At 45.3% G+C, this 100537-nt stretch carries 61 protein-coding genes; 38 read left to right on the top strand and 23 right to left on the bottom strand.

Features of this window, described 5'->3' with window-relative positions:
• Positions 1 to 179 precede the first annotated feature (179 nt).
• Positions 180 to 737: a UpxY family transcription antiterminator gene (locus tag BUC01_RS17105; protein WP_025836137.1), complete on the bottom strand. Its 558-nt coding sequence runs from the start codon at positions 735 to 737 to the stop codon at positions 180 to 182.
• A 982-nt stretch (positions 738 to 1719) separates the two neighbouring features.
• Positions 1720 to 3876 (bottom strand): glycoside hydrolase family 97 protein, encoded by a 2157-nt coding sequence (locus BUC01_RS17100; protein WP_073314322.1) that lies wholly within the window; start codon positions 3874 to 3876, stop codon positions 1720 to 1722.
• 222 nt (positions 3877 to 4098) lie between these two features.
• On the opposite strand from BUC01_RS17100, the gene crcB reads away from it, so the two are divergent.
• Positions 4099 to 4470, top strand: coding sequence for a fluoride efflux transporter CrcB (crcB, locus tag BUC01_RS17095; protein WP_025833838.1), 372 nt, complete (start codon positions 4099 to 4101; stop codon positions 4468 to 4470).
• Between the two features lie 92 nt (positions 4471 to 4562).
• Complete coding sequence (eno, locus tag BUC01_RS17090) at positions 4563 to 5843, top strand: phosphopyruvate hydratase (RefSeq protein WP_025833840.1); 1281 nt, start codon at positions 4563 to 4565, stop codon at positions 5841 to 5843.
• A gap of 98 nt (positions 5844 to 5941) precedes the next feature.
• Here the strand turns inward: eno and bglX are convergent, their stop codons facing one another.
• From bglX to BUC01_RS17060, 6 genes are all read right to left on the bottom strand, one after another.
• Entirely contained in the window at positions 5942 to 8197 is a 2256-nt protein-coding gene (bglX, locus tag BUC01_RS17085) for a beta-glucosidase BglX (protein ID WP_073314321.1), read from the bottom strand.
• A 10-nt stretch (positions 8198 to 8207) separates the two neighbouring features.
• Positions 8208 to 9323, bottom strand: coding sequence for a family 16 glycosylhydrolase (locus BUC01_RS17080; RefSeq protein ID WP_244895756.1), 1116 nt, complete (start codon positions 9321 to 9323; stop codon positions 8208 to 8210).
• A gap of 77 nt (positions 9324 to 9400) precedes the next feature.
• Complete coding sequence (locus BUC01_RS17075; protein WP_073314319.1) at positions 9401 to 10924, bottom strand: PKD domain-containing protein; 1524 nt, start codon at positions 10922 to 10924, stop codon at positions 9401 to 9403.
• 32 nt (positions 10925 to 10956) lie between these two features.
• Positions 10957 to 12501 (bottom strand): RagB/SusD family nutrient uptake outer membrane protein, encoded by a 1545-nt coding sequence (locus BUC01_RS17070; protein ID WP_025833843.1) that lies wholly within the window; start codon positions 12499 to 12501, stop codon positions 10957 to 10959.
• A 21-nt stretch (positions 12502 to 12522) separates the two neighbouring features.
• Positions 12523 to 15711 (bottom strand): SusC/RagA family TonB-linked outer membrane protein, encoded by a 3189-nt coding sequence (locus tag BUC01_RS17065; RefSeq protein ID WP_073314325.1) that lies wholly within the window; start codon positions 15709 to 15711, stop codon positions 12523 to 12525.
• Between the two features lie 315 nt (positions 15712 to 16026).
• A complete protein-coding gene (locus BUC01_RS17060) occupies positions 16027 to 18183 on the bottom strand; it encodes a DUF5686 family protein (RefSeq protein ID WP_394363922.1) in 2157 nt (718 codons plus the stop codon).
• A 391-nt stretch (positions 18184 to 18574) separates the two neighbouring features.
• On the opposite strand from BUC01_RS17060, the gene BUC01_RS17055 reads away from it, so the two are divergent.
• The 3 genes from BUC01_RS17055 to BUC01_RS17045 all read left to right on the top strand — a co-directional run bounded on the left by BUC01_RS17055 (position 18575) and on the right by BUC01_RS17045 (position 24076).
• Entirely contained in the window at positions 18575 to 20764 is a 2190-nt protein-coding gene (locus tag BUC01_RS17055; protein WP_073314318.1) for a glutamine synthetase III family protein, read from the top strand.
• 127 nt (positions 20765 to 20891) lie between these two features.
• Complete coding sequence (locus tag BUC01_RS17050) at positions 20892 to 21593, top strand: Crp/Fnr family transcriptional regulator (RefSeq protein WP_025833846.1); 702 nt, start codon at positions 20892 to 20894, stop codon at positions 21591 to 21593.
• 35 nt (positions 21594 to 21628) lie between these two features.
• The gene (locus BUC01_RS17045; RefSeq protein ID WP_025833847.1) at positions 21629 to 24076 is read left to right on the top strand and encodes a glycoside hydrolase family 20 protein; all 2448 of its coding nucleotides are present in this window, start codon (positions 21629 to 21631) and stop codon (positions 24074 to 24076) included.
• 75 nt (positions 24077 to 24151) lie between these two features.
• Here the strand turns inward: BUC01_RS17045 and trxB are convergent, their stop codons facing one another.
• From trxB to BUC01_RS17030, 3 genes are all read right to left on the bottom strand, one after another.
• Positions 24152 to 25099: a thioredoxin-disulfide reductase gene (trxB, locus tag BUC01_RS17040; RefSeq protein ID WP_034524596.1), complete on the bottom strand. Its 948-nt coding sequence runs from the start codon at positions 25097 to 25099 to the stop codon at positions 24152 to 24154.
• 85 nt (positions 25100 to 25184) lie between these two features.
• Positions 25185 to 25829 (bottom strand): outer membrane lipoprotein periplasmic chaperone LolA1, encoded by a 645-nt coding sequence (locus BUC01_RS17035; RefSeq protein ID WP_034524591.1) that lies wholly within the window; start codon positions 25827 to 25829, stop codon positions 25185 to 25187.
• Positions 25830 to 25843: 14 nt separating this feature from the next.
• The gene (locus BUC01_RS17030; RefSeq protein WP_025833851.1) at positions 25844 to 28348 is read right to left on the bottom strand and encodes an FtsK/SpoIIIE family DNA translocase; all 2505 of its coding nucleotides are present in this window, start codon (positions 28346 to 28348) and stop codon (positions 25844 to 25846) included.
• Positions 28349 to 28943: 595 nt separating this feature from the next.
• Between BUC01_RS17030 and BUC01_RS17025 the strand changes: the two genes are divergently transcribed.
• From BUC01_RS17025 to BUC01_RS16995, 7 genes are all read left to right on the top strand, one after another.
• A complete protein-coding gene (locus BUC01_RS17025; RefSeq protein WP_073314317.1) occupies positions 28944 to 29561 on the top strand; it encodes a porin family protein in 618 nt (205 codons plus the stop codon).
• Between the two features lie 38 nt (positions 29562 to 29599).
• Complete coding sequence (locus tag BUC01_RS17020; RefSeq protein WP_034524592.1) at positions 29600 to 32161, top strand: TonB-dependent receptor; 2562 nt, start codon at positions 29600 to 29602, stop codon at positions 32159 to 32161.
• A gap of 4 nt (positions 32162 to 32165) precedes the next feature.
• A complete protein-coding gene (locus BUC01_RS17015; protein WP_081795834.1) occupies positions 32166 to 33158 on the top strand; it encodes a DUF4249 domain-containing protein in 993 nt (330 codons plus the stop codon).
• A 46-nt stretch (positions 33159 to 33204) separates the two neighbouring features.
• Positions 33205 to 33429, top strand: a complete 225-nt coding sequence (locus BUC01_RS26240) for a DUF3874 domain-containing protein (RefSeq protein WP_081795835.1) — start codon at positions 33205 to 33207, stop codon at positions 33427 to 33429.
• 140 nt (positions 33430 to 33569) lie between these two features.
• Positions 33570 to 34211, top strand: coding sequence for a DUF5063 domain-containing protein (locus tag BUC01_RS17005; RefSeq protein WP_025833859.1), 642 nt, complete (start codon positions 33570 to 33572; stop codon positions 34209 to 34211).
• Between the two features lie 11 nt (positions 34212 to 34222).
• Positions 34223 to 34858 (top strand): 3'-5' exonuclease, encoded by a 636-nt coding sequence (locus tag BUC01_RS17000; protein ID WP_025833861.1) that lies wholly within the window; start codon positions 34223 to 34225, stop codon positions 34856 to 34858.
• A gap of 15 nt (positions 34859 to 34873) precedes the next feature.
• Positions 34874 to 36055 carry a class I SAM-dependent rRNA methyltransferase gene (locus BUC01_RS16995; protein WP_025833863.1) on the top strand — a complete coding sequence of 394 codons (1182 nt, stop codon included), beginning with the start codon at positions 34874 to 34876 and terminating at the stop codon, positions 36053 to 36055.
• Positions 36056 to 36062: 7 nt separating this feature from the next.
• Here the strand turns inward: BUC01_RS16995 and BUC01_RS16990 are convergent, their stop codons facing one another.
• Positions 36063 to 38882, bottom strand: a complete 2820-nt coding sequence (locus tag BUC01_RS16990; protein WP_025833864.1) for a glycoside hydrolase family 2 protein — start codon at positions 38880 to 38882, stop codon at positions 36063 to 36065.
• A gap of 398 nt (positions 38883 to 39280) precedes the next feature.
• Here BUC01_RS16990 and BUC01_RS16985 point away from each other — a divergent pair, with 398 nt between their 5' ends.
• The 6 genes from BUC01_RS16985 (at position 39281) to BUC01_RS16960 (ending at position 45511) form a co-directional block, all read left to right on the top strand.
• A complete protein-coding gene (locus BUC01_RS16985; RefSeq protein WP_073314315.1) occupies positions 39281 to 40537 on the top strand; it encodes a nucleoside permease in 1257 nt (418 codons plus the stop codon).
• A gap of 51 nt (positions 40538 to 40588) precedes the next feature.
• Positions 40589 to 41191: a bifunctional nuclease family protein gene (locus tag BUC01_RS16980; RefSeq protein ID WP_073314313.1), complete on the top strand. Its 603-nt coding sequence runs from the start codon at positions 40589 to 40591 to the stop codon at positions 41189 to 41191.
• Between the two features lie 6 nt (positions 41192 to 41197).
• Positions 41198 to 41896 (top strand): 16S rRNA (uracil(1498)-N(3))-methyltransferase, encoded by a 699-nt coding sequence (locus BUC01_RS16975; protein ID WP_025833866.1) that lies wholly within the window; start codon positions 41198 to 41200, stop codon positions 41894 to 41896.
• A 25-nt stretch (positions 41897 to 41921) separates the two neighbouring features.
• Positions 41922 to 43469, top strand: coding sequence for a DUF4836 family protein (locus BUC01_RS16970; RefSeq protein ID WP_025833868.1), 1548 nt, complete (start codon positions 41922 to 41924; stop codon positions 43467 to 43469).
• A 12-nt stretch (positions 43470 to 43481) separates the two neighbouring features.
• Positions 43482 to 44126, top strand: coding sequence for an ATP-binding cassette domain-containing protein (locus BUC01_RS16965; RefSeq protein WP_073314311.1), 645 nt, complete (start codon positions 43482 to 43484; stop codon positions 44124 to 44126).
• Positions 44127 to 44305: 179 nt separating this feature from the next.
• Positions 44306 to 45511 carry a hypothetical protein gene (locus tag BUC01_RS16960; RefSeq protein ID WP_073314308.1) on the top strand — a complete coding sequence of 402 codons (1206 nt, stop codon included), beginning with the start codon at positions 44306 to 44308 and terminating at the stop codon, positions 45509 to 45511.
• Positions 45512 to 45525: 14 nt separating this feature from the next.
• Here BUC01_RS16960 and BUC01_RS16955 read toward each other — a convergent pair whose 3' ends face one another.
• Positions 45526 to 49617, bottom strand: a complete 4092-nt coding sequence (locus tag BUC01_RS16955; protein ID WP_073314306.1) for a hybrid sensor histidine kinase/response regulator transcription factor — start codon at positions 49615 to 49617, stop codon at positions 45526 to 45528.
• A 1104-nt stretch (positions 49618 to 50721) separates the two neighbouring features.
• On the opposite strand from BUC01_RS16955, the gene BUC01_RS16950 reads away from it, so the two are divergent.
• The 19 genes from BUC01_RS16950 to BUC01_RS16850 all read left to right on the top strand — a co-directional run bounded on the left by BUC01_RS16950 (position 50722) and on the right by BUC01_RS16850 (position 83613).
• A complete protein-coding gene (locus tag BUC01_RS16950; RefSeq protein ID WP_073314324.1) occupies positions 50722 to 53874 on the top strand; it encodes a SusC/RagA family TonB-linked outer membrane protein in 3153 nt (1050 codons plus the stop codon).
• 22 nt (positions 53875 to 53896) lie between these two features.
• The gene (locus tag BUC01_RS16945; protein WP_025834844.1) at positions 53897 to 55585 is read left to right on the top strand and encodes a RagB/SusD family nutrient uptake outer membrane protein; all 1689 of its coding nucleotides are present in this window, start codon (positions 53897 to 53899) and stop codon (positions 55583 to 55585) included.
• 16 nt (positions 55586 to 55601) lie between these two features.
• Positions 55602 to 57005 carry a glycan-binding surface protein gene (locus BUC01_RS16940; protein ID WP_025834843.1) on the top strand — a complete coding sequence of 468 codons (1404 nt, stop codon included), beginning with the start codon at positions 55602 to 55604 and terminating at the stop codon, positions 57003 to 57005.
• A 32-nt stretch (positions 57006 to 57037) separates the two neighbouring features.
• Positions 57038 to 59362: an endo-1,4-beta-xylanase gene (locus BUC01_RS16935; protein ID WP_025834842.1), complete on the top strand. Its 2325-nt coding sequence runs from the start codon at positions 57038 to 57040 to the stop codon at positions 59360 to 59362.
• 138 nt (positions 59363 to 59500) lie between these two features.
• Positions 59501 to 61213, top strand: coding sequence for a GH35 family beta-galactosidase (locus BUC01_RS16930; protein WP_025834840.1), 1713 nt, complete (start codon positions 59501 to 59503; stop codon positions 61211 to 61213).
• A gap of 127 nt (positions 61214 to 61340) precedes the next feature.
• On the top strand, positions 61341 to 63035 hold the full coding sequence (locus BUC01_RS16925; RefSeq protein WP_025834837.1) for a sialate O-acetylesterase: 1695 nt from the start codon (positions 61341 to 61343) through the stop codon (positions 63033 to 63035).
• Positions 63036 to 63050: 15 nt separating this feature from the next.
• Positions 63051 to 64547 carry an MFS transporter gene (locus BUC01_RS16920; protein ID WP_025834835.1) on the top strand — a complete coding sequence of 499 codons (1497 nt, stop codon included), beginning with the start codon at positions 63051 to 63053 and terminating at the stop codon, positions 64545 to 64547.
• A 17-nt stretch (positions 64548 to 64564) separates the two neighbouring features.
• Positions 64565 to 67306 (top strand): endo-1,4-beta-xylanase, encoded by a 2742-nt coding sequence (locus BUC01_RS16915; protein WP_073314304.1) that lies wholly within the window; start codon positions 64565 to 64567, stop codon positions 67304 to 67306.
• A gap of 30 nt (positions 67307 to 67336) precedes the next feature.
• Positions 67337 to 68314 (top strand): glycoside hydrolase family 43 protein, encoded by a 978-nt coding sequence (locus tag BUC01_RS16910; protein ID WP_073314302.1) that lies wholly within the window; start codon positions 67337 to 67339, stop codon positions 68312 to 68314.
• Between the two features lie 24 nt (positions 68315 to 68338).
• Complete coding sequence (locus BUC01_RS16905) at positions 68339 to 70438, top strand: alpha-glucuronidase family glycosyl hydrolase (protein WP_025834833.1); 2100 nt, start codon at positions 68339 to 68341, stop codon at positions 70436 to 70438.
• A 125-nt stretch (positions 70439 to 70563) separates the two neighbouring features.
• Positions 70564 to 73383, top strand: a complete 2820-nt coding sequence (locus BUC01_RS16900) for a M16 family metallopeptidase (protein ID WP_073314300.1) — start codon at positions 70564 to 70566, stop codon at positions 73381 to 73383.
• Between the two features lie 496 nt (positions 73384 to 73879).
• Positions 73880 to 74800: a tRNA (adenosine(37)-N6)-dimethylallyltransferase MiaA gene (miaA, locus tag BUC01_RS16885; RefSeq protein WP_025834826.1), complete on the top strand. Its 921-nt coding sequence runs from the start codon at positions 73880 to 73882 to the stop codon at positions 74798 to 74800.
• Positions 74801 to 74876: 76 nt separating this feature from the next.
• Positions 74877 to 75803, top strand: coding sequence for a diacylglycerol/lipid kinase family protein (locus tag BUC01_RS16880; RefSeq protein ID WP_025834824.1), 927 nt, complete (start codon positions 74877 to 74879; stop codon positions 75801 to 75803).
• Positions 75804 to 75829: 26 nt separating this feature from the next.
• Positions 75830 to 76633 (top strand): 3-deoxy-8-phosphooctulonate synthase, encoded by an 804-nt coding sequence (gene kdsA, locus BUC01_RS16875; protein WP_025834822.1) that lies wholly within the window; start codon positions 75830 to 75832, stop codon positions 76631 to 76633.
• Positions 76634 to 77011: 378 nt separating this feature from the next.
• Positions 77012 to 79852 carry a M16 family metallopeptidase gene (locus BUC01_RS16870; protein WP_025834953.1) on the top strand — a complete coding sequence of 947 codons (2841 nt, stop codon included), beginning with the start codon at positions 77012 to 77014 and terminating at the stop codon, positions 79850 to 79852.
• A 100-nt stretch (positions 79853 to 79952) separates the two neighbouring features.
• Positions 79953 to 81446 carry a DUF5687 family protein gene (locus tag BUC01_RS16865; RefSeq protein ID WP_025834955.1) on the top strand — a complete coding sequence of 498 codons (1494 nt, stop codon included), beginning with the start codon at positions 79953 to 79955 and terminating at the stop codon, positions 81444 to 81446.
• 8 nt (positions 81447 to 81454) lie between these two features.
• A complete protein-coding gene (locus tag BUC01_RS16860; RefSeq protein ID WP_073314296.1) occupies positions 81455 to 82189 on the top strand; it encodes an ABC transporter ATP-binding protein in 735 nt (244 codons plus the stop codon).
• Positions 82186 to 82698 (top strand): C40 family peptidase, encoded by a 513-nt coding sequence (locus BUC01_RS16855; protein ID WP_025834957.1) that lies wholly within the window; start codon positions 82186 to 82188, stop codon positions 82696 to 82698. Before BUC01_RS16860 ends, BUC01_RS16855 begins: the two co-directional genes overlap by 4 nt.
• A gap of 30 nt (positions 82699 to 82728) precedes the next feature.
• Entirely contained in the window at positions 82729 to 83613 is an 885-nt protein-coding gene (locus tag BUC01_RS16850) for a TraB/GumN family protein (RefSeq protein WP_073314294.1), read from the top strand.
• A 288-nt stretch (positions 83614 to 83901) separates the two neighbouring features.
• On the opposite strand, the gene BUC01_RS16845 is transcribed toward BUC01_RS16850, so the two are convergent.
• The 9 genes from BUC01_RS16845 to BUC01_RS16805 form a co-directional block, all read right to left on the bottom strand.
• Positions 83902 to 86196 carry a GH92 family glycosyl hydrolase gene (locus BUC01_RS16845; RefSeq protein WP_025834959.1) on the bottom strand — a complete coding sequence of 765 codons (2295 nt, stop codon included), beginning with the start codon at positions 86194 to 86196 and terminating at the stop codon, positions 83902 to 83904.
• Between the two features lie 25 nt (positions 86197 to 86221).
• Entirely contained in the window at positions 86222 to 87193 is a 972-nt protein-coding gene (locus tag BUC01_RS16840; protein WP_025834961.1) for a glycoside hydrolase family 130 protein, read from the bottom strand.
• 26 nt (positions 87194 to 87219) lie between these two features.
• Positions 87220 to 88530, bottom strand: a complete 1311-nt coding sequence (locus BUC01_RS16835) for an MFS transporter (RefSeq protein ID WP_073314291.1) — start codon at positions 88528 to 88530, stop codon at positions 87220 to 87222.
• Between the two features lie 22 nt (positions 88531 to 88552).
• On the bottom strand, positions 88553 to 90829 hold the full coding sequence (locus tag BUC01_RS16830; protein WP_175560895.1) for a GH92 family glycosyl hydrolase: 2277 nt from the start codon (positions 90827 to 90829) through the stop codon (positions 88553 to 88555).
• A 223-nt stretch (positions 90830 to 91052) separates the two neighbouring features.
• Positions 91053 to 92228 carry a DUF1735 and LamG domain-containing protein gene (locus tag BUC01_RS16825; protein ID WP_025834963.1) on the bottom strand — a complete coding sequence of 392 codons (1176 nt, stop codon included), beginning with the start codon at positions 92226 to 92228 and terminating at the stop codon, positions 91053 to 91055.
• A 20-nt stretch (positions 92229 to 92248) separates the two neighbouring features.
• Positions 92249 to 93418, bottom strand: coding sequence for a glycoside hydrolase family 18 (locus BUC01_RS16820; protein WP_025834965.1), 1170 nt, complete (start codon positions 93416 to 93418; stop codon positions 92249 to 92251).
• 28 nt (positions 93419 to 93446) lie between these two features.
• Positions 93447 to 95078: a RagB/SusD family nutrient uptake outer membrane protein gene (locus tag BUC01_RS16815; RefSeq protein WP_073314289.1), complete on the bottom strand. Its 1632-nt coding sequence runs from the start codon at positions 95076 to 95078 to the stop codon at positions 93447 to 93449.
• Positions 95079 to 95083: 5 nt separating this feature from the next.
• A complete protein-coding gene (locus tag BUC01_RS16810; protein WP_073314287.1) occupies positions 95084 to 98362 on the bottom strand; it encodes a TonB-dependent receptor in 3279 nt (1092 codons plus the stop codon).
• A 255-nt stretch (positions 98363 to 98617) separates the two neighbouring features.
• Positions 98618 to 99538 (bottom strand): FecR family protein, encoded by a 921-nt coding sequence (locus BUC01_RS16805; RefSeq protein ID WP_025834966.1) that lies wholly within the window; start codon positions 99536 to 99538, stop codon positions 98618 to 98620.
• 182 nt (positions 99539 to 99720) lie between these two features.
• On the opposite strand from BUC01_RS16805, the gene BUC01_RS16800 reads away from it, so the two are divergent.
• On the top strand, positions 99721 to 100284 hold the full coding sequence (locus tag BUC01_RS16800) for an RNA polymerase sigma-70 factor (protein ID WP_025834968.1): 564 nt from the start codon (positions 99721 to 99723) through the stop codon (positions 100282 to 100284).
• A gap of 4 nt (positions 100285 to 100288) precedes the next feature.
• On the opposite strand, the gene BUC01_RS16795 is transcribed toward BUC01_RS16800, so the two are convergent.
• A partial coding sequence (locus tag BUC01_RS16795) for a PD-(D/E)XK nuclease domain-containing protein (RefSeq protein WP_175560894.1) occupies positions 100289 to 100537 on the bottom strand: 249 nt, incomplete at its 5' end.

Raw genomic sequence — 100537 nt, 5'->3', positions numbered from 1 at the left:
GAATTCATTGGATTGTTGTTGTTTAAATATAACCGCAAAGATAATTCACTTTCGCTTATTAACATAACATACCCACAGGGTTTTCGGACTGACCCGATAAAGAAGCTCATGCGTAAGTTGACGCAAAGCATCGATTTGAGACTTCATATAATTATGAATTATAAATTATAAACTATGAATTATTCTTCTGTTATCGGAACAATAAGGGAAGGATGAATAAAAGTGGTAGCTACCGCCATAACTCCCTGAATAGATACAACAACCCTACGATCACCTTTCACCCGGACAAATATACCCTCGACGCCTTCGAAAACACCACCGGTGATACGAACACGATCTCCTTTCTGCATGGAATATTCTGTAGGTGGCAAGTAAATGACCTGTTGGTCGTAAGAACCGGCAATAGCTATAAAATGACGCATTTGGATTTCCGGAACAATAATCGGCTGCTTCGTCTCACGATCCATTATATAACGAAGAGGCAAAAGAACTGCATTCTCCTCCTTAATTTCGTCAATCTTCTTACGAGTGGAATAAATGAAAACCAGGTTATGTATGGCAGGAACGAGTTTACGAATACGTTGCTCCTTCCGCATCACATATTCATAACGCATAGGAATAAAGTTTTCAATATTATTCCTGTCCAAAAACTCTTTCAGAACGAGTTCCCGGCTATAAGTGATACGCAATGCATACCAGTGAAATTCAGAATTCAGAATGGAAGATTGAGAGCTCATCAATAATTAACTGTTCTCGTCAGGATATTTCTTGGGGACACCGGGGAATGAAAATTCCTTCCGGTTAAAACGTAAATTCGTGATGGTGAATTAGCTACGTTCAATGGCCAAAATTCAAACTCCCTATCGCAGGAAGTACAAACAGGCACTTTTGAAGACTGGAAAAGCTGATTTTGCTGAAAAAGCACAGTTTTCTACTTCTTATATACTGTAATATACTGTAAACGAAAGACTTAATAGAATAAAGCGTAGATTAATCGTTCGTTTAATGAGCGCAAAGATAAGGGGGATTTTCGAAAGAACAAAATGTTTAATAAAAATAATTTCAATGAATCTTGATTTGACATATTAATGAGTTGATATACAGAATTATGACTTCTAAAAAAAAACATTATTATCTATACAATTTATATTCCTTATAATTTCTTCTATTTTTACAGCTGAATAAATACTATAAATAGTCATTTATGCCCCTCCCCCCAGCTACAAGTACTTATAAGAGGCCTCCAAAAGGGCTACACCTTTTATCCCGGATGGCTACACCTTTTTATATGCAAGGCTACACCCTTCGAGGCAAAAGGTGTAGCCCGATACAAGCAATGCTTATCATACAAAATAACAAGGGAAATTATTTTACATATTTTCATTCATCACACCAGCAATAAAGCCAGATTCAAACCACACTGAGAATTAGTCGTTTACAAGGAGTTAAGAGTTTGTCGACAAGGAATTAACTTCCTGTCAACAAACTCTTAACTCCTTGTAAGCAGACTCTTAATTCCTTGTACACAGAACAATATCAGTCATACAACAAGACCTCTAAAATCCATTCTAATTTGACAACAAACAATAACTCAGTACATTATTTACAATAAAAAAAATACCCCACAGAAAATATTCCTGCGGGGTACAACCTAATGCCTAATAAAAAACCTCTTTTTACCCTAATTTGAGAGTACTTCTTGATTTGAGAATTTTCTTTTTATCTCCATTTCTTCACAGCCTTCTTATCTGCCGGTGTAGCCTCAATCAGACTGAGAGCAAAACCACCACTACGTGCCAGTTTCACAGACATCTTGGTCTTGTTCGTCACAATACCCTTCTTTATCTGATAAGAAGTAGGATTCTCTTTGTAATCAGCATCTTTTCCATCAGCATAAAGAGTCGCTACATATTGTTTTCCCGGTTCCAAGAAATCCAGAGTAAAATTAGAAGTACGTGCATTCTCATCAGTGATACCACCTACAAACCAATTATTCGTACCTTTTGCCTTGCGAGCCGCTGTAATATAATCACCCGGTTCAGCTTCCAGATACTTACTGTCATCCCAGTCCACAGCTACATCCTTGATGAATTGGAAAGCATCCATATGCTTCTCATAATTCTCAACCAAGTCAGCAGCCATCTGCAACGGGCTATATAACGTTACGTAAAGAGCCAATTGTTTACAAAGAGTAGTCTGTACTTGTCCATGAGGTTTGTCACCCATGAATTCCAGCTTCGTATCAAAGATACCCGGAGTATAATCCATCGGACCACCGATAAGACGGTTGAACGGAAGCAAAGTGGTGTGGAACGGTTTACTGCCACCGAAAGCCTCATATTCCGTACCACGGGCAGACTCATTACCAATCAGATTAGGATAAGTACGGCAAAGCCCGGTAGGACGTACTGCCTCATGAGCATTTACACAAATCTTGTAATCAGCTGCTTTGGTTATTGCATAAAGATAATGATTGTTCATCCACTGGCCATAATGATGCTCGCCACGAGGAATCATATTACCTACATATCCACTTTTTACCGCATTATAACCATTGTCTACCATAAACTGGTAAGCTTTATCCATATGGCGCTCATAGTTGCGTACAGAAGCGGAAGTCTCATGGTGCATCATCAGTTTCACGCCTTTACTCTTGGCATAATCATTCAACATTTTCACATCAAAGTCAGGGTATGGAGTCACAAAGTCGAATACATAATCTTTGGAATGACCGAACCAATCTTCCCAACCTTCGTTCCAACCTTCCACCAACACTTGGTCGAGACCATGTTCGGCAGCAAAATCAATATAGCGTTTCACATTTTCATTGGTAGCGCCATGTTTACCGTTAGGTTTGGTCTTGGTATAATCCGTCTCACCCAATTTCACGGAAGGCAAATCATCCGTATAAGCCCACGTGCTCTTTCCGGCGATCATCTCCCACCATACACCAACGTATTTCACCGGTTTAATCCAGGAAACATCTTTATAAGCGCAAGGCTCGTTCAAATTCAGCGTCAATTTGGAAGCCAGAATATCACGGGCATCATCACTTACCATAACCGTACGCCACGGAGATTTGCAGGGCGCCTGCATGTAGCCTTTATCTCCTTTCGCATCGGGAGTCAACCAAGATTCAAATACGAAATTCTTATCATCCAGATTGAGGTGCATACAAGAATAATCTATCAAAGCAGCCTCATGCAAGTTGATATAAAGCCCATCGGCAGTCTTCATTTGCAGAGAAGTCTGTACACCTGTCGGAGAGAAAGTGGTTTGCGAGGAGTTTGGAGTGATTGCCCCATCCATCAAACCGCGGATTTCAGAAAGTTTAGACTCTGTATAATCATATTCCTGCGTATCATAATCGCCCGGTATCCAGAAAGCAGTATGGTCGCCGGTCATGGCAAACTGAGTATGTTCTTCCTTGATAACGAAATAATTCAGGTTCTTGGACAAAGGAAACTCGTAACGAAAACCTAAACCATCGTCAAATAGGCGGAAACGGATAATCATATTACGATCTTGCGCTTTCTGATTCAGCGTCACAGCCATTTCGTTATAATGATTACGGATTTGTTTTACTTCGCCCCACACCGGCTCCCAAGTTTCGTCGAAAGTGGAAGTCTTGGTATCTGCCAGTGTAAATCCATTCATCAGTCCCGGAGCATCTTTCAGTTCCAGACCAAGTTTAGAGGGTTTGATTACAGCTTTACCTTTGTAGGAAAGTTCATAGATCGGTTCACCTTGTGCGTTTACTGAAAAATTCAGTTGCAGTTGTCCATTAGGAGAGGTAATACTCTCAGCCATTGCCCAATTGCCCACAAACAAAAAGAGCAGGAGACAGAACAATTTGATAACTTTCATGTTTTTCATGATTTGAATTATTTTAGAATGATAATCGTGATGCAAATATAAGCAGGAAAAGACATGCAAAAGAAGGAATAAAATGAAAATATAGATGTTTTACCGGCAAACGTTTGCATAACTGGTTTAGTTTCTGTTTTTTAAGTACAAAGGAGAAAAACAGGAATATAAACCCGATATAAATGAAAAATTGTACCTTTGCGGACAATGTAAGCAGAATATATAATTAAAATGAAAGAATTGATATACGTTTTTCTTGGCGGCGGAACGGGGAGCGTACTCCGTTATTATGTGCAAGAACTCCTGCACGAACGAATTATCCCCTACTCTTTTCCCTGGGCAACGTTCACAGTCAACATTTTCGGGAGTTTCCTGATAGGGTTGTTTTACGCACTCTCCGCCCGTTTCAACCTTTCCCCCGAAGTACGTTTGTTATTGACTGCCGGATTCTGCGGCGGATTCACCACTTTCTCCACTTTCTCTAATGATGGGCTTACTTTACTAAAAAATGGATTTTACGGCACATTCATATTCTATACCTTAATAAGCATCACATTGGGAATACTGGCGGCACTGGCAGGAGGAATGGTTAACGGAAAATGATAATCTAATTGTAATTACAGGACTATTTTCCTGAACAAAAGCCGATTGTTTCTTGTTCCTTATTTAAAATAGTTACAAATAATATCATAATTATGAAAATAGCAAAGATTATCGGACGTGAAATCCTCGATTCAAGAGGAAACCCCACAGTGGAAGTAGATGTAATTCTGGAATCAGGCTTTATGGGCCGTGCCTCTGTCCCTTCCGGTGCTTCTACCGGTGAACACGAAGCTTTGGAACTCCGTGACGGCGACAAACAACGTTATGGTGGCAAAGGCGTGCTGAAAGCAGTGGAAAACATCAACGATGTTATCGCTCCGAAGTTGATCGGAATGTCTGTCCTCGATCAGATGGGTATCGACCATACCATGCTGGCACTGGACGGAACCAAAACCAAATCAAATTTAGGTGCCAATGCCATTCTCGGCGTATCTCTCGCCGTAGCAAAGGCAGCAGCCGCATATCTCGACATACCTCTGTACCGCTATATCGGTGGTACCAACACTTACGTGATGCCCGTACCGATGATGAACATCATCAATGGCGGTTCTCACAGTGACGCCCCGATCGCTTTTCAGGAATTCATGATACGTCCCGTAGGTGCGACTTCTTTCCGTGAAGGTCTGCGTATGGGTGCCGAAGTGTTCCACGCATTGAAAAAGGTTCTGAAGGACCGTGGTCTGAGCACTGCCGTAGGCGATGAAGGAGGTTTTGCTCCCAACCTGGAAGGTACGGAAGATGCCCTGAACAGTATTATCGCCGCTATCAAGGTTGCCGGATACAAACCAGGCAAAGATGTCATGATTGCCATGGACTGCGCCTCTTCCGAATTCTACAAAGACGGTATATATGATTATACGAAGTTTGAAGGTGAAAAAGGCAAGAAACGCACAGCCGACGAACAGATTGATTATCTGGAACAACTCATCAATCAGTTCCCTATCGACTCCATCGAAGACGGTATGAGTGAAAACGACTGGGAAGGCTGGAAAAAACTTACCGACCGTATCGGCGACCGCTGCCAATTGGTAGGTGACGACCTTTTTGTTACCAACGTCGACTTCCTGGCTATGGGCATCGAGAAAGGTTGCGCCAACTCCATCCTGATTAAGGTAAACCAGATCGGCTCCCTGACCGAAACTTTAAATGCCATAGAAATGGCTCACCGCCACGGATATACGACCGTAACTTCCCACCGTTCCGGAGAAACGGAAGATTCAACCATTGCCGACATTGCCGTTGCCACTAACAGCGGACAGATCAAAACCGGTTCGTTGAGCCGTTCCGACCGTATGGCAAAATACAATCAACTGCTCCGTATCGAAGAAGAGCTGGGTGCTAATGCCGTTTACGGTTACAGACGTATCAAATGACCCGACATAAACAGTTAGTAGAATAGCCATTGTATCAACTGCAAGAGGGGCGAACCATCACGGTCCGCCCCTCTCTTTTTTAACCTTAAAATCACCAATCAATCTATTACCTTGAAGAAAACATTTTCACCGGATTGGCTGTCGGAAGCCACCCAAAGAGCAAAATCTCCCGGTTCTACAACCTTAGCCATATCAATGTTCCAAAATGCAAGCTCGCTGATGGGAAGTTCGAACGAAACACTCTTCTTCTCACCCGGTTTCAACGTCACGCGGGCAAAGCGTTTCAGTTCTTTCACCGGACGTGTTACGGAACCGACTTTATCTTGTACATACAATTGAGCCACTTCCGTTCCTTCATATTTACCCGTATTTTCCAAATCAAATGTTACTGTCAGCACTTCATTCTTCTTCAATGCAGCCGAAGACAGCTTGACATTGCTATACTTGAATGTAGTGTATGACAAGCCATAGCCGAACGGGAACAAAGGATCAAAGCCCGCATCCATATAGAAAGAAGTACATCCCAATGAGGTTTGCCCCGCTTCAACAGCTATATCATTCAGCAACACTTCATTTCGCGTAGCCGGCCGACCTGTATTATTATGAGCATAGTACACCGGAATTTGTCCTACCATCTTCGGAAAAGTAACCGGCGTTTTTCCGCTCGGAACAGCCTTGCCCCAAAGCAGGTCTGCCAATGCAGGTCCACCCATTGTGCCCGGATGGAACGAGTAAAGGACAGCAGCCGATTCTTCCACTTCTTTACCGATAGTCAGCGGACGACCTGCCATCACGACAGTCACTACCGGTTTGCCGGTTTTCGCCAAAGCAGCAATCAGAGCTTTCTGGTCACCTTGCAAATCAAGGTCGGCCAGACAATGCGCTTCACCCGAAAGGATAGATTCTTCACCTACAAAAGCCAGGATAACGTCTGCACGTGAAGCAGCCGAGGCAGCCTTTGCCACGCCCGCCGGATTCTTTTCACGGCTATATGCCAAGCCTGGTTCATAGATTACCTGCAACTTATCCCCAACCATTTCTTTAATGGCATTCAACGGAGTTTGAGTACGGTTCTTTTCACCATCAAATACCCATGTGCCCAACTGCTCGTATGGAGCATTAGCCATAGGACCAACCACGGCAACTGTTTTCACTGATGATTGCAACGGCAATATCCCCTTGTCATTTTTCAACAGAATTGCCGATTCAACAGCTGCCTGTTTAGCCGCCTCCAGATGAGAAGGAGCATACATCACCGTAGATGAAAGTTTTTCATCCACATAAGGATTATCAAATAAGCCCAAACGATATTTGATGCGCAATATATTTCGGACAGCCTCATCAATTGTGCTTTCTTTCACCTTTCCTTCTTTCACCAGTTCAGGTAATTCTTTCACAAAAGTATAACTTACCATCTCCATGTCGACTCCTGCATTAACAGCTTTCATAGCCGCCTCCTTCGGATCTGCCGCAAAACCATGACTTATCATCTCACTGGCAGAAGCCCAGTCCGTCACTACCAATCCATCAAATCCCCATTCACCGCGAAGTACATCTTTCAGGATGAAGGTATTTCCAGTTGAGGGTACACCATCATTGTCATTGAAGGAAGTCATGAATGTAGCTGCACCTGCCTTGGTAGCCGCTTCGAACGGTGGCAAATAAACATTGCGCAAGCGGCGTTCAGGAATGAATGTAGAATTATAGTCACGCCCGCCTTCGGCTGCACCATAGCCCACAAAGTGTTTGGGGCAAGCAGCTATCGATGTCGGATTATTCAGAGAATCTCCCTGAAAACCTTCTACCATAGCGGCTCCCATCACGGAAGTAAGATAAGTATCTTCCCCGCATCCTTCGGCAATACGCCCCCAACGGGGATCACGGGCAATGTCAATCATCGGTGCAAACGTCCAGCGAATGCCCACGGAAGAAGCTTCGATAGCCGCTACCCGTGCACCGTCTTTCGCAACCTGAGGATTGAACGAGGCCGCCTGTCCCAACGGAATAGGGAAAATCGTTTTAAACCCGTGAATGACATCACGTGCCATCAGCAGAGGAATCCCCAAACGAGATTCCTCTATCGCTACGCGCTGCAACGCATTGATACGCACCGGGTCTATCTCATTCAAAATAGAACCGACTTCACCTTTCTTAATCAAACTGCTCATATCCTCGATATTGCCATAAGAGGAAATCTGGTTCATCTGACCAATCTTTTCCTCCAAGGTCATCTTGGATAACAGTGCTTCCACTCTTTTCTCTGTTGCCGCATCGCCCTTATTGGTTGCCACTTGGGTGCAAGAGACAAAGGGCAGCAGAAACAGGCAAGCGGAGAAAAATTTCATAGCTTTCATACTTCTTCAATTATATTTTCTGAAACACACGTACATAATCAATTTCATAAGTTGCCGGAAGGGCGGATTCATCTATGCCCTGGGCACCTCCCCAATCGCCACCCCACGCAAGATTCAACTTCAGATAGAAAGGAGCATTAAAAGGCCAAGTATCTTTATTTCCTTTCTTATCATTATTGAAAGTAAAGTAACATTTACCATCTACATATCCTTTAATAAAGTCTTCAGTCCATTCAACCGCATATATATGGAACTCAGTCTGTGCAGTGGGTACCTTCATCGTTCCTGATTTTTGAGTACCAATAGAATGATTGTAAGCTTTACAATGAATCGTAGACAATATTACATTAGGATCATACCCAACTTCTTCCATGATATCAATCTCACCGTCATCCGGCCAAGCTGTGTAGTTTTTCGGCATCATCCAGAAGGCAGGCCACGTTCCCTTACCTTTCGGGAGCTTAAGACGAGCTTCAAAGTAGCCATACTTCCAGCTTTGAATGCTATTCATACGAACGGACAGTACTTCATTTCCTCTTTTTTGAAGAATGATTTTCAACGTACCATCTGAGACAATTGAACAAGTATCTGTTCCTGAAAAGCCAGCAACATAATTTTGTATTTCATGATTACCCCAACCGCTATTGCCCGTCTCATACCACCAAGCGGAAGTTTTAGGTAATGCAGGTTTACCGTCAGTCAAACGCGTATCATTGAATTCATCTTGCCAGACCAGTGTATAGCCCTCCGGAACATAATTTTCAATCTCACCTTTAGCCTGTTTTAAGGTATATTCTTTCTTATAATCCGTACCCATAGCAAAAGATAATACTGCTGTACGTTCTTGGTCAGTAGCATTTTTTAGAGCTGTGATTTTTAGGGCAGTTTCACCCTTGTGGCCGCTACCTCCAGACAGTGAATACCAAGACTGTCCATCAGTTTTCACAGTCCATGCTGCATCAGCTTTCACGACAATCGTAAACGTCTCTCCCGCTGCACTCATCTGCATGTTGGCCGGAGTTACTTCCATCGAAAGTGTTTCTCCTCCCTGCGGCTCTTCTGACACCGAATTATTATTGCCACAACCCGCCAGAAGGATAAACGGCATTAACCACAAACAAGTCATAAATTTCATATTTTGAGAATAATAAAGAGGCAGTTGCCCGAAAAAAGCAACCGTCTCTTTAATTGTTAAACTACACTTTATTCCTTAAATGAAAAATCATCAAAGAAGAATATGCCGGGAGCCGCATGTCCTTCGGCACCGAATTGGATAACAATCCGGTCAAAATCCTGACGATCTTTCACATCACTGAAGTCAAACTCTATTTCAAGCCATTTATCAGTAGCAAGATCTTTCTTCGTAATTTCAGCTTGGGTTTCCCATGCGTTGTCTCCCATATCGCTATTTTGCAGTTTCACAACTATTTGCTTCTGCAACTGATTAATAGTAATCCATTCACCTGCAACATTAGCAACCGTGGTATAATCATTATAAGAAGGTACAAATACTTTCATGCGAATCTTGTTTTGAGTAGTCAGGTCAAAAGTATAGTCCTTCGTCGTAAATGATAAATTACTGTAATATGAATCTGATTTCTGATAACGATATACTTTATTCGATTCATTAACCGGTACCGGAGCCGGATTGTCGACAACACCACTCTTATCACCCATATCCTGAGCTATGAAGTTCAAAATCTCATCCTTTTCAAAGTTTTCTGTCAAAGGAATTACCTTGGGGGTTTTCACGATAGGCGGTTCGCCGACGTTCAAGTCCTCACGGCAGTAAATGAATACCCAATCCTGATTTTCAGTCGTATTCAATACACGTAAAGCCATCACCTCATCCGTTTGATAAATAATATCATAGGTCTGAGTACCACAATAATAGCCCAAGAAAGCGTCACCCGTCAGCGTTAATTGAGGAAATACTCCACTATCGTCCAAAGCAAAATTATAAGAACCACCAGCATAATCGAAAGACGTATCTTCTCCTTCCTGAACCGCTCCCGGCTTACCATTAGCTATAGCCCAACGTCCATATCCCTTGCCTTCGGTTTCAATCTTCAACTGCAATCCTGCCTGGATAAAGGTGAACTTCATATCATACATAGTCCATTTATTTTTTTCATCAGCACCGGCTCCCCACCAATTCTGTGCATAAGTGCCCACAGGACCTAAGCCAATATGGCCTTTGATATCATCTCCTACAATAGTAGGTTTCGGACTTTCATACTTGCCTACGGCTTCCGCCACTTCTTTAGTGAAGTTATTATACCGGTCGAACACCCAGGTTTTTCCGTTTGCAGCACTTGCCCCTCCGGTCAGATTATTATAAAGAGGAATATCAAGCAAACTGAAATCATCTTTATCAAAATGTAAAGGAATAACTTTGGAAACAGCGTCACCGTCAGCAGTATAGACTGTCAAAGTAGCAGTATAGTCACCTTTCTCCGGATACTGGCCAGTGACGGTTTTACTTTTACTAGTCACTCCATTCCCCAAATCCCAGACAAATGAATAAGGGACTTTGGTGTTAACCGTATTCGTGAAGACAATCTCATTACCACTCCTTTCGGTGGTTGCTTTAGTATAAGTTATTTCTTCAAGAGAGATCGTACCAAGCACTCCCAGTGAATAATCATCACTCTCCTGAGGCTCACAAGCAGTCATTACGACTAAGGCCAACATCGCCCAAAGCCCTGATTTGAATATATTTTTCATATTTATTTTTATTTTTAAGTGTTATCATCGATTTAGTAACCCGTATTCTGTTTCAGCTCAAACTCAGTACCCTTCGTCTTATCAATCTCTGTTTGAGGAATGGGCAGATACTTTTTATTTTCATTATAATTGCGAACTGAATTATATTCCGTATTATTCTCCGTCAGAACAGAAGCAGCATCTCCCCAACGTACCAAATCATAGAAACGCATACCTTCGCCTAAAAATTCTTTATGGCGTTCAGCCTTAATATTAGCAGCAGTAGCAGGAATAGAAGCATCCTTACCGAATGCACGCTTACGAATCTGATCCAGACAGGATTGCGCATCAACCCCTTGCTGCTCAGCAACACCATCCATTTTTACCAATTCGACATAATTCAACAGAGTCTCTGCATAGCGGAAAATGCGTAGATTATTACAATAATTCAAATCTGTATCACCGGGAGGAGGATTATATCCTTTGCGGGCAGCATACTTACGTTGGAATAAACCGGTATCTTGAAAACGTCTTGCATATTCAGCTGCACTCCAGTCGTTAATTGAAGCATCACGACGTAAATCCCCTTCTTCATACATGTTATAGGCCGACTGACGTACAGGAGCAAATCCCCAACCACCATTAAACACACCATCCGGATCAATCAAACCGTTAGGAGCAATAAATGCCGGTAAATTTGTTCCATATCCTTGCCAACCGGTCGACCAGGTTTTGCCTTCGGGCAACTGATTACTCTCAAAAATAGATTCCACACAGAATTCATTCTCATCCAGCCACATAGCATCAAAATCAGTCATCAAATCGAACTTACCACTTTTAATGATAGTAGCCATATCATTGGCAACTTCCGCATATCTACTTTGATCTTTCTGATACATGACAACACGCGCTTTCAACATCAGCGCTGCAGCACGACAAACACGCCCTCTATCTGTCACTGTACCATCATCTTTCGCATTTGTAGTCATAGACAGTACCCCATCTTCACAAGCTACATCCAAATCGGCCATAATTTCAGCATAAATCTCATCAGCAGTATATTGTCTAGCAACATAAGGATCTTCCAAAGGAGCTTCAAAATAAGGGATATTGCCATATAGCTTCCACAATAAATGTACATAATACGCACGCAAGAAATGAGCTTCCGCACTATATTGCTTAACCTTATCTTCTTTCACACCAGTTGAATTCTGACAGGCAATGATGGTATTGTTGCAACGTGCAAGCCCTGTATAGTAGATATTCCATAAACCAAGTTCCTCTCTCGAACTCATTGAGAATTGAGACAAAGAATAGAGCTGTGCCTGGTCACCTGCATCACCACCACCTTTATATATATCATCAGAACGAAGGTCGGACATAAGCAAAATGCCATTATAGTTATTATTGGCATAACTATCAAATAATAGAATCTGGTATGCAGAACCTAAATAAGAAAGAATCGCACCCTCTGTTGCAGGAGCTCCGGCCAGTGGTTTCTGCGTAGGACTTGCAGTAAGGAAATCATCGCCACAGGAAGTAGTCACTAATGCAGATGACAAAAGAGCTGCTATTGTAAATATTTTAAACCTTTTCATATCATATCATTTTTTATAAAGTTAGAAAGAAATGTTTGCACCCACAGAAATAGTTCTTGATTGCGGATAGATGCCTTTATCAACACCTAATGTGGTATAATTACCTGAAGCCAATTCCGGATCAAACCCGTCATAACCGGTAAATGTGAGCAAATTCTCGGCAGATACATATACTCTCAAACGTTGAACGGAAAATTTACGGGTCAATTTAACCGGCAATGTATATCCCAACTGAGCTGTTTTCAGACGTAAATAAGAGCCATCCTTCACATACAGATCAGAAGAACGCCAGTTTTTGTTCGGATTAGTGGAAGTCATGCGAGGAATGGAATTCGAGGTTCCTTCACCATGCCATCTGTCCATAATCCAAGTCGGACGGTTCATAGCAGGGATATCACCGCGTTGTGCAAAGTCAAAGATGTCATTCCCAACAGTTCCTTGGAAAAATAAATTCAAATCGAAGCCTTTCCATTCAGCCCCCAAAGTGAAACCAAAGCTCCAGTCAGGCATGCCTTTACCTATTTTCGTTCTATCATTATCATCGATAGAACCATCATTATTGAAGTCTACAAAACGAACATCACCCGGCTGAGCTTCAGGCTGCATCTTTTCACCTTTAGAATTTACATAAGCATCGATTTCGGCTTGATTCTGAAACAAACCATTTGTCTTCATACCATAGAAATAAGGCCATATTTCACCATTCTTACCATGAACATAGTCGCCAACACCGGAAGCACCGGCATTTTCATAGTTAGCTTCACCGGATGCATTACCCAACTTTATCAGTTTATTTTTCAAATATGAAGCATTGGCACTGACATGATAGGAGAAGTCTTTTATCTGCTGCTTCCACCCCAATTCGAACTCAAGCCCCCAGTTTTCCATTTCACCCAAATTAGACATCGGAGCACTTTGTCCCACATAAGAAGGAATAGGTTTATCCATCAACATACCATTTGTTCTCTTCTTGAAATAGTCAAAACCAAAACTCAAAGCATTATTAAAGAAACGGGCATCAAAACCAAGGTCAATCTGCTCGGATTCCTCCCATTTAATATCAGGATTACCAAGAGCTGCCGGTGAAGAACCGTATTGCATTACTCCGGTCTTACCCTCACTTGATACAACATAACCACCACCGAAATAGTAGTTCTGACCACCATCCATCAAAGAGCCATAGCGGAAGTTACCAATCTTTTCATTACCATTCCTACCCCAGCTGAAACGAAGTTTAAAGGTATCAAACCAAGTTGGCTTGGCATTTTCCAGATAAGGTTCATTCCATATATTCCATCCCACAGATACAGCCGGGAAAGTAGCCCACTTATGATTAGCGCCAAAATGTGAAGAACCATCACGGCGTAATGTAAACTGAACCATGTAACGCTCATTATAGTTATAGTCCAAACGACCGAAGTAAGAAGCCAAAGAAGCGAAATCAGCTCCGTCGTCCGTATAGCCTTCTACACGCTCTTTGTCACGGTCGCCAATAGCAGAATTGATATTAGCTTTAAGAGGATCGGTCTCCAACAGATTATAATCCCAACCTTTCAATGTACGTGCCGTATATTTGGATGCAGACTGACCTAATACAACGGAAAGATTATGTTTTTCCGCAAAAGTTTTAGAATAGGTCAATACGTTCTCCACCTGCCATCTGAACCCACGGTTCATTTCACTGTTTACCCAACTCTGCTCATTCTTTTTCATAGAGCCCATGTAGTATTCAAAGCCGTAGCCATCAACACCCCAAAATGCAAGGTCGGCACCATAGCTACTCTTAAACTTCAAACCTTCCAGAATATCAAGTTCCGCCCAAAATGATCCGACAAACTTATCTTCATTGTTTTTAGTAAGTTCAGGTGAGTTTAACATTGCCACAGGATTAGCCAACTCCTGATATCCCGAAGGAGGCAAGGAAAATACATTGCCATCTTTATCGGTTACTGCCGTCGGGTATTGCTTCAGGATTGCTTCACTCTCTTCTTTTGAAGCGTAAACTGAAACCAGTGGAGAAAACGCAATGGCACTACCCAAGATTGAACCATACTCAGAGTTTGTCTCAACTCCTGTAGAAGTTCCTCTTGAATAACCGATATTCACACCCGCCTTCAACTTGTTCAAAAATTTGCGACTATCATCTTCAAATACAGTATAAGTAGAATTTGAACGCAAACTCCAACGTTCATAGTTCGACTTACCATAGTTACCGCCAACAATACCCTCCTGATTGAAATAGCCTAAAGAAAGAAAATATTGCATTTTGTCATTACCGCCATTGATACTTACTTGATGTTGCTGGATGGGAGCATCATAATTGAAAGTTTCATCTTGCCAGTCGGTTCCATTGCCAGCCTTAGAAATCTGATCTTTCGTGTAACGGGGAAGATTACCATCATTCACATCCATCTCATTCATAATTGTCATATACTCAGTAGCATTCAGCACTGACTTCTTCTTCCACGGATTCTGCCAGCCATAACTGAAGTCATAATTAATGGTAGTCTTACCTGATTTACCACTTTTCGTAGTTACCAATACTACACCATTAGCAGCACGAGCACCATAAATAGCAGCAGAAGCCGCATCTTTCAGAATTTCAACAGAAGCAATATCTACCGGATTCAGATAGTTGATACCGCCATCTACCGCCATACCGTCAACAATATACAACGGATCTGAGTTGTTGACAGTTCCAATACCACGAATACGCACTTTGGAATCTGATCCCGGCTGACCAGAACTTTGAGTAATCTGAACCCCCGAAACCTTACCTTTCAAAGCATCTTCCACACGTGAAGGTTTCGATGCATTCAGTTCTTCAGCACTAACACGACTGATAGCTGCCGTTACCACGCTCTTCTTCTGCACACCGTAACCTACCACCACCACTTCATCCAGCGCTTCCGCATCTTCCTGCAGCACGATTTTAAAATCATGTTTGCCATTTACCGAAATGTCCTGTGATTTAAACCCTATATAAGAAATGGAAAGAACTGCGTCGGAAGGAACCGACAAAGTAAATTCACCGTCTATACCGGTGATTGTTCCTGTAGCGGCATTACCTTTCACCACCACATTTACTCCAGGCAAGGGTTCATTGTCCGTACCGCTTACCACCGTACCTTTTACCTGTATATCCTGCGCATACACAGAAGCTAATAAGGTAAAGCTTAGTAAAAATAAAACTGATAATAACTTTTTCATAAGTTTCACTAAATTAAGATTAACAATTCTCGGTTTTGTTCTCATTTGAACACTGCAAACATATGATAAATGAACGTAAAAGCAACTTGAAGTACCCATTCTTAAATACGTCAATTCAAAATTCAGAATACGTTATCAATACGTCAACACCAACTAAGCAGCTGAAAATCAACGAAAATAGAATACTTTCAACACATACGTCATTGCATGTTATAGAACACAAAACAGCTTTTTTCAAAACTACAATAACATATAAACAGGTAAAATCTAAAGGAAGTTAATAAGGGAAAAGTGCAAATTAGACTTATTCACATATCATCGGTTAAACAACTCGAACGTGAATTTACAACCTATTTCCTGGTATTTCCAATTGGCGAAGCTGCAGAAAACTCCAAAGTCGAAAATATTTGTACCGATGCCATAGCCAACCTCAACGTAAGGATTCAGATGCGGCATGACTAATGCATTCAGGTAAAGACGCTCATTCAGCACATGCTGCGTATATTTCACCAAATGGCGCAGCAACAAGAAAGGGGACTCATACGTCAAGTGACCACGAAGATACTTGCGGGAAGAGTTATACCAACGCCCATCAAGCAACTGGAAAACACCGCCAATCTCATCATTCCAACCGACCGGAAGGTTGGAACGGGTCAGGTTGGCAAAATCCACAAAGTATATATCTTTCTGATTGGTAAAAGCCCCCCACCCGAAACGAAGATAAAAATCGCGCATCAATCCCAAAGGAATGGAGTGCTGAATATCTACCTCGATACGTTCATACGTACCGGTACTTTTAAAGACCCCATCAATGCCCCTCTCCCAATCTACCGAAAAACTGGGATATTTGGAATGCAAGTTTACTTTTCGGTCACCATTCATATAGTAGTACTGACCGGGAGTCCACGTAAGACGTACACGCGGGGCAAAGCTATTATATGAATGACGCATCTTTTCTTCCCATGCAGGAGGAGTAGTGGTAGGCCCCTCTTCCTTCTCCGACTCCGACTGGACGGACTTTGTAGTGACAAACAACGAACGATTCGCCTCTGTACGCTTATGCATCGAGAAACCGAGATCCAACGACAAGCCGTTTACGATTTCCCAACTGTGGCGCACCTCCAGATACAAGTCATTGAAATAATCCAGATACACCCGATCGAAATCGAAAATACTGTCAGGCATATTTTTCAGCTCATCCAACATCCGGCTACTGTAAATACGGTGCCCATTGCCCACACTCACGTGAAATGCCGCACGTTTGCGTGGCCAGTAGTCGAAGTCCGACCTGACCGACCAATAAAGCTCTTTATATTTAAAGTTATAACCCAGCCTGGGGACAATACGCAACAAGCGGTCACCCGTAAAAAGACGATTGTACTTGAATTCCTGCCGGTATGAAAAACCGTTATTCCCGCTATAACTCAACAAGAACGGATTGATAAGCGGCGAGCAACGCACACTTCCCATTTTCGAAAGATCCACAGTGTAGCGGCTGATAAGCGCATCACCGATCTGTCCCCAAAATTCCAGATTCTTATTTTTAGGCTTCTTATATCGTTGCAAAGTATCACGGCGCAGAAAGAAATCCTGATATAACTCCTGCTCATGCGAAGAAAGCGGAATAGGACGTAAACTCGCAAAATAAGCACTGTCTGTCTTGTTAGCATTTGTATCGGTGCGCAGCGTATAGGACTCGGACAGATCGTATTTGCTCTTCAACCGCTTTCGCTCCAACTGGGAAGGATCTTTCTGAATGATGGATTTATAATCAAGGGCAGCAATATAATTGGCATCAATCACATTGCCCAGAAAACGGAAAGTAGCATCCACATCGTAATGCACAGGCAAGAATTCATCCGACTCGCCCACATCACCCATACGTATCATATTGTTGAAACGCAGCATTTCAGAACGTCCGATAAAGTGCATTTCGCGTACGCTCCAAACATTCTCACTCACAACCATGTGTCCGCTAACCAATTGGAAACTCTTACTTTTCGGTTTGAAACTGATCTTATACTGCAATTCGTGCATCTTCCCCATGACAGAATCTATATGATAAGAGTAGTACTTCATCGCATTCGGGGCCAAAGGCGAAAGAAGCTTATCATATAATAAGGTGGAAGCATAGATATTGACATGAAAATATTCCGGCAAACGCCCGTCCAACTCCCAAAACTCGGAAGAAGTGCCGACACTGGCTTTTATTTTCTGGTCATAAATATCGGGAGCGGTAAAATGCAGATCACTATATGTTTCCATCAGATATTCCCGTACCCCCTTTCTGATACGGAACATCGTGGGAATAAAGCGGAGGATATGGTTTTTCTTACGGATATTCACCTTTCCTTTAATATAGAGTTCCGCCCGGTAATCGTCGATGATAGTTTCGTAAAAAGGAGCAAAGAAGATGACTTTCTTCATGATAGAGTCCGCCGAGAGCGATTTTATATCATAAGGAGAAGGCATAGAAGATGCATGCACTTTCAGAGAAACAGAAAGCAAAAAGCATAGTAAGGTTCCTATATATATGATGTGTCTCAACCGTATTACCTCCAAATATATAGGGACAAATATAGAAAAAAAGGTTGTAAAACGATGAAATACCTCTTTTTTTAAGAAACAACATGAAAAAATACAGAAGAAATTACAGAAGTAATACGGTTCAGATACACCGCTAACACAGATAAAGGACATAAATCATTAAATGTAAAAAGCACTTTCTCACAGAACACCCCACAAAATTAGGGGTACATACAGAAAAAACATACAATTTTCAAAGAATACCCCTCAAAACATAGGGGTACTTTCAGAAAAAACATATAATTTTGCGCCCAACAACCAAAAAAGGAAGACTAATATGTCAAAAATGAGATTTTATGCCTTGCAAGAGCTTGCCAACCGACGCCCTCTTGAAGTGACTACTCCTTCGAACAAATTATCCGATTACTACGGAAGCCATGTGTTCGACCGTAAAAAGATGCAGGAATATCTCCCCCGGGAAGCTTACAAAGCTGTGACAGATGCCATTGAGAAAGGTACTCCCATCAATCGCGAAGTGGCAGACCTGATTGCAAACGGTATGAAAAGTTGGGCTAAATCCCTTAATGTGACCCATTACACCCACTGGTTTCAGCCTCTGACAGACGGTACAGCCGAAAAGCATGACGGCTTTATCGAGTTCGGAGAAAATTCAAACGTAATCGAACGTTTCTCCGGCAAACTGCTCATCCAGCAGGAACCGGATGCATCTTCTTTCCCCAACGGAGGCATCCGCAATACATTTGAAGCCCGCGGATATACTGCATGGGATGTTTCATCTCCCGCTTTTGTGGTAGATACCACATTGTGTATTCCCACCATCTTCATCTCTTACACCGGTGAAGCTTTGGACTACAAAACTCCATTGCTGAAAGCGCTTGCTGCCGTAGACAAGGCTGCCACAGAAATCTGCCAGCTATTCGATAAGAATGTGACCCGTGTCTTCACCAACCTGGGCTGGGAACAAGAATATTTCCTGGTTGACTCCGCACTGTATAACGCCCGCCCCGACTTATGTCTGACCGGACGTACACTCATGGGACATTCATCTGCCAAAGACCAACAACTGGAAGACCACTATTTCGGTTCCATCCCGCCACGGGTGACAGCTTTCATGAAGGAGCTGGAAATAGAGTGCCATAAACTGGGAATCCCGGCAAAAACACGGCACAACGAGGTGGCTCCCAATCAGTTTGAACTGGCTCCCATCTTCGAAAATGCCAACCTTGCCAACGACCACAACCAGTTGGTAATGGATTTGATGAAACGTATCGCCCGTAAACACAACTTCGCCGTCTTGCTGCATGAAAAGCCTTACAGCGGTGTCAACGGTTCGGGAAAACATAACAACTGGTCGCTTTGCACCGACACAGGCATCAACCTTTTCGCACCCGGCAAGAATCCGAAAGGAAATATGCTTTTCCTCACTTTCCTGGTGAACGTCCTGATGATGGTCTACAAAAATCAGAACTTACTGCGCGCTTCCATCATGAGTGCGGGCAACAGCCACCGTCTGGGCGCTAATGAAGCCCCCCCCGCCATCTTGTCCATCTTCCTGGGCAGACAATTATCCGCCATTCTGGATGATATCGTACGCCAGGTAGGCAACGACAAAATGACGGCAGAAGAAAAAACAACCCTTAAATTAGGAATCGGACGTATTCCCGAAATTCTTCTCGATACGACGGACCGCAACCGTACTTCTCCGTTCGCCTTCACCGGTAACCGCTTTGAATTCCGCGCCGCCGGTTCTTCTTCCAACTGTGCCGCCGCCATGATTGCCATCAATGCTGCCATGGCCAACCAGCTGAATGAATTCAAGGCATCCATTGATAAGCTGATGGAAGAAGGCATCGGCAAAGATGAAGCAATCTTCCGCGTTTTAAAGGAGACTATCATCGCTTCCGAAGCCATCCGCTTCGAAGGTGACGGTTACTCGGATCAGTGGAAAGAGGAAGCCGCCCGCCGCGGGCTGACCAACATCTGCCACGTGCCCGAGGCTCTGATGCATTACACGGATAATCAATCCCGCTCCGTACTGATAGGCGAACGCATCTTTAATGATACGGAACTTGCCTGCCGCCTGGAAGTGGAACTGGAGAAATACACCATGAAAGTGCAAATCGAAAGCCGTGTATTAGGCGATTTGGCCATCAATCACATCGTCCCCATCGCAGTCAGCTACCAAAACCGCCTGCTGGAGAATTTACGCGGGCTCAAGGAGATTTTCTCTCCCGAAGAATACGAAGTATTGAGCGCCGACCGCAAAGAGCTGATACGTGAAATATCCAAGCGTGTAACCGCCATTAAGGTTTTGGTACGCGAAATGACGGAAGCCCGTAAAGTAGCCAACCACATGGATTGCTACAAAGATAAGGCTTTTGCTTATGAGGAGAATGTCCGCCCGTATCTGGAAAAGATTCGTGACCACATCGATCATCTTGAAATGGAAGTCGATGATGAAATATGGCCGTTGCCGAAATATAGGGAACTGCTGTTTACCAAATGATAGTTTAGCGGCTTTGCCGCTAAACTATCATTTTCACACCCTCAAACTGCATCTTTTCCTTTCTTTTGTGCAATATTTAATTTTTTCTTTTTACATTTGTGCTGTATAACACAGTTTTGCAGCAGTTATGGTAAAAATGAATTTGTCAGACGTGAACGTTCCGGAGCTGATAGCCGATATGTGGGAGCCCCTGAATGAAGAGCAGCGGGAATTTCTCGCTAACCATTTTACGCTCCAGAATTATAAGAAAAATGAAGTCATTCATTGCGAAGGTGAGACCCCGAAATACCTCATGTGCCTCTTGAGTGGAAAAGTCAAGATTTACAAGGATGGTGTCGGAGGAAGAAGCCAGATTATCCGCATGATTAAACCCGTTGAATACTTCGGTTACCGCGCCTACTTCGCCAAAGAAGACTATGTTACTGCCGCTGCAGCTTTCGAACCCTCTCTGATTTGTCTGATACCAATGAGTGCAATCACTACACTGGTAGCACAAAACAATGACCTTGCCTTATTCTTTATCAAACAGTTATCCATCGACCTGGGCATTGCCGACGAGCGCACTGTCAACCTGACTCAAAAACATATCCGCGGAAGATTGGCCGAATCGCTCCTTTTCCTCAAAGAAAGTTACGGACTGGAAGAAGATGGTTCTACCCTCAGCATCTACCTGTCACGCGAGGACTTGGCAAATCTATCCAATATGACAACTTCCAATGCTATCCGCACCTTGTCACAATTTTCTACAGAACGATTAATTACCATTGACGGACGCAAGATAAAAATCATCGACGAAGAAAAGCTGAAGAAAATAAGCAAAATAGGATAAAGATCCAATTTATAAACTTAACACACATTAATGCCATGAAAAAAGGACTAAGTTCCTTGCTTTTAGCAAGTTTGCTGCTAACCTCCCCCGGTTGTCAGCAAAGCCAAAAAGAGGTAGTGAACGAGTATAACGTCGTTCCGATGCCTAATCAAATGACCCCTCAGGAAGGGCGTTTCCAACTGAGCAATAAAGTATCTGTCGTCACCGCCGATTGTACTCCTGAAGTGCAAGCCATTGCAGACAGCCTGATTGCCCGTATCCAGCTAATCTCCGGTATCTCCCTGCAAGCCAGTCCGCAAGAGAATGCGGAACAGCCTGACATCCGTTTTGTTACGATAGACGGAATGCCTGAGGAGGGATATAAACTATCCATCGCTCCGGATGAAATCACCCTCTCAGCATCCCATCCCAACGGCTTCTTTTATGGCGTACAGACCATGTATCAACTGTTGCCCCCTGCCATTTATGGAAAGGAAACCGTGAAACGTGCCGACTGGTCTCTGCCTGCCGTAGAAATTGAAGATGCTCCCCGTTTCCCCTATCGTGGTCTGATGCTGGATGTCTGCCGTCATTTCTCCACTACCGATTATATTTATAAATTCATCGATATGCTCGCCATGCATAAGATGAACACTTTCCACTGGCATCTGACAGACGACCAGGGCTGGAGGATAGAAATCAAGAAATATCCGAAACTACAAGAGGTAGGTTCGAAACGGAAAGAGACACTGATAGACTATTACTATGTCAACTGGCCGCAAATCTTCGATGGAAAAGAGCATGGAGGTTACTACACGCAAGAGCAAATAAAAGACATAGTGGCCTATGCAGCAAGCAAATATATCACCGTCATCCCCGAAATAGAGATGCCGGGACACGCCATCGCCGCCTTGGCTTCTTATCCCGAACTATCTTGCAGGCCGGACACCACTTATGAAGTAACCGGCACATGGGGAGTATTCGAAGAAGTGTTCTGTCCCAAAGAAGAAACGTTCCAGTTCCTGGAGGGAGTATTGGATGAGGTCATGGAATTGTTCCCCAGTTCATATATCCATATCGGTGGTGACGAATGTCCTAAAGACGCCTGGATAAATTGCGCCCACTGCCAGGCACTAATCAGGAAATTAGGTCTGAAAGACGACACTACCCCGAATGCCGTTGACGGCAAGAAGCATACAAAAGAAGAAAAGCTGCAAAGCTACTTCATAACCCGTATGGAGAAATACCTCAACAGCAAAGGACGGAACATCATCGGTTGGGACGAGATTCTGGAAGGTGGTCTGGCTCCCAATGCCACAGTCATGTCATGGCGCGGAGTGCAGGGCGGCTTAAACGCTGCGAAAGCCGGACACGATGCCATCATGACTCCAAGTCCCTACGCATATCTGGATCAATACCAGGAAGAACCGGAAACAGCACCCACCACCATCGGCGGATATCAGACGCTGAAGAAAACATATAGCTACAACCCTGTTCCTGATGATTCGGAAGAATTGGTAAAGAAACATATCATCGGTGTGCAAGGCAATATATGGAACGAATATATGCAGAATGACGAACGCCGTGACTATCAGGCATTCCCCCGTGCCGTAGCCATAGCTGAAACAGGCTGGACGCAGAATAACAGGAAAAATTGGGATTGCTTCCGGAGCCGTATGGTAGAAGACTTCGAACGTATGGACGCCATGAATGTGAAAGCCTGCCGCAATTTCTTTGATGTGAACATCAATACTCATGTTTACGACGGCACGTTGAAAGCTGTGCTGGAGACATTCTATCCCGACGCTGAAATCAGATATACAACCGATGGAAGTGCCCCGACCGCCAAGTCCGACCTCTACACCGAACCATTCATCTGGGAAGGCAGTATCGATTTGCAGGCTGCTGCTTTCAAGGATGGCAAGATGCTGGGAAAAGTGAACGGTAAAAAGCTATACGCAAACCTGATAGCCGGAAAACAATACACTACGGTTCCGCCTTGCGGCTGGATGAACGGCGACATCATCGGAGAGAATGACGTGTTAGGTGCAGACACCACTACGCTGGGGCTGACAAATGGCAAACGCGGCAACATCGCTTCTTTCACACCGTGGGTAGCTTTCAGCCTGAACGAGAAAAACAACAATGAACTCATATTCTCCGTTGACATGGAGAATCCGGTCACTATCAGTAAAGTAACTTTCGGAACGTTTTATAACCCCGCTTTCCGCGTACTTCCTGCAAGTGCTGCCCGCGTAGAGGTATCAAATGATGGCAAAGAGTTCAAAGAAATAGGGCAAGCCTCCTATACCACCCGCGAATATCCTGAACATGGCAGAAAGATGTTCACCGACACTGTGGAATGCACTCCGACTGAGGCACGCTATATTAAAGTGACCTTAAAGAGTGGCGGAACTCTGCGTAACGGCATAGACTGCCGCAAAGACACACCGGAAGATATTGTTCCTTCGGACTTATATGTAGACGAAATAGAGGTGTACTAATAAAAAAGAGAGATATTAAAAGAAAAAGAGGCTGTGCCAAAATGCTGCACAGCCTCTTTCTTTATCTGTCAGAAATCAGAGAAGACATTTGGAAGAAAGGTATCGTTCTGCCTCAAGCGCAGCTTTACAACCGCTACCCGCAGCCGTAATAGCCTGACGGTAATGAGGATCAGCAATATCACCGGCAGCGAACACACCCGGCACTTTCGTACGCGGACTGTCCCCCTCGGTAATGATATAACCCGTTTCATCCGTATCCAGGTAAGCCTTGAAAATGTCCGAATTCGGCTGATGACCGATAGCCAGGAAGAAACCGTCGATAGCCAGATCGTAACGTTCTTCATCCGCTTCACCCATACGTTTCACCAGATGAACACCTTCCACACCATTCTCCCCGAACAGCCCTACCGCATTATGTTCAAACAGCACTTCAATATTCTCATGCTTCATCACACGCTCCTGCATAATCTTAGAAGCACGCAGGAAAGGCTTACGCACAATCAGATAAACCTTCTTTGCCAGTCCGGCCAGGTAGACAGCCTCTTCACAAGCCGTATCACCGCCGCCAACCACAGCTACCACTTTCTTACGATAGAAGAAACCGTCACAAGTGGCACATGCGCTGACACCCATACCGGCATATTTCTTTTCGTCTTCCAGTCCCAGGTATTTAGCCGTAGCACCTGTGGCAATTATCAATGTATCTGTTTCAATCACTTTTTCTCCATCAATCGTCACTTTATAAGGAGCTGCGCTTAAATCAGAAGCCGTAGCAACACCATAACGCAGGTCGGCACCGAAACGCTCCGCCTGCTTGCGCAAATCATCCATCAATTGCTGGCCACTGATACCTTCCGGATAACCGGGAAAGTTCTCCACATCCGTAGTAGTCGTCAACTGACCGCCGGGCTGCAATCCTTCATAAAGCACCGGAGAAAGGTTAGCACGTCCCGCATAAATCGCAGCCGTATAGCCGGCAGGGCCAGAACCTACAATCAGACATTTTACTTTTTCTGTTTCCATAATCATTCTATTATTTAGTATTTCAACACTTATATCATAAATTATTCAGATCTCGAAGTATCCGTTATTCTGAGACAGATAGTCCTTACCTTAAATCAATCACTTCCGCAGTCGGATAAGCCTTCTTGTCAAAAGTAAAAGAACTGTCATTATAAACCTGTCCCGATTTATAAGACGTTATGCGGATAGCCACGCTACTTCCCCCTTTTTGTGTCATACTAATGCACAAAGGGCGGAAAGTGGCTTTGTCAACATAGAGAATGACGCATTGCAAATCCTGCTTTTTGTCAGTAGCCGTCAATATCACCTCATAGGCTGATTTACCACCATAAGTATTCGTCTTACCTAACTTTATATGGTATCCCTGTTTGTAAATAGACAATAAGGCATAAGGATTGATGCTCTGCAACTCTTCCGGAGTAGGTTCGGAAACGTTCACTTCATCACTGCCGGTAAGGTAACTCCATTGTGTACGACCGTCAAACCAGGTCTTCACTCCGTCAGCCTCCAGTTGAAATTTCTCTCCTTGCAGACGGATGACTCCGGTAGAAGTCCCTTCCAACACACCTTTTGCATAAGTCCGGACAGTAAACTCCGCCTGTATGCCTCCCGCCTGGCGAAAAGCATCAGTCGTACGGTCCAATATCTCTTTGGCATCCAATTGCTGCGCCGAAACCGGAAGCAACAGGCCGAACAAACATATATAAACTAAAAGAACATTCTTCATCATTTATTTAACAGGAATTACAGTAAATTGTTCAGCCGCATTTGCAGGTCGTTTTCATCGACACAGAGCACTTCACGCGCTTTACTGCCTTGCGCCGGTCCCACAATACCGGCTTTCTCCAGCTGGTCCATCAATCGTCCTGCACGGTTGTAGCCGATAGCGAACTTACGCTGGATAAGTGAAGTGGAACCTTGCTGATGAATGACAATCAAGCGGGCAGCGTCTTCAAACAGCGGATCGAGACGCCCCATATCCACATCTCCCAAATCACTGCCACCATCTTCGCCTACGTATTCGGGCAGATAGAATGCCGTAGGATAGCCCTGCTGCTTGGCAATGAATTTAGTGATTTCCGCCACTTCCGGGGTATCGATAAAGGCACATTGCACACGCACCGGGTCAGCCCCTTGCAGGAACAACATATCACCGCGACCAATCAGCTGGTTAGCACCCGGACGGTCGAGGATGGTGCGTGAGTCTATCATGGCAGACACACGGAACGCGACACGTGCGGGGAAGTTCGCCTTGATTGTACCCGTAATGATATTCGTGGTCGGACGTTGCGTAGCGATAATCATGTGAATACCTACCGCACGCGCCAACTGGGCGATACGGGCAATAGGCAATTCAACCTCCTTACCTGCCGTCATGATCAAGTCGCCGAACTCGTCAATCACCACCACGATATACGGCATGAATTTATGTCCCTTTTCGGGGTTCAGCGTGCGATTGATGAACTTCTCGTTATATTCTTTGATATTACGCACATGGGCAGCTTTCAGCAGGTCGTAGCGGGTATCCATTTCCACACAGATAGAATTCAGCGTCTGCACTACTTTGGTCACATCCGTAATGATGGCATCCTCCCCGTCGGGCAATTTGGCGAGGAAGTGATGTTCAATCACCGAATAGATGCTGAACTCCACCTTCTTCGGGTCTACGAGCACAAATTTCAATTCCGCCGGATGCTTCTTATAAAGCAGGGAAGTAATGATGGCATTCAGTCCGACCGACTTACCCTGACCGGTGGCACCTGCAACCAGCATATGCGGCATTTTGCACAGATCAACCATGAAGACCTCGTTGGTAATCGTCTTACCCAAGGCAACCGGCAAATCATAAGTGGACTCCTGGAACTTCTTGCTTCCGATGATGCTTTGTCCCGAAACAATCTTCGGGTTGGAGTTCGGCACTTCAATACCGATGGTTCCTTTTCCGGGGATAGGCGCGATGATACGGATGCCCAATGCCGAGAGGCTGAGGGCGATATCATCTTCCAGACCACGGATTTTGGAGATACGCACACCTTGTTCCGGAGTAATCTCGTACAGCGTCACCGTAGGACCTACAGTCGCTTTTATCGTACTGATTTCAATGCCGAAGCTGCGTAATGTGTTTATAATCTTATCTTTATTGGCATTCTGTTCCGCCATGTCGATGGTAGGCTCGGCATTATCGTAATGTTTCATCAGGTCGACGGACGGGAAACGATAATTCTCAAGGTCAAGACGAGGGTTATACGGCTCCTTTTCAGGACCTTTATATTCTTCATCTTCCACAGTCTCCACCTCAAAACTGGGCTCGGCAACCGCAGGTTTCTCCACGACAGGAGGCACAGGATCCGGAGCAGGAGTTTCTATTATCATGGATACTTCCCCATGAGACGGCTTGACAGGTTCTTTTTCAGTCACACCACCTAAATCCAGTGTTATTTCGTTCTCCGGTTCTTCCACAGGTTCAGGGACTTCAACGGGAGTTTCATCTTCCTTGATATCAGTTTCCGCCACTTCCGAAGCAGGAACAGGCTTTTTCTTCCCCTTTGCCGTCCAGGAGTCTGTAAATTCTTCCGGTGTTTCCCCCTCTTCTTTTTCTTCTTCCTCTTTCTGCTTGCGTTTCAGAAAACTGAGACTGAACAACTTACGCAACCAAATGACAGTACGCGCACTGAGGTAGATAAGGAAACAGATAGCAGTCACCAGCAAAATCATCCACACGCCCGGCGTACCGACTTGCGACACCAGCCAACGACTGATATTGTATCCGTGCATACCGCCCAGATACAGGAAAGAGTCCTGATACTGTTCCACAAACGCGAAACCGAAAAAGACAGAAAACCAAATCAGCAACAACGAGCAGCCGATAAACCATTTCCAGAGGCGAACCACACGCACACGCATCAGCTTCAATCCTGCCACCGCAAGGAACACAAGAATGAAGAAAGATGAAATGCCGAAGCAATCATTAATCAGATAGTTTGCCAACTGCGCACCGCGCGAACCGGCATAGTTTTTCACACCATTATTGACGGAAGCCAGTTCCTGTGAGTTAGCGGAGTCGATAATACTCTGGTCCGCCGCCCCCGTAAAGAAGAACGAAGAAAAGGCCAGCAATAGATAGACTGAAAATATGACCAGTACCAGTCCGACAATAAAGTGAATGGTTTCGTTTTTGAAGATTGCCCTTATTTTGCCAAACAAGGAAAGAGATTGCTCCGTATCTTTTGTAGAATTTTTCTTAGCCATGAAATAGAATTCCTTAGTAAATGAATGATAGATTGGTGCAAAAGTAATAAAAATATTGCTCTCTTCTCAACCTTGTCTTCTAAAGATTCTTTAGAAGATGCAAGAAAACAATCACATTCACAAACAAACTTGCCATCTATCTTCACTGTTTATATATGCTTTCACTTGCATACTTACACTATTTAGGATACATAACAGACGATCAGTAGTAAAAAACATAGTGGTGGCAAGCATTAGAACAGCTATATAACATAATTCTGAATCAGAAGCTATACTGAAATAAGTATCAAAATGACACCCAAACTACAATGTTAAAACAATACAAAAAGCAGCCCACCTTGATTAAAATTAGCATTTATTTGATATATTTGGGAAAAACGATATACAGTAAGGGTTTGCATGAACTATTGCTTTGTGTATTATCTAAAAACTATATATTACTAGAGAAAGCTAGCAAGATGAACAAAAGGGAGATTAAATGAGCTGCGAATAAAGAGCTGTATGAAATTCTACGTAAAATTATTGCACTTTTTTACTAAAGATAATATATTATATAACGCACCTTTTTAGCAAGGAGCACAACAATTGTTCATGTATGAAAAAACTTCTATCATCATTATTCACCCTGCTGCTTGCAGTAATACTACATGCTCAGGAAGTCACAGTGAGACATGAATTGTTTGTAAGTTACGGTTTAGCGCCGATAGCGTCTGTTCCCGAACCGAATCTACCAGTGAATGCCACTGTAAATGCCCCATACTCCACTAATAATAAGAAATTTTCCGGTACAATTAACATAGGATATCTGTTTCATGTTTCTGATCCATTGGCAATCGGCATTTCTTATTCTTATAATACGGTGAAACGGGATATTGTTTTGGGCTCATCCATACCGTTGGCAGAAATCAAAAACACATGCCACACAGTGATGTTTACCGGCAAATATACCTGGCTCCGGTTAAATCAATTTTCTTTTTATTCACGTGCAGGCATCGGATTGATGTCAGTAAAAAAAGGGAAAATGACCCTTTTTGAGCCCTCATCTGAGGGTTTGGATTCATCTTCCACCACTATGGAAAACGATAAGTGCATAGCTTGGCAAGTGATGCCGATAGGTGTGGAGTGGAACTTCGCAAAACATCTGGCTCTTTTTGCCGAAGGTGGCGCAGGCAGTACCGGCTGTGGCATGGCGGGTATGAAAATACTGTTTTGAGAAGAAAGAAGGGGTTAGGAAATCAACTATAAATGGCGATGAAAGCGTTTCTTTTAACTGTATGGCTGTTCTTCTTAAGCAATTTGCAGCTTGGTGCACAAACAGTTTCAGTCACCGGATATCTGAAAGATGCAGTATCCGGTGCAGCACTACAGGGAGCCAATGTCTATTCTAAATCCGAAAGATACGGCCAGACGACGGATAATGCCGGGTTCTTCAAATTCCACTTTCCACCGCACAAACCGATAGAGCTAATTTTCAGTTATGTGGGATATACCACACAGACGCACCTTCTATCACCCGGACAAGATACTCTGCTTGTGATTAAAATGGTTCAAGACAACCGTCTACCAGACGTACAAGTATATGCTCCCAAACGTGATTTTGGAGTAAATAATTCACAAATGAGTGCAGTAGAGCTTCCAGTAGCACAAGTCAAAGCGTTACCGGCTTTATTTGGCGAAGTAGATGTTATGAAAGCTTTGCAACGACTACCTGGCGTGCAGTCTGCCAGCGACGGCACTGCCGGTATCTTTGTGAGAGGTGGTAATTATGATCAAAATTTGATAATATTAGATGGCTCCACTCTATATAATTCCGAACATTTGAAAGGTTTTGTGTCTGCACTGAATACAGATATGATTGAGAACATCATCTTTTATAAAGGCGCTTTTCCGGCACGCTATGGCGCACGGCTTTCGAGTGTGGTAGATATCGGCATGAAAGAAGGTAACTTTGAAAACTATCAAGGACTTATAAGTCTGGGCATGCTATCATCAAGAGTGCACTTGGAAGGTCCCATTCGCAAAGGTACCACTTCGTTCAATGTGGCGGCACGTTTATCTTATTTTGACGCTATAGTACAACCTATGCTAGAAAAAGTATATGATAAGCCGAACGTTCTACAACCCTATTCACATATGAATTACTATGATATCAATGCTAAACTGGTACACAAGTTTTCTGTTAAAGACAAAATATCCGCTGTCTTCTATTTGGGAAAAGACGTGAATAATTCGGCGCCAACAGACAGCAGGCAACAGTATCGAATTAACGAGAACCATGCAGATGGCACCAGCATGCACAAATATGACAACCAGAAAGCTAATTCAACTGACAACATATGGGGAAACATTGTTTCAAGCCTCTTTTGGACGCATGTAACCAATAAACATTTCTCGATAAATACTAATCTGAGTTACAGCCGATACAATTACCGGCTAAAGATGACATCCGGAATTCATAACCGCAAAGACGATGTAACCAACGCTCTTTCAGAAAAGCTAATTCGCTTGTATGAAGAGAATTCTTATGTGCAATACAATTCAGGTATTGACGATGCAGCATTAGCGGTAGACTTCCATTACACGCCGCAGATACGGCACAATCTTCGCTGGGGGGCCAAAATCTCTCTGCAAAAATTCACCCCCATAGTGGATGTTTATAAACGGACATACACCAAAGCATGGTTGGATGACCACTATGAGGAAGAAGAGCAATCGGTAGACACTCTGTTAGGAGAGAAGCTAAATCTGAAAACCGTAGCTTTCTATGTAGAAGATGATTGGATGCCGGCAAAACGGTGGAAAATAAACGTGGGATTACGCTACACATTGTTTGCCGTGAAAGGCAAAACACTCCAGTCGATAGAACCCAGAGCTTCTCTACGCTACTTATTGACTGATAATATGGCACTGAAACTTTCTTATGCCCGTATGGCGCAAGGCATTCATCTTTTGAGCAGTAGCAATCTGGTAATGCCTTCCGACTTATGGATACCTATTACCCGAGACATTCCACTGATGAAAGCAGATCAATGGGCATTGGGCTACAATTATGCAGTGAGTAAAGACATAGCTTTTTCAATAGAAGGATATTACAAGCTGACAGACAATGTAATGGATTATCGTGAGGGTGCTTCTTATATGACTTCTTCGGGCAACTGGCAGAAAATGATCGCATTAGGTAAAGGATACGCTTATGGAGCTGAATTGCTTTTGCAAAAGAAGATAGGGAACACAACTGGTTGGATAGGCTACACATGGTCAAAATCATTAAGAAAATATGCTCGTACAGGGCAAGAGATAAGTAGCGGACAGAAATTCTATGCAGGAAATGACCGTCGTAACAATCTGAACATCGTGATATTACATCGTTTCAAGAAACATTGGGAGATTTCTGCGGCATGGACCTATCAAACCGGCAGACGAGGTATTTTGGCTACTACAGCTATGTATGGCGGAAAACTGGATGAATACGACCCATACGGACAAGCCTCTTCCGGTGACTCGCATTTAGGCGGTGACCGGTATGGTGATGGCCCCGACGGAGTGGCTTATTTCCGTAAATTTTCCCGTTATTACACCTACTCTGAGCGTAATGGCTATAAACTCCCTGATATTCACCGATTAGATGTCAGCGCAAATTACTCTATAAAGCACCAGAGAGGAGAAAGTATTCTTGGATTATCCATTTATAACCTCTATAATCGGCAAAATGTGTCGGATATCTATATCGGGTATGAGAAAAACAAGACAGTGCTAAAGGGGATTTGTATGTTCCCCTTCATGCCCTCATTAAATTACACCTTAAAATTTTGACGTTATGAATTTCAGAACATTAATGATAGCCTGCATGTCCGTTCTCATAATATGGGGATGTGAACACGTGATAGACTTTCAAGAAGGTGATAGTAAATTACAAGGCATTACAATTAATGCTCTGGCCGTTACAGATACAGTTTTCACTGCATCAATTTCTCGTGCATATCTGTTCACGGAGGTACCAGCTCTCAATTATATGGATTATTGGGAATACGAAACACGCCCTGATCCTTTTTATGAAAAAGAAGCTGTCATGTCCGAAGCTGAAGTAGAACTGACTGTCAATGGGCAAGAAAAATACACCATGCGCTACACCCCCTTACACTTTAATTATACAAGTGATTATATCCCCAAAAGTGGTGATCACATAGCACTACGTGTAAAAGCAGATGGTTTAGAACCCGCTTTTGCCGAAACAGTTGTTCCGGGTATCCAACAATTAGAAGTACTAAACTGTGAGAAATATTATGAAAAAGGACACACAAGTTCAGGTTCTTTGTCTGACATGTCACAAGATACAGTAGCTCGCATTACACTTCGTATCACTGATCCGGGTAATGAATCTAACTATTACCGCTTAAAAGTGAGAAGTATCGCATACGACAAAAGAGCGGATGATTCAGAAGAGATATTGCAATACAGCGATATTTATTCTTCATCTGATGTTATCTTCATGAATGAGCAACTAACTAAAAGCTATGGTGGATGGGCTGCTTACTTTTCCAATGTATTCGATGATCATTTGTTTAACGGCAAAAAATACACTTTTTCGATAGAAACCCGTTTGAGGCTTGGCGAGCACCCTCACGCCGTTATCGAGTTGCAGTCTATTACACGCGATTTATATTATTATCTCAAGTCTATTATGCTCTACCGGATAACCGATCAAGATGCTTATACGGAAGCAATACAAATACATTGCAACATAAACAACGGTTGGGGGATACTCGGTGGAATGGAAACGGAGAAACAAATTATCCGTTTAGGGCAATAAAGCCAATGAAATCGTTTGTCGCATTTTATAACTTGAACTCAGGTAGCTGGAACAGCTTTTCCTCTGCCACTTCCGCGCAGCGGCAGAAGGAGAAGAAGGTGTATGGATGACCCCTATGGAAATTATCTCTTTTCTACAAAAAAAAGACCAAGGACCGGCTGTCCATCAACAAAGTGGCCTACTTCGGACGTGCACTCACAAATTCGGAATCAGCAACCGGAGAAAAAAACGGGGAAACGAATATCATGTGATAATAAACAAAAGTATCTAAGGTATAAGCTACTTTCTTAGGAAGAAACAAACCTTTTTCATACCTTTGCTCTGCGAAAATAGGCCGCACCTCAGCAAAATGCAAATAAATTTGCTACTGCATTCGGTTTGCACTATCTTTGCGTTCCAAATCAAGCATATATGAAAAAAGAAAGCCAAGTGATATTCGACCGTAATGTAGTGGAATTCGTCACCGTAGCCGCTGAGTTCTGCAAGTTCCTGGAACAGGCGGAGACGATGAAACGTGATATATTTGTCGATACCTCATTAAAGATACTCCCACTACTCTACCTCAAGGCAGCTATGTTGCCCGAAACCGAAATGCTCGGTGACGAAGCACCCGAAAGTTATGTAACGGAAGAGACGTATGAAGTGCTCCGCATCAACCTTGCCGGCATCCTCGCCGATAAGGACGATTATCTGGACGTATTCATACAAGATATGGTCTACAGCGACCAGCCCATCAAAAAGAATATTTCCGAAGACCTGGCGGATATTTACCAGGCCATCAAAGACTTTATTTTTGTCTTCCAGCTGGGCCTGAATGAAACCATGAACGACTCCCTGGTCATCTGCCAGGAACAGTTCAGGGAATATTGGGGACAGACATTGGTGAACACCCTCCGCGCCCTGCACGACGTGAAGTACCACCAATCTGACGATGAAGAAACGGAAGACGAGGATTTTGACGACGACGAATGCGATTGCGACGGACACCACCATGACCATTGCGATTGCGACGATGATGATTGCCATTGTCATGGTCACCATCATCACGAATAAAAAGATAAATTATGGTTATCAAGAGAACAATCAATAAAGAAACGATCAAAAATATGCCGAAAGTACTCTTCCCGGGACGGATACACGTTGTCCAGACCCCCTGGGAAGCCGAAAAGGCTGTAACCTACCTCAAGCAATATCCTTTGCTGGGAATCGACAGCGAAACACGTCCGTCATTCACCAAAGGGCAATCGCACAAGGTAGCCCTGCTGCAAGTATCTTCGGAAGAAGATTGCTTTCTGTTCCGCCTGAACCTGACAGGACTGACGCTTCCCATCATTTCATTACTGGAAAGTCCGTCGGTTACCAAAATCGGCCTTTCCTTGCGGGACGACTTCATGATGTTGCACAAACGCGCCCCTTTCGAACAACGTGCCTGCATCGAACTGCAAGAGTATGTCCGCATATTTGGCATACAGGACAAAAGTTTGCAGAAGATTTACGGTATACTGTTCGGAGAAAAAATATCTAAGGCACAACGCCTTTCAAACTGGGAAGCCGAACACCTGACTGAGCCTCAGAAGCAATACGCAGCCACAGACGCATGGGCTTGCCTCAACATCTACAACAGATTGCAGGAATTAAAAATCAGCGGTGACTACGAACTGGCACCGGACGAAGAAAAAGAAGAAATAATCAATAGTTAATAATCATCTCCAACCATGTACAAAGTATATCTCAAATCAGGCAAAGAAGAGTCATTGAAACGTTTTCACCCCTGGGTGTTTTCCGGTGCCATCGCCCACTTTGACGGTGAACCCGAAGAAGGCGAGGTAGTTGAAATCTACACTTCCAAGAAGGAATTTATCGCCAAAGGACACTTCCAGATCGGTAGTATAGCCGTGCGCGTACTTTCTTTCCGGCAGGACGAAAACATCGATGCCGATTTCTGGAAACGTAAACTCAGCATTGCCTATGAGATGCGACGCAGCATCGGCATTGCCGGGAATCCTACCAACAATACTTACAGACTGGTACATGGCGAAGGAGACAATCTGCCCGGATTGGTAATAGACATCTATGCACGCACCGCCGTGATGCAAGCACACTCGGCCGGTATGCACCTCGACCGCATGGAGATAGCCGAAGCCCTCAGCGAAGTGATGGGTGACAAGATAGAGAACATCTATTATAAATCAGAAACGACCTTGCCCTTCAAAGCCGACCTCTATCCGGAGAATGGTTTCCTGAAAGGAGGCAGCACGGACAACGTAGCCATGGAGTATGGACTGAAGTTCCACATCGACTGGCTGAAAGGACAAAAGACAGGCTTCTTTGTAGACCAACGCGAAAACCGTTCTTTGCTGGAACGCTATGCAAACGGGCGCTCGGTACTGAATATGTTCTGCTACACGGGCGGTTTCTCCGTTTATGCCATGCGTGGCAATGCCAAACTGGTACATTCTGTAGACAGTTCCGCCAAAGCGATTGACCTTACCAATAAGAATATAGAGTTGAATTTCCCGGGTGATAGCCGTCACGCTGCCTTTGCCGAGGATGCCTTTAAATATCTGGACCGTATGGGCGACCAGTATGACTTGATTGTCCTCGACCCACCCGCCTTTGCCAAACACCGGGATGCCTTGCGCAATGCCCTGCAAGGCTATCGCAAACTGAATGTGAAAGCTTTCGAGAAAATCAAACCGGGAGGCATCCTGTTCACTTTCTCCTGTTCGCAGGCTGTCAGCAAGGAAAATTTCCGCACAGCTGTCTTTACGGCTGCCGCCATGTCCGGACGTAGCGTGCGCATCCTGCACCAATTGACGCAGCCTGCCGACCATCCGGTGAATATCTATCATCCCGAAGGGGAATATCTGAAGGGATTGGTGCTGTATGTGGAATAGGCGCTAATCAATCATTCCCTATCGTATAATCCGACTCATTCTTCACCCCGATAATCATTCTTTGATTGATATCGGCGTGAAAGAGTGCGTTCAGCTCTTCCCAGGTAAGTTGCTCCACAGGCCGGAAAGCATCAGACTTTACATATCGTAGCAAGGAAGTGCGAAACTGTTTTCCTTCAGGCATATCGGCAATGGCCCGAAGATTCGTCATGCAGACCAATATTTTCCCTTTGCCGACAGCAAACTCGAAAACCAATCCCAACTTATGGTTTCGCTCGATGTTATCCACCACCTGAACCAACGGACGGTATTCACTGCGAGTCGCATTCAGTATCATAGGGCGTGAATTACGGGCAATGCTCCACCATTGCCAATCACTATGATCCTCTGTTGGAAAGTATTTCAGCAACGGATGCATGGGATCGGTCAAGATGGACAGTGTTCCGGGAGACACTTCCTTTCCGGCATTCTCGGAGATAGTCTTGAACATGGAATAATTCCAATAGTCAGGAGTAAACATACCGCCCACACTCTGCACAAGAATACTGTCATGCTCAGGAATAAACAAAACGGATGCACCGTTCTCCAATCTCTTTTTTAAGTCGTCATCCAACCGGGAAGTTACATAAACAGCACCTTCCGGTTCGGCAGATTCGTCGGGATATACCCAAAGATGGTAATAATTGCGATACTCACCTGTGGACAGAGTCAATGTCAGACGCCGGGCTTCCTTTATCGCAGAGAGAGAAAGTTCAATACTCCCCACACGCCCCACCTCACCCTGAAAGACGGAAGCGGACAATTGCCCTTCGCGTTTCCAACCGCCATCATCCGAAACCAGGCTCCAGCGGACAGGTTCGCACCAATCACCCTCCACATAATTGGAAAGAGCGACATCGATATGCAGCCGCTGCGTATTCAGCCAGCAATAATCTTTCATCAGCGCCAAAGGAACAAGCGGCGCACAAAAGCCATAGAACGTTTCAGGCTCAACAATACCTTTACTGTCCATAAAAGCATCCAGAATGCCTACCAATGCAGAACCTTGTCCGGGATAATCCTGCAAATCGAGCAACTGGAACCCTCCGAAACCGGGAGTACGGAAAGCATATTCCATATCCGCTTTGTAACACTTTATCGAGAAATGTCCGGTGGCCTGATGAAAACTTTTCGCCTGAGAGGACAGATGATTCTCTTTCAACCTGTCACGGAAGATTTCAAGATTATAAGGATAAAGCACACCGGTGTATTTGGAAATCTGACCATAATCGGGATATATCTGGAACTGGCAGTTCTCATGCCCCACCACCGGACGCGGACAGCGGGCGATGGCACCGGAATAGTCCTTATCGGTAGCCGGACGGGTATTATTCAGAATACCGCCTTTCTCAGCATCCACATAAGCAAAGGAAGCACGCACATGGGTGGTGTATCCGTCTCCCCCACCCACACGGCAGGTCACAAAGAAATCTTCCCCCTCCTGCGGGCCCTTCCAACCCAGGTTATTATTAGAACCGTAGCAATACAAATGCCGGTTGTCACGACTGCGGAAATCATCCAGCCACTCACGCACCACATCTATCTCCGCATCCAGTTCATTGCCCAGACCGAGCATCATGAACGAAGGGTGGTTTCCAAAATGCTCCAGCAACATATCTCCTTCCCTCTTCAGAAAATCATTCAGCCCCGTATTCTCCCGCTTGATGTAACCCCACAAAGGAAGCTCTATCTGATAGTAAATGCCCTCTATGTCAGCCGCTTCAAGTGCAGCACGCGGCGGGGTGAAAGAGTGGCAGCGATAATGATTGATGCCATACTGTTTCGCTATGCGGAAGACACGCTGCCAGGATGCCACATCCATCGGTCCATATCCCGTCAGCGGAAAGACGCAAGCATCGTGCTTGCCCCGCATGAAAGTTTTGTAACCATTAATCACGAACTGCGTGCCCTGTACCTCAAACTTACGCATACCAAAATCCACCACACGGTTATCCCGGTTCTTTCCGGAACGAAGTGTCACATTCAGTTTATAAAGCGCAGGGTGAAACTCACTCCACAATAAAGGGGCATCCCCCATACTTATGGGTATCTCAACCTTGTTTCGTCCTTTCTTCAAATGCACAGCAAGTTGTTGTGGCAATAAAGTATGCTTTCCGGGAGTATTCCAGGCATATCCCTCAACGTCAAGCGTGCCTTTTCCATCTTTCTCCGCATCCACTTCCACAACCACCAATGCCTGTTTCTTATCCACTTGCGGATATACTTGCACCGACTGGATGAAAGCATCCGACACCGCTTCGATATAAAACTCTCCCAAAATACCATTCCAGTTTGTCTGTGTAGCATCTGTCCATGCGTGCGAACCTTGTATTTCTTTGGGAACGGAAGTCGGTGAATTATCAATCCGTATTCTCAGCTGATGCTTTCCGGCAGCCAAAACGGGTAATTCATAGCGATGAGGCGCATACAAATGTCCGTAACTGCCAATACTGTCGCCATCCACCCATAAAGTACTTGGTTTGGTACGCTCCATCACCAGAAACAGTTTCTTGCCCCGGAAAGTCTTGGGAATTTCTATCTCACGGGTATAGGTCACCTCGCCGCTATAAGGATAGAGACGCGTCAGCTGATAGGCAATCAAAGTATCCTTGTTTTTCTCCCCCAAGCGGTTTTCATCCGTCGTACCCGGTAAACGGCAAGGGCCTAAAGAACTCTGCCATTCTCCCGCTAACTGAATTTGCTCTCGTAAAGAAGTGAAATTCTGAGCTGTCAACTGTGCCATTATACTCAGACCGAATATGGCAACTGATAAGATTCTGCTTTTCATAAAGCAAAGATAGGCAAGTGAAGTAAAAGTAGCTAATACTATCTTAGCAAAAACTGCACTTTATCCCCTACAACAAGGCTAAAAAGCATCATATATAATAAAAGATGTTAATACAAAGCAGAAAATAAGCCAAACATTATGTTGTATAACATAAAACCCACTATATTTGCACTGTGTTTTTCATGGTATTAGATTTAAGGTTAATAAAGATTGGCTGTCTGGGATAGATAGCCTTCTTTTTTTATATACCCCTAAGTACTCCGCTTTTTACCATCTATTCTTCACCTTTCTTCACTTTTATGCGCTTTTTATTAATTTGATTGCTCACCCAATCAACGAAAATATTATATTTGCATCTAATATTAATGTAAAAAGAGAAACACAAATTTAGAAAAGTCATGAGTATAAAAGTTCGTTTGATTATCATGAACTTCCTGCAATTCTTTGTATGGGGGTCATGGTTAATTTCATTGGGAGGTTACATGGGTAGAGAACTCCACTTCGAAGGAGGCCAAATCGGCGCAATATTCGCAACCATGGGCATTGCCTCTCTAATTATGCCCGGTATCATTGGTATCATTGCCGATAAGTGGTTCAATGCAGAACGTTTATACGGACTTTGCCATATTATAGGAGCTGCCTGTCTTTTCTATGCTTCTACCGCTACGGGATATGACCAGATGTATTGGGCAATGTTACTCAATTTATTGGTATATATGCCGACTTTATCACTGGCCAATACAGTTTCGTACAATTCGCTTGAACAATATAAGTGTGATTTGATTAAAGATTTCCCTCCCATTCGCGTATGGGGAACCATTGGTTTTATCTGTGCGATGTGGGCAGTAGATCTTACCGGATTCAAGAACTCAAGCGCCCAACTTTATGTAGGTGGTGCATCTGCACTAATACTGGGACTATATTCTTTCACCCTACCGGCATGTAAACCTGCCAAAACAGGAAACAAATCATTGCTTTCTTCTTTAGGACTGGATGCATTTGTATTATTCAAAAAAAAGAAAATGGCCATTTTCTTCTTATTCTCCATGCTTCTGGGAGCAGCGTTGCAGATTACCAATACGTATGGCGACCTTTTCCTGGGTAGTTTTGCCAGTATCCCTGAGTATGCAGATTCCTTCGGAGTGAAACATTCGGTTATCCTGCTATCAATCTCGCAGATGTCCGAGACATTATTCATTCTCGCCATACCTTTCTTTCTGAGACATTTCGGAATCAAGCAGGTTATGCTGATCAGTATGTTTGCATGGGTATTCCGGTTTGGATTGTTCGGCTTCGGAGATCCGGGTTCCGGCCTGTGGATGTTAATCCTATCCATGATTGTTTATGGTATGGCGTTTGATTTCTTCAACATTTCGGGTTCGTTGTTTGTTGAACAAGAAACCAGTTCCAATATCCGCGCCAGTGCCCAGGGGTTATTCTTTATGATGACCAATGGTTTAGGCGCCATTATTGGAGGATATGCCAGCGGTGCCGTAGTAGATGCTTTCTCAGTATATGCCGATGGCAAACTGGTAAGTCGTGAGTGGCCCGAGATCTGGTTTATCTTTGCCGCCTACGCACTGGTTATCGGTATCTTGTTTGCCTTGGTATTCAAGTACAAGCATCAGCCGGAAAAAGGAATTAGCAGTAAGTAGATAGTAGTAAGTAGTAACTACTGACTACTAATTACTCAAAAAAGCCTCCTTATGGATAAGAAGAAGAAAGTAGAACTGGAAGTACTAAACATCTCCAACAGTCAGGAACAGGCAGGAGCTTATGCACTGGTGTTGGGAGAAGTGGACGGCGCACGCCAATTGCCGGTGATTATCGGTGCGGCGGAAGCTCAGGCGATGCTAATCGGTCTGAAAGGGATCGTTCCGCCACGTCCGTTGACACACAACCTTTTCGCTTCATGTCTGGAAGTATTAGGTGTAAAGATGATGCGCGCGCTTATTTACAGAGTGGATAACGGTGTATTCTATTCCTATATTTATCTGAAAGCAGACGACGCCATCATCCGTATGGACGCCCGTACATCCGATGCAGTGGCTATGGCTTTGCGGATGAAAGCCCCGATTTTCATCTACGAAGAGATATTGGAATCGGAACAACTTAAAACCGGAAAAGAAAATGAAGCGGGAAGTATAGCCCCAATGGGAGAGAATCCCGCCCCGCACGACGACGAGTTTTTTCATGGAGACACCATGGAGATGCTACAAAAGGCCTTACAAGAGGCCGTCGCCAATGAGAACTACGAACGCGCCGCCCATATCAGGGACGAAATAACCAAACGAAAAAATCAGCAATAAAAACTTATGCACGTATTCTATACACCCGATATACAGACTCATGCCGAACTTCCCGAAGAGGAAGCACAACACTGTGTCCGCGTGTTACGCCTTAACATCGGTGACCAAATAACTCTGACTGACGGTAAAGGTAACTTCTACCGCGCAGAAATCAGTGCCGCCACCAACAAGCGTTGTATCGTAAATATCCTGGAAACCACCTATCAGGAACCCTTATGGAGTGGGCATCTGCACATAGCGATGGCTCCCACCAAAAACATGGACCGCACGGAATGGTTTGCAGAGAAAGCCACCGAGATAGGCTTCGACGAACTGACTTTTCTGAACTGCCGCTTCTCCGAACGGAAAGTCATCAAAACGGAACGTATCAGCAAGATACTTGTGTCCGCCATCAAGCAATCTCTCAAAGCACGTCTGCCACAACTGAATGAAATGACCGACTTCGATAAATTCATCACCCGGCCTTTCAAGGGGCAGAAATTCATCGCACATTGTTATGAAGGCGAAAAACCTCTGTTGAAAGATATATTCCGGAAAGGAGAAGACGCACTGGTGTTGATAGGCCCGGAAGGAGATTTCAGCGAAGAGGAAGTGAAAAAGGCTATGGAGAACGGCTTTACACCTATCAGTCTGGGAAGGTCGAGGTTGCGCACGGAGACAGCAGCTTTGGTAGCCTGCCACATACTGAATTTACAAAATCAATGATAATCACACTAAAATCAAGAATGATATGAAAAAAAGTTTGTTTCCCCACTTGGCGTTGATGGCTGTATTGATGGTCTTTGTCAGCGCATGTTCCAAGAAATCGGAATACACGAATGTGATTCCTGCCAATGCCACCGTAGTAGCCAGTATCAACATGAAATCGCTGGCCGACAAAGCAGGACTCAACGACAAGGAGAACAAAGAAGCTAAACAAAAGCTGATAGATGCCTTGAAGGATGGTATGAATGCCGCCACATTCCAACAAGTAGAAATGATACTGAAAGACTCTCAGAAATCGGGAATCGACATATCGGCACCCATATATATTTTCAATTCCGAGTCATTTCCTTACTCCAGTGCGGTAGCCAAAGTTATCAACGAAGATGACCTTCACACTGCGCTTGAAACACTGGAAAAAGAAAAGATCTGCCAACCGATCAATAGTGGCGACGGATATCAGTTCACCCAAATGGGTAACCAGGTATTTATAGCCTATACTCCTTCTACTTTAATGTTGATCAGCTATAAAGGCGCCACTCAACTTGAGAAAATCAAGCAAGGCCTACCCGCTTTGCTGAAGCAGACAAACGAAAACAGCATTGTTTCGACCAGTGCCTTCAAAAAGATGCAGAAGGCAAATGGAGACATCGACATATTATTCACTCCGGGAAGTCTGATGGGAGCATATTCTAACCAGTTCAATTTCGGTATGCCCCAAACCTTCGACATGAAAAGCTGTCAGGTACTGGCAAATATCTCTTTCGAAAAAGGAAAAATCAGTATGAAGTATAACTTCGTCACGGAAAGTCCCGAACTGCAAGCCATGCTTGACAAACAAATGAAAGCAAGCCGGCCGATAGAGAACACCTACCTGAAAAATTTCCCGAAATCTACCCTGATGCTTATCAGCGGAGGAGTCAATGGAGAAGAAGTCTACAACCTATTATCGGAGAATGAAGAATTCCAAAAGAATTTCTCTATAGCCAAGGCTAATGAAGTAAAAGAATTGTTCGGCACATTCCAGAAGGATATTACACTGGGATTGATCAATGTTACCATGAATAATGCTCCTACCTTCCTGCTATATGCCAATGTTAAGAGTGCCACGCCTATACAAATGCTGTACGAGAAGAAAAACGAACTGGGTCTGAAACGTGGAGAAGACATCCTGAAACTGGGAGAAAATGAATACGTATATAAATCCAGAATGATGAATATTTTCTTTGGGGTACATGGAAACAATTTATATGCTACGAATGACGAAATGCAATACAAAAACATAGATAAGACAGTTGATCCGTCAGCTAAGGATACAGAATATGCAGCCGGCATAAAAGGTAAGAATTGTGCTCTCGTACTGAATATGGAAGCAGTGCTTGCATTACCGGTAGTGAAGATGATGGGCGAATACGGCGGAGCACAATATGCGACTGCCATTGCTTTGGCTGATAAGGTTTCATATATGGAAATTGTCTCAGAGAATAATGCAGAAATGGTCATTCAGCTGAAAGACAAAAACGTAAATGCATTGAAACAGATTGTAAACTTTATCAAAGAGTTTGCAGGTATCTAATCCCTATCAATAATGGAAATCATTCATCTGCGGCAAACACTTCCCCAAGTGTTTGCCGACCGGGATGCCATCACATCCGACGTATGGCACCAGGATCTTGTGCTGCGAAAGGGAGAGCGGTATCTGATTGAAGCCGCTTCCGGCACGGGTAAATCTTCTCTATGCAGCTATCTCTACGGGTATCGCCGCGACTACCAGGGTATCATCAATTTCGATGAACGGAATATCCGTTCGCTATCCATCCACGAATGGGTGGAGTTGCGGAAACATTCGTTGAGCATGCTGTTCCAGGAATTGCGCATCTTCCACGAATTGACAGCGCTGGAAAACGTACAATTAAAGAACCGCCTTACCAACCATAAGAAGAAAAAAGAAATCCTTTCCCTCTTCGAAACGCTCGGCATCGCAGACAAAGCAGATGAAAAAGCAGGAAAGTTATCTTTCGGCCAGCAGCAACGCGTAGCCTTCATCCGTGCGCTATGCCAACCGTTCGACTTCATCTTCCTGGATGAACCGATCAGTCACCTGGATGATAATAACAGTGCACTCATGGGACACATGCTGACCGAGGAGGCCGCAAAGCAAGGTGCGGGAGTGGTGGTGACCTCTATCGGGAAACATATAGAACTGGACTACAATAAAATATTAAAACTATAAATGATAATTTAGCGGGCGGATGCCCGCTAAAAATTGACAATTGACAATTGACAATTAACAATTAGGCTGCGCTATATTGTGCTTAAACAATCGTTCCGAATGGTAATTGTCAATTGTCAATTGTCAATTTTTAGCGGCAAAGCCGCTAAATTATCATTTAACAATAACCTCAAACTTCAATGAACAGACTTGTTTGGAAACTTCTTCGCCAACACATCAGCATCGGGCAACTGAGCGGCTTTTTTCTCGCCAACATCTTCGGAATGCTGATTGTACTGCTAAGCGTGCAATTTTATAAGGATGTCCTCCCCGTCTTCACGCAGGGAGACAGTTTCATGAAAAAGGATTATATCATCGCTACGAAAAAAATCAGCGCCCTCGGCAGCCTTACCGGACAAAGCAACACTTTCTCCAAAGAAGAAATCAAGGAACTGGAAGCCCAGCCCTTCACGCGTAGCGTAGGCGCCTTTACCCCCACCCTTTTCAAAGTATCGGCAGGACTGGGAATGCAACAGGCCGGCATCCGCATCTCCACCGATATGTTTTTCGAATCTGTTCCCGATGCCTTTGTCGACGTCAGTCTGGACAAGTGGCATTTCGACGAGGAGACACAGACCATACCTATCATCATCCCCCGCAACTACCTCAACCTTTACAACTTCGGGTTTGCACAAAGCCGCAACCTGCCAAAGCTGTCGGAAGGCGTAATGGGACTGATACAGATGGACATCATCATGCGCGGCAACGGACGTACGGAACAGTACAAAGGAAACATCGTCGGTTTCTCCAACCGCCTGAATACCATCCTCGTTCCGCAATCGTTCATGGAATGGGCAAACAAGACATTTGCTCCCGAAAGAGAAGCACAGTCTTCACGCCTTATTGTAGAAGTAAAGAACCCCACGGATACAGCCATCACCGACTATTTCCAGCAGAAGAACTATGAAACCGAAGGAGATAACCTGGACGCCGGAAAGACAACTTACTTCCTGCGCCTCATCACAGGTATCGTTTCGGGTGTGGGACTGTTCATCAGCATCCTGTCTTTCTACATCCTGATGTTGAGCGTATTCCTGCTGCTCCAGAAAAATACCGCCAAGTTGGAAAACCTGTTGCTGATAGGCTACAGTCCTTCCAAAGTGGCAATGCCCTATCATATATTGACCGTAGGATTAAACCTTCTCGTACTATTCCTTGCCATCTGTGGCGTGGCATGGCTGAGAAGTTACTATACAGGTGTGCTACAAACCCTTCTTCCACAACTGGAAACGGGTTCCCTGCTGCCCTGCATTCTTGCCGGAAGTATCTTGTTCATAGCCGTATCCGCCCTGAACATACTCCTGATACGCCGGAAAATACTCTCTATATGGAAGGGTAAAGAATAAAAGAATGATTTAAGCTATCCTTGGTGTGCCTGCATATACTCCTTAGGCGACATTCCATGAACCTCCTTGAAAGAACTGGAGAAATGTGACAAGTTCGTATACCCCGTCACGTACGCCACTTCGGACACTGTCAGTTTCTTCTCTTTCAACAAGGCGGCAGCCTGTTGCAGACGGATATTCTTGATAAAATCGCGTGCCGAAAGGTTTGTCAGTTCTTTCAGCTTCCGGTGCACATGAACACGGCTCAAGCCAACGTTCGCCGCCAGCATCTCCACATTCAGTTCCGGATTGGAGAGGTTCTCATTAATCACTTTCATTATTTTACTCATCAGTATCTCGTCCGCAGACTTCATCGACAATTTTTCTACCTTACCCTCCTGTTGCTGTGCACCACTGAATTTACTCTTCAGCAATTTCCGGTTAGCAATCAGATTGGCAATCGTACTCTTCAACAACTCCGTGTTGAAAGGTTTCACCATATAGGCATCCGCACCGGTCGCCATGCCCTCCATCGTATCTTCCGGTTTAGACTTGGCCGTCAGCAGAATAACCGGCACATGATTGACATTCGTATTTTGCTTTATCTTCCGGCACAGAGACAAACCGTCCATTTCCGGCATCATGATATCACTGATCACCAAGTCGGGAGCATCCGCAAGAATCGTGTCATAAGCCTCTTTACCATTCTTGCACATCATAATCCGATAGTCGCCCTCCAACTCTTCTTTCAGATAAGAGAGGATCTCCTCTTCATCTTCCGCTATCAATATACGCAGACGGCTTTTCGATTTACCCGCTTTCTTTTCCTCCGCGCCTTCTTCCCCAAATGTTTCCTCAAAATCCGGCTTCTCCGGCTTCACAAATACCGCATGAGGCGTAGCTGCCACTTCCACATCTTCCAGTTCGTCAGCCCGCAGATGTGCCGACCCCAACGGAATACGGATAACAAAACGGCTTCCCGCAGCATCCTCCCGGTTCTCCGCCAGGATAAGCCCATGATGTAACTCCACCAACGAACGAGACAGGTGCAAACCGATTCCCGTACCGAAGTTAGACTTCGTCACATCATTATCTATCTGATAGAAACGCTCGAATATGCGCTCTATCTTTTCACGGTCGAGCCCGATGCCGCTATCCGTCACCGTTATTTCAAAATATTCCTTCAAGGCATCCCGGCGAGTGGCATCACGCCCCGTAGAAAGATTCACTGTTATCTCCCCCTGTTCCGGCGTGTACTTGAAAGCGTTGGAGAAGATATTCATCAATATCTTGTCGAAGTTATTCATATCCACCCATACCTTCAGTTGAGGCATGGTATGTTCAAAGCTAAAATGTATCTTCTTCTTCTGTGCCAGATAGTCGAAAGTCAGCATGACATCTTCAATAAAGCCCACCATGTCCGTTTCCCTGAATTTCATGAACATCTGTCCCTTATCCAGCTTACGGATGTCCATCAACTGGTTTATCAGCCGGAGGATGCGCTGTGCATTCCGGTAAATCATCAGATACGTCTTCTGCACCTCCCCGCCTTTCTTTTCAGCCAGCAACTTCTCAAGCGGATTGATGATGAGCGTCATCGGAGTGCGTATCTCATGGGAGATGTTGATGAAGAACTGCAACTTCGCCTCATTCAGTTGCTCGGCATGCTCACGCTTCATGATTTCCCGGCGATGACGCATACGGGACACTATATAGTTGACAATGCCCAGCACCAACAGGCCGAACAGGAACACATAGATGCAATATGCCCACCACATCTCATACCAGGGCGGAGTAATCAGAATCTTGACAGTACGTATCTCCGAAAGATTGCCGTGGCTCAACGCCCGCACTTGGAAAGTATATTTGCCCGGCGGAAGATTATTGTACGTCACCCGGTTCACACCCGGCTCGGTACTGAGCCATTGGTTACTCAGTTCTTCAATCTTATATTGATAGGATATCTGTTCCGGATTGTTGTACTGCAACGTAGAGAAAACAATGCTGAACGTATTGTCATGATGAGCCAGTTGGAACAGGTTCGCATCGAGCACGGAAGTATAAATAACGGGATGCCGTCCCGAATGCGTATTTTTGCGGACAGGCTGGTTGAAGATAAAGAAATCCGTGATCCAGACCCGGGTATCCTTCAGGACGCTGCCAATGGAAGAAGGTGAGAAATAAGTGATACCGTTAATGCCGCCGAAATAGATTTTCCCAGCCCGGTCCTTATAGAAGGCTCCGTGCGTGAACTCATTTCCCTGCAAACCGTCTCCCGCATAATAATTGATGAAACGGTTGTTCGCCACATCATATCTGCAAATGCCCATATAGGTACTAATCCAGATATTATGCCTTGCATCTTCACAAAGTCCGCAAATCACATTGTTGGGCAGACCGTCCGCTATCGTAAAGCACTTCAGTTCTTCAGTCTTCTTATCGAAACGATATAATCCGTCTGTTGTACCTGCCCAAATGTTTCCGGCATGGTCTTCCTGCAACACATATCCCACCCGGTCTTCAATCAGAGAGTTCACCTTGCGGTAGTTGATGAAACTCTCGTTCTCCGGATTGAAACAACTGATGCCTTTATAGTGTCCCAGCCAAATCAACCCTTCACTGTCACAAAAGATATAGTTCACCCAGTCGTTGGCCAGTTCATTACGGGTCAGGTCGCCCGTCTCGTCTTTGGACGATTCGTAATGTTTCAACGTCTTCGTCACCAGGTTATATTGATAGAAACCGGAGCCGAAGGTTGCGATATAGAGATTCTTATGCCGGTCTTCCGTTATGGAGAATATCTTTTCGTTGTCGATGGGCAACGGATATTCACACTCTCCCGTCCGGCGGTTCAGCTTTGCCAGCCCCCGTGTGTAAGAGCCCAGCCAGAAGTCCCCGTTTGTATCTTCATACATACACATAATGGTGTTGGCAACAGAACGCGGACTGCTACCCGGCTGATAATGCCGCAGCCTTTTCCCTTCGGCACTGAGTTCGTATACGCCTTCATTGTCGGTCCCCACCCACAAGTGATGATTGCTATCCTGGTAAATAGACATCACGCACCCCTGCCCGATGGGATTATAATAGATGGACTTGTTGCCATAATATTCAAACGGGTTCTCCTGTTTCGGTATCAGGGCAATCCCCCTCTGGAATAATCCCAGCCACAGGTTTTTGTCCCGGTCTTCCAGTATGGCGTGTATCTTTCCTTCCGAAAAGTCCAGCGGGGCGGAGTTGATGCTGTAATCTTCTATTTTCCCGGTCATCCGGTTATACGCTTTCAGCCCCTGCCCGTCAGTACCTATCAGCAGACGGTCGTCCACCACGGTAAGGCAATAGACGGACAATGTTCCACCACCTTCATAAGGCACAGACACAAACCGGTTTTGCTCGCGGTCGTAACGTGAAAGTCCCTGCTTCTGAGTTCCCACAAACAGGTTTCCATACTTATCCTCCGTAATGGCGGACACGTAATTGTCATTAATCACCGGATATCTGTAGACGCGCACTTCCTTCGTTGCAGGCAGATAGCAAATCAGCCCGTGTCCTTCGGTGCCTATCCATATATTATAATGAGAGTCCTCGTAAAGATTGGACTGGAAGTTATAGTTCACCTGCTTCATGATTTCGTCAATGGAGAGAGCTTGCCGCCGCTGCTCATCAAGACGGAAAATACCTTGTCCGGTAGTTACTATCCAGATTTCACCGTTATGCAACTTCTGCATTTGCGTGACGTGCGGAAAAACCTGTTTACCGGCACGCATCATCGGTATCTCACGGAAGCTGTCCGTCTCCGGGTCATACTTCATCAGTCCGTCGATGCAGCCTACCAACAAGTTTTGCTCATTGTCTTCAAAAAGCGTGCGCACGTAGTTATTTTTAATGGAAGTAGAGTCACCCGAGATGTGTTTGTAGTTGGAAAAGCGAAGTCCGTCGAACTTGTTCAGCCCATACTCCGTTGCTATCCAGATGAACCCTCTCTCATCCTGGAATATCTGATTGATAAGACTGCTGGAGAGTTCGTTATTGGTAGAGTAGAATTTACCGGTCTGTGCCGACACCGGCAAGCCAAGCAAACACAGCAATAAGATGATAAGGGGGAGGTGGTTACGAACTGTTTTCATTGCATTCTATACTTAAAGGTAAGCAAAGATAAGAAAAACTTTCGAGATGTTCCTGACTATCGGATGAATTACAGGGTAACCGCACTAAAATTCTTATTCGTATCGGTGCAGAAAGGAATCAAATGATAATTAAGATTTTAGACACGGATTACACTGTTGTTTTTATATACTGCAACAGTGTAATCCGTGTAATCCGTGTCTGAAATATATTCATAACGGTGCAGAAATGAGGTAAATGATTTTAGCCTATGTATTCAATCTCTTAGACGCAGATGACACGGATGACACGGATTTAAAGGCTGCGCTGTCACATCAATAAATAAAAAATCTGCGTCATCCGTGTCATCCGCGTCTAAAAAATAAATCATCACTTCGTTCAAAACCGAAAAGTAATGAGGCAAATGATAAATGAGATTTAAGACACGGATTACACGGATTACACTGTTGTTTTTATATACTGCAACAGCGTAATCCGTGTAATCCGTGTCTAAAATATATTCAAAACCCTACAGAAATGAAGCAAACTTTTGATGCGGTTGCCCTGAATGAATTAAGATAGTACTACCCATTGCACATAGGGGGTGAGCACAGAACACATAGGGAGTGAGCACAGAACACTTCGGGACTGAATACCGAAAACACCCGGATGTTTTAGGGCAAAACACCCGGATGTTATGTGGTAAAACATCCCCATGTTTTGGGGTAAAACATCCGGGTGTTTTCGTTGATAAGACGGGGATGTTTTAGGTATTCAAGATAGGACTCATCTATGTTCGGTTCCCATGCAAGATGGAATAAGTATACAGGTGGGACCAGAAGGATATTCCTGCGGAATAAACGTTTTATGTATCATTTATCTGTCCGACGTAACCCCAGCGAATGATTTTGTAACGCAGGGAAAAGTCATGTTACATTTAAATGTAACACAGGCTACAATTTTTCACCCGTATATCCGATTAAACAAATACCTTTGTCTCAAACGAAAAGCGAAGTTTAACCCTTTAATCCAATAAATGTATAGTATGAAAACTTGAGAATGAAAAACATGTCTTCACATCTTTATTAAAGAGAATATTATTGTTATCCAATTTAATTAATTTCATTATGAAATGCACAAATTATTATTTTAAGCCATTGGGGCTTCTATTCTTATTATGCCTGATACCTATATGGGCATTTTCACAGAACGTTACTGTGAAGGGTGTTGTGACAGACACCACAGGCGAACCGGTTATCGGTGCAAGTGTAGTGCAGAAAGGCACCAGCAACGGTATCATTACAGATATCGACGGTAACTTTACTCTGAATGTTCCATCCAACAGTACCATCGTCATTTCATTTGTGGGCTACAAGACGCAAGAGATTCCTGTAGCCGGGAAGACACAAATCAACGTTACCATGAAGGAAGATACTGAAATGCTGGATGAAGTGGTAGTAGTGGGCTACGGACAAATGAAACGTTCGGACCTTACGGGTTCTGTGGTATCGGTGAACGATGCAGCCATCAAGAAATCGGTGCCGACTTCCATCGACCAGGTGTTGCAAGGCCGTGCCGCAGGTGTACAGATACAGGCCAACTCCGGTACTCCGGGTGCATCCACCTCCATCCGCATCCGTGGTATCAACTCACTGAATGCCACAAACCAGCCCATCTTCGTGATAGACGGCGTGGTAGTGGACTCTGCCACCGATGATGAAAACAGCAATCCATTGTCCAGCATCAACCCGTCGGACATCGTGTCTATGGACGTATTGAAAGATGCCTCGGCAACGGCTATTTATGGTTCGCGCGCGTCGAACGGTGTCATTATGATTACCACCAAACGCGGACAGGCAGGAGAAGCAACGGTGACTTACGACGGATATGCCGGTTGGCAGGAGATGCCCACACAGCTCGACATGCTGAACCTGCGCCAGTATGCACAGCATCACAACGACCGTTCGGCCCTGGGACTGGTAGAGCAAAGCAGCTCTTTCGTACGCCCCGACCTGCTTGGCGAAGGAACCAACTGGCAGGACGAACTGTTCAACAAAGCTTTCATGACGAGCCACAACATCTCTGTCAGTGGCGGTAACAACAAGACGACTTATGCCTTTAGCGGCGGTTTCCTCGACCAGGATGGTATTGCGCTGGGTTCCAGTTTCCGCCGTCTTTCCCTGCGTGCCAATGTCGATACTGAAATCAAGTCGTGGCTGCGTGGCGGCGTAAACTTCTCGTTTGCCGAATCCAAACAGAATGTAGGTACTGACAACAATACCATCATGAGTGCACTGATACAGCAACCCACAGTTGCCGTTACATCTCCCGACGGTTCATTTGACGGTCCGGACGATGTGTGGATGCCCGAAAATCCGGTGGGACTTGCCTCCATACGTACCAATAACAACCGCAAGACCAACTTCCGTTTCAATACCTACCTGGAAGCAACACTGCTGAAAGGACTGACCTTCAAGACAGAAGTGTCCGCCGACTGGAACTTCAACAACTATTATTATTATCAGCCCGATTACCAGTTCGGCATCAAGACGAGTGACACACGTACTTCCAAGTGGACCAAAACCAATACCAAATACTGGTCATGGCGCAACATCCTGACGTACAACAATACGTTTGCAGAGAAACATAACATCAACGTCATGGTAGGCCAGGAAATGTCACAATCCAACTGGGAGACACAAGTGGGCACCGCTACAGGTTTCCTCAGCAACACGACTCCCGACCTGAGTGCAGGCGACATCACCACTTCCACCACTACCGGCTCGCGCGTGGTGAATTCCATCGCTTCGTTCTTCGGACGTGCTTTCTACTCTTTCGACGAACGTTACCTGCTGACGGCGACCATCCGCCGGGACGGTTCTTCCAAATTCGCCAAAGGCAACAAATGGGGTTGGTTCCCCGCAGTAGCCCTTGCATGGCGCGCATCACAAGAGTCATTCTTGCGAAACAATGAAATCATCAACAACCTGAAACTCCGTGCAGGCTGGGGCGCCACCGGTAACCAGAATGTAAGCGACTATGCGTATATGGCACTCCTCTCCTACAAGACTACCCCTTGGGGCACCGGCGTACTGACAGGCAATACCGCCAATCCGGACCTGACTTGGGAGACTACGCACTCTTACAACGTAGGTATAGACCTCGGCCTGTTCCAGAACCGTATCGAGCTGATTGCCGATGTATATTATAAGAAGACCAAAAACCTTCTGCTCCAGCTCCCTCTACCTGCTTATCTCGGTTCGAGCGGACAAGGAGCGGCATCCAATCCCTGGGGTAATGTAGGTTCTCTTGAGAACAAAGGCTTTGAACTTACCGTGAATACAACCAATATCACGAACAAGGACTTCCAATGGACATCGAACCTCGTATTCTCACTGAACCGCAACAAAGTTCTGGAACTCGACACCGACAACTCGTCCATCGAAAAGAGTTACCAACCCAGTTCAGCCAGCTACATCGTCACCAAAACAACCGTAGGGCAGCCTATCGGACAGTTCTGGGGATATAAAGTAATCGGACGTTTCGACGAACCGACCGACTTCTACCGCAAAGACGCTGACGGCAACGTGAAGCAAGTAGCCATTCCGGAAGGTAACACGATTGCCAAAAACAGCACGTGGATAGGCGACTATATCTACGAAGACCGCAACGGCGACGGTGTCATCAACAACGAAGACTGCACCTACATCGGAAACCCGGAACCGAAGTTCACCTATGGTATCGGCAATACGTTCTCTTACAAAGGCTTCGACCTGACAGTATTCTTCTCGGGCTCTTACGGCAACAAGGCGCTCAACCTGACCCGCTACCGCATTGAAGACCCGCGTTCCAACGGAAACATCCTCAAGTCGTCGCTGAACTATGCCCTGGTAGGCCTGATAGACCCCAACGGTCCGGACGATGATTACCGTAACCTACATGTAATCAATGGTTCCAGCACCACATTGCCCGCTTTGCAAGAGTCGGATGCCAACAACAACTTTACCCGTATCAGCGACCTGCTTGTGGAAGATGCTTCCTACATCCGTCTTCAGAATATCTCTATCGGCTATACATTCCCGAAGAAATGGATAAACAAGATTTGTCTCAGCAATGCAAGAATCTACGCCAACATACAGAATGTGTATACCTGGAGCAAATATAAAGGTCTCGACCCGGAAGTAGGTTCCATCTACGGAGATGCATTGATGAACGGTGTGGACTACGGACGTTATCCTTCGCCCCGCATCTACACATTCGGATTAAACATATCCTTCTAATCTTTTAAAATGAATTATACATATGAAAAATAAGATATTCATCATAGCAACACTGGCCGGTTCGCTGGTATTGAGTTCCTGCGAGGACTTCCTGACACATGAAAATAGCACCAACGCCAATCAGGAAACCTTCTTCGACAGTGACAAAGCTCTGGAAGCAGCCACCGCACCGCTTTATAATTATGTGTGGAACAGTTTCAACGATAAGGCTTATTACAGTATGGGAGACGGACGCGCCAACAACATCACTGCCCGCTGGTCCGACTATATCTATCCTTATACCAACTTCACGGAAACAGCATTGAGTCCGGGGCTTGAAGATGCATGGGGCTCTTTCTATTCCGTAGTGGCACAGTCCAATTATGCCATCAATAATATCAGAGATTACTCCGGCCCCCAGGTCAGCGAAGCGGCCAAGATACAAGCTTATGCCGAAGCACGCTTCATGCGCGGACTTGCCTATTGGTACATCGGTTCTCTGTGGAACAAGGGTATCATCTATGAAAACACTGCGGAGCAAGTGAGCAATTCCGTTGTCCCCGCCAACCGGGGCGTTGATGTGATAGAATTTGCTATCCGCGACCTCGAATACGCGGCAGTCAACCTCAGCAAGACAGCTTCCAATGTGGGTCGTGTCACCCGCTACAGTGCCTACGCCCTTCTTTCGCGCATGTATCTCTCTATGGCCGGACTCACCACCGACGGTGAATACAACGGCAGCAATATCGCTACCGACTTCAACCGTGGTTCGCGCAACACCTACTATCTGAATATGGCGCGCAAGGCTGCCCTGAAAGTAATCGATGAAGGCCCATACTCATTGCTCGATAATTACAGCGAGCTGTTTGCGCCAGCCACATGCAACAATAACAGCGAGTCCATCTTCCAGTTGCAATGGCTGCAAGGCAGTACGGATGCCATCGGCTGGGGATGCAACAACTCCATGACCACCTATTTCGGCTGGTCGACCATGGTAGGCGAACAGAACTGGGGAAACGCCACATACGCTTCATACGACCTTGTGCGCACTTATGATCCTCAGGACCGCATACGCCGCCACTGCACCATCGCCACCGTAGGCGAATACTACCCGGAACTTAATACGAAGAACGGCGGCTACACATATAATGTGACCGAAACCGGCTATGACAACAAATGTAACTTCAAGAAGTACGTGATAGGCAAGATTGATGACAACGGACAGAGCTACTCGCAAAGCAGCGGCCTCAACACCTACATGATGCGCCTGGCGGAAGTATATCTGAACCTCGCCGAAGCAGTCCTCGGCAACAGTGCTTCGACCAGTGAAAAAGCAGCCCTCGATCCCTTCAACGAAGTGCGCAAACGTGCCGGCATGCCGGAACTGACAAGCATCACGTACGAGAACATCCACTACGAACGCCGCATCGAACTCGCCTTGGAAGGACAATATTGGTATGACCTCCTGCGCCGTTCCTATTACCAGCAACAGGAAGTGGTGAACTACCTGAACAGCCAGGAACGTAATGCAGGCTACGAATGGGACGAAACCGAAACTTGCCAATATGCAAAGACTTCTGACGGAACCGGAGTTTCCACCGCTACATCAGCCAACCTCACATTGCCGATTTCGGACGTAGACCGTGGACGTAACCCACTTCTAAATAACGAGCCCGTAGCCTATGAATTCGGTGCAAAAGAAGTTACAGAAAATGATTTGTTCAATGAATAACAAACTATAAGAAGATATGAAAAGCTTAAAATATATATGGATATTATGCTTGTCATGCCTGGCAGCAGGCCTCACCTCATGCAATGAGGAGGATGAATACTTTGACGGCAAATACCAAAGCGTAGAAATAGTAGTTGACAAGATCTATCTGGAAGACTACGAATCATCCGTACCCGACCGTCCCGTAACTTTTGCACGCCTCGGACAACTGATCCGGGTAGAAGGAAGCGGGCTCTATGGCATGAAGAAAGTCTACATCAACGGATATGAAACTTACTTCAACCGCGCTTATGTGACAGACCACTCCATGCTAATCCAAATCAACAGCAATACGCCCGTTGAAGAGGCCGAAGAAGAAGACCGCAATGTCATCCGCTTTGCGAAAGATAACGCCACGCTGGACTATCCTTTCATCATTCGCGCAGCTTCACCTACGATAACCGGCATCAACAATACGATGCCCAAAGCCGGAGAAATAGTTACCGTCTACGGAACAGGCCTGCAGGAAACCACCAAAGTAACCCTGCCCGGCGGAACGGAAATCACAACCGACATCGAGAGTGACAAAGACGGTGAATGGTATTCATTCATCATGCCTGAAAATGTTTCGGCAGGTGGTTCCATCTACTCCGAAGGTGCCAACGGACAAGCTGCCACCCCGGCTTACTTCAACTTTACAGACTGTGTGATACTCGACTTCGACGGCAAAGGCACCCAAGGCTTCTGGAGCTGGACAGAAACCGGCTCTATGATAAATGCCGACGACCTCGTGGAAGATCCATACGACAGCGGACGCGGCAAATGCGTTCAGATTGTTCCCCAACGTCTGATAGATGCAGGAGTCATATCCGGCAAACCCCGTGTGTCCGAATGTTGGACAGCCGGCAACGATGATGCGGCAGACGACTGGAGCCGTATGTATTCCTACATCCCGGCAACCACTCCACTGAGTGAAGTAGCGTTGCAGTTCGACGTCTACGTGCCCGACACATGGAGCGGTACCGGACACTTACAGATATGCTTGGTCAACAACTTCAACTTCGCCGGTATCGGTTCCGACGACGACGGTGCTTCCAACCAAGTGGCATTCTATGTACCCTGGATTCAGGATGGTGCCATTGTTCCATTCTCAACCACGGGCTGGCAGACTGTAACCATTCCATTTAGCAAATTCAACAAGTATGCCACTATGATAGAGGATAAAGAAAGTCCGGTATTCCAGAATGTGGTAGACGACCGTAATGCCGCTACTTACAGGAACTTCGGTATCGGTTTCGTAAATACGGACTTCACCTATCAGGATGTGAGTGTCACATCTACCGCTTTCGCAAGCCGCATCTACCTGGATAATTGGCGCGTAGTACCCTGCAAGAACATCGTGATTTCCGACTATCCCGAAGATGAAGAAACTACGGAATAAACTCAGTAGAAACAAATTAAACATTAAGAATTATGAAACTAAATAGAATTATTCTTCCGCTAATGGTTTGCGCACTGACATGGAGTAGTTGCGACGACCAGATCATGGAATGGAAAGAATCCGACGGAAGTGTCACAGCTTCCGACATTCCCCTCGCTTTAAAGGAAAAGATAGCGAACTATGACTATATCAAGACCTATGCGGCACAGTATACGCCCAATATGACAATAGGTCTTGGCCTGGGAGCCGACTTGTATATCAATGACGCGGCATACAAAGCCGTGGCCGATGCTAACTTTCAGATGTTCACTACGGGAAATGCGATGAAACATTCGTCTGTGGTAAAGAACAATGGTGATCTGGACTTCACGACCATTGATGCATTCCTGAACGCAGTGCCTGCCGATATCAAGATATACGGGCACAACTTCCTTTGGCACACTCAACAAAGACAAACGTATCTGAAATCGTTGATTGCCCCGGAAGTAATCATCGAAGTAGATGATGACGACGTATGCGAGAACATTGTCGGCAACTACGGCTTTGAAGGCGGAAACGCAGAAGGCTGGACAGGTCTGTGGGGTAAATATACTTATGCCGTAGAACAACCGGGGCATGACAGTGACTATGCCCTGCATTTCACGATGACCAATGAAACAAACGTCAATTATGATTGTCAGTTGTTCTGGCCTACCGGAGTGCTTGAGATAGGAGTAACATATGCTTACTCATTCTGGGTAAAATCGGATGCCGGGCTTGAAGTTCAGTTTATAGGCCAGAATGCATCTTATGGAGGTATTTATAAAGAGAAATTCACCGCACCAAGCGAGTGGATTCGATGCACAGGTGAATTTACCTATACAGAAAGTGATACTAAAGACATTGAACGCATAGGTATCCAGTTCGGTGGAACGCCGGGAAGCAATCTGTGGGTGGATGACTTCAAGTTCGGCAAGAAGATTGAAGACCCTGATGCGCACAGAACCAATTTACTGGTGAACGGAAGCTTCACGGAAGATATCCAGAATTGGAGTAAATGGAACGGTGACGACGGATGCAACACCTGGAACGACTCGGAAGGCAACAAAGCAAAAGGCTGTCTGCAAGTAGTCAATGCTGCGGATAATGCAGGTGGAGAGTGGAAAGTACAGATTCACAGCGATCTGCTCCAACCCGTCACCAAAGGCACCAAACTCTACATATCCTATTATATAAAGATGGCTTCGGGGTCAGGTTCGGCACGTATGTCAACCTCGATAGAGTCCGGAAGCGGTGATACCAATTACCAGCCCAATCAAGTAGTCGCCTCCGAATGGCAACGCATAGAGTGGGAAATTGAAGCGGGCGCAAACATTACGGGCATTAATTTCGATTTAGGCTTGAAAGCCGGTACGTATCTGATTGATGATGTAATAATATCTACCGAACCGTTCGAGGAAGTTGCCGTAGCGACCATGGCAGCGAGAAGCAACGGTGGCATCACTTATAAGTTCAAGACTGCCGAAGAAAAGAAAACCGCCCTGTTGGGTGCCATGGAAGCATGGATTAAAGGCATGCTGGAACATCCGGGAATGGACCGCGTAACGGAATGGGATGTCATCAACGAGCCTATCGCCGACAACAACCAATGGCGTGGCATAGACGGCAACTTCATGAGCAACGGAGACGATGCTCCCGACACAGCGCCTGTAGAAGATCCGGCAAGTGGTCTGAGCCTGAACTGGGCAAGCGATCACTTCTATTGGGGGTACTACATCGGAAAGGAATATGCAGTGAAGGCCTTCGAGTATGCACGCAAATATGCGCCTGCCGATACCAAACTTTATGTCAATGACTATAACCTGGAAACAAACCCAAGCAAGCTGGCTGCCTTGATAGACTTCGTGAAATATATTGAGGATAACGGACAGGTTGTTGACGGTATCGGTACCCAGATGCACGTACAAGCCGCCAGCATCACAAGAGCACAAATCGATGCCATGTTCCAGACCATGGCCGCTACCGGCAAGCTGGTTCGCGTCACCGAACTGGATGTGGCGTTAGGAACTTCCAGTCCTTCTGCCGAACAGTTGGAGACTCAGGCAAACGTCTACCAGATGATTTTCGAATCATACAAAGAGAATGTTCCCGAGGCCCAACAATCAGGTATCACTATCTGGACGCTGAGCGACAATGCCGCAGAGCATGAATACTGGTTATCCGGTGATACTCCTAACTTATTCGACGCAAACTACGGACGCAAACATGCCTATAAAGGCGTATGCGACGGAATTGCCGGAAAAGATATAAGCGAAGACTTCAGCGGTGACGACTGGAAGAATGCATATGAAACAGAGGAGGAGACTCCTGCTGAATAATGAGTGAAGACAGGAAATTTGGTAAGGCTCCGGCCTTACCAAATTCTCCATTAAATCTTGTAACAAAACGCCCTTTCCTCCCCCTGAAACAGGAAGATGTACGATAAACGAAACAGTTCAAATCAATACCAGCAAACAATGAAGAATTGGATTTTATTTTTGGCAATCAGTCTTATTACATTCGGACAAGCAAATGCCCAGAGAAGTACATTGCAGAAACAAGGTACTGCCACGCAACTGGTAGTGGACGGCAAGCCTTTTCTTATCTTAGGCGGTGAATTAGGAAACTCATCTGCTGCCTGCACAGAAGACATCGAACGTATTTTCCCGAAACTGCAACGCATGGGACTGAACACAGTACTCGTTCCGGCATACTGGGATTTGACCGAACCGCAAGAAGGCCAATTCGACTTCACACTCACAGACAAAGTCATCCGTCAGGCCCGGCAAAACGGTCTGAAAGTAGTCTTCCTCTGGTTCGGAGCCTGGAAGAACTCCATGAGTTGCTATGCTCCCCTTTGGTTCAAGGAAAACTATAAGAAATATCCGCGCGCTTATACCCAAAGCGGAAAACCACTCGAAATAGCCAGCGCATTCTCCGAAAATGTTTATCAGGCAGACAGCCGCGCTTTTTCCGGGTGGATGAAACACATTGCAGACATTGATAAAGAGGAAGGCACCGTCATCATGATACAAATAGAAAATGAGATAGGTATGCTGGAAAATGCAAGGGACTACTCCAAAGAAGCCAATGCGCTGTTCAATGCGCCGGTTCCTGCTGAACTGATGAAGTACCTGCAAAAGAACAAGAAGACGCTCCATCCTGAAATGCTCAGAAAATGGGAAAGCCAGGGCTGCAAGAAGCAAGGCACCTGGCAGGAAGTATTCGGGGCCGACATCTATACCGACGAGCTTTTTATGGCCTGGCACTATGCCCGCTATGTGGAAAGAATGGCGCAGGAAGCCCGGTCTATCTATAATGTTCCGCTTTATGTGAACGCAGCCATGAACAGCCGCAACCGCAAACCCGGTGAATATCCTTCCGCCGGTCCGTTGGCACATCTTATCGACGTATGGCACTGCGGAGCACCCAGCATTGATTTACTTGCACCCGACCTGTACGACAATGGTTTCACGGACTGGGTAGCTAAATACAAACTGCACAACAACCCGCTGTTCATCCCCGAAATAAAACTGACGGATAATAATGGTGTAAGGGCTTTCTATATCTTCGGCGAACACGACGCCATCGGCATCAGCCCGTTCTCCATTGAAGACGGTTCCGACTCCCCCAACGCCCCGTTGGTAAAAAGCTATAAAACATTGAAAGAGTCGATGCCTCTCCTGACCCGGTATCAAGGCAAAGGTGTAATGAAAGGATTACTCTTCGACCAGGAAAATAAAGAACGCATCCTCTATCAGGATGATTTAAAGATAATCTGCCGCCACTTCTTCACCCTACCCTGGGACCCGCGCGCCCGGGACGGCAGCACATGGCCCGAAGGAGGCGGCATCCTGCTGCGACTCGCTCCGAATGAATATATCGTAGCAGGCAGCGGCATCGTCATCGAATTTGAAAAGACCACTGAAAACCAGACCAAGGCACAGGCTTTGGGCGAAGACGGTTTCGCCCAGACAGGAGGCAAGGGGGAGAAAGTGACAAGTGATAAGGTGACGTGGAAGGGTGCCCGTTGTGGCATTGGTTCAGTGGACGAGGTAAAGGTGAATGAAGACGGTACGTTCTCGTATATTCGTCGGCTGAATGGCGATCAGGACCATCAGGGACGCCATGTACGCATATCGGTGGGGGATTTCCGCATCCTGCACGTGAAGCTGTATGAGTATAAATAACATATTTTAAGACTTAGACTAACGATTAGTCTAGGGTAGACTAAGGTTCAGACTAAGGTAATCGTGTAGTCAGACTAAGGTAGACTGACAGTTTATCAAAAGAAGAACTAAAAAGATAAAACGAGATATGAATAAGGTTAGTTTTAATAAAGTTAGGTTGAGTCTGGCAGTACTGCTTTGCTTTTGCGCCACTTCCAGGGTGGATGCAAAGGTAAAGTTGCCTGCCTTGATTTCTGACGGAATGGTACTGCAACGCGAACAACCCGTCAAAGTATGGGGAACGGCTGATGCAGGTGAGGACATACAGGTAAGATTTCTGAAAAATGCCACCCCTAACGGAGTGAAAAGCGGAAAACTAAAAGCTGTTTACACCGCTACGGCAGACGCAGACGGCAAGTGGAGCATCACCCTGCCCGCCATGAAACCCGGTGGTCCCTACGTCCTGCAAGTAAACGACATTGAACTGAAAGATATTCTGGTGGGAGACGTCTGGTTATGTTCCGGACAATCTAACATGGAGCTGCCTGTCAGCCGGGTAACGGATATGTTCCGTGATGAAATTGCTGCTTATGAAAACACAGAGATACGACTGCTGAAAGTACCTAATCTTTTCAATTTCCATGCACCGCAGGAGGACCTTCCGGATTATGCAGACTGGAAACCCCTCACACAAAAGAATGTGATGGACTTCTCGGCACTGGCTTACTTCTTTGCCAAAGCCATGTACGAAAAGAGTGGTATTCCCGTCGGACTGATTAATTCCAGTTGGGGAGGGACGCCCGTAGAGGCCTGGATAAGCGAAGAAGGACTGAAAGAATTTCCAAAGTATATTAATGATAAACGGCAGTATGAAGACGATGCTTTCCTGAAAAGTATCAAGCAAACGGAAGGTCAGAGTTTCCATCGCTGGAACGTCTCCCTCTATCGCGGGGATGCGGGACTGCATGAAGCCACTCCCTGGTATGCCGCCAACTATGATGACAAAGACTGGAAGACGGTTGATTTATATTCCACCGACTGGGGAAGCAATGGTTTGAACCCTATCAATGGTTCGCACTGGTTCCGCAAGGAAGTGGAAGTTCCGCAGAGCTGGAACGGCCAGGAAGCAACCCTGCGTTTAGGCTGTATGGTAGACGCTGACTCTGTGTATGTGAACGGCACATTTGTCGGAACGATTTCCTATCAATACCCGCCGCGCATTTATACCGTTCCGGCAGGTGTGCTGAAAGCCGGAAAGAATACCGTCACCGTACGCCTCATCAGCAACAACGGCTATCCGCATTTCGTCAAGGAGAAACCTTATAAGATTATATGCGGAAACGAAGAAGTGAGCCTGCTGGGAGAATGGAAATACAGGTTGGGCGCCGCCATGCCCCCTGCTCCGGGAATGATGTTCTTCTGCTACAAACCGATATGCCTCTACAATGCCATGATTGCCCCGCTGCAAAACTACGGCATACGCGGCGTACTCTGGTATCAGGGGGAGTCGAACGTAGACCGCCGCAACGAATATGCCGGCCTGCTGACAGCCATGATTGCCGACTGGCGACGCACATTCAACAATCCGGAACTGCCCTTCTATATCGTTGAACTGGCAGACTTCCTGTCGAAAGAAGATACAGGTGGGTGCCGGGCCTGGGCTGAAATGCGCAAGGAACAGGCACGGGTGGCGGAAAGCAACCGGAACACCCGTCTTATCCGCAACAGCGACCTGGGCGAATGGAACGACATTCATCCACTGGACAAGAAAACACTGGGTAACCGTGCAGCCGAAAGTGTATGGCAGGATTGCCGGGAACAGGAACAGAAAACTAAAAAATAACAATAATACAGCACTATGAACGCACTAAGTCAAAAAGTGTCTATGGCCGAGAAGATCGGTTATAGTTTAGGAGATTGCTCTGCGAACCTTGTGTTCCAGATGATGATGATTTATCAAACCAAGTTTTATACCGATGTATTCGGTCTGGAAGGTGCCATTGCCGGGTCGGTCATGCTGATTGCCCGCATTGTGGACGCTTTCGTCGACCCGACCGTAGGTATACTGTCCGACCGGACACAGAGCAAGTGGGGCAAATACCGCCCGTGGGTACTCTGGACAGCATTGCCGTTCATGGTGTTCTACGTACTGGCATTCTATAATCCCGGCATCGAGGACAAAGGACTGGTGGCAGTATACGCAACCATCTCCTATACCTTATTAATGACGCTCTACTCCTTCAATAACACCCCGTATGCATCACTGGGTGGTGTGATGTCGAGCGACATCAAGGAACGCACCAGCATTACCTCCATCCGCTTCGTGGCTGCCACTATCGCGCAGTTCGTCGTACAAGGTCTGACGCTGCCGTTGGTAAGCAAATTTGCGGGTGAGAGCGGTGACAAGGGGCACGGCTGGTTGTGCACCATCTCCCTGTTTGCAGTGATTGGTCTCGTGTTCCTGGTCATCACTTTCTTCTCCAGCCGCGAACGCATCACGCCGCCGGCAAGCCAGAAGACAGATACTAAGAAAGATATAAAGGATGTATTCAAGAACGTCCCCTGGCGGGCTATGTTTATCCTGACACTCTTCCTCTTCACAACATTGGCCATGTGGGGAAGTGCCATGAACTACTATTTTGAAAACTATGTAGATGCAGGCGCGCTGTATGCATTCCTTGATAAACTGGGATTGGTGGCTACACAAGCCAGCGACAGTGTGGGATATACGATATTGAACGCCTTCGGACTCATCGTCAGCAGTCCCGAAAAGGCATACGAAGTCGGCTTCGGCGTGTTCAATATGCTGGGAGCCATCGTGCAGTTCTTCGGTGTTATCTTCTTGTCCGGCTTCCTGGCAAACCGCTTCGGAAAGAAATCGGTATTTATCGTTTGTCTGGCGCTGACGGCCTTGTTCACGGCATTCTTCTACTTCCCTAACGAGACGGATGTGGAGACGATGTTTGTGCTGAACTTCCTGAAGAGCCTGGCATATGCCCCCACCGTTCCGTTGCTTTGGGCAATGATTGCCGATGTGGCGGACCATTCGGAATACGTGAACCATCGCCGTGCAACAGGGTTCGTATTTGCCGGTGTAGTGTTCGCCCTGAAAGCCGGTCTGGGTGTGGGCGGTGCTATCCTGGGTTTCCTGCTTTCCGGCTTCGGATATGTATCGGGAGCGGGCATAGCTCAAAGCGAATCGGCCATTCATGGCATCGTGCTCTCGTCCAGCATCATCCCGGCGGTGACGTTCTTCATCGGCGTAATTGCCTTGTACTTCTATCCCATCACGAAGAAGTATAACGAACAGATACAAGCGGAATTGACCGAACGGAGAAATAAAACTGATTATTAATCATACTAAACCATAGCATGAAATTAAAGAATATAGCCTTATCCGTCTGCACTGCTGCGCTGATAGCTTGCAATAGTGACAAACCCACAGTTGCAGACCCGACTCTGAAAGATATTATCGGTGATAAATTCCTTGTTGGTGTCGCCCTCAACTCCGAACAAGCGGCAGGGCGCGACACCAGCGCAGTCCGCATCGTGCAACGCCACTTCAACTCCATCGTGGCAGAAAACTGCATGAAGAGCGAAGTAATTCATCCCGAAGAAGACCGCTACGACTTTACCCTGGCAGACGAATTCGTAAAGTTTGGTGAAGAGAACGGAATGACCATCATCGGGCATTGCCTGATATGGCATTCGCAATTATCCCCGTGGTTCTGCGTAGACAACGAAGGACGGAATGTCTCACCCGAAGTCCTGAAACAACGGATGAAGGATCACATCCACACCATCGTGGGGCGGTATAAAGGCCGCATCAAAGGCTGGGATGTGGTGAACGAAGCCATTGAAGGAGACGGAAGCTACCGCCAGAGCAAATTCTACGAGATACTGGGAGAAGAATACATCCCGCTCGCTTTCCAGTTTGCCCATGAGGCCGACCCGGATGCGGAACTATACTACAATGACTATGGCATGCACGACCCCGGACGTCGGGACGGTGTGGTGCGCATGGTACGCTCACTGAAAGAGAAAGGTCTGCGTGTGGATGCCATCGGCATGCAAGGACACATGGGACTGGACTACCCAAGCATCGGTGATTATGAAACCAGCATCCTCGCCTTTGCTGCCACAGGTGCCAAAATCATGATTACGGAATGGGACATGAGCGCCCTCCCCACCCTGAACCGTGGAGCGAACATTGCTGATAAAGTAGCTTTCGAGAAAGCTCTGAATCCTTATCCCGAATCTCTTCCGGACAGCATATCACGGTTATGGAACGCCCGCATGAAGTCGTTCATGGAACTCTTCATCAAGCACTCCGACGTCATCACCCGCGTGACGGCCTGGGGAGTATCGGACGGCGACTCTTGGAAGAACGACTGGCCTGTGGCCGGACGCCGCGATTATCCGCTACTCTTCGACCGTTCCTATCAACCCAAACCTTTCCTAAAGGAGATTCTGGAACCAAGAGTAGCTAAATTCTACGAATTCAGCTACTCAGTTGACAATTCACAATTGACAATTGACAATTCTATGCAGCGTGACGGCGCAGCCAATTGTCAATTGTCAACTGTCAATTGTCAATTGCAAAACCCCGTTTTGCCCGGCTGTTACCCCGACCCCAGCATCTGCCGCGTAGGAAACGATTATTATATAGTCAATTCCTCTTTCGCCTTTTTCCCCGGCGTGCCCATCTGGCACAGTACGGACCTGACGAATTGGGAACAGTTGGGCTACGTCCTCAACCGCCCCTCACAGCTACCCATGTACGACGGGCTGCGCATCAGCGGCGGCATCTACGCCCCGGACATCAAATACAATCCGCACAACGGACTGTTCTACATGATAACCACCGCCGTAGATGGCGGAGGCAACTTCTTCGTCACCACCGACGACCCGAAGAAATGCAATTGGAGCGATCCTATATTCCTGCCCGAAGTGGGTGGCATCGATCCCGGTTTCCTTTTTGACGAAGACGGGAAAGCATACATCGTAAACAACGACGCCCCCGCCGGAAAGCCGGAATACAGTGGTCACCGGGCCATCTGGATACGTGAATTCGACTGGAAGAATGGCTGTACCGTAGGAAAACAAAAGATGATTATCGATGGTGGTGTGGACAAATCGCAGCACCCCGTCTGGATAGAAGGACCGCACCTCTACCGCATCAACGGAACTTATTATCTGATGGCTGCCGAAGGCGGAACAGGACCTGATCATTCGGAAGTAATCTTCACTGCCGACACCCCTTTCGGCCCCTTCAAGCCCTGTGCCATCAATCCGATACTGACGCAACGCGGACTGCCGGACGGCCGTCCCAACCCCGTCACCTGCGTCGGCCATGCCGACCTCGTACAGACACCCGGCGGCGACTGGTATGCCGTCTTCCTCGGTGTTCGTCCCTACAAAGGCGGGCACGACGTAATGGGACGCGAAACCTTCCTGCTCCCCGTCACCTGGAAAGAAGACCAGCCGGTAATTCTGCCCGAAGGCGAAACTATCACGTACACGGCCAATCGTCCTTACGGCCCTGCCCCGCTCTGGACGGCCGACGGACTGACAAAGGAAGCCTTCTTCATCCGCACCCCACTGGTGCCCTGCTATGAGATAGGAAGCAAAGGCCAGTTGACACTGACCGCCAGCAGCAGCGACCTCAACGACAAACGGCAACCCGCCGCCATCGGTCGCTGGATAAACAACTGGACCTTCACCGCCCAGACTGCCCTCGACTTTACCCCCCGGGAGCAAGGAGATTTTGCAGGCATCACCTGTTTCCACGATGATTATTGCTATATTCGCTTCGGAAAAACATTGGATAAGGAAGGTAAACCCGCTCTCTCACTGGAAGCATACAGCCGTGGAAAGCTCTGCAATCAGGCAAGCACTCCCCTGCCCAAAGCCGACGGAAAGATCTATCTGAAAGTAGAAGGAAACGATGCCGTGAACTACACTTTCAGCTACGCCACCAATCCCAAAGGCGAGTGGATGCAAGTAGGCGAACCTGTTTCCGCCGACCTGATAAGCACGCAGACAGCCGGCGGCTTCACAGGTACAATGGTAGGCATCTACGCAACAGGAAATTATGAAAATACTAATAACTGAAACGAACAATAACTCAAAAACAATATCACCGTGAAAAAAGAAAAAAGATACTTAGTACCCGAAGATTATATGGCAGACCCCGCCGTTCACGTATTCAACGACCGCCTTTACATCTACCCGTCGCACGACTGGGAAAGCGGCATCCCCGAAAATGACAACGGCGACCACTTCAACATGAAAGACTATCACGTCTTCTCCACCGACGATCCGATGCACGGAGAAATCACCGACCACGGCCTCGTGCTCACCACCGAAGACATCCCCTGGGCGGGACGCCAACTCTGGGACTGCGACGTAGCCGAGAAAGACGGAAAATACTATATGTACTTCCCCCTGAAAGACCAGAACGATATCTTCCGTATCGGTGTTGCCATCAGCGACCGTCCCGAAGGACCATTCATCCCTCAGCCCGACCCGATGCGCGGTAGTTACAGCATAGACCCCGCCGTATTGAATGACGGTGACGATAACTATTACATGTACTTCGGCGGCCTCTGGGGCGGACAATTGCAACGTTACCGTGACAACAAGGCTTTGGAAAGCGGTGCTACTTTCCCCGCAGACAATGAACCGTCCATCCCCGCACGCGTTGCCAAGCTCAGTGCGGACATGCTGCAATTTGCCGAAGAACCCAAAGCCGTAGTCATCCTGGACGAGAACGGCCAGCCACTGACTGCCGGAGATAACGACCGCCGCTTCTTCGAAGCCTCCTGGATGCACAAGTATAACGGAAAATACTACTTCTCCTACTCCACTGGAGACACCCACCGCCTGTGTTATGCCATCGGCGACAACCCATATGGCCCGTTCACCTATCAGGGTGTCATCCTTACCCCGGTCGTAGGTTGGACCACCCATCATGCCATTACGGAATACAAAGGCAAATGGTATCTGTTCCATCACGACAGCGTACCTTCCGGTGGACGCACCTGGTTGCGCAGTCTGAAAGTATGCGAACTGGAATACGATGCCGACGGACGTATCATTACCATCGAAGGATTGGATTAAAACAGCAATCAATAATTCTTATTTATGAAGAAACTACTTTCCCTACTCTTTATGATATGCTTTCTGTTTCCCGTTTCAGCCGAGAATGGAAGCCGCCTGTGGCTCCGCTACTCCACAGACGGGAATGCAACCATATCCTGCAACAAGCAATCGCCCATGCTGGGCATCGCCGCCACCGAGTTGCGCCGAGCCTGGAAAGGCGTGCCCGTTACATTAAGCCTCCAGCGCAACAAAGAAACACGTGCTTTAGGTGAAGAAGGATATCGCCTCTTCACTTCGGATGACGGCCGGAAGATAACCATCACCTCCGCCGGGGAGCGCGGTCTGCTTTACGGAGCCTTCCACCTGCTGAGGCTGCAAGACACCGGTACAGAAAACCTCTCTAAACTGAATATCAAGGAAAGTCCCGCTTACAATCTGCGCATCCTCAATCATTGGGATAATCTGGACCGCAGCATTGAACGGGGGTATGCCGGACGGTCCTTATGGGACTGGGAAGCTCTGCCTTCCACCCTCTCCGACCGCTATGCGGACTATGCCCGCGCCAATGCTTCCATCGGCATCAACGGTACGGTCATCAACAACGTAAACGCCTCCTCACAAATCCTTTCCACCGAATATCTGGAGAAAGTAAAAGCACTGGCAGATGTATTCCGCCCATACGGCATCCGTGTGTATCTCTCCATCAACTTTGCTTCCCCCATGCAACTGGGCGGCCTTGCTACTGCCGACCCGCTGGACAAAGAAGTTATCGCCTGGTGGAAGAACAAAACAAAAGAAATCTACCACCTCATCCCCGACTTCGGCGGCTTCCTCGTGAAAGCCAATTCCGAAGGGCAGCCCGGCCCGTGCGACTTCAACCGCACCCATGCCGAAGGTGCCAATATGCTGGCCGATGCAGTGAAACCTTACAAAGGTATTATCATGTGGCGTGCCTTCGTTTACAGCCCCAGTGATGCCGACCGCGCCAAACAGGCTTATCTGGAGTTCCAACCGTTGGACGGACAATTCCGCGATAACGTCATCGTGCAGATAAAGAACGGCCCGGTCGATTTCCAACCGCGCGAACCATACAGCCCCCTGTTCGGCGCCATGCCCAAGACCGCACAGATGGTTGAGTTCCAGATTACACAAGAATATCTAGGCTTCTCCAACCACCTCGTCTACCTCGCCCCTATGTGGAAAGAGTTCTTCGATTTCGTACAACCTTCTTCACTGAAAGCAATGGCGGGCGTTGCCAACATCGGAACCGATGCCAACTGGTGCGGACATCCCTTTGCACAGTCCAACTGGTATGCTTTCGGCCGCCTCGCCTGGAATCCTGAGTTATCCGCTGAAGCGATAGCGGAAGAGTGGTTGAAACAGACGTTCTTTAATGAAGAATTAAGAATGAAGAATGAAGAATTTGGGAAAGGAAATGAAGAACGTTTACAGTCCGATATCTCAATTAATTCTTCATTCCTCATTCTTCATTCTTCATTAAAACAGCTGATGATGCAAAGCCGTGAAGCCGTAGTAGACTACATGATGCCTCTCGGCCTCCACCACCTTTTTGCCTGGGGACATCATTACGGTCCCGAACCTTGGTGTGATATTCCCGGCGCACGTCCCGACTGGATGCCGTCTTATTATCACAAGGCTGATAAAGCCGGAATCGGCTTCGACCGCAGCCATACCGGAAGTAATGCCACCGCCCAATATCCCGACTCGCTTTGCCACCTCTACGACGACATCAGCACTTGTCCGGATGAATATCTGCTGTGGTTCCACCACGCCCCGTGGAATCACACCATGCAAAGCGGACGTACCCTCTGGGACGAACTCTGCTACCGATATGACAAAGGGGTGCAGCAGGTCAGAAGTTTCCAAAGGATATGGGATTTAACAGAAAATTATATCGACACGGAACGTTTCAAAGACGTGCAATCACGCCTGAAAATACAGGCACGCGATGCAGTTTGGTGGAAAGACGCCTGCCTGCTCTACTTCATGGAATACTCAGGTATGCGGATTCCCTACGACATCGAACGCCCGATACATGAACTGGATGACCTGAAACAGGTGAAACTTCCGATTGACAACCACGAATGTCCTACAAGGAAGATGCTGGACGAAAGAAGATAGATATGTTTTATTCACCTAAATATTTGCCTGAGAAACAGTCATAATTATAAAAAAAAGCCTTCCTTTGTGATTCATTCCCCTTTTCTCAGACAAATAGAACAATATTCATCTTAATCTTCATAGATATGAAACATTTATTCCGCAGTTTATTGGTTATAGCGTTGATTGTATGCTGTAACTTCCAACAAGCTCTCGCGCAGCAGCAACCTCCTATTCCCGTCGATCCGAATGTACGTATCGGCAAACTGGATAATGGCCTGACTTACTATCTCCGCAAAAACAATCTCCCTGCCAACCGTGCCGATTTCTATATCGCCCAAAAAGTAGGTTCCATACAGGAAGAGGAAAACCAGCGCGGCCTCGCCCACTTTCTCGAACACATGTGCTTCAACGGAACTACCCATTTCCCGGGTGATGCACTGAAACAATATCTGGAACGCATCGGAGTAAAATTCGGTGAAAATCTGAATGCTTACACCTCCGTAGACGAAACCGTTTACAACATTTCCAACGTTCCTGTCAATACTCCAGGCGCTGTCGATTCCTGCCTACTGATTCTGCATGACTGGAGCAACGACCTGACACTGGATCCGAAAGAAATTGATAAAGAACGTGGCGTCATCAACGAAGAGTGGCGTACACGTATGAGCGCCATGCAGCGTTTCCAGGAGAAACTACTCCCCGCCATGTTTGCCGGAACCAAGTATGCCACTTGTTTTCCTATCGGAACCATGGACGTGGTGATGAACTTCAAACCGCAAACATTAAGGGATTATTATGAGAAATGGTATCGTCCCGACCTGCAAGGTATCGTTGTGGTAGGAGATATTGATGTGGATGCCGTCGAAGCCCAGATCAAGAAACTATTCGCCGATGTCCCCGCACAACCCAACGCTGCCAAACGCGAATATTATCCGGTAAATGACAATAAAGAACCTATCGTACTTATTGCCCGGGATAAGGAACAGCCTCATATTCAAGCCATCGTCTTCAACAAACATAAGGCGACTCCTAATTCAGAAAAAGACAAGATTGGATATCTGGTGGAAAACTACGCTACCAACCTTATCAATAATATGCTAAATGCCCGTTTGAACGAACTGCTTCAGGAAGCTAACCCTCCGTACATTTACGCAGGAAGCTATGACGGAGACTTCTTCGTGGCAAAAACCAAACAAGCCTTCACCGGCATCGTCGTTTGCAAGGAAGATGCAGTAGAAAGCGGTATTGCCACCTTACTTCGCGAAATGGAACGTGCCCGCCGGTTCGGTTTCACCGAAAGCGAATACCAACGCGCCCGCGCCGAGTATTTGCGCAATCTGGAATCTGCCTACAACGAACGTGACAAACGCAAGAACGACGAATACATCAATGAATATGTACGTCACTTCCTTGATAACGAGCCCATACCGGGCATCGAAAACGAATATGGCATCATCAGCCAGATAGCTCCGAGCATCCCCGTAGAGCCTTTGAACATGATGATGCAAACACTTGTAACGGACACCAATCAGGTGGTCGCCATCTTCGGCCCCGAAAAAGAGAATCTGAAAATGCCGACAGAAGATGCCATTAAGAAGATTCTGCATGATGTAAAAGCCGAGGAACTGGCTCCATACGTCGACAAAGTATCAGACGAGCCCCTGATGAAAGAAACTCCGAAAGGTGGAAAAATCATCTCCGAACAAAAAGACGACGTATTCGGCACTACCATGCTGACATTATCCAACGGAGTAAAAGTAATCATCAAGAAGACTGACTTCAAAGCTGATGAGATTATTATGAAAGGTGTGAGTCTGGGCGGAAGTTCACTATTTCCGGACTCGGAAATCATCAACATCAATGGCTTGGATGCCGTCTCCGTAGGTGGTCTGGGCAACTTCAGCACCGTAGATCTTGAAAAGATACTGGCAGGCAAAAGAGCTTCTGTGGGTTACGGTATCGGCGACAAGACAGAGTCCGTCAACGGCTACTGCTCTCCAAAAGACTTTGAGACAATGATGCAGCTTACCTATCTGACATTTACCGCACCGCGCCGGGACGATGATGCTTTCGCATCCTACAAGAACCGTAACAAAGCGGCATGGCTGAACCAGGAAATGAACCCCATGACGGCATTCGGAGACAGTGTCACCTATGCCCTGCGAATGGGACATCCCCGTACTCTACGTATCAAATCCGACATGGTAGACAAGATGGATTATGACAAGATACTGGCAATGTATCAGGACCGTTTCAAGGATGCCAGCGACTTCACCTTCATCTTTGTCGGTAATGTGGACATTGAAGAAATGAAACCGCTTATCGCCGAATATCTCGGAGCATTGCCCTCAATCAACCGTAAGGAATCATTCAAAGATAACAAAATCGAATATCGCAAAGGAGTTTACAAGAATGAGTTCATCCGTGAACAGGAAACAGCCAAAGCCTCCAATTTCGTTTGCTTTACCGGTACCTGCAAGTATGATTTTAAAAATACCATTCTGATGGATATGACTTGCCAGGTCATGGACTTGGTTTATACAGAGAAAGTGCGTGAAGATGAAGGCGGAACTTACAGTGTATATGTAGGCGGTAACCTCTCTAAATATCCTAAAGAGATAGCCGGACTGCAAGTCATTTTCGACACAGCACCCTCTAAACGGGAGAAACTGATGAAAATCATCTTTGCGGAAATAGAACACATAGCCAAAGAAGGACCTTCTGAAACCAATCTTAATAAGGTAAAAGAGTTCATGCTGAAGAAGCATACCGAAGACCTGAAAGAAAACAGCTACTGGATGGGAAGCATCGACGAATATCTGTTCACCGGAATGAACCCTGTAAAAGACTACGAACAGATGGTAAACAGCATTACAGCTAAAGATATTCAGAGGTTTGCCGATGACTTGTTCAAACAGAAGAACGAGGTAGAAGTTTCAATGATCAGTCCTGAAAAGGAATAAAATAACAAGCAATGTTCCGGATGATTACAAGCAATGTATTCATCCGGAACATTGCTTGTTTCATGATATAACTATGCTTGCTGTCAGATGCAGATAAGATCCGTTCAGAGAACGGTACATGACATACGGGCATAAAAAAAGGAGTACCGCTGTACTCCAACCTTTGTTAACCTTAAATCTAATACTATGAAAAACACATTGCAAAGGTACGCACTTTTTCGAAATTAGCAAGCTCCGTGTACGGAAACAGTGTATTTATAACACCATTTAAGAGAAGCAGTTTCTTTTTTCACGTCCTTTTTCATATCTTTGTTTTATAGTGAAGATAAGTTACACCTCAACATTAAAAATAAGCAAGCTTATTTTGTATTGCTTCCGGTTTGCATTATCTTTGCCAAAAGCGAAGATAAGCTGCACCTCAGCATTAAAAATAAGCAAGCTTATTTTGTACTGCTTTCAGTTTGCATTATCTTTGCCCAAATAATCAAAACGACTTATGCCTGACTATGATTTGATAGCTATATTAGGTCCTACCGCCTCCGGAAAAACTCCTTTTGCCGCAGCACTGGCAGATGCTCTCGACACAGAAATCATCAGTGCGGACTCCAGGCAAATCTACCGCGGTATGGACCTCGGCACGGGTAAGGATCTCATAGACTACACCGTGAACGACAGACAAATCCCTTATCATCTGATTGACATTGCCGACCCAGGGTATAAATACAACGTCTTCGAATATCAACGTGATTTTCTGACAGCGTACGAGACTATTAAACAAAAAGGGAAACTCCCTGTTTTGTGTGGAGGCACAGGTATGTACCTGGAAGCTGTGCTGAAAGGATACAGATTGCTGCCGGTTCCCGAAAATGCAGAATTGCGCACGCGGCTTGCCGACAAGTCTCTGGAAGAGTTGACCGAAATGCTGAAACAGTACAAATCCTTGCATAATACCACGGACGTAGACACTGCCAAGCGTGCCATCCGTGCCATAGAGATAGAAGAGTATTATGCCCATACCCCGGTAGACGAACGTGCGTTTCCCAAACTGAACAGCCTCATCATCGGTGTAGACATAGACCGGGAATTGCGTCGCGAAAAGATATCCCGCCGCTTGCGCCAACGTCTGGATGAGGGAATGGTGGACGAGGTACGCCGCCTGATAGAGCAAGGTATTCAGCCGGATGACCTTATCTATTACGGTTTGGAATACAAATATCTGACGCTTTACGTCATTGGTAAACTGACTTACGAAGAGATGTATAAGGAGCTTGAGATTGCTATCCATCAATTTGCCAAGCGCCAGATGACCTGGTTCCGCGGTATGGAACGGCGTGGTTTTACCATCCACTGGATGGATGCCGGGTTGCCAATGGAAGAAAAGATCGCTTTTGTACAAGCGAAACTCAAAGAGAATTAGTACTTTTGTAAGTGGAGAGTTAAGAATTGAGAGTTGAATACTCATCATTCATAATTTATAATTTAGAAATTGCGTCATGAGTGTAGAGCCCGAAAAGTGGGGAGTGATATACAACCCCAAAGCCGGCACCCGAAAAGTGCAGAAGCGGTGGAAAGAAATCAAAGAATACATGGACAGCAAAGGCGTGTCTTATGACTACGTGCAGTCCGAAGGGTTCGGATCAGTGGAACGTCTGGCCGGTATTCTTGCCAACAATGGTTACCGCACGATTGTCGTTGTAGGTGGTGACGGCGCACTAAATGATGCCATCAACGGTATCATGTCGTCCAATGCAGAAAACAAAAGAGAAATCGCCATAGGCATTATCCCGAACGGTATCGGCAATGACTTTGCCAAATACTGGGAAATGACCTCGGAATATAAAGATGCCGTGGATTGTATCATCAATAACCGTCGCCGTAAAATAGACGTCGGATTTTGTAACTATTACGATGGTGAGAAGCACGTGACACGCTATTTTCTCAATGCCATCAACATTGGTCTGGGAGCCCGTATTGTAAAAATCACCGATCAGACCAAACGGTTCTGGGGAATGAAATACCTGTCTTACCTCATGGCCCTCATCTCAATTATCTTTGAACGGAAACTCTATCGTATGCATCTCAAAATAAATGGAGAACATATCCGGGGACGTATCATGACGGTGTGCATCGGCAGCGCCTGGGGATATGGCCAGGCACCGAGTGCGGTTCCATACAACGGTTGGCTGGATGTATCTGTCATCTATCGCCCGGAGTTACTGCAACTTATATCCGGCTTATGGATGCTCATTCAAGGCCGCATATTAAATCATAAAGTCGTGATGCCTTACCGGACCCAGAAAGTAAAGGTGCTGCGCGCCCAAAATGCCTCGGTAGATTTGGACGGACGTATCCTCGACCGGCATTTTCCACTGGATATCGGGATAATGCATGAAGCGATTACACTGATTATACCAAACTGAAATTAACTGCTTAATAACTTATTCACATGATTGAACTGAAAAATAATCCTGCGGGAAACTTCTTTCTACTGGCAGGCCCTTGTGTTATCGAAGGAGAAGAAATGGCAATGCGCATCGCCGAACGCGTAGTAGCCATCACAGAGAAACTACAAATTCCCTATGTTTTTAAAGGTTCTTACCGTAAGGCAAACCGTTCGCGTCTGGACTCATTTATGGGCATAGGTGACGAGAAAGCATTGAAAGTATTGGAAAAAGTACATAACACTTTCGGCGTGCCCACCGTTACTGACATCCATTCCGCCGAAGAGGCAGCAATGGCAGCCGAATATGTGGATATACTGCAAATCCCGGCATTCCTTTGCCGACAGACAGACATCCTGATTGCCGCTGCTAAAACGGGAAAAACGGTCAATATCAAGAAGGGACAATTCCTTTCACCTCTTGCCATGCGCTTTGCTGCGGAAAAAGTAGTAGAAGCCGGAAACAAGGAAGTTATGATTACCGAGCGCGGGACAACTTTCGGATATCAGGACTTAGTCGTAGATTATCGTGGCATACCTGAAATGCAGACTTTCGGCTATCCGGTTATTCTGGATGTTACCCACTCTCTGCAGCAACCTAATCAGACAAGCGGAGTGACAGGCGGTATGCCGCAACTCATTGAGACAGTTGCCAAAGCCGGTATTGCAGTAGGTGCCGACGGATTGTTTATTGAGACGCATGAGCATCCCGAAGTAGCCAAGAGTGACGGTGCCAATATGCTGAAACTGGATTTGCTGGAAGGATTGCTGACAAAACTGGTCCGTATTCGTGAAGCGATAAAAGAATAAGTAAGACGATAAAAGGATAAGTAAGACAATAAAAGCTATTGGCGGAACTTATTCATTCCTGTAGCAGATATGAGCTAAATGATGAACAATACTATCTCCATTCTCCTCCTCTCGGGAGGAGGAGCACCCGTAGGGGGAGGTGGTAGGTAAAACAATAAAATACCTATTAATCAATAAGAATAAGGAATTCTTTTCTCACCTACCACCCCGTCCTTTGGGCACCCCTCCTCCGACTGGAAGAGGGGAATGGAAATACTACCGCTTAATCATTAGCTTCATTATTGCACCAGTTTCTCCAAAAAACTTTCCCCTCCCCTGTGATTTCCTCCTACCCCCTCCGACAAATAGGACAAGAAACAATTTTAATCTACATCGAATATGAAACATTTATTTCGCAGTTTACTGGTTGTAGCATTAGTGTTATGTACCGGTTTCCAACAAGCGGTGGCACAGCAAATGCAATTCCCGCCCCTCCCCGTTGACAAAAATGTCCGTATCGGTCAATTGGACAACGGACTGACTTATTACATCCGTCATAACAAATTACCCGAAAACCGGGCCGAGTTCTATATCGCCCAGAAAGTAGGTTCCATCCTCGAAGAACCGCAACAACGCGGACTTGCCCACTTCCTGGAACACATGGCTTTCAACGGCACAAAAAACTTCCCCGGTGATGATAGAGGTCTCGGCATCATCCCCTGGTGCGAAACCGTAGGTATCAAGTTCGGTACAAACCTGAACGCTTATACCAGCATTGATGAAACCGTTTATAATATCAGCAATGCTCCCATCGACCGTCCCAATGTCCTGGACTCCTGTTTGCTTATCCTGCACGACTGGTCTAACTTCATCCTGCTGAAAGATGACGAGATAGACAAAGAACGTGGAGTCATCCGTGAAGAATGGCGTAGCCGTAACAGTGGTATGTTGCGTGTTTACACTGATCTGTCCCCCGTTATTTATCCGGGCGACAAGTATGCAGACTGCATGCCCATCGGCTCTATCGATGTTATCAACAATTTCCCCTATAAGGATATACGCGACTACTACCACAAATGGTATCGTCCCGATTTGCAAGGCATCGTTATCGTAGGTGATATTGACGTTGACGCTGTAGAAGCTAAACTGAAAGCAGTATTTGCTGATGTGAAAAAGCCCGAAAATCCGGCTGAACGTACATACTTCCCGGTAGCAGACAACAAAGAACCTATCGTTGCCATCGGCACAGATAAGGAAGTAGACGACCCGTCTATCGAACTCTATTTCAAACAAGATGCAACTCCTGATTCCGAAAAGAATAATGTAGGTTACCTGGCTTCCAAATATATGGTAAGCATGATTACCAGCATGCTGAATGCCCGTCTGAGTGAAATTACCCAAAGCGCCAACCCTCCATTCAACCGTGCAGGCAGCTCTTATGGTAATTTCTTCTTGTCCAAGACGAAAGAAGCCCTTAATGTTTACGCTTCAAGCAAAGCCGACGGCATTGAAGGTGCTATGAAAACTCTGTTGCAAGAAACAGAACGTGCCCGTCGATTCGGCTTCACCGATTCAGAATATGCACGTGCACGCGCTAACTACCTGCAACGTCTGGAATCGGCTTACAATGAACGTGAGAAAACCAAACACGGTTCCTATGTACGCGAATATGTACGCAACTTCCTGGATGCAGAACCTATTCCGGGCATCGAAACCGAATATGCCATGATCAACCAGTTGGCTCCGAACATTCCTGTACAAGCCATGAATATGGTAATGCAGCAACTCGTTCCGGATAGCAATCAGGTGGTTATCATTGCCGGTCCCGAGAAAGAAGGATTGAAATACCCGACGAAAGAAGAAGTTGTTGCTCTGCTGAAAGGCATGAAGAATCTCGATTTGAAACCTTACGTAGACAAAGTATCTGACGAACCTCTGATGAAGGAAGCACCCAAAGGCGGCAAAATCGTTTCTGAGAAAGACGGTGAGATTTATGGCAGCACTAAACTTGTCCTCTCTAACGGTGTGACGGTTTACATCAAGAAAACTGACTTCAAAGCTGACGAAATCCGTATGAAGGGTACCAGCTTGGGCGGTAAGTCTCTTTTCCCCGATAAAGATGCACTGAACTTCGCCGTTATGGACAATGTAATTGCTGCAGGCGGTCTGGGCAACTTCAGCAAAGTAGACCTGACAAAAGTATTGGCAGGTAAAAAAGTATCTGTTCAAGCCGGTCTAGGCGCAACAACCGAAAACGTATTCGGAACCTGCTCTCCGAAAGACTTCGAAACCATGATGCAACTGACATATCTCACATTCACAGCTCCCCGCAAGGATATGGAAGCATTCGAATCTTACAAGAGCCGTACAAAAGCACAACTGGAAAGTGCACAAGCAAATCCGCTTTCTTCCATCAGCGACACTTTACAGAGAGCTATGTATGGCAACCACCCGCGCGTAGTGTTGCTCAAACCGGAAATGGTAGACCAAATCAATTATGACCGCATTCTGGAAATGTATAACGACCGTTTCAAAGATGCCAGCGACTTTACATTCTACTTTGTCGGTAACATTGACCTGGAAACGGCCAAACCGCTGATTGCAGAATATCTGGGTGCACTTCCTGTCATCAATCGCAAGGAGACATTCAAAGATACCAAAATGGATATCCGCAAAGGTGTATATAAGAATGAATATGCCAAGGAACAACAGACTCCTACAGCTACCATCGTATTCCTGTATAGCGGAAAAGCTCCTTACACCCTAAAGAATAACATCCTGCTGAGCTGTATGACTCAGGTTCTCGACATGGTTTATACCGAAGAAGTTCGTGAGAAAGAAGGCGGCACATACGGTGTAAATTGCATCGGCAACTTGCAGAAGTATCCGAAAGAACAACTGCTGATGCAGATCATCTTCCAGACAGATCCGGAAAAGAAGGACAAACTGGCCGGTATTGTAGTAGATGAGTTGAAGAAACTGGCAGCCGAAGGTCCGTCTGACGTACACTTGCAGAAAGTAAAAGAGTACATGTTGAAGAAATATGCCGATAACCAGAAGGAGAATACATACTGGATGAACAACCTGAACGACTACTTCTACTATGGTGGACTGGATATGACCAAAGATTATACAGACATTGTAAACAACATCACCGCCAAAGATATACAGAAGTTTGCAGCTGACCTGCTGAAACAAGGAAACGAAATCGAAGTAACGATGACGGTACCTAAAAAATAAGAAGAGAAATAGGGTGATAAGCCAAGGAAAGCACCATCTTATCACCCTATCACCTTATCATCCTGTCACTGTATAAATTAATAACTAATCATAAAATAGCATGAACTTATTTCTCGAACTGCGTAAGCACGGAAAGCTGGCTGAAAAGCGGCATCCGATGTACGAAAAGAGTAAATTCGGAAAGTTTTGGATGTACTTCATGAGTGTATTCTGGGCTGGTTACCTTATCTTTTTCGGGACAACATTTGCCTTCGCCTTCGATGGCGGAGCAAAGGAAGCCTACCATGTCATGAACAGCGGACTGGTATTTATACTTGCTCTTGACTTTCTTTTACGGTTGCCCTTCCTGAAAACACCTACACAGGAAGTCAAACCCTACTTACTACTTCCCGTCAAACGGAACCGCCTGATAGACTTTCTGCTTTTACGCTCCGGACTTAACAGTTTCAATCTGTTCTGGCTCTTCCTGTTTGTTCCGTTCGCCATCATCACCGTCACCAAATTTTATGGAGTGACAGGTGTGGTAACTTATTGCATCGGTATTTGGTTGTTGATCATATTCAATAATTATTGGTACTTACTGTGCCGCACATTGATGGACGAGCGTATCTGGTGGTTCCTCCTACCGGTAGCCGTATATGGCGGTATTGCAGCAGCACTTTTCATTCCGGACAACAGTCCGTTGTTCGCCCTCTCAATTGATTTGGGCGAAGGATTCATCACCGGAAATCTACTTATATTTGCCGGTACTCTGGTAGCCATTGCCATCATGTGCCTCATCAACCGGAGCATCATGCAAAAGTTGATCTACAACGAATTGAATAAAGTGGAAGATACCACCGTACAGGTAAAGAGCGTATCCGAATATAAGTTTCTGGACCGCTACGGTGAAATCGGTGAATATATCCGGCTGGAGTTGAAACTGTTGCTACGCAACAAAGTATGCAAGAAATCACTCTACTCCATCACCGCAGTAGTGTTGATGTTCAGCCTCATTATCAGTTTTTCTGATCTTTACGACGGAGGTATGCGCGATTTCTTCGTACTTTATAACTATATCATTTTCGGCATTCTGTTTCTCTCACCTCTAATGAGCTATGAAGGTAATTACATCGACGGACTGATGAGCCGCAGGGAATCCATCTACTCGTTGTTGCGCGCCAAATATATCTTGTACAGCCTGGCCCTCATCATTCCATTCGTATTGATGATTCCGGGTATGGTAACGGGTAGAGTGTCTGTACTGACGTGCGTTTCATGGCTCGTATTTGTTCCGGGGGCTGTTTACTGCTGCCTGTTCCAACTGGCGGTATATAACAACAAGACCCTTGACCTGAATGCAAAGATGACCGGTCGTCAGAATGTGGGTACAGGGCTACAAAACCTCATATCGGGAGGAGCGTTCGGCGTGCCGTTGCTGTTGCTCTTTGCATTAAAAGCGACGGTTGGTAAAGAGGTTGCACCATGGATTCTCATTGCTATCGGCATACTGTTCATCGCAACCTCAAGGTGGTGGTTGAGAAATGTGTATTACCGCTTCATGAAGCGCCGATATAAGAATATGGAAGGATTTCACGATAGTAGACAAAAATAATTACGAATATGATAGAGATTAACAGACTTCAAAAAAACTTCGGACAAAAGAAGGCCGTAGATATTGAAAAATATGTCATCGAACAAGGCGATATGTTAGGCTTGGTAGGTAACAATGGAGCAGGTAAGACTACGCTTTTCCGTCTGATACTGGATCTGCTGCAAGCAGACCAAGGTAATGTGACTATTAACGACATTGATGTGTGCAAGAGTGAAGACTGGAAACAATTCACAGGCGCTTTCATTGATGACGGTTTTCTGATTGATTACCTTACTCCGGAGGAATATTTCTACTTCATTGGTAAAATGTATGGTTTGAAGAAAGAAGAAGTGGACGAACGCCTGCTTCCTTTTGAACGCTTCATGAACAATGAGGTGATCGGACAAAAGAAATTCATCCGTAACTTTTCCGCCGGAAACAAGCAGAAAATCGGCATTATCTCAGCTATGCTGCATCATCCGCAATTACTGATTCTGGACGAACCGTTCAACTTCCTCGATCCGAGCTCTCAGTCCATCATCAAGCACCTGCTGAAGAAGTACAATGAAGATCATCATGCCACGGTTATCATTTCAAGCCACAACCTGAATCATACGGTAGATGTATGTCCACGCATTGCCCTGTTGGAGAATGGCGTGATTATCCGTGATATCCGGAATGAAAACAATTCGGCTGAGAAAGAGCTTGAAGACTACTTCAATATCAGAGTAGAAGAAGAAATTGAAGAAGAGGAACAGGCATGAAGAAATACTTCTTATATATAGTTGCACTTGTCGGACTGGCATTTAGTTTAAGTTCCTGTCGTACCTCAGCACCACGCCTCGACTACAAGGCATTGGCTAAAGCTTCCGTCCGTTTGGGAATAGATATTGATAAAGAAGACAACCATAAGTTGTATATTGCCTCTGCGGAGTGGTTAGGTGTCCCCTACCGTGCAGGTGGCAACAGCAAACACGGGACAGACTGTTCCGGCCTGGTGTCGCAACTCTATACAAGAGTATATAACATCCGCCTGGCCCGAAGTACTGACGGTCAACTCAAAGAAAGCAACAAGGTCGCCCGCCGTAACCTGCGTGAGGGAGACTTGGTATTTTTCACCAGCCGTGCATCTAAAAAGAAAGTGGCGCACGTGGGCATATATCTCAAAAATGGAAAGTTCATCCATGCCAGCACCAGTCAGGGGGTAATAGTTAGTGCCCTTAATGAAAAGTACTATACACAATACTGGCTTTGCGGAGGAAGGGTGAAATAAATAACAAATGAACTTTAAAAAGGAAAAACAATGAAGAAGATTTTAAGTATTCTCCTCTTTATCAGCATTGCGCTGAATTCCAATGCACAATTGCTTTGGAAAATCTCCGGTAATGGACAGGAAAAGCCCTCATATATCTTAGGCACACACCATTTAGTACCATTAAGTATAAAAGATAGCATCGCCGGACTTCCACAGGCTATTGATGGAACTGCACAAGTATACGGAGAGGTTGTCATGTCCGAAGCAGCATCTCCCGAATTTATGCAATTGATGCAAAAAAATATGATGATAGCAGGAGATACCACTCTTCAGGCTCTTTTCACTCCCGAACAATATGACGTTGTGGGAAAAGTAGTAAAAGAAAACCTGATGGCTGACATTGCCATGCTCGGAAAGTATAAACCGGCTTTCATCACCCAACAATTGACTGTGATATTATGTATGAAACACTTAGGTGGTTTCAACCCTCAAGAACAGTTGGACACTTATTTTCAACAACAAGCCATACAGTCCGGTAAGAAAGTGGGTGGTCTTGAAAGCATCCAGTCCCAACTCGATGTCCTCTTGAATAGCCAAACTTTGCAACGCCAGGCAAACTTACTCTATTGCCTCGCAAATGACATAGAAAAAACGATAGATCAGACTAAACGACTGAATGAGGCATATAAAGCCCAAAATCTGGATGAGATGCTGAAACTTATGGAAGAACGGGATGGCAACTCCTGTGATCCGATGCCGGGTGAAATGGAAGCTTTGCTGGATAACCGCAACAAAGCATGGATTGAGAAAATGCCGACTATCATGAAAGATGCTCCTACTCTCTTTGTAGTAGGTGCCGGACACTTACCGGGCAGCAATGGAGTACTGAAACTATTGAAACAACAAGGTTATACAGTAGAACCTATGAAATAAAAAACTATAAATTCTCTCTTTACGAACATTTTTGAAACACGAAAAAATGTAAGATAGCGGGTGATGGCAAGTGATTGCAGTCACCCGATTTTATTATAATCCGCTTTTACAGAAAAGACCTACTTGAATACAGTGATAACTTACACAAGACCAGAGCGTAAAATAAACATTGATTATCAGCCCCTTACAAGAAGTTAACTTCTTGATGACAAGGAGTTAACTTCTTGTTGACAAACTCTTAACTTCTTGTCGACAAGGTATTGCAAGATAGGTTTGTCACCTCCTATACTATCGAAGTATAAATCTCAGCGCTCCACCTTTTACCAGTTCTTCATGACTGATGCGGTAGCGGGATAATTTCTTCCCTCCTAACTCCATCTCACGAATGTATAAGGACTCTGTTGAAGGGCGCTCAGTTTCTATCACCAGCTTATCACTTCCCCAAGTATCAGGGTCAAGACGAATCACCACCTTATCGAATACAGGCGTAGTAAGAGTATAATACGGATCACCAGGACAGTCGGGGTAAAATCCTATCATGTTAAAGATAGCCCAGGTAGACATGGTACCGGTATCATCATTACCGGGAATACCATCGGGAGCATTTTTAAAATACTTTTGCAAAAGCCGTTGAGTCTCCTTTTGCGTACGCCATTCTTCACCCTTGAAATAAGAAAAGAGATGAGCATAGGCAATGTCGGGTTCATTGGCAGGATCATAGAGACCATCATCAAAGACACGCTGAAGTTTTTCAATGAAAGGTTTCTGTCCACCCATGAGACGGGCAAGCCCTTTCACATCGTGGGGAACATAGAAACTGTAATTCCAGGCACATCCTTCATGGAAACCGGGATTCGGTTCAAAATTCTCTCCCTGTCTCGGATTGAAAGGTGAATAGAACTGACCGTCAGGCAGAATGGGACGGAAAGTACCAAATTCCTTACTGTAGTAGTGTTTATATCCCAATGAACGGTTATAAAAAAGACGGGCATCAGCCTGATATTTCCGCGCTTCTGCTTTTTTACCCTGTTCCGCTGCCCGTTTACCCAATGCATCCGCCAGCAGGGAAAGAGAATAATCCGCAATATAATACTCTAATGCATGAGAGACTGAATTATCGTACTGTTCACGCAAAGGAACATATCCCAATGACATATAATCATCATTATCCGGCCTTAGCAAATTCTCGGCACCGGGCAAAGTGGCAGATTTATACATAGCTTCATAAGCCAGATCAATATCAAAATCACGTAAACCTTTCAACCAGGTATCAACGATGACAGGAATGGACGGATCGCCCTCCATAGTCAACGTTTCACGTCCGTAGAGTTCCCATTTGGGCAGCCAACCATGTTCGCGATACATATCGAGCATGGAACGCACCATTTGTAACTGACGTTCGGGATAAACCAACGTAAGGAGTTGGTGAACGTTACGATACGTATCCCAAAGCGAGAAAACAGTGTAACGGTCTCCTTTTGTTGTCAGAATCTGACCACTTTCCATGGCGGGATACTGACCATTGACATCCTGCAGGATATTGGGATGTATCAATGTATGGTAAAGAGCAGTATAAAAGACAGTTTTCTGTTCTTCCGTTCCGCCTTCGACAAGGATACGCGAAAGATCCTCATTCCAACGCATACGGGCATCAGCCAATACCTGACTGAAATTCTTTCCACTTTGCTCTGTATCCAGATTCAGACGGGCATTCTCGATGCTGACAAAAGAAACTCCCATTTGCACTTCGATCTGTTCACCTTCCGTCGTGTTGAAAGTAAGAAAAGCACCGATATCATCTCCGGCTATTTCCTTACGATAACGGGTATAAAGTTTGTAGCGTCCGTTGTCGGGATCCCATTCAGCCTCAACTCCGGTCATGGGACGCTGCTTTTTCCAATACCCGCCGGATGCCGGTTGCTTGTTGACACGCATTACAAAATAAATGGGAAATACCGCCTGGGGGTTATAGCAGAAAGTTCCCAATAATTTCATACCTTCAAATTCAGTGTCACTCACCTGTTTCAGGAAAGCACCGGTTTCATTAGTCAGTCCTTCACCCAAATTCAATAATATATGACTCTGCCCGGCAGGAAACGTGAAACGTGAAACACCCGTGCGGGGAGTGGCAGACACCTCAGTCTTTACATTATAGCGAGTGAGGAAATTACTGTAATATCCCGGAGAAGCCTGTTCATCTTTATAACGACTTCCATATTCCTTATAATCTACAGACAATTCACCTGTAGTAGGCATCAGCAATAAAGATCCCAGTTCGGGACACCCTACACCACTCAGATTCACATGCGAATAACCCGTAAAGAAGCAATTGTGATACTCATAAGGAGTAGACCACCAACGAGCATCCTTATCATACTTATTATCTTCTGATCCCATCACATTGAAAGGAACCACGGACATCATACCATTGGGACAGACCGCTCCCGGATTAGTGGTACCAAAGTTGGTAGTACCGATGAAAGGATTGACATAGCTTATAGGTAAAGAACCCTCTCCACCTCCGGCAAACGCCGGAAGCAGACAAAGGGCAGAAAGTGTGTAAGCCAATAAAATACGTTTCATAGTCGACGATTCTTTAAGGGATTAACTATACAATGCTGTTTTTCTTCGTAAATGCTATGATTTCCGAAATATAACCAAAAGCCATCCCTACCACCGTGTCGGCTGCACCGTAATACACTGCAACCTTATCACCATCCTGCAAGGATGCACAAGGGAATACTACATTAGGCACGTCTCCCTGCAATTCATAAGGAGCAGCAGGTGCAAGCAGATACGGACGTGTACGATACAATACTTTCGCGGGGTTCTCCCTATCAAGAATGGCAGCCCCCATGGAGTAGCGGAAACCGTTACAGGTGGTAATCACACCATGATAGAATATCAACCAGCCTTCTTCCGTCAGGAACGGCACGGAGCCTGCCCCTATCTTCGTACACTGCCATGCACTTTCGGGGAACGGGGTAACCTTCATCACACAACGATGCTCTCCCCAATACTTCATGTCCGGGCTATAACTGATGTAGATATCTCCAAACGGAGTGTGTCCGTTATCGCTCGGACGACTCAACATGGCATATTTCCCGTCTATCTTCTGTGGGAAAAGTACTCCATTGCGGTTGAAAGGCAGAAAAGCATTCTCACACTGGAAGAATTCTTTAAAATCAAAAGTATAGCCGATGCCGATTGTAGGTCCGTGATAGCCGTTGCACCAGGTAATCCAGTAACGGTCTTCAATCCAGGTCACACGCGGGTCATATTTATACTCGGACTCTATCATCTCCGTATTTCCGGCTTTAAAGCAGATGGGATCGTGGTTTATCTCCCAATTGATTCCATCTTTGCTGAATCCCGCGAAGATATTCATCTGCACCGCCTTATTGTCACAACGGAACACACCGGCAAATCCATCTTCAAACGGAACTACCGCACTATTGAAAATGCTATTGGAAGTAGGAATATGATAGCGGCCTATAACCGGATTCTGTGAATAACGCCACATTACATCTGTGCAGCCTTCCGGACGTTCTTCCCAAGGCATTGAAATTTTGTTGTTCATAATTATTATTATATTTATAGTTATTACTATTCAGTCTTCTTTGCATCCGGATATGTGAACGGCACAAAATAAGTGATAAGGAAAGCCGGAATCGTCGCAAACAACGTAAAAATAAAAAAGGTCTTATACCCCAGCGCATCACTGACAAAGCCGCTGATTGATCCCGGAAGCATCACACCCAGATTCATGATTCCCGAAGCGAAAGCATAATGGGCCATCTGGTGTTTTCCTGGAGCCACCTGCTGCATCATGAACAGTGTAAGCCCTACGAAACCAAAACCGTAGCCGAAATATTCGAGCACAATGGCACCGCCAATCAACATTCCGTTTTCCGGCTGGTAAATGGCCAGCAACGTATAAGCAATGAACGGTAGATTGAAGATGCAACACAATGAAAACAAAGTCTTGCTCAATCCCCTGTGGGAGATATAATATCCGGCCAGAAGCGACCCCAACACAAAAGCTGCCGCCCCATAAGTACCATAATACAATCCTATTTCCTGTTCATTCAACCCCAAGCCGCCTACAGCACGTTCCGCCTTCAGAAACAGAGGAACAATTTTCATCACAAAACCTTCGGCAAGACGATAAATGATAATGAAAGCGATATAATACCAGATATGCTTCTTCCGGAAGAAGTCTTTAATCACCTCTACCAGCCGTTGCATCGTTTCTTTCGCAGAAGTTGATTTGCCAACGGCCACTCCGCCGGATGGCAGCATCTTCATGTGATACAGTCCCAGCAACACCATGATAACTCCCATCAACAACATTACTATCATCCAGGCCTGCACGGTCGCTTCGTGGCGGACAGCTTCCGTAGCTTCCGGCACTCCACCGAAACGCTTCAGCAACCAGCCTGCCAACCACACCAACCCTCCGGATGCCACAATCTTGGCAATATTGTAGAAAGCTCCCTGCCAGCCGATGTACTTAGCCTGATCCTGTTTATCCAGTTCCGACATATAAACACCGTCCGTAGCCACATCATGCGTCGCTCCACTAAAAGCGATGACTGCCAGCAAAGCAATACACACAGCAAAGAAAGCAGGCAGATGCAATGCCAGTGCCACCAGAGCAAATCCTACTCCAGTGACCAGTTGTGTCAGTACTACAAAGAACTTCTTCGTTTTAAACATCTCCAGGAAAGGACTCCAGAGGAATTTCAACGTCCAGGGTAACATAATCAGTGATGTCCACAAAGCAATCTGAGCATCACTGATGCCCATTCCTTTGAACATCAATACGGACACCATGTTCAGCACCACAAAAGGCAGTCCCATAGCAAAGTAGACGGTGGGCACCCATGAAATCGGATTACGACTATTTCGACTCATACCTATTCTATTTTATCAATTCTTACTTCAGCGGATTACCGCCCATTGTCAATTCCAAAGTACCCCCGTCTACTATATCCTGATGTGCAAAGAATGGAGTTTTCAGTTCCTTTCCGTTCAAAACCATCTTCTGCACATATTTATTTTCACGACTATTGTTGTGCGCTAAAATAGTGAAAGTCTTTCCATCTTTCAAATGAATGGTTGCTTTATTGAATAAAGGCCTTCCGATGGAGTACACCGGCTTACCGGGACATACCTGGTAAAAGCCCATTGCATTAAGGATGTACCATGCCGACATCTGTCCGCAGTCTTCATTACCCGAAAGCCCGTTAGGATCATTGAAATAGAGCGTGTGCAAGACTTCATCCACCAGTTCCTGAGTTCTGTAGGGTTGGCCTACATAATTATACAGATGAGCTATGTGATGGCTCGGTTCGTTGCCATGCGCATATTGTCCTATCAAACCGGAGATATCGGCGGAAACCAATTCGCCTTCCAAAGAAGAATCGGCCGTAAACAGTGAATCCAGTTTACCTATAAAGGCATCGCGACCTCCCATTAAATCTGCCAATCCGTCCACATCATGGGGCACGAACCATGTCCATTGCCAGGCAGTACCTTCACAGTAGTCATCACTACGGTGATTGGAAGAGCGGGGATTGAAAGGTGTACGCCAATTACCTTCACTATCCAGTCCGCGCATGAATCGGGTGGAAGGGTCAAAATAATGTTTATACCCTTTGGCAAACTCCGCATATTTTTGTTGATTGGACGCATCACCCAGTTCATTGGCCAGGATGGAAATACACCAGTCATCATAAGCGTATTCCAGAGCCTTGGCTACAGATTCATTGTCCTTGTCACACGGCACATATCCTATCTTATTCTTCCAGTATTTAGCTTGCGGCATCAGGTGGGGCAACACCAGAGGCGGACATTTTATTCCGGTCGTATCATATTCCGCAGCACGGAGACAAGCTTCGTATGCTTCTTTCACATCAAAGTTCCGGTAACCTTTTGTATAGGCGTCGGCAATGAGGGATGCCGCATGATAGCCAATCATCGTGCCGGTATAATTTCCAGCCAGTTCCCACATCGGGAATACACCGCCTTCACGCTGTTTCAGGATGAGCGAGCGGATAAACGCTTCGTTTAAGTCCGGATCGATAATCGTCATCAAAGGATGATAGGCACGGAAAGTATCCCATAAAGAGAAAATCGTATAAACAGGTTCATCCACACTGCCGTTATGAGGTTTTAAATCCATGCCGAGATAGCGACCGTCAGCATCCGTAAACAAATTGGGCTGCATACCGGTATGATAGAGTGCCGTGTAGAACATAGTTCGCTGATCGGCATCCGATGTTTCAATATCTATCTTCGCAAGATAATCGTTCCATGACTGGCGGGCTGCTTTGCGTACACCGTCAAAATCCCATCCGGGAATCTCTGCTTCCACATTCTTGCGTGCTCCATCCATGTCGACAGCCGAAACGCCTACTTTCACCAATACTTGCTCATCTTTTCCGGTCTGGAATTGCAATAACAGTTTTGCTGTAGGCAGAAGTGGTCCGTCGGCATCCAATGCCACGGAATCGGTGACTAAAGTATAGGTAAAGGGTTTGGAGAACTTAGCGTAGAAGTTAATGTATTGGTCGAACGCCCAATATACAGTCTTCTTATGTCCACGGATTTCAGTATCGCTGATAACCTCAAGCACCATATCCTCATTCGTCTGGCGTTGCAAGCTGTAGTCCAGATCAACGATGAATCCGGCATCTTCCGCTTTCGGGAAAGTATAACGGTGAATGGCCGCACGTTTGGAAGCCGTCAGTTCGGCTTGTACTTTATATCGGTCTAAAAAAACGGAGTAATATCCCGGTTCGGCACTCTCGTTCTCATGCGAGAAAGCAGAAGCATAAGCCATTTGCTGGCTTTCCGACCCCATAGACTGATACTCTTGCCGCCCCACAGTGGGCATCAGTAATATATCGCCATAATCTCCGCATCCCGTACCGTTGAGGTGAGTATGCGAGAAACCGTTGATGGTAGAATCAGCATAATAATAGCCGGAGCAGGCATCCCACTGATAAATGCGGGTGTCGGGACTGGGTTGTATCATCCCGTTAGGAACTACTGCCCCGGGATAAGTATGTCCATGTCCGCCTGTACCGATAAAGGGATTCACATAGGATGCGTGATCTGGTTGCTGAAGCACATATGTACAGCTACAAACCGCCATTCCCAATAGTAGAAAAGCACTTGCCTGCTTTGCAATGGATTTCATGTTTTTCATTATTAAATTAAGTTTAATGAGGTATGCACTTTTTTGTTTCTCAACGTATATAAGACAACTCACAGAAGAAGAATACTATCTCATCATTACTATTTTTAGTCTATATTAACATCGGAGAGAGATTCTTTCTAAAAAGTGTTGAGTAATCCCGAATGAATCGGAAGAGAGATTATACCCTCCGGTATAATCTCTCCTAAGCTAACTAAAAACCAAATGAGTTTTATTATTCGATTTTTACCTTCATGTCCACAATTTCCGGTTCTACCGTACCTCCTTCTGAATAACCCGGCTCTCCACGTCTTCCTTTGCGTGACTTAGCATCAAGTTTGTTCTTGGTCTGGTCTTTCACATAATAGTAACCGTCATCACGCTTCTCAACATCCGTACCATTCATTTTCCAATATCCCATCAAGCCTTCGGTATTCGGATCAACATACATCATGTTATCACGAAGCTGGTTGGCCGTACGAGCCACAGTCCACAAACGACATTCACTCATATATCCGGGCCATGTACGATTCGGATCATAATCGTAAGCATAACCGATACAGAATCTTTCATTTAAGTTAAAGGTCTGATCACCCACGTTTTTAGCAATAATCTTTTCACCATTTACGTAGATAGTAGCCATTCCCGTATCAGAATCATAAGTGAATGCCACATGATACCACTTATTTGTTTGGAAGATATCCGGCTCCGGAATGATTACAGAAATCTTACCGGCTATTTGCAATTCATTTGCCGGATGCTTCAAGTCGGAGAAACGGAGAATTAAGATACCCTCATTTCCCATAACAGTACTGAGCACTTTATAATAAGTGGTATATAGTAACGTTTCAAAAGTAAGTGAAGACAAACTCTTGGCAGAAGCCGGTAAAGTAACATCCAGATATTTGCCATTGAATTTTTGCACTTTGGTTATCGAAATAGGTTTCTTTACAACAACATAAACTACATCCGAACCGGACATCATAGGAGCACCTTCAGCTGTCATCACAACAGGAATCACATAAGTAAGTCCTTCTTCAACTTTCAGCAGATTCTTTAATTGAATCTGATTGGGAGCTGAATAGATATCACCGGCCTTAATAACCGCATTAGTTGTCGTTAAAGTAAAATTCTCAGCCGGCATAGGCAAACAAGTCGTTCCGTTCTTCAAGTTATATGCCTCTACTAAACTATTATCACCAATCCGATACTCTACATTTACATCACCTTTCAGAAAATTAGACAAACGTGATATTACTTCACATTCGTAAGAATCAATATCCTCCGCATCTATCTTTATCTGAGTATTTTCAAAGTAAATTTTAGTTCCTAACATATCTTCTTCACTGTCATTGCAACCTATAAAGATGAAAAGCGCTAAAATACTTATATATAAATTAATACGTTTCATTTCTAATCTGATTTTATGGGTTATTTATTTTCCTCGGGCTTATTATTTTGTGAACTCATATAGTCTGCGTAAGCCTTATGCATAATCTGTATAGCCTCCCTGGTATATTTATAATCAGGAGTGTTATCATAATCATTATCCAGACGGAAAGCACCAACGCCCCCTTTGGGACCTGACGAATGATTATAAGCAGCTTGATCCAGTAAACCTCCTCCTGTATCCCACGAAGATTCAAAATTCTCGGTAAATATATGTTTCCGGGGTTCATAATATTCGCCAAAAGCATCCTGTCCCTCTTCTACTCTACCATCAAGATCGTGATTACCATAAGCCTGAGTAATATAGTAATCAAAATAAGGACCAGATTCCTTGTCTACATTCCACAATTCACCGTCTACCAACAGGTATCTATATTTTCCATCCGCAGCCAGAGTAGACTTAGGACCTAAATACTTGCCTAACTCTTCTACCAGCACATGCAAATACTTACCCGGCATATATTCATCCGGGTTTTGCCAATCATAAAGATTCTTCAAACTTCCATCTCCATCACCCGCTCCACTGGGTTCCCAGTCTATGTCGAGTCCATCGTAATCATTCGCAATAATAGAGTCACACAGTGCACGGGCATACTTTTGGATAGCTGCCGTATGATCTTCCGTACCTTTCACTCCGCTGGTAAATCCCCAATATTCATCTTGGGCGACTTTGGTTAATCTTTTGATTTCACTGGCATCCGCATCCGGATTGTCTGCTTGTACTTTTTCCGCCACAGAGGCCGGAGTAATGCCTGTACCTATATCATGCAAGATAAAACAAACGAAAAGTTTCCCGCCTTTCTTTTTTTGAAAATCGTTTTTATCCGCTATTTTCTCAGGAGTCATTCCAAAAGGACCGCTCCACATCGAAATGTAATCCACACTATCAGGTAGTGAACTCAGATAACCTTTACGTGCGGCACCAATCGGCGACCAGTTACTGAACCAACCAAAATAAACTGGTCGGCCATAATCCTTTGAGGTTTCTTTCCAAGCTCTGAGATCGGCATAATATTGTTCAGACTTGCCATCCGTATTATGTCCCCCTACATGGTCAATTTCCTTGCTTTCTAATTCTGTCCAGTCATCGCAAGCAGCCATTAACAGCCCTGCAAATGGAATCAGGAATAATATTTTTTTCAAGTATTTCATAATAATTCTTCTTTTAAAAATTCAGTTATCAATGCACTTTCTTATCCCACCAGAGATTTGTCGTGGATGCGTCACCACCAGGACCCAACATTTCAATAGCCTTCTGCAAATTGGCTTTATCCGCCTCCGAAGTACTTCTGTTTGCGGGATATATCATTCTCCGAATACCCAGTTTCACATCTGTCACTCCCTGTGAACGTCCGTAATTACTTACCACTTTATGCAATTTCGGATAACCGGTACGTCTCCATTCGCTCCAAGCTTCTTGTCCGTTAGGATAAAGAGCAATCCATTTCTGAATCATGATCTTCTCCAGTCTCTGTTCATCGGAAGTCGCGTCCCATGCGGCAGTAGCCAGCGTAGGAGCTGATTCATTGACAGAAGGTCTTGAGTTTGTATAGCTCGCAGGCTGTCTGCCTGAGTTCATATAAGAAACTACCTCGGAAGCTGCTACATTGTTTTCAACGAAAGAAGTCTCGATTCCCTGTCTATATAAGTCTTCAGCACTTCCTTTCATATTCCAGTTCAGCAAAGCACCTTCTGCTCTCAAGAAATAAACCTCCGAAGCTCTCATCCAATAGGTAGGGGTTGTTTTCTCAATATTCGGAAGAGAATATAAGAAAAATCCTGCCGACTCATTCTTACTGATAGCATGTCCTGTCGGTACAGCCCTATACTTTCCTAATGTTCCAACCTGCACCGCATCTTCAGTTGCGGCTTCCTTGAAGTAAGCTTTCAGACGAGGATCCTGATATCCGGCCAGATAAGCAAACATAGATGAGCCCATGCGTGACTCATTATACTGGTTGGCCAAAGTCTCTATATTATTAACAAACACCAAACCTGCTCCACTTCCCATCTTAGCTTCATCATCCTTACTTTCCATCACACCAATAGGATGATTAACAGCTTGTTCGGCATACTTCTGTGCAGTAGTAGCATCAGCATATCTGATACGCATAGCCAGACGAAGCATCAGTGAATTGGCATATTTCACCCATTTCCTTACATCACCTGCATATACCACATCAAATTTTGAGAGCAACTTCCCTCTCTGTTCAGCCTTTGGAGTCAACACTTCAATGGCAGCCGTCAAATCTTCAAAGAAATATTTATATACATCTTCCTGACTGTCGTAAGGAATCACCAACATCATTTCACCGGCATTTTTGTAAGGTATCGGACCAAACATATCCGTTGTCTTATGCCAGGCGGATATTTTCAGTATCTGTGCCAAAGCAAAAGCCTCCGGCATATCCGATTTCTCCGATTCTTGTTTCACTTCCTTCCACAATGGCAGAATATTGGTATAAGATTCCGTAAAAGAGGCGGAAACCCAGTTCTCCTTCAAATAATAGTTAACGTTACAATTACCATTATCCCAAGTACCGTTTTGTGCAAAATAGCCACTCCAGCAATCAGCAGAAAGATGATAAGCCACCTGGTATTGATTAATAACATCGGTATCATCGGCCACTGTACCCACTGACGTTACACATCTTTGCATGGACGTAATGGGACCTCCCACTACTATACCATCCATCTTACCCCGTTCCGGTGTCATTCCAAAGTCATCGGTATTGATGGCTTCAAAATCACAGGCAGTCAGAAAAGCTAGGGAAAAAGCTCCCAAAATGAGTTTATATTTATTGATTTTCATAATATTTAGAATTTTACTTTAACACCAAAACCAAAACTTCTCACACTCGGCTGCATAAAATAGTCATTTCCCTGACCATAAGTGCTGGTTGACGGAGTCAATTCCGGATCGTAAGGAGCCTTGCAATAAATCATCCACGGATTCGTAGCAATGAAAGAGAGCGTCAAATCCCTTGCGATACCGTTGAACCAGGAATTAGGGAATGTATAACTCAACGTAAGTTCCTGCAAGCGAATATTCGTAGCGCTATAAGTATAATAACCTGCCAGGTCGTTATTACCTGTTCCAATTAATTCGTAATATTTCTTGGCGTCGTATCTGCCCTGGTTAGGAAGCATCACACCACCATTGTCACGTGCATCGGCAGATGCCTGCGATACTCCGAAACGATCCAGAATGGCCTGAGTGGAAGATGTAACCACACCACCGAAACGTGCATTGACCAAGAAACTCAAACCAAAACCTTTATAATTGAACGAGTTGTTCCATCCCATTGTGAAGTCGGGAGTAGTCTTGCCCAGATAAACCGGATCGGTAGTTTCAAGCATAATCTCACCCTTATCCGTCACATTTACATAACCTTGGTTATCTTTCTTCAGGAATTTGTTAGCATAAATATCATTGATGGTTCCACCTACTTTCAAAATTACACGACCGTTATCCTTCAATACTTCGGGAATGTTAATCGGTTCCAGACTAAGTGGGTGTTCATAGTTTTCCACCATCTCTTTTATTTCATTGGTATTCTTGGTAAACGTCAATGAAGAAGATACGCTGAAATCACCGAATGTATCATTGTATCCAAGGCTCATTTCAACACCGCGGTTCTCTACATTACCGGCTTGCAGGTAAACCTGCTTATAACCTGAACTTTCAGGAAGTTCACCGATAAAGGTTTGGTTATAAGTATTGGACTTATACCATGTGAAGTCAAAATTAAATTTATTCAAGAAACGTGCGGTTAAACCAAATTCATAAGATTTAGTCCGTTCAGCCTTATAGTCTGAATAAGGATAGATGTGGGTAGGCTGCAACACACCACCAACAATGGGCGTTGTGATAGTTCCCGGTGTCATACCGCTTTTAGCAATAGGTGCACCCACTTCTGTTAATGAGCCTCTAACCTTTAAATAAGAAATGAATCTCGGCAGATCTACCATCTCAGAAACGATAGCCGACAGACCGACTGAAGGATAGAAGAAGGATTCTTCTTTAGAATTAACCTGGCGGGAGTTCCAGTCATTACGTCCGGTAAGAGTCAAATAAAGCATGCTTCTCCACCCCAGTTCCATACTAGCAAAAGCTGCAACATTCGCTACCTTACTGTCACCACCTTCTTCAGAAGCCATACCGGCGGCAGAAGCAATATTATTAATAAAGAATCCGTTGGGCAATGTTGCCAAATTACCACCATAACCTCTTTTCAATGATCCGAACTCAGAATAGCTATATCCCACGTTAGCCATCAGGTTAAAATCTCCGAAACTCTTATTAATATTCACAATGGCATCTGCATAAGTCTGATAATCCTTATAATCATCGTACACATATTTACCTTGCGTGTCGGCAAAAGTCGAATAAGTGGAAGCATAGAATTTTCGCTCACTGGCAACATATGAATTATCAAAGCGGACACGACCTGCCACACTCAGCCAATCTAAAATATTATAAGTAAGCCCGGCATTGAACATATAACGGCTCTTGTTATTGGGGAACAAATTGCGGTAAGCCGTCCAATAAGGATTCTGGTTAGCAAATTGTCCGTCTGACAACGGCCAGTACTGAGTAGCGAAATTACGCCCCGTATCATAAGTTTCAAAAGTCTTTATGGCTTCAAAGTCTTCACCCCGCGGAAATAAATAAGCCGCAACAATCGGATTATAGTATTGTCCCTGTGAAATCATATTATTATCTTTCTGTTTCACATAAGATGCTCCCAAGTCCAGTTGCACTTTGCCGTCAAACAATTTAGAAGTATTGCGTATTGTAAAGTTCAGACGGTCATAAGTATTATTCGGCACAATACCTTTCGAATTAGTAGAGGCAACAGAAGCAAATGTCTGGTTAAATTCATTACCCGTAGTCAACGTTAAAGAGTTGATGAAATTTGTTCCGGTATTAAAGAAATCATCTGCCGGATCATAACTGCTTGGAGTAGCCAATTTTGCACCCCAACTTGCATATTCCCCCGGTTTATTGCCATAAGTATTCTGAAATTTAGGAGTCATCAGCGGGCGGCTGAATTCTGCGGAAGAAGAGAAGGAAATCTGCATTTTACCTTCCTTACCTTTCTTTGTGGTAATCAAAATGGCACCGTTAGCTGCACTACTACCATACAAGGCTGCTGCTGAAGGACCTGCCAATACTGAAAGGCTTTCAATATCTTCCGGATTAAAGTCGGCAATACCTTCGGTTCCGGCACTGCCTTCACCCATAATTCCACTATCGCTACCTCTGCTGTAATTAAACAATGGCATACCGTCTATCACATAAAGCACATTGTTATCGCCTTCAATAGACTTGGCGCCACGCATCACGACGCGGGCAGCACCACCCACACCGGCACTACTCTTATTGATATTGACACCAGCTATTTTACCACTCAGGGAGTTTACGAAGTTAGCGTCTTTCACTCTTACGATTTCGTCCTGCTTAATCTGCTGCACATTGTAGCTCAACGCTTTTTCAGCACGCTTGATACCAAGAGCTGTAACCACGACTTCATTCAAACTCTGTGCATCCTCTTCCAGGATGATATTCAACGGCTGGTCGTTAATGATTTTGACCGTTTTGGTAGTGTATCCCACGTAAGAGATTTCCAAAACATCATCTTTCTTTACTTGTAAAGTAAATTGTCCGTTTATATCTGTAATAGCACCACTCGGGGCACCTTTCACCTTGATGTTCACACCAATCAGCGGTTCTCCCATCCCATCTTTCACGATTCCGCTTACCTGAATCTGAGGGTCTTGTTGAGCGATTTGCTTAGTAGACAGGATAATTTGTTTATCCATTACCGTATAAGTAACATTCGTTCCGTTGAAAATGGCATCAAGAATATCCATAATCTTTCCGGAATTATTACTTACCGACACGATACGACTCGTCTGAATCGTCTTATTATTATAAAGGAATACATAGTCGGATGTTTCCTCTATACGGTTCAACACTTGTTCTACCGAAACATTGGACATCGAGAAGGATGTTCGGGTGCGCTGAGCATATACATTCTCGGCAGGGAGCTGTAATATAACAGCAAAAAGTAGTATTAGACTGATCCTCATGGTTAAAGGAAGTTTTATATTTAAGGCATATTTAAGACATAATGCATTAAATGAATGATTATTTTTCATACATTTGCAGTTAACTAAAGTTTATTACTCAATGAACTAAGGTTTGATTCCCGGTTAGCGTTTGCGAGACTCTTTGCCGCGAATCTTAAAATCTCTAGGAAGGAGGCTGTGGGGACAGCTTTCTTCCTTTTTTGTTTTTCACATCTTTGTGCTATTTCATAGGCTCTTCAGGGTTTTAAAAGGTTACTAATATAAACTGACTGTAATTTTTGTTTTTGTAAAAGTAGCATCTGCCTGCTGCGCCGCATCTTCCACTTTCCACTTCAGCGCTGCCGATTTTGCCAGATAATCCAATATCTGCGGCAAAGTTTCGCTACGGAAGGTAGCCCGGTATCTATATTCTTTTCCGGACCTATTATTAAACTGAATATCGACATTGAAATGCCGCGATAAACGCTTGAAGATTTCTTCCAGCGACGCATTTCTAAATATCAACTTACCATCTTTCCAGGCTACCTTCTCGTAAACGTCCACTTTATTTTTTGTCCATTTCTGACTTTGTTTCTCATAATGTAACTGTTCACCGGGCAACAATGCCATTGTCTCCCGATTGGGGGTGATTACATTTACTTTACCTCTTTCCAACACAGTTTCTATACAGTCATCCTCTTCATAAGCAGCTACATTGAACTTCGTTCCGTATACATATACGCTCAATCCACCCGATGTATTTACATAAAAAGGACGTTCCCGGTCGGCCTCAACTTCAAAATATGCTTCGCCTTTCAGTTCTACGTTCCGGTTGTCTTTGCGGAAAACAGTCGGATAACGCAGAGTACTACCGGCATTCAGCCACACCACGGAGTGATCGGGGAGTTCATAACGTATCACTGAACCCATGGCTGCCGTTACTTCGGCATATTTCTCCTCTTCTACCGGTTTATGAAAATACAAGTATCCCAAAGTCAACGAAGCCATCAGCAACGGCAATGTCAGAAACGCAGCATAACGCATGCACTGATTATAAATCATCTTCCGCCGACTGCTCTTCATCTTCTGTTGCATTCGCCGGTAAGCATGCTGCACATCGATAGATTCTATTTCCTTAATATCATCTCCCAATGCCTGCGCTTTCCGTAGTAATGATTCGGGATTCATATTTTCCATAATTTCTGTTCAAAAAGTGTATTTATAATTGCAATTACATATATAGTACAATTGAGATTTTCAAAAGGGACAGGCAAAACGATATTTTTTTCGTTCCGATAAAAAAAAGAAGAAAAAGGTCGTTATGTAGCTTTCTTATTATATATTTGCCCGACAAAAACGCTTCAAAAAATCTAATTAGTATGAAAATATCTTTCCTAAGACATGATAAGGAGCAGGCTTTCAAGCAACTTTATGAGGAGTACTATGCGCCTTTCTGTCTGTATGCGAAGAGATTTATTGAAGATAAAGAAGCACGCGAAGATATTGTTTCCGATGTATTCGCTTCACTATGGGATAAGATAGATTCTTTTGAACTGGACTCAGATACGACATTAGGTTACATCAAAATGTGCGTGAAGAATAGTTGTCTCAATTATCTGAAGCATCAGGAATACGAATGGAACTATGCGGAAATCATCCGAAAAAAAGCACCTGTTTACGAAAACGAACCCGACAGTGTGTATACATTGGATGACTTATACCGTATGCTATACGAAACGCTGAATAAGCTTCCTGAAAGTTATCGCACCGTATTCATCGAGAGCTTCTTCAATGGAAAAACGCACGCCGAAATAGCGGAAGAGCTAAATCTTAGCGTGAAATCCGTCAACCGCTATAAACAAAGGACTATAGAATTGCTGCGGAATGAATTGAAAGACTACATGCCTCTTTTAGCATTGATTCTTATCGCAGGACGGACCTAACACGCTACACCTCTTCACACACCCTCATCTCCATACCTTTATATACCACTACTATTTTATGCAGGCGCGTGGTACCGACGGCACGTTTCACCGTATCGGTATCTGCATAACGGTTGGCCTGTTCAATGGCTTCCTGACGCAGTTCCTCCACCCGGCTTTCAGGATCTTTGTATTTGGCATACTTCAGTTCGATGATATAACTGTGCACCATGTCCGGAAAGATATCCAGCAACGGGCATAGGAAGATGTCTAC

The sequence above is a fragment of the Bacteroides stercorirosoris genome (assembly GCF_900142015.1).
Lineage (GTDB): Bacteria > Bacteroidota > Bacteroidia > Bacteroidales > Bacteroidaceae > Bacteroides > Bacteroides stercorirosoris.
Note: the sequence above shows the minus strand (reverse complement) of the source record. Positions and strands in the feature narration are given on the sequence as shown.

What these genes read in the sequence shown, in the direction of transcription:
- BUC01_RS17105 (WP_025836137.1), bottom strand. Translation starts at nt 737, where the DNA reads ATGAGCTCTCAATCTTCCATTCTGAATTCTGAATTTCACTGGTATGCA.
- BUC01_RS17100 (WP_073314322.1), bottom strand. Translation starts at nt 3,876, where the DNA reads ATGAAAAACATGAAAGTTATCAAATTGTTCTGTCTCCTGCTCTTTTTG.
- crcB (WP_025833838.1), top strand. Translation starts at nt 4,099, where the DNA reads ATGAAAGAATTGATATACGTTTTTCTTGGCGGCGGAACGGGGAGCGTA.
- eno (WP_025833840.1), top strand. Translation starts at nt 4,563, where the DNA reads ATGAAAATAGCAAAGATTATCGGACGTGAAATCCTCGATTCAAGAGGA.
- bglX (WP_073314321.1), bottom strand. Translation starts at nt 8,197, where the DNA reads ATGAAAGCTATGAAATTTTTCTCCGCTTGCCTGTTTCTGCTGCCCTTT.
- BUC01_RS17080 (WP_244895756.1), bottom strand. Translation starts at nt 9,323, where the DNA reads ATGACTTGTTTGTGGTTAATGCCGTTTATCCTTCTGGCGGGTTGTGGC.
- BUC01_RS17075 (WP_073314319.1), bottom strand. Translation starts at nt 10,924, where the DNA reads ATGAAAAATATATTCAAATCAGGGCTTTGGGCGATGTTGGCCTTAGTC.
- BUC01_RS17070 (WP_025833843.1), bottom strand. Translation starts at nt 12,501, where the DNA reads ATGAAAAGGTTTAAAATATTTACAATAGCAGCTCTTTTGTCATCTGCA.
- BUC01_RS17065 (WP_073314325.1), bottom strand. Translation starts at nt 15,711, where the DNA reads ATGAAAAAGTTATTATCAGTTTTATTTTTACTAAGCTTTACCTTATTA.
- BUC01_RS17060 (WP_394363922.1), bottom strand. Translation starts at nt 18,183, where the DNA reads ATGCCTTCTCCTTATGATATAAAATCGCTCTCGGCGGACTCTATCATG.
- BUC01_RS17055 (WP_073314318.1), top strand. Translation starts at nt 18,575, where the DNA reads ATGTCAAAAATGAGATTTTATGCCTTGCAAGAGCTTGCCAACCGACGC.
- BUC01_RS17050 (WP_025833846.1), top strand. Translation starts at nt 20,892, where the DNA reads ATGGTAAAAATGAATTTGTCAGACGTGAACGTTCCGGAGCTGATAGCC.
- BUC01_RS17045 (WP_025833847.1), top strand. Translation starts at nt 21,629, where the DNA reads ATGAAAAAAGGACTAAGTTCCTTGCTTTTAGCAAGTTTGCTGCTAACC.
- trxB (WP_034524596.1), bottom strand. Translation starts at nt 25,099, where the DNA reads ATGGAAACAGAAAAAGTAAAATGTCTGATTGTAGGTTCTGGCCCTGCC.
- BUC01_RS17035 (WP_034524591.1), bottom strand. Translation starts at nt 25,829, where the DNA reads ATGATGAAGAATGTTCTTTTAGTTTATATATGTTTGTTCGGCCTGTTG.
- BUC01_RS17030 (WP_025833851.1), bottom strand. Translation starts at nt 28,348, where the DNA reads ATGGCTAAGAAAAATTCTACAAAAGATACGGAGCAATCTCTTTCCTTG.
- BUC01_RS17025 (WP_073314317.1), top strand. Translation starts at nt 28,944, where the DNA reads ATGAAAAAACTTCTATCATCATTATTCACCCTGCTGCTTGCAGTAATA.
- BUC01_RS17020 (WP_034524592.1), top strand. Translation starts at nt 29,600, where the DNA reads ATGAAAGCGTTTCTTTTAACTGTATGGCTGTTCTTCTTAAGCAATTTG.
- BUC01_RS17015 (WP_081795834.1), top strand. Translation starts at nt 32,166, where the DNA reads ATGAATTTCAGAACATTAATGATAGCCTGCATGTCCGTTCTCATAATA.
- BUC01_RS17005 (WP_025833859.1), top strand. Translation starts at nt 33,570, where the DNA reads ATGAAAAAAGAAAGCCAAGTGATATTCGACCGTAATGTAGTGGAATTC.
- BUC01_RS17000 (WP_025833861.1), top strand. Translation starts at nt 34,223, where the DNA reads ATGGTTATCAAGAGAACAATCAATAAAGAAACGATCAAAAATATGCCG.
- BUC01_RS16995 (WP_025833863.1), top strand. Translation starts at nt 34,874, where the DNA reads ATGTACAAAGTATATCTCAAATCAGGCAAAGAAGAGTCATTGAAACGT.
- BUC01_RS16990 (WP_025833864.1), bottom strand. Translation starts at nt 38,882, where the DNA reads ATGAAAAGCAGAATCTTATCAGTTGCCATATTCGGTCTGAGTATAATG.
- BUC01_RS16985 (WP_073314315.1), top strand. Translation starts at nt 39,281, where the DNA reads ATGAGTATAAAAGTTCGTTTGATTATCATGAACTTCCTGCAATTCTTT.
- BUC01_RS16980 (WP_073314313.1), top strand. Translation starts at nt 40,589, where the DNA reads ATGGATAAGAAGAAGAAAGTAGAACTGGAAGTACTAAACATCTCCAAC.
- BUC01_RS16975 (WP_025833866.1), top strand. Translation starts at nt 41,198, where the DNA reads ATGCACGTATTCTATACACCCGATATACAGACTCATGCCGAACTTCCC.
- BUC01_RS16970 (WP_025833868.1), top strand. Translation starts at nt 41,922, where the DNA reads ATGAAAAAAAGTTTGTTTCCCCACTTGGCGTTGATGGCTGTATTGATG.
- BUC01_RS16965 (WP_073314311.1), top strand. Translation starts at nt 43,482, where the DNA reads ATGGAAATCATTCATCTGCGGCAAACACTTCCCCAAGTGTTTGCCGAC.
- BUC01_RS16960 (WP_073314308.1), top strand. Translation starts at nt 44,306, where the DNA reads ATGAACAGACTTGTTTGGAAACTTCTTCGCCAACACATCAGCATCGGG.
- BUC01_RS16955 (WP_073314306.1), bottom strand. Translation starts at nt 49,617, where the DNA reads ATGAAAACAGTTCGTAACCACCTCCCCCTTATCATCTTATTGCTGTGT.
- BUC01_RS16950 (WP_073314324.1), top strand. Translation starts at nt 50,722, where the DNA reads ATGAAATGCACAAATTATTATTTTAAGCCATTGGGGCTTCTATTCTTA.
- BUC01_RS16945 (WP_025834844.1), top strand. Translation starts at nt 53,897, where the DNA reads ATGAAAAATAAGATATTCATCATAGCAACACTGGCCGGTTCGCTGGTA.
- BUC01_RS16940 (WP_025834843.1), top strand. Translation starts at nt 55,602, where the DNA reads ATGAAAAGCTTAAAATATATATGGATATTATGCTTGTCATGCCTGGCA.
- BUC01_RS16935 (WP_025834842.1), top strand. Translation starts at nt 57,038, where the DNA reads ATGAAACTAAATAGAATTATTCTTCCGCTAATGGTTTGCGCACTGACA.
- BUC01_RS16930 (WP_025834840.1), top strand. Translation starts at nt 59,501, where the DNA reads ATGAAGAATTGGATTTTATTTTTGGCAATCAGTCTTATTACATTCGGA.
- BUC01_RS16925 (WP_025834837.1), top strand. Translation starts at nt 61,341, where the DNA reads ATGAATAAGGTTAGTTTTAATAAAGTTAGGTTGAGTCTGGCAGTACTG.
- BUC01_RS16920 (WP_025834835.1), top strand. Translation starts at nt 63,051, where the DNA reads ATGAACGCACTAAGTCAAAAAGTGTCTATGGCCGAGAAGATCGGTTAT.
- BUC01_RS16915 (WP_073314304.1), top strand. Translation starts at nt 64,565, where the DNA reads ATGAAATTAAAGAATATAGCCTTATCCGTCTGCACTGCTGCGCTGATA.
- BUC01_RS16905 (WP_025834833.1), top strand. Translation starts at nt 68,339, where the DNA reads ATGAAGAAACTACTTTCCCTACTCTTTATGATATGCTTTCTGTTTCCC.
- BUC01_RS16900 (WP_073314300.1), top strand. Translation starts at nt 70,564, where the DNA reads ATGAAACATTTATTCCGCAGTTTATTGGTTATAGCGTTGATTGTATGC.
- miaA (WP_025834826.1), top strand. Translation starts at nt 73,880, where the DNA reads ATGCCTGACTATGATTTGATAGCTATATTAGGTCCTACCGCCTCCGGA.
- BUC01_RS16880 (WP_025834824.1), top strand. Translation starts at nt 74,877, where the DNA reads ATGAGTGTAGAGCCCGAAAAGTGGGGAGTGATATACAACCCCAAAGCC.
- kdsA (WP_025834822.1), top strand. Translation starts at nt 75,830, where the DNA reads ATGATTGAACTGAAAAATAATCCTGCGGGAAACTTCTTTCTACTGGCA.
- BUC01_RS16870 (WP_025834953.1), top strand. Translation starts at nt 77,012, where the DNA reads ATGAAACATTTATTTCGCAGTTTACTGGTTGTAGCATTAGTGTTATGT.
- BUC01_RS16865 (WP_025834955.1), top strand. Translation starts at nt 79,953, where the DNA reads ATGAACTTATTTCTCGAACTGCGTAAGCACGGAAAGCTGGCTGAAAAG.
- BUC01_RS16860 (WP_073314296.1), top strand. Translation starts at nt 81,455, where the DNA reads ATGATAGAGATTAACAGACTTCAAAAAAACTTCGGACAAAAGAAGGCC.
- BUC01_RS16855 (WP_025834957.1), top strand. Translation starts at nt 82,186, where the DNA reads ATGAAGAAATACTTCTTATATATAGTTGCACTTGTCGGACTGGCATTT.
- BUC01_RS16850 (WP_073314294.1), top strand. Translation starts at nt 82,729, where the DNA reads ATGAAGAAGATTTTAAGTATTCTCCTCTTTATCAGCATTGCGCTGAAT.
- BUC01_RS16845 (WP_025834959.1), bottom strand. Translation starts at nt 86,196, where the DNA reads ATGAAACGTATTTTATTGGCTTACACACTTTCTGCCCTTTGTCTGCTT.
- BUC01_RS16840 (WP_025834961.1), bottom strand. Translation starts at nt 87,193, where the DNA reads ATGAACAACAAAATTTCAATGCCTTGGGAAGAACGTCCGGAAGGCTGC.
- BUC01_RS16835 (WP_073314291.1), bottom strand. Translation starts at nt 88,530, where the DNA reads ATGAGTCGAAATAGTCGTAATCCGATTTCATGGGTGCCCACCGTCTAC.
- BUC01_RS16830 (WP_175560895.1), bottom strand. Translation starts at nt 90,829, where the DNA reads ATGAAAAACATGAAATCCATTGCAAAGCAGGCAAGTGCTTTTCTACTA.
- BUC01_RS16825 (WP_025834963.1), bottom strand. Translation starts at nt 92,228, where the DNA reads ATGAAACGTATTAATTTATATATAAGTATTTTAGCGCTTTTCATCTTT.
- BUC01_RS16820 (WP_025834965.1), bottom strand. Translation starts at nt 93,418, where the DNA reads ATGAAATACTTGAAAAAAATATTATTCCTGATTCCATTTGCAGGGCTG.
- BUC01_RS16815 (WP_073314289.1), bottom strand. Translation starts at nt 95,078, where the DNA reads ATGAAAATCAATAAATATAAACTCATTTTGGGAGCTTTTTCCCTAGCT.
- BUC01_RS16810 (WP_073314287.1), bottom strand. Translation starts at nt 98,362, where the DNA reads ATGAGGATCAGTCTAATACTACTTTTTGCTGTTATATTACAGCTCCCT.
- BUC01_RS16805 (WP_025834966.1), bottom strand. Translation starts at nt 99,538, where the DNA reads ATGGAAAATATGAATCCCGAATCATTACTACGGAAAGCGCAGGCATTG.
- BUC01_RS16800 (WP_025834968.1), top strand. Translation starts at nt 99,721, where the DNA reads ATGAAAATATCTTTCCTAAGACATGATAAGGAGCAGGCTTTCAAGCAA.